We start from the raw sequence: 111,826 nt of genomic DNA, 5'->3' as shown, positions 1-111,826 counted from the left end.
CTTGGTGCGGGGCCTCCCTGGGTGGCTGAGCCGCCAAGAGGCGGTCTGGCCGGGAGGCATCTCATGCTTCACGTTCGGGGGAAGAAGGCGGTCGGGCCCGCCGCACCATGTGCGACGGGCCCGACTCCATCGTGGCCGAGGCGGGATTCGAACCCGCGACCTCTGGGTTATGAGCCCAGCGAGCTACCGACCTGCTCCACCCGGCGACCTCCACCGTAGAACACCAACAGCGCCCCGAGCGAAGGAATTTCATCCGCCCGGCCAAGCCTCAGGGCAATGTCACAGCATGGGGAAGACCGGCACTCGGCGGTTCTCGCGCACGGGGCGATCGGGGTCCTTCGGCCGCCCTTGTACGCATAAGGTGGGCGGCTGCGGGCCATAGCGAGCTGCCCGGCCACAAGGGTGAGGGCCTGGAGGAGGCCGACTTCGAGCGGATCGGAATCGAGCCCGTGATGGCCTGGCAGGCGCTCCCGCAGTTCGAAATGGCCTGCGTGGCGATGCTCAACTCTCCCCGGGTGCGCCGCGAGGTGCCCAGTCGCGAGGGATCGCGGGCCGCGCTCGCCCGAGTCGCGGTGCTGTCAGATGAGCCGTTCAAGCGCCTCGCGTACGCCGCAAGGCGCCGGCAGACGCCGTCGCCTGCTGCCGCGACCAGGCCGGGATGGTGCCCACCACCGGCTCCTTCAACCTGGTCGGCGCCGGCGGCGAGTGGATCTGGAACGAAGGCAATCCGGCGTCGATGCCCACCAGGATCCGGCGCCGTTCGGGAAGGACATGGCGCACGCCTTCGGAATGCCGTTAGTCGAGCACCAGGTCCACGAGGGGGCGTGGAAGGCGGTGGAGTACGGCGTGCCGGGCGCAGACCTGCTTTCCCCGCTCGTTCGTACGCTTGCCCAGTCGCTGGAACCGTTGCCCCGGACGCGGTCCTTCAGCGGCTGCCCGGCCCGCCGGCGGAGCCGCACCGGCTGCAGATGGATGGGCTAGGCCGGCTCCTGCACCGCTTCCCCGCCTTTCACCAAGCGGAGCCGGGCCAGTGACAGCTCGGCCGCAGCAACGTGCAGGACACGGGCAGGACGGACTTCAACGTCCGGACGCGCTTGGGGAGTTGAGGAATTCCCGCCTGCAGGCGCGTGCTCATGCGATTTGGTCGGCTGGCCTGCAGAAAGAGTAGGCCCAGCAGGGGCATAGATGACCTACGCCAAGAAGAAGTTCGCCCCCGGCCGCCCACCACCGTCACCGCGGTCGCAGACGTTCTCGCTGCTGGGGCTGCTGACGACCCCTGTCGATGGTGCACCGCCGTCTTGACCGCGCCCGCGGGTAAGTCGGGTCGGGCACGGAGCACGGTGACAGTCCCCGTACTCGGGGAACCATCTTGGGGCTGGGCGCCGTTCCCCCGGCATGAGCCCCGTACGGGAAACCCCCGAGGTCCTGCGTTACACCGCCTCCGCCGACGATCCCGAGGGAGGCAATCCTGCGGAATCGTTCTCGACGCCACGGGCCTCAGCGACGAGGAAATGCTGGCGGTCGCCGCCGAAGTCGGCTACAGCGAGAGCGCGTTCCTGACGGCGCCGTTCGCGGGAGCGGGCTCGGGCGCGTCGGACGTCGGGCGCGCGTACACCATCCGCTACCGGGTCTAATCGCAGTGCATCGGGCTTTAGCCCGGTGGTGAAGCGATTTGAGAAGTACTCTGACCCGCGGGCTAGAGCGGACGATTCTGCTGCTCGATGTACTGACGGACGATCGACAGCGGAGCCCCACCGACCGACCCGGCGAAGTACGAGCCGGACCACAGGCGTTGTGCCCGCCAGGAGTGCCGGGTACTCCTGGCGGAGCCTGCGGGAGCTGACACCCTTGAGTGAGTTGACCAGCTTCGACAGCGCCACCTTCGGTGGGAAGTTCACCAGCAAGTGCACGTGGTTGTTCTCGCCGTTGAAGTCCACCATCTCCACTTCGAAGTCCTCGCAGACGGCGCACATGATCTCCTCCATCCGCTTGAGATGCGCGTCGTTGAAGACCTTTTGCTGGTACTTCGTCACGAAAACCAAGTGGGCATGGAGTGCGAAAGCGCAGTGTCTGCCTGCACGGATGTTCTGCGTGTCAGCCATAAACCAACTGCAGTACAGTGATCGGCATGCGGCTCCGGTACTCTTTCCGCCTCTACCCGAACGGGCCTCAGCGCAGTGCGCTGGCCCGTGCGTTCGGGTGTGCGCGGGTGGTGTACAACGACGCGCTTCGGGCCCGTGAGACCGCCCGCGCAAGCGGTGGGGCATTCATGAAGACTGGTGACCTTTCGAAGCTGCTGATCACCGAGGCGAAGAAGACCGAAGAACGGGCCTGGCTCGGCGAGGTCTCGGCCGTGGTGCTGCAACAGTCCCTCCGGGACCTCGACACGGCGTACCGGAACTTCTTCGACGGGTTGAAGGGCAAGCGCCCGCGCATGGGCTCGCCCCGGTTCAAGAGCCGGAAAGACAACCGGCAGGCCGTGCGGTTCACCGCCAATGCCCGCTGGAAGATCACTACCGGCGGGGACCTGTCGTTGCCGAAGATCGGCAACGTGCGAGTGAAGTGGTCCCGCGCTCTGCCCTCGACCCCGTCCGCGGTGACCGTGGTCAAGGACGCGGCCGATAGGTACTTCGCGTCGTTCGTGGTCGAGACCGAGCCCGAGACGCTGCCCGAGACGGACGCCGTGGTCGGCGTCGACCTCGGCCTGTCGCACTTCGCGATCCTCTCCGACGGCACGAAGATCGACAGCCCCCGCTTCCTGCGCCGGGCGGAGAAGAAGCTAAAGAAGGCACAGCGGCACCTGAGCCGGAAGGCGAAGGGCGGCAAACCGGACCAAGGCCCGAATCAAGGTCGCCCGCACCCACGGCGCGGTGGCCGACGCTCGGCGCGAGTTCCACCACCAGCTCTCAACGAAGATCACCGTGAGAACCAAGCGGTTGCCGTTGAGGACCTGGCGGTCAAGGGTCTCGCTCGTACGCGTATGGCTAAGTCCGTGCACGACGCCGGATGGTCGGCGTTCGTCGCGATGCTGGAGTACAAGGCCGCCCGGTACGGGCGTTCCTTCCACCGCGTCGGCCGCTTCGAGCCGACCTCTCAGGTCTGCTAGGCCTGCGGCGTCAAGGACGGCCCCAAATCCCTGAACGTCCGCGAATGGACGTGCGGGGCGTGCGGAGCTGTCCTTGACCGGGACATCAACGCGGCGGTCAACGTCGCCAAGGCCGCCGGACTGGCGGCATCAGCCTGTCGAGCGCGGGTAAGACGGGGACCTGTCCCCGCACAGCGCGAAGAAGCAGGAACCCACCGAGACGGTCAGACGACCGTGGTAGGAATCCCCGGCCTTTAGGCCGGGGAGCGGAAGTCAATTCAGCCCCAAGGCGGAGGTGCGGAGGTGCCCTTCTGCGGTCACAGCACGCGGGCCGGGACCGTGCTGGTCACCGTGACGCCGGAGGGTGGGACGCTGCGGGCCACCCTCACCAGCGTCGAGCCGCACATCGAGGAGGTCGCGGCCGAGGACTTGGCCGAGGCGCTCGCCGCGCTCGACTGGCCGGCCGGCGACCTCGATCCCGCCCTGCCTCCTCGCATCGCCTTCGCGGGCGCCCGCCATCTGATCCTGGCCGCCGCGACCCGAGAGCGGCTGGCCCGCCTGGCGTACGACTTCGCCCGCCTGGAAGCCCTGATGCACCGGCTCGACCTGACGACGGTGCAGTTGGTCTGGCGCGCGTCTGGGGAGGTCTTCCACGTCCGCGATCCGTTCCCGGTGGGCGGTGTGGTGGAGGACCCAGCAACCGGGGCGGCGGCCGCCGCCTTCGGTGCGTACGCCCGTGAGCTCGGGCTCGTGCCCGAGGCGACGGTTCTCACCCTCCACCAGGGGGAGGACATGGGGCGCCCCGGCGTCCTGACGGTGGAACTGCGGGCGGGCGACCGGCGGATCAGAGTCGGCGGCGCAGGGACCCGTATCCCGGCCTGATCCAAACGACAGACCCCAAGGAGTGTCTTAGATGTCCATGTCGACGAAGGCGCGATCTCCTGCGTGGAGGAGACGGGACAGAAACAGGCCGATGCCCGCCGATCCGGTCGCGTAGTCGTGCGTGATCCTGGAGAGCGCTCGGCCGGGAAACGCAGTGCCGTCTTCGGTCTCGATCCTGAACCACTGGATCGTGTCGGCGATCATGAAAGCCTTGCCGCGGTACTGCTCCTCACCGGTGAACCGGTACATGTCCAGCATGAGTTCGCCGATTCCGGCGAGACCTTCGAACAGGCCGGGTGTGTAGGAGTACCTGATAAACGTGTCGTCGGCGACACGCCGGGCGAGGACGCCGTAGCGCTCGATGCCGAGCAGGTGGTGGAAGCGGATCAGGACGCTGCCGACGCCGGCGCTGCCGTGGATCCAGTACGGATACACGACGGTGTCGTCCTGGAACCTCGGCCACTGCATCCCCACGCCACTCTCGCGCACATGGTTCAGGTCGAACTCCAGGGCGCGGAGCGCGCAGGTGCGGTACCGGGCGTCGCCGGTCCGCGTGTACAGATGGAGAAGGAAGAGGGCGATCCCACTTGCGCCGTAACCGTAGCCGTAGTGCACGAGGTCGTCCTGACGGCGCCGCCAGTACGATGTCGCGCCCTCCTGTTCGGCTGACTCAAGGATCGAATCGCCCGCCCGTACCGCGTGATCCAGATGGACCTGGCTGCCGGTGGTGGCGTGGAAACGCAAGGCGGCTGATCCCCACCCCGCGGCTCCCAGGAGCACGCCCGGTTCCTCGAACAGCAGCGGGGACTTGTACGCCATTTCCATAACGGACTCGGCCCGGTCCTCAAGGCCGAGACTGTGGAACGCCCAGGCGATGCCTGCCAGTCCGACATACAGGCCGGGCGGGTAGGTGTCGGTGGACAGCGGTTGCCTCAGCAGCCAGGAGGTCACGTCCGCCGGCAGCGCGGCCGTCGGCGTGGTGGCACGGAGAAGAAGCGCGGGGCCGCAGGCGCCGTAGGCGAGACTGAGGGGGTTCGTCGCGAAGACCGTGTAGTCGGACGGCCACAGGCGGTCGGTGCGCCCGTGGTCGGCGGTACGCAGCAGCGTGTCGGCGATACCGCGGAGAGTGCGTCGTACGTCGGCCTCGGTGCCTGCCTGGGCCCCCCGCCTCGCGGGGGCGTCGGTTACCGCAGTTCGCATGGTGTCACCCGGTTTCCCATTCGGCCAGGACGGACTTCGCCTCTTCCACCGCACCGGCCGTGAGGCAGGAGACGACGGATTTCACAGGGGCGGGCAGGCCCAGTTCCACGAGACTGTCGAGCATGCGGTCCTGGGCGACGGGGTTGAGGCCGAACAACGCGGTCGCGGGGAGGGCGCAGCTGTAGAGGATCATGGCGGTGGCGTACCAGTCGTCACGGGGAAGAAGTCTGTCGCGGGATGACCGCTCCGGGTGCAGGAATCCGGGTGTGCCCCATCGAGCCCCGTACGCCAGCATCTCGGCCATGTCGTCGTCACGGGCAGCGCTTTCGAAGTCGATGAACCACATGTGGAGCGTCCCGGGGTCGATCAGGACGTTGTTCGGGGAAAGATCGCCGAGCACCACGCCTCGTGCGTGGACCTCCTCGACCATCCGGATCAGCCGCGCGGCGACGTCCCTGAACTTCGGTGCGAACTGCTCCACCCGACCTTCCCGGTGGATGTACGGAGCGAGGATGACCTCTTCCCGCGCCCAGAAGTCGTGAAAGGCGACACCGTCCACCCGTTCTTCGACCAGGAAGGTGTGCTCCCATTCCTGGAACAGGTCGACAGGCCGGGGAACGAACGCCAGCCCTTCCAGGTGTCGCAGTACGTCGTACTCGTGACGCAGCACGTCGACCGCGTCCCAGGTCCGGTCGCCGCTCGTGAAGCAGTTGGTGAGACGACGGGCTTCCTTGACGACGACGGGCTTGAGGGTGTGCTGATCCGTGCCGTGATAAACACCGCCGGCGTTGGAGAAGGTCATCGCGCCCTCGATGAGAAAGCGGTCCTTCAGGAGGGTGGCGCCGGTGCCCGCTGCTGATGCCTGGCCCGTGGCGTCGTCGCCCTGAACATCGTCGCCGTCGGCTTCGTCGACGTGGGCGTCGTCGACGTGGGACTGCTCGCCGGGCTCCTGACCGAACGGGTCGCTGACCCACGCGGGCAGGTGAAAGTACGGCAGACGCTGATCGGCCACGTGCTCGCCGGAGGGCGACACAAGAAAGCTGCTCTTCGTGCCGTCGACGTTGAGCCGCCACGCGGGCCTGAACCCTCCGTACCGGTAGAAGATGACCTTACTGTCGCGGTAGCGGCGGTCCGAAAGGATGTACGGACCCTCGGCCGGCTCGTCTCTCGTCCGCTGGTACAGGCGCTCGATCAGTTCGGTGAAGGCATCCAGGCCAGGTGGGTAGATCGTCATGAACTTGCCCGAGTAGCCACGTTCCTGCGTCTTGGAGTTGATCAGGCGCAGCAATACGGGGTCGGCGGCGGCCTTGAACTCGACGTCGTGCTCCACGCACACGGGCACCACGAGTTCGAAGAGCCGCAGCGCATGCGCGGGAGTGGAAGAGACGTGGATCTTGAAGCCCTGTGCGGGCAGCGTCGTGTTCCGCCCTCGAGTCCCACTCTTCACCCGGGCTTGGAGCCAGACGTCGCCGCGCTCCAGCACCCACGTGTCCGGCAGCAGCTGCCGAAGGGCGTTGTAGTGGTCGGGAGTGATCCGGTAGCGCGAGAGCGGTTCGTAGTATTTAGGGTCGACAAAACCGTAGAGATGGTGAGCGGCCATGGCTCCGAGACGGTCCATGGCCGCTCACCCGCCGAGGCCTGGTGAACGGCCTCCGCAGACGTGGGTTCGCGTAGGTGTCATCAGACGGGGTGGCATCCGATGCTCAACGCGCTGCAGCCATTGGAGATGGTGCTGTGGAACGCCGCCAGTTCAGTCGTGTGGCCGCCGCTGGTGCTCAGCCCCTGCAGGCCCAGTACGCGGTTGACCTCTGCGGCGGCTCGCTGCAGTCCCGCCCGCGCCTCTTCGAGCGTCGCATTCTGCTTGTTGTCCTTGGCCATGAGTCCTCCTCGCTCCTGCAAACCGTGCCACTCGCCCGCCACGCGGCCGAAGGCAGCACATACGGCCAGGGAAGCCCCAACCTGGGCGTACCGCCAGCGCAAGGAACCATCCCTCCGTACGAGCATCGGACCCACGGCCTATTGGACCTGCACAAACACCGGTACGTCAGCACCCCACGCGGCCTGCTCCGTGCGGGTGCATCCAGTGGCAGCCAGCAGGAAGGCGCTACGACCCCAGGCCGCAGCCAGGAGAGTCGCACCCGTGCGACAACGTGCGGAAATGTCATCTCGGTTGCACACCTTGATGAACTTGCTGCATGAAGACCGTTCGCCGCAGGTCCGACGCCGTCGGGGAGATGCCGTCGGCCGGGCCACCGACGCCCGGGCCTGGAGGGCCTGCGCCGGGATGCTCGACTTCGACTCCCACCGGGGCAGTCTCCCAGCCGGTACGGTGCGAAGGCAGCGACATCGAGGAAGGCTGCGCCACCAAAGTCCCCTGGGACGAACTGCACTCCGTCTCCTCCACGTCCGAGGTCGCGTCGCGCCGACGGCCCTCCGCCGGACGCCGTCTCGACCACTCAAGGAGACACCTCGACCTCAGGCCTCTAGGGCGCGTATCGAGTCGTGATCAATTTGCGGGATGTGCCTTCGTGGCACGGTCCGGTGCGATAGACGGTCTTACGTGACGCGAGTGCAACTGACTGATCCGAATTGGGAGTTCATCGAGCCGTACCTGCCGATCGGCGAGTACGGCCCGTACCCCGAGCGACTGCGGCAGCAGTTCGAGGGCGTGATCTGGCGGTTCAAGACGGGCGGGCAGTGGCGGGAGATGCCGACGGAGTTCGGCGCCTGGTCGACCGTCCACAACCGCTTCCGGCAGTGGTGTGACGCCGGAGTCATCGAGGCCCTGCAGGAGGGCCTGATCACGGAAGCCGCGAAGCGGGGTGAGGTGGACCTGTCCCTGGTCAGCATCGACTCCACCACCGCGCGGGCCCACCACGACGCTGCCGGGATGTACCTGGGTCAGGACGTCGTTATCGCTCTAGAGAAGGCCGCCGCCGAGGAGAAGACCAGGTCAAAGGGGGCGGCTGCGACGAACAAACCGGGCAGGACACCGAAGACGATCCCGAGCGGGAAAAGCGACGGCGTATCCGGCGTCGGCGGAGCCGGACGCGGTCGCCGGGGACAAGGCGTACTCGTCCCGCGGAAACCGCGCCCACCTGTGCAAACGCCGTATCAAGGCGGTCATCCCGAAGAAGGGTCAGGCCGCCAACCGGAAGAAAGAAGGGCTCCAGAGGTGGCCGACCCGTCAGCCACGAGGCCGATCTCTCCAAGGAGCGGAACACCGTCGAACGCCTGATCAACAAGCTCAAAGCATGGCGAGACATCGCCACCCGATACGAACAAGACTCCCGACAGCTACCTCGCCGGTCTCCACCTGCGCGCCTCGATGATCTGGACCAAGGACCTCACCAGGACCACCGATGATCACGACTCGATATGCCCCTAGGTGACGCGCTGAGGTGCCGGACGCCAAGGGCGGGCAGGAGTTGAGTCAACGGTCGACCAGCCGTGGACGCGGGGTCTCACCCGTGGATTCCGCGTCGGTGTCGTCGGTGCCGACCGGGCCGCGGGGAAGCATCCGGTCCAGCCACTTCGGCAGCCACCAGTTGGTCCGGCCGAGGAGTGTCATGGTCGCCGGTACCAGCACCATGCGTACGACCGTGGCGTCGATGAAGATCGCGGTGGCCAGGCCGAGCCCGAACATCTTGGCGGAGGGGTCGTCGGCGACGGCGAAGGACAGGAAGACCGCCACCATGATGAGGGCGGCCGAGGTGATGATCCGGGCGGTGCCCGAGATGCCTTCAACGATCGCCGTGCCGTTGTCGCCGGTGCGCAGGTACTCCTCGCGTACGCGGGAGAGGAGGAACACCTCGTAGTCCATCGACAGGCCGAACAGGATGGCGAAGAGGAACATCGGGATGAACGACACGATCGGAACCGTCGCTTCCAGCCCGATGAGTGCGCCTCCCCAGCCCCACTGGAAGACCGCGACCATGATGCCGTAGGCCGCGCCGATGCTCAGCAGGTTCAGCAGCACCGCCTTGAGCGGTACGACGACCGAACGGAAGACCAGCATCAGCAGCAGGAACGACATCGCCAGCACGGCGGCGACGAACACCGGCAGACGTTCGCTGGTGCGTCGGCCCACGTCCGACAGGCTCGCGGCGGCGCCGCCGACGTGTGCCCTGGCCGGGCCGTGCCCGATCGCCGTGGGCAGCACCTCGCTGCGCAGCCGGGCGATGGTGTCGGCCGTGGCCTTGTCCTGAGGGCCGGTGGTCGGGAACACCACGAGGGTCGCGATGCCGGTGGCCCGATCGACGTGCGTCGGCGCGACGGATGCGATACCCGGATCCGCCGCGACCTTGGCGACGAGACGGTCCAGCACTCCCGGAACACCGGCGGGGTCCGCGGCGATGACGAGGGGACCGTTGGTGCCCGGGCCGAACCCCTCGGCGACGAGGTCGTACGCGCGGCGCTCGGTACGGCTCTGAGGCAGTGAGCCGTCGTCGGGCAGGCCGACGCGCAGGCCGAGCAGGGGCAGCGTCGCCGTCAGCAGCAGCCCCGCCGCGCCGACCGCGTACGGTACCGGGTGCCGGCTGACGTGGCCGATCCAGCGCCGCCACCCGGCGGCGGGGACGGCGTCCGGCGCCGCGCCCCGCCGTCGGCCGAGCCGCCGGGCCCGAAGAGCCCGGCCGATCCGACCGGCCCGGCCCAGACGCGGGCCGGCCGCGCCGAGGAAGGCCGGCAGCAGCGTCACCGACGCGAGCACCATGATCAGGACGACGATCGAGACGGCGAACCCGCCCACCGTCATGAACGGCACGTTCGCGACCGCCAGGCCGAGGATCGACACGATGACGGTGCCGCCGGCGAAGACCACCGGCCGCCCCGCCGTGGCCACCGCTCGTCCGGCCGCCTCGTGCGGATCGAGCCCGCGCGCGAGGTACTCCCGGTGCCTGGCGAGCACGAACAACGCGTAGTCGATGCCCACTCCGAGCCCGACCATGCTGCCCAGGACCGGTGCGAAGGTGGGGACGTCCGTCACCCCCGCCAGTACCGTCATCGTGGCGACCCCGACGGTCAGTCCGAAGACCGCCATGCCGATCGGCAGCGCGGCGGCGACGAGCGAACCGAACGCCAGGAACAGGATCGCAGCCGCGGCGAGGAGGCCGATCAACTCGCTCACGCCGCCGTTGGGGTCGGAGAAGGCGTAGAAGAGGTTCCCGCCCATCTCGATGCGCAGGGGCAGTTCGGCGCGCAGCCGGTCGCCGAGATCGACGAGGGCGTCGAGGTCTTCGGCCGACAGCCGGCTCTGGTCGGGGTACTGCACCCGGACGACCGCGATCCGCCCGTCGGCCGAGACGAGGCCGCCGCGCACGGCGGTGTCCCCGCCCGCGTCGAGTGCCCCCGCCGGGTCGCTCGTGCCGAGCACGTGCGGCAGCCGCTTCACCTCGGTCTGCAGCCGCGTGAGAGCGGTGCGCGCGCCGTCGTCGTCGAAGAACGTCGCACCGTCGTCGAGGGGGGTGACGACCACTTGGGCGGTCATCCCCTCCTGGCCGGTGCCGGCCCGCTCGATCAGTTCCGCGGCCCGCTGGGAGTCCAGTCCCGGAGCGGTCATCGAATCCGCATTCCGCCCGCCGAAGGCGACGGCGGCGAGGACGGCGAGCGTGGCGGCGATCAGCCATGCCGCGATCACCCGCCAGGGATGGCGGGCGGCGCTTGCGCCCAGGCGCAACAGGGCTTTCGAGAGCATCGGGTCCTCCAACCACCTCGTCGGCCGTCCTTGTACGGCCGCCGATGTCGAGGCTCGTCGCCACGGCGCTCCGCGGCATCGGCCCGCGGGCCGCGGATCCGTCGGCCCCGGGGCGGAGTGACGACCCGTCCTTTCGGCCGATGCGCGGCACGGCGCGGTGCCTAGGCTGAGAACCGTGCTACGAGACGACCTGCGAACCCTGTGGACCGAACCCCGGCCGCCCGACGCGCCCGCCCGGGTGTGGCGGGACTGGGCGCTGCTCGCCGTGGGCCTGGGCGGTGTGGTGCTGGAGGCCACCCTGCGCGAGAACGTCGTGTGGCGGCCGGTGGCGGTGGTGTTCGCCGTATGGCTGTGCCTGCTGCCCCTGTGGCGCCGGACCCGCCCGCTGGCGATGGTGACGCTGGCGTTCGGCTCGGTGATCCTGCTTCAGGTGGCTTCGCTCGTCGCCGCACCGCGCGAGCCCGTCGGCCTGTACACCGGCGCGGTCGTGCTCGTGCTGGTGTACGCGCTGCCCCGGTGGGGATCGGGACGGGAGATCGTGCTGGGCGGCGCGGTGATCCTCGCGGCCGGCGCGCTGTGTTCCGTCACGGACGAGACCCCGGTCCTCGAAAATGTCGTGGGCTTCGTCTTCCTGCTGCTGCCCGGCGTGGTCGGAGCTGCCGTGCGGTTCCGGGTGACCGCTCGCGAGCGGCAGGTGGAGCAGGTGCGCTCCCGCGAGCGCGAACAGCTCGCCCGGGAACTGCACGACACGGTGGCCCACCACGTGTCGGCCATGGTGATCATCGCCCAGGCGGGCCGTGTGCTCGCGGGCATCGATCCGTCCGCCGCCGTCGAGGCGCTGGAGGGGGTCGAGGAGGAAGGGGCGCGCACGCTGGAGGAAATGCGCGCCATGGTCGCCGCGCTGCGCGACCGCGGGGTCGGCGCCGAGCTGGCGCCCCCTGCCGGAGTCGCGGATCTGGAGCGCCTGGTGCGCACCCCGGGTGGCCGCCTCAGGGTCGACCTGGGGCTCGACGGCGAGCTGGACGCGCTGCCCCCGGCCGTGGACGCGGCCGTCTACCGCATCGTGCAGGAGTCGGTGACCAACGCGCTGCGCCATGCGGTCGACGCGACCGAGGTCGTCGTCCGGGTCGCCGCGGAACGGCACATGGTGCGGGTGAGCGTGCGCGACAACGGCCGGCGCACCGGCCGGGGTCGCGACGGATACGGACTTACCGGACTGCGCGAGCGCGCTACCCTGCTCGGCGGCACACTACGAGCCGGCCCGGGTACCGACCGGGGCTGGCATGTCGAAGCCGAACTGCCGAGAGCGAGGAGCGAGAGCGGTGTCCATTCGCGTCCTCGTCGCTGACGACCAGACGATCATCCGCACCGGGTTGCGGATCATGCTGAACGCCCAGCCCGGCATCGAGGTGGTCGGCGAGGCCGCCGACGGGCGGGAAGCGGTACGTCTGGCCCGCGAACTACGCCCCGACGTCTGCCTGTTCGACATCCGCATGCCCGTACTCGACGGGCTCGAGGCCACCCGACTGGTCGCCGGCCCGGGCGTCGCCGACCCGCTGGCCGTGGTCGTCATCACCACGTTCGACCTCGACGAGTACGTCTACGGCTCACTGCGTGCCGGCGCCCGCGGATTCCTCCTCAAGGACACGGGACCGGACCTTCTGGCGCAAGCCGTACGGTCGGCGTCCGACGGTGAGGCGCTCATCGCGCCCAGCGTCACCGTCCGTCTGCTCCAGGCATTCGCGGACCTGCCCGCCGGCCGGCCCGCGGCCCAGCCGGTCTCCCCCGTCACCGCCCGCGAGGAGCAGGTGCTCCTCGCCGTCGCTCGCGGGCTGACGAACACCGAGATCGCCGATGCACTGCACATCAGCCTCAGCACGGTGAAGACGCATCTGGCCAGCCTGATGGCCAAACTCGGCGCCCGCAACCGGGTCGAGATCGCGATGTGGGCCTACGAAACGCGCCGTATCCTCCCCGGAACCTGAGCCGGGTGCCGGGCCATGTCCCATGAGTCCCCGCCCGGACATCAGTGCACCGGTCGGTTCACGTCGGCTCCACGTGCCTCACCCGCCCCAGAGCGTGACGTGCCAGGAGGCCGGAACTGGGACGGTGAGACACCCGATACGACAAGACTCCCGACAGCGACCTCGCCAGTCTCCACCTGCACGCCTCGGTGATCTGGATCAAAGACCTCACCAGGACCACCCGATGATCACGACTCGATACGCGCCCTAGCGAGCCCACTTTGTCGAGCAGAACCTCCTCTATCTCGTGATCGTGGCAGTTCTCATCGGGGGTCGTCTTCCATCTGAGCTCAATCCTGAGACGCCTGTCGGGAGTCGAAGACCGGCCGGGTCCCGAACCGAGCGAGTAGCCGTGCCCCGACAGCACCTTGGCGAAGCCTGTGAGGACCCCGCCCTCCAGCTCCCGGCTGTCCGAGTGCGACGCTGACCGCCGGCACGGCACCATCGTTGACGCACCGAGGAGGGATGGATGGCTGGCATACGGGTGACGGTCTGCCTGCCGGCCGAGGCCGCAAACGACATCGAGCGTGCGCTCGACGAGGCCCTCGCCCCTTTCTAACTCGACACGGATGACAACCCCGTCGACCGCGGCATGTGGGATTCGCGCACAATTCACGGCAGCAGCGACGGCAGCGGGTTCGCGATCGCCTCCGGCCATGAGAGCGACCCAAGGCTCATCCACGACGACCCCCAGTACGACGGCACGCCCTGTCCCAGTGCCCCGGGAGTCTGCGCCGGAGGACCGCGTGCCCTGCTCGACTTCTCACAGCCGCTCGCCGCATCTGAGCGCGCGGTCGCAGCCTCCTGGGATCTGTGGCACTGCCTGTCCGCCGAACATCCTCCAGCCCTACCGCTCGCGGATTTCGTGGATCGCTGGTGGAACGACCCCGCCGCGTTCCCGGACGACCGCTGGGGCGACGACATGTTCGCCGCCTATCGCGAGCAGCCGCTGATCCATGCCTACCTCGGCCACCCCCTCAGCCTCGGCATGGGCACCCTGAGATTCCCAGACCCCGCAGAGCACCCCGTCATCAACTACGACGGCGACCGGCACGCCTACATCCGCGAGTTCACCCGGCCGTACCCGTGTCATCAACTACGACGGCGACCGGCACGCCTACATCCGCGAGTTCACCCGGCCGTACCCGCCGGACACGGACGTGCTCACCCTCGACGGCTGGTGGCTGAACGGAGGCAGCAACGCCCTCCACGCCACCTGCGACCCGGCCCACTGCCCCCACGAACCTCCGGGGCCCACCGAATGGCCGGGTAGTGAGGTGTACCTCGCATCCCTGCCCGGCGACACGATCCTGGTCCGGCTGCGCTGCCACGGCTGACCTCGGCCGCCCACGACTCACGACCACACGCGCTCGAAGGCCCGGCGCTGTCGAAACCCGAGCCCGTGAATATTCCGGCGAGCCCACAGCGACCAACCGCCTCACGATTCGGTGTAGAAGTGCTGCTCCTTCTCGGTTCTGGCACAGATCTTGCGGAGTCGTCGGGGAGGTGACGATGCCGTTCGATTGAGAGGGTGGTCACGAACCCCGGCTGCCCGACTCAAACGCTCACCTCGTAGCCTCCGCACATGACTGATGATCGGTTCCAGTGCCGCTGCGTGCTCTGCCATGACTACGGCGACCGGGACGAAGCGGACCGCGTGGATCTGACGATCATCGAGAATGTGTAGCAGCACGGCTGGCACGTGGCCATGGTTCCCGAGGACGAGATCGGTCCTAGATTCGCCTACACGATCGGCCTCACACACACTCACGGCGCACCCGAGCTCGCCATGTTCGGGCTCGATATCCACGTCATGCACCGCATGCTCAACAAGCTCGGAGCAAAGTCCGCCGCAGGTGCTGTACTGGCTGCCGGCCAGAAGCATCCTGACGTTGTCGACGGCCACCAGGTCGTGCTCAGGCAGATCGATCTCCGCTGGTACCGGACCTTCTTCGGGCAGGCCATCGGGTTCTACCGACGGCCTCCTTTCCCCATGCTGCAAGTTGCGTGGCCCGATGTAGATGACCGCTTTCACTGGGAAGAGCAGGCCGAGGAGAGGCACCGGGAGTCAGCCTCAGTTGTGGCTGCCACCGGGTGAGCACCCTGTCGGGATCTGGACGACGGAACTCTGACGTCGAGATCTCGGAGCAGGTGGAGCGCGAAGCCGGTGAGACCGGGTAGCCGGCCGGCGGCGACTGCATCGATCCAGGTGGGGAGTGGGGAGCCGAGGCGTCTGCGAGTATCTCGCCAAAGCCGCGGACGTGTCCGGCGGCCTTGTCCAGTTCGGGGCAACGGGCCAGGACCTCCCGCAGGCTGGCGCGTTCGCCCTCGCTCAGCGCGGTGGGGTGCCGGGTGAGCCAGCCGGTCACCCGCCGCACCGTCGGCGGCCACGGCGGTGCGGCGGACGGAGCCCCGCGCGGGGTGGCGATGCGCGCGGACCATGGCGTAAGTGACGGAAGCGTGCAGTGACTGGCTCCGCTACCCACCTCCGGCGGGAGCTCCTCCTGTCCGCTGCTTCGCAGGCCAACCATCGCACTCAGGGGGGCGACTGGCGTGCTCGAGGGCCGACTATCCCGCTCCGTAACTGTGACCGAGCACGCCAGTCGGCCCGGCTCGAAGAGTTCGATGCTCAGAAGTCGCTCCCCCGGGGGCGAGGGGGCGCTCAGCCACAGCGAGGCCCCTGCCGTACCGGCAGGGGCCTACGCCATTGGTGAGCCGACCAGATTCGCTGCCTCCGCCTGTCGTTCCCCCGGTAGCCCCGCACCTCCGCATGCGCGTTCGGTTAGCTAACCTTGCCTGGCATGCGGGCGGGCAGGTTCGGGTTCCGGTGCCGCAGGTGGCAACCCATAGGACGGAACGGGCAGAGGCAGGCGCAGGTGAGAGACGGTGACCGGGCTTGCGCCCGCTGGGGCGGGACGCCCACGCGTGTTCCGGGTTCCGGCCCCGGGCTCGGAACGAGGCGTCGTGGATAAGATCGCGCTCACGGCGGGAGCCCTGTATGTCATCGTCCTGCTCCGCGCCGGAGGGACGTTCGCGGTCGGGTGGCTCGCCGGTGCCGGTGCCCGACGCAGCCGGTTCGCCGAGCGGATCTCCTCGGCGAAGTTCCGACGTGCCGAGCGGGCAATCCAGCGGTGGGGCGCGCCGGTGGTGGCCGTCTCCTTCCTGACCGTTGGTTTCCAGACCGCCGCCAACTTCCTCGCGGGCAGCATGCGCATGCCGTTGCCGCGCTACCTTCCCGCCCTGTTCCTGGGCGGAGCGGCCTGGGCGCTGATCTACGCGACCGCTGGGCTCGGCGTGCTCGAAGTGCTGGGAAGGCTCTTCGCCGAGCGGACGGCCCTAGGGGTGGCCGCCGTGGCCGTCCTCCTCCTCGCGGTGTGCGGGGTGGTGGCGTACCGCAGAAGAAGGGCGGCCCTGTCCCCCGGTGACACCGTGGCCGAGGACTTGTGAGCCCATCTCGCAAGGGCGGGCGCCGCGGCTGCTGACGGCCCGTAGCACCGAGAAGTCTGACTGCAAGTGGCCCCCAACTCTCGTACGGCTCGGAAACCAGCAGCGCGGCGCCGCTTCCGGTCCGATGGACGGGGCGGCTGATTGGCTGCGTCCGTTCGGCAGTCGCTAACGGGCGTTGTGGCCGGTCGCGGGAGCCTGGGTCCCGTCTATGTAGACCAAGCAGTCGGATCGCAGGAGCAGGCGAAGGCCGAAGCCGTTGATCTGTCCTCGCGGTGCAACGTGATGGGCGTCGGCCAACGCCGTGGCCGAAGTGATGGCGACATCGAAGGCGGGGTCCTTTCGCCAGCTGGGGAGGAGGGATTCCGATATGCCGGCTGCGGCTGCGCATCCTGCGGGGCCGAGGCCCATGGCTGCTGCGTGGAGGGCGTTGGCGCGCCGCAGGTTGGTCTCGGCGGTCAGGTCCTGATGTCCATGGATCGCTCTGGTCAGAGTCTGGTCAAGGTCGTCCGAGGCGGTGAGCTGGACGATCACGCGCTCTGCCCAGGCTTGACGCTCGTCCTCTTCTTCTGGTGCCGGGTTCTTCAACGCCACTGCCTCTCGCCGGGCTTCGCCGTCTCCGAACTCATTGTGCAGGTGGGGCCGGCCTGCGGGCAGGCCGGCCCCAGGGAGTGGATCACTGGCTGGGTGAGAACGGCAAACCTGGTTACGCGACGATGGCGGCGGAATGCGCCTTCTCGTGCCGCGTCAGGGACTGGGAGTAGCGACGCAGGAGAAGGGCGGCAGTGGTGGCGAGTCCGGTGAGGAGGCCGAGCCAGATTCCGAGGGTGTCCAGGTCAAGGGCGTAGGCGAGGAGCCAGGAGGCGGGAAGGCCGACGGCCCAGTAGCCGATGAGGGTGATGCGGAAGCCGCTCGTGGTGTCGTCGAGGCCGCGCAGGAGTCCGACGCCGATGTTCTGGGCGCAGTCGAAGAACTGGAGGAAGGCGGTGACGATCAGGAGGTGGGTGGCGATGGTCACGGCCTGGTCGGAGCCGGAGTCGAGGAAGGGCGCGAGGACCAGTTTCGGGATCGTCAGGTAGAGCAGTCCGACGACGGCCATGACGGCGGCGGCGCAGGCGAGGGCGGTGTTCTTGAGGCGGCGGGCGTCGTCGTGGTTGCCGAGGGCGAGTTCGCGGCTGACGTTGATGGAGGCTGCGTGGGAGAGTCCGACGGCGACCTGGAAGACGATGTAGACGAGCTGGTTGACGGCCGTGTGCGCGGCGAGGGCGTCGGGGCCGAAGGAGCCCGCCATCAGGGCGGTGACGGAGAAGAAGCCGGCTTCGGAGCCGTACGTGGCGGCGATCGGTACGCCGAGTCCGACGAGTCGCTTGACGGTGGCCGCGTCGGCCTTGGTGATGTCCAGGGTGAGGAGCGGTGCCAGCTCCTTGTCCTTCTTCGCGGAGAAGTAGAGGGCGAGGAAGGACAGCAGGTAGACGCTGGACGTGGCGACGCCGACGCCGGTGAGACCGAGGCGGGGCAGGCCGAAGGTGCCGTGGATGAGGACCCAGTTGAGGCCGGCGTTGACCGCGACGGACGCGATGGTGATCTGGAGCAGTGCTTGGGGGCGGCGCATGCCGACGGTGAACTGGCGGATGGCCTGGAACCAGAGGCAGGGCAGCAGGCCGGGGGCCAGCGCAAGGAGCATGGTCTGGGTCAGTTCGACGACGTCGGCGTCCTGGCCGAGCCAGGTGAGGGCCTGGCCGATGAGGATCATCAGGAGGGCCCCGGCGATGCCGGCGAGGGTGGCGACGGCCAGGCTGGCGCGGACGATGCCGCGGACTTCTTCGCCGGCTGTCTCTCCTCCGGGACCGTCGTTGCCGTCTTCGGCGGCCCGTTCCGCGCGGGCGGCCGCGGCGGCTATCTGGTTGCCGACGGAGGTGACGAGGCCTACGCCCATGGTGCGGAGCTGGTTGAAGATGACGATGGCCAGGCCGCCGGCGGCAAGCTCCGTGGTGCCGAGGAAACCCATCATCACCGTGTCTGTGGTGGTCAGAGCCACCTGTGCGAGCTGGGTGAGAATCAAGGGCACCGCCAGGACCCCGAGGGCGCGGCTGTCGCGGAGGAGAGTGGTCAGCATGGGTCTATCGGTTCCCGCGGAGTTTGGTGAGTAGCTCGTCGATTTCCCGCTCGGCCTCGGGGTTGAGGAGATCGCGGTCCTGCATCCAGTCGTCGTTGAAGACGGTGTCCATGTACTTTTCCCCGCCGTCGTTGACGAGGGCGACCATAGTCGTGCCCGGGGGGAGGGTGGGCAGCCGGGTCAGGGCCTCGTAGACGACTCCGCCGGCGGAGCCTCCGATGAGGAGCCCGGTGCGGGCGACGGCCCGGCAGGTGGCGAAGGCTTCGACGTCGCCGACCTTGACGCCTTCGTCGATGAGGTCGAAGTCGACAAGGGCGCCGATCTCGGCGCCTTCGGGCGTGCCGGTGCCGGACTGGTAGTAGTCGTGGGCGGGGCCGCCGAAGGCGATGGAGCCCTTGGGCTCGACGCCTATGACTGTGAAGCCGGACATGAGCTTGGTCAGTTCGCGGCTCGTGCCGCAGAGGGCGCCGCCGGTGCCCACCGCGCCGATGAGTACGTCGATCTTGCCGTCGAGTGCCTCGTGGAGTTCGTGCGCGACGGGGAAGTAACCGACGCCGTTGGCAGGGTTGTTGTGCTGCTCGGTGAAGATGGTGTTGTCCTGGCCGCGGGCCATGTCCTCGGCGAGTTCCTCGCGGGCGGCGGTGGCGAGTTCCTCGGTGCCGTCGTCGACGACGTAGACGAGTTCGGTACCGAGTGCCTTCATCCCGCGGAGCTTGTCGACGCAGGCGTGGTTGTCGACGACGGCGGTGAAGGTGTAGCCCCGTTCGGCGGCGACGACGGCGAGGCCCAGGCCCGTGTTGCCCGAGGTCGATTCGATGATCCGGCCGCCGGGGCGCAGCTCGCCGGCCTCCTCGGCGGCGTCGATCATGGCCCTGGCCATACGGATCTTCGCGGTGCCGGTGGGGTTGAACATCTCCAGCTTCAGCAGCAGGCGGCTGCCGGTCTCGGTGGAGGCGAGTTCGAGCAGGGGGGTGTAGCCGATGAGATCGGATACGCGGGAGACCACGGCGGGGCGCTGAAGGGCTCCGGGCATCGGTAACTCCAGAAGGTTGTGGGAGGTGGCAGGCAGCGGGTGTGTGCGGGCTCTGTGCGTCAGGTGAAGTGGCGGTCCAGGCGCCAGCGCGGGCGCGGACGGTCGGTGTGGTCGATGACGACCTTGGGCGGCAGGGCCAGGTCGTGGAAGGGGGACTCGTTGGAGTCCATCTGGTAGCCGGCCGTGTTCGGGTAGACGAGCAGGTCACCGGTGCGGGGGCGGTGAGGGAAGGGGATCTTCCGCCAGGTGAGCATGTCCGATTCCAGGCAGGTCGCCGCCCCGACGCTCGCCGGGAACGTACCCGTCTCACCGTCGGCGTCCTGGGAGACGAGGATCGGGTCGGGCAGGTACTCGCTGTTGAACCACTGCTCGGACAGGCTCAGGCTCGTCCCGTCCACGGTCAGGATCTGGTATCCGTCGCGGTCCTTGACCCCTTGGATCCGGAAGACCGTGGCGCCGGCCTGGTGGAGCAGGGCCCTGCCGGGTTCCAGGAGCAGGGTGACGCCCGCGTCCTTGAGGACCGAGGACAGAGGCAGTTCGTGGCCTTCGGGTCGGGTGGCCAGGAGTCCGGCCAGGGCGTCGGAGCCGGAGGCTGGGGAGTAGTACGGGTAGAAGTCTCCGGTGTGGAACGTCTTGCCTGCGTGGTAGTGGCCGCTGTTCTGCTCGGCGAGGAAGGTGTGCCAGCTGTCGGCGTCGGTGTAACTGATGGGCAGGCCGCCGCCGATGCTGATGCGCGAGGCCTCCAGCCCGTGGACCCGCGCCTTGAGGCACAACTCGACCAGACGGGCGGCGAGGTCGGCCCGTGGCTGGAGGGCGTATCCCGAGAGGTGGAAGCTGAACCCCTCCATCCGGACCGCGTCACCGGCCTGGACGCACCGTTCCATCGCGGTGGCCTGCTCCGCCTCGTCGAGCCCGAAACGGCTGTGCGGCTGGGCGGGCGGCAGGACACGCAACAGGACCCGGGCGGACCGGATGCGGCCGGTCAGGGCGATGGTGACAAGGGCGTCGAGTTCGTCGAGGGCGTCCACGGCGATCAGTGCCCCGTGCTGGACGGCCAGATGGAGCAGGGCCGGGTCCTTGGCCGGGCCGGTGACGACGAGGTGCTCGCCCCGTACCCCGTGGCCGAGGGCCTCACGCAGCTCGGCCGCGGATGCGACGTCCACACCGGCCCCACCCGCGGCTGCGCGTTCGACGAAGAGTGCGGCCTTGTTGGCCTTCTTCGCGAAGTACACGAAGCCGTCGACTCCGGCCGCGGCGAGCGCGTCCTGCATGGCGCGCAGGTTGGTGTCGAACGCGTCGGGCAGCACGAAGTGGAAGGGGCCGCCGAACGCGTAGGCCAGCTCTGGAAGAAGGCCGCCGGCCAGAACCTGCTCGGTGGCGGCGTCGGGCAGCACCGGCAGGGTGGGCAGGGGACGGGTGCTCACTGCCACAGCGCGACCTCGGTGCCCAGGCCCTGCGCGAGGGCGAGCTGGGCGAAGCGGTGGCCGAGAGCGATGTCGGTGACGACCAGGCCGCTGTTGTAGGCGAAGATCCGCTCGGCGGCATCGGTGCGTCCGGTGCTCTCGCCCGCGAGGACGGGCGGGAACTCGGAGTCGACGGCCGGGAGTTTACCCTCGGCGTCGGCCATGTCCGTGCCGGTCACGTTCATCTGCGCCTCGCTGGTGGCGATGACGCGGTCCGCCTGATGCAGGGTGGAGGGCGCCAGCCCATGGCCGACCAGGATCGACAGCGCGCCGGGCTTCAGCCAGGAGGCCTCCACCGCGGCCTGGGTGTGGCCGCCTGCGGTGGCGACGATGACGTCGGCGTCCGCGGCGGCGGCCCGCAGGTCGGTGACGATCTCGAGGTCCCGGTCCGGGAAGTACGTGCGCAACTGCTCGCGGACGGCGGCGATGCCCTCGGGGTGGGACCCGGACAGCATCAGCCGGTCCAGGTCCGGCAGAGTGGTGAGCAGGAACGGCAGCGCGAGCCGCCCCTGGGTGCCCGTACCGATGACCAGGGCGCTGCGGGCGCCGGGGGCAGCGAGTTCGCGGGCCAGCAGCGCGGAGACGGCAGGGGTGCGCAGGGAGCCGATGCGGGAGCAGTCCATCATCGCGACGGGCAGGCCGGTGACGTCGTCGTAGATCGTCAGCGCCGTGTAGTAGTGCTGTTCCTCGCGGCCCTTGTCGAGTCCGTGCTTGTAGGAGGTCTTGATGGCGACGACGTTGCGGGAGCCGTCGCGGCCGAGCATCGCGTAGGAGACCGAGTGGCCGTCCTGCGGCTTGACGGTCAGCTTCCGGGGGTTGTCGGACTGGCCGGCCTGGAGGGTGCGGTAGGCGCCTTCCACGGTGGCCACCACGTCGGCCAGGGATATGTCGATCCCGGCGAGGTCGGTGGTGGACAGGATGCGCAGGTGCTTGTCGTCGCCGGATATGGCGGCGTTGGCGTGGGCGGCCGAGGTGTCGGTCATGGTGGTCTTCCTCCGGGTGCGGGGCGGGTGGTCAGCTCGCGTGTGCTTCGAGGGCGCTCTGGCCGTAGCCGTGCTCGTTCGCTTCGGCCTCGGGGCGGGTGCCGCGGTCGGGTACACGGACGGAGGCGCGCTTGAGCCAGCGGTCGGTGCCGTCGTAGCGGGCCTGGAAGGGGACCCTGCCGTGGACGACGAGGTCGTTGTCGACGACCAGGATCTCGCCCGGGTTGAGGCTGACCGCGACCGAGACCCGGGCCAGTTCGTCGGAGAGGCGTCCGTAGGCGGAGCGGTAGGCCTCGTCGGCGTCGTCCAGCGGGGTGTACGCGGGGTCGAAGCGCAGCGTCAAGCCGTCGTCGCCGGCGAACAAGGTCGGCACCGCGGGCGGGGCCTCGTCGGTGTAGCCCTGGGCCTCCTCGTACGCGTCGTCGGGGAGGATCGGCAGGGTCGGGCGGAGGAGGAGGTCGACGTCGGCGTCGGCGAGTTGGGTCTTGCGGATGCTGGCGGCGGTGGTGGCGATGTTGTCGTGGTTGCGCATGCAGCCGAGCATCAGCAGGTGCGCGCGGCCGGGGTGGAAGGCGTCCTCGGTGTGCGGACTGAGAAGCACCGTGCTGCTGGCGCCGGTCTGTTCGGTCTCGTGGCCGGGGGAAGGGACGATGTTGTGTACGAAGCGCCCGTTCTGCTGGCCTTCCCAGGCGATGGGGTTGCCCATCACGGTGGCTAAAAGAAGGAGGGCGATGTCGTAGACGGCGCCGCTGTCACCGGCGGTGGCCCAGCTGGACGGCGTGGAGCCGATGGCCTCGTCGTCGACGTCGAGGCCACGCAGGACGAACAGGCCGTCGGCGGTGTCGACGGGGCGGCAGTGCAGGCGCAAGGTCTCGCTGAAGTCCCCGGCGACATCGGCAACGCGCGTCAGGAGTTGGGGACTTGTGGCAGAGGTACCGAACTCGGCGAGGATTTTCTCCGCGGCCTGGAGGAGTTCACCCACGGTCTGGGCGTCGAGCTCGCGGACGGGTGCAGCTGCCGTGCTCATGGCGAAGAGATCCGTTTCGTCGGATGGCAGGGGAATCCCGGTTCTGGGGTACGGTCTCCCGCGGCCGGGCGGGCCGGAGTGCGTAACTGGCGAGATGTGACGGGTAGTTGACGTCCTGTCATGTCTGCGGAACCGGCGAGCGACCGAACCGTAACATCAAACTTAGGTAAGGCAAACCTTACTCGCCGGTCATGTGGGGATGAGATTCGGACATGCGCCCTACCGTGGGCGACGGCTTGCGGTAATGGTTGTCATTAGGGTAGGCAACCCTAAGCACTATCCCCGTTGCTTCAGTGGATCGAGGACGTAAGTGAACTTCAACAGGCGCCAAGTGCTGTGGGCCGGCGGAGCGATAGGCACGGCAGCCCTGCTCGCCGCTTGCTCCTCGGGAAGCGGCGACACTGCTGCTGACAAGACGACCGCAGGCGACACCAAGCCCAAGAGTGGTGGGACGCTGCGCATCGGGGCCCTGGGACGTGCCGGCGCCATCACCCGCGACCCCCACGGCACCCAGGCCAATGAGAGTGACTACCTGGTCATCGCGCTCGTCTTCGACACCCTGGCCATGCCCGGCGCCACGTCCAACACCGTGCCCCGCCTGGCTGCTTCCTGGGAGCCCTCGGCCAACCTGAAGACCTGGAAGTTCAAGATCGCCAAGGGTGCGGCCTTCCACGACGGAACCCCGGTCACCGCGGAGGACGTCGTCTGGTCGCTCCGTCGACTGCGCAACACCCCGTCAGGCGCCTCCCGTCTGCCGGGAGTCAAGAGCGCGGAGAGCATCAAGGCGGAGGGCGCGGACACCGTCGTCATCGTGTCGGACTACGCCAACGCCGACTTCCCCCTCCTGACGCGGCTCACCACCTTCGTCATGAAGAAGGACACTCCCGACAAGGCCCTCGACAAGGCCCCCGGCACCGGCCCGTTCAAGCTCGACTGGTACCGGAACGGCAACGCGCGCCTGGTCAGGAACGACAAGTGGTACGGCGGCACCGTGCACCTCGACGCCATCGAGGTCACCATGTTCGAGACCCCGCAGGCCATGGCGAACGCCCTGCTCGCCGGGCAGATCGACGTCGCTTCCAACGTCGGCGCCGTCGCGGCACGCACTGCCGAGGCCCGCAAGGACATCCAAGTCCTGCGCCGTCCCAATGACATGGCGATGCCCATCGTCATGCGCGCCGCAGCCGGCAGCCCCTTCGCCGACGCGCGCGTGCGCGAGGCGATGCGGCTGGTCGTCGACCGCGAGGCGATGGTCAAGCAGGTCCTCTCCGGCTACGGGACCGTCGCCAACGACATCCTGGGCACCGGTGACCCCGCCTTCGCCAAGGACATCCCCCAGCGTAAGCGGGACCTGGAGAAGGCCAAGAAGCTGCTCGCCGAAGCCAAGTTCGACCTCTCGAAGACCTACTCCCTGGTGACCACCGAGGACATCTCCGGGCTGGCCGAGTCCGCGACCCTCTTCGCCAACCAGGCCCGCGAGGCCGGCATCAAGGTCGAGGTGGTCAAGCAGGAGTCCGGCGCCTTCTGGGACAAGACCTGGAAGACCGGCGACTTCTACACCACCTACTGGGGGACCAACGACTCGGTCGTCTTCTTCGCCTCCAAGACCATGGCCAGCGAGGCCGGCCAGAACGAGGCAGGCTGGGCCGACCCCGGCTTCGACGCCGCCTACCGCAAGGCCATCGCCACCGCGGACGAGAAGGAGCGCACCGCTGCCCTCAAGGAGCTCCAGCAGATCGAGTACGAGCGGTCCGGCTACCTGCTGTGGGGTATGGCCGACGGCATCGACCTCGCTGCCGCCAAGGTCAAGGGCCTGCCCACACTGCCCGGTTACGGCCGTGTCCAGCTCGAGAACGCGTGGCTGAGTTGAGCCCCACGGCTCAGCAGCCCGCGGTGGCCTCCCCCGTCACGACGGGGGCGGCCACCGCGCCGCGCCGCATCGTCCTGCGCCTGGCGGCCGCCGTGGCCCGCCGGGCTGTCATGCTCGTCATCCTGCTCGCCGCTGTATTCGCCGCCGTCGAACTGCTCCCCGGAGACGCCGCGAGCGCCAGCTCGGAACGCGGCGACAGCGCCGCCGACGTCGAGGCCCGCCGCCACCTGCTCGGCCTCGACCGGCCGGTCTGGGAACGCTTCGCCGACTGGATGTCGGCCCTGCCCACCGGCGACCTCGGCACCAGCGCCCGCGGACAGAAGGTCACTGACCTGCTCGCCGACCCCCTCCCCAACACCCTCATCCTCGGCGGCACGGCCTTCGTGCTGACCGTCATCGCCTCTCTCGTGCTGGGGTGCTGGGCCGCAACCCGACCGGGCCACCTCATCGACCGGATCATCGGTCACACCTCCACCGCGGCGTTCGCGATACCCGAGTTCGTCGTTTCGGTGGCCCTGTTGCTGGTGCTGTCCCTGTGGACCGGCTGGCTGCCTGCCGTCACCCTCACCAGTGCCGACGGCTCCCTCGCCGACTGGACGATGCTGGTCATGCCGGTCATCGCCTTGGTCATCCCGCAGACCGGATGGAACACCCGCATCGTCCGCGGCGCGCTCACCGACCAGGCCCGCACCCCGCACGTCGAAGCCGCCCACCTCGACGGACTGCCCGTCCACCACGTCGTACTCCGCCACGCGCTGCCCGGCGCGATGCCCGCCATCGCCACCGGCATCGCCACCTCGACCGGCATGCTGCTCGGCGGCGCGGTCGTCGTGGAGACAATCTTCAACTACCCAGGAATCGGCTCCGTCCTGGCCTCCGCCGTCAGCAGCCGCGACACACCCCTGATCGCCGGAGTCGTCGCCTGCGCCGGAGCCGCCATCAGCGTCGTCCTCCTGGCCGCCGACCTGCTGCGCGCCCGCATCCTGGGAGGACGCCCATGAGCGCCGCCAAGACAGCCACCCCCGTCACCGTCCCGGTCGGCCGCACCCGATCCGCCCGCACCAGGGCCCGGACCCTGCGCCGCGTGGCACCCGGGCTGCTCCTCGTCGTCCTGGCCCTGACCGGCCCGTGGCTCGCCACCCACCCCCTCGACACCCCCGTCACCGCGCCCTACGCCGCCGCCGGCGACGGAGCGTTGCTGGGAGGGGATCAACTCGGACGTGATGTGCTGAGCAGACTGCTCCACGGCGGCACCGCCCTGATCGCGGGAGCCCTCCTGATTGCCGTCGTGGTCACGGGAATCGCCACCGTGCTCGGCTGTCTCGCCGTCCTGCGCCCTCGGCTGGGCCGGACGATCGAGCGCACTGCCGACGTCCTCATCCTGCTGCCGCCAGTCCTCGGGATCATGCTCATCGCCCTGGCCTGGCCGGGCGGCGGGCGCTGGGCCGTCATCGCTGCGGCCATCGTCCTCGGTACCCCCTACGCGGTCCGCATCGTGGCCTCCGCGGCGGCGCCCATGGCCTCCGCCGGCTACGTCGAGGCCGCCATCGCGCGGGGCGAGCGCCCCTCCTACATCGCGCTGCGGGAACTGCTGCCCAACCTGCGTGCCACGGTTCTCGCCCTGTTCGGACTGCGGTTCGTGGAGGCTGTGTACGTCATTTCCATGGCCGGCTTCCTCCAGATCGGCCCGCAACCCCCGGCCGCCGACTGGGCCCTGATGATCAGGGAGAACGCGCCCGGCATCCTCCTCAACCCCTGGGGCGTCCTCGCCCCGAGTCTGGCCATCGCCATCCTCGCCATCAGCTTCAACCTGGCCTCCTCCTCTCTCGCCTCCCGCTCCGCACCCAAGGCGGTGACCACCTCGTGAGCGACACCGCACGCGCAACGGCCACCCGGTCCACTCCGGCCGCCGGCGCACCAGTGGCCTCCGCCACCGGTCTCGAAATTCGCATCCCCGCAGGGCCGATCCTGCTCCGCCCGACCTCCTTGACCGTCCGGCCCGGACAGATCACGGCCCTGACCGGACCCTCCGGCTCCGGCAAGACCACACTGCTCCGCGCACTCATCGGACACCTCCCCGACGGGGCGGCCGTCACCGCCGGCACCCTGGACGTCCTGGGCCACCGACCGGACGCCCTCGAGCCTGAGGAACTGCGCCAACTGCGCCGCACCCGCATCGCCTACGTCGGCCAGGACCCCGGTTCCGCCCTCAACCCCCGCATGAAGATCCGGCGCATCGTTGCCGAGACCGCCGCCGACCCGAGTGACGAGGCCGTACTCGGCCTGCTGCGCGAATGCCGCCTCCCCGTCGACGACGGCCTGCCCGACCGCCGCCCCACCGCGATATCCGGCGGCCAGCAACGCCGCGTCGCCCTCGCCCGGGCCCTCGCCCGAACCCCCGAGATCCTGCTCCTCGACGAACCCACCGCCGGCCTCGACCCCGCCCTGCGCGACGAGATCGCCGAGCTCCTGCGGGACCTGGCCGCCACCCGCGGCCTGGCCGTCGTCATGGCTTGCCACGACCCCGAACTCGTCAAGGCCTGCGCCGACCACGTCGTACACCTCACCGCGCCCGAACTGGCGCACGTGCCGTCACAGGGGGCTGCCGGACCCGGCGCCCGGCCCACGGCGTCGACCGTCAAGGCGGACGGTGAAGGGCTGGGTGCGAAGGGCGTCAGTGTCACCTTCGCCCACCGGGCGGGCCACCACCAGGCTCTCGACAGGGTGGACTTCAACGCCGCCCCCGGCTCCGCCACCGGAATCGTCGGCCCTTCCGGCTCGGGCAAGACCACCCTGCTCCGCGTGCTGGCCGGACTCCAGCCGGCGGACTCGGGCACGCTCGCTCTCGACGGCGACCCGCTGTCGTTCATGGCCCGCAAGCGCCTGCGTGAGCATCAACGGCGGATCCAACTCGTGCCGCAGAACCCGTTGGACGCGCTGAATCCGTCCCGCACCGTCGGCGCCGCACTGGCCCGCCCGCTGCGCCTGCACAGCGCGATTCCGCGACAGCGCGTCGCGGGGCAGATCGCCGAGCTGCTCCGCCAGGTCGAACTCCCGGCCGACTTCGCCGATCGCTACCCGAGCGAACTCTCCGGCGGCCAGCGGCAGCGCGTCTCCATCGCCCGAGCCCTCGCCACCGACCCCGACTTCCTCCTCTGCGACGAAATCACCTCGGCGCTCGACCCGGAGACCGCGGCCACCGTCATGGACCTCTTGGCCCGCCTGCGCGTGGAACGCGCCATGACCATCGTCATGGTCTCCCACGAACTGCGCCTGGTCGCCGCCTACACCGACACGGTGTACCTCCTGGACACCGGCAGACTCACCGCCTGCGGTCCTACCGCGGACCTCGTGACCAACGCCTGACCTTCTCGAGCAGCAGGCCGATGTCGCGGAAGGACCCGTGCGGCGCAGGGAGCCGGCCGCAGGCTGATCGGCGGAGCGGCCGGAGCATTCCGCGCCCGCCGAGTCCAGGGAGCGATCCTGGCGCCAGGCGTGGGACAGCCCGGGGCGTTCAGCCCATTTTCAGCCGACAGGGACCACAATCGAGGTATGCGGGTTCTGGTCGTCGACGACGAGAAGCGCTTCTGCGACGGGCTGCGCAGCGGCCTGGAGGCCGAGGGCTTCGCGGTCGACGTGGCGTACGACGGCACCGACGGCCTGTGGCGGGCGCGGGAGAACCCGTACGACGCCATCGTGCTGGACATCATGCTGCCCGGCCTGAACGGATACCGGGTCTGCGCGGCGCTGCGCGCCGAGGGCAACTGGACGCCGATCCTCATGCTCACCGCCAAGGAGGGCGAGTGGGACGAGGTGGAGGGCCTGGACACCGGCGCGGACGACTACCTCACCAAGCCCTTCTCGTACGCCGTGCTCCTCGCCCGGCTGCGGGCGCTGCTGCGCCGCGAACCGCGCGAGCGGCCCCCCGCGCTCACCGCGGGGGATCTGCGGTTGGACCCGGCGGCCAAGGAGGTCGCGCGGGGCGGGGTACGGGTCGAGCTCACCGCCCGCGAGCTGGCCCTGCTCGAGTACCTGCTGCGACGGCGCGGCGAGACGGTGTCCAAGCGGGAGATCCTGGCGCATGTGTGGGACGACGACTTCGAAGGCGACCCGAACATCGTCGAGGTGTACGTCGGCCACCTGCGCAACAAGCTCGACCGGCCCTTCGGGCGGGCGTCGATCGAGACAGTACGGGGCTTCGGCTACCGGCTGGCCGGCGACGGCGGGTGACCGATGGCGGCCAGGAGCGTCCGGTTCCGGTCGACGGTCGCGGCCGTCCTCGTCGTCGCGGTCGGTCTGGTGGCCGGCGCGGTGGCCCTGGTCGCCCTGCTACGGGCCGAACTGACCGACGACGTACGGCAGGCGGCCCGGGCGAGGGCCGAGCAGGTGGCCACCGTCGTCGAGGCGGGGCGCGGAGTGCCGGCACTGCCCGTGTCCGATCCCGACGAGCAGTTCGTCCAGGTCCTGGACGGCGCGGGCCGGGTGGTCGCCGCCAGCCCGAACGTCGAGGAGCTGCCCGCCCTGGCCGCCGCCGGCCGGGACGGCGAGTTCCGTATCGTCACCCCGCTGGACGAGGACGAGTTCCTGGTGGTGACGGCCGTGGCGGCGGCCCCCGGCGGCGCTGAGCAGACGGTCGTGGTCGGCCGGGCGCTCGTCGCGGTCGCGGAGGCGAGCCGCATCGTCACCGTGCTGCTGGCCGTCGGCCTGCCCCTGCTGCTCCTGCTGACCGCCGGGGCGACCTGGGCGGCGGTGGGCCGCGCCCTCGCCCCGGTCGCGGCGATCCGCTCCGAGGTCGACGCGATCTCCTCGACCGCCCTGCACCGCCGCGTCCCGCAGCCGGACTCCCGCGACGAGATCGCTCGCCTCGCCGCCACCATGAACCGAATGCTCGACCGCCTCGAACGCGCGCAGACCGCCCAGCGCCGCTTCGTCTCCGACGCCTCCCACGAGCTGCGCTCCCCCGTGGCCACCATCCGCCAGTACGCCGAACTCGCGCACGCCCACCCGGACCGCGCGCCCCTTGAGACCCTCGCACGCACCGTCCTCGCCGAGGACCTGCGGATGCAGCGGCTCGTCGACGATCTCCTTCTCCTCGCCAGGGCCGACGAGGACGCGCTGCACCCGCACCCGTCCCCCGTGGACCTGGACGACCTGGTCCTCGACGAGGCCCGCCGACTGCGCACGGAGGTGCCCGAACTGCGGATCGACACGGCCGCGGTGACTCCCGTACGGGTGGAGGCCGACGCCCAGGCCCTGCGTCGGGTGCTGCGCAATCTCGGCGAGAACGCGGCCCGGCACGCCCGCTCCCGGGTCTCCTTCGACCTCGCGCGCTCGGCCGGCGGGGAGATCGTGCTGGGGGTGGAGGACGACGGGCCGGGGGTGCCGGAGGCCGACCGGGAGCGGGTCTTCGAGAGGTTCGTACGGCTCGAGGAGGCGCGCGCCCGGTCAGGCGAGGAGGCGGGCGGGAGCGGACTCGGCCTCGCGATCGTGGCGGAGCTGGTGGCGGCGCACGGGGGTACGGCGGCGGTCGCGACGAGTCCGGGGCTTGGCGGGGCGCGGTTCGAGGTGTGCCTTCCCTGAACGGGAGTTCAGAGTGGTTCAGGGTCTCTTCAGGGCCGGGGTGCCAGCGTGAGGGGTACGAGCCCGAAGGAGGCGGTCATGAACAGGAACCTGGCGGCCGCGGTGACCGTGACCCTGGTGGCGAGCCTCGGCGCCTGCACGGCGGCGTCCCCCTCGCCCCGTACCGACTGCGTACGGATCGTGGACCCGGCCACGGGCGGGAAGACGGATCGGTGCCTGCCGCTGGCGCCCGAGAAGGACCGGGTGGACACGACCAGGCCCGTCTTCACCCATCCCACCCGGATCACCAACCCCCTCCATCCCAGCTCCGAGGTCCAGCAGGTGATCTACGACGGCCAGGTGGACGGCAAGCCGTTCCGGACCGAGTTCTCCCTGCTGCCCCCCGACGGCCGGACGATCACGGTGGACGGCGAGAAAGTGGCGGTGCGGACGCTGCAGTACGCGGCGTTCTCGGACGGGCGGATCAAGGAGGTCGCGCTCGACTGGTTCGCGCAGGCCGACGACGGTTCGGTCTGGTACCTCGGCGAAGACGTATTCAACTACGAGGACGGGGTGGTGGCCGACACCGAGGGCACCTGGATGGCGGGCCGGTCCGGCGCCCCGGCCGCGATGATCATGCCCGCGCGGCCGAGCCTCGGGGACGTGTACCGCCCCGAGAACGTGCCCGAGGTCGTCTTCGAGGAGGTCACGGTCAAGGCCGTGGACCAGAACGTCGCCGGCCCCTACGGACCGGTGGAGGGCGCGATGACGGTGAGCGAGCTGCACATGGACGGCAGCCGTGAGGAGAAGGTCTTCGCTCCGGGGTACGGGGAGTTCTCCACGGGCAGCCCGGGCGGCGACCTTGAGGCGGTGTCCCTGGCCGTCCCCACGGACGCCACGCCGGGCCCGGTGCCGGAACGGCTGACCGCGCTCTCGGACGCGGTCCGCGCGGGGGCGGTGTCCGAAGGGTCGGTGCAGAACATCCGGGCGGCCTGGGACGCGTACCGGACCTCGGACCGCGTACCTGAGCTGCTGGCCCGTCAGATGAACCGCGACCTCGACTCCCTCGCCGGCGCTGTGAAGGCCCGCGACGCCGAGCTGACGCGCGGAGCGCTCCTGCGGGTCGCCCAGAACGACCTCGACCTGCACATGCGGTACGAGCCGCTCCCGGCGGTCGAGTCGGCCCGGATGGAACTCTGGGCCCGCCAGTTGGCCGCCGACGCGCGGGCCGCCGACCAAGGCGCGGTCGCGGGCGACATCACCGCCCTCGAACTCACCTGGTCCCGCGCCCGCTCGAGCATGGCCCCGGCGGACGCCGAGCGGATCGACACCCTCCTGCGCACGCTGCGCGCGGCCGCCGACCGCCAGGACACCGCGGCCGCTGCGTACTGGGCGCCGGATCTGCTCAAGGCCCTTCGGTGAGGTAAGGGCGTCCATCGCCTCCGCGAGTGGAAGAGCCGCAGCGGATCCATTCAGGACTGGCTGTTGAGGTAGCCGATCAAGGTCGCTCCCCACCAGCCGGTCTGGCTGACAGCGGCGGCCACCCCCGACTGGACGAGGAGGCGCCGGGGCACCTCCTCGTCCTGGCACCGCTCCAGGCGCTGGCCGAGCCAGTGCGCGTACAGGCCGTTCACGGTGACGGCGAGCACGAGGCCGAGTTTCAGGAGGGTGAGCGGTGACTGCAGGTTCGGGCGGAGGAAGAGGCCGGTGACGACGAGCCCGGCGAGGCCGAGCCAGATCGGGACCTGCAGGGTGCAGGCGGTGCTGAGGATGTCGGACAGCCGACGGCGGCCGAGGAGCCACAGGACGGCGAACCAGTCGACGGCGAGGACGGATCCGAGGCCGACGATCAGCGCGGCCACGTGGAAGAAGCGGGCCGCGGTCTGCAGGGTGGCGTCGGCATGGACGTGGCCGGACATCCAGCAGGCTCCGGATATGACGGCGGAGCTCAGCACGCCCAGCGCGGCGAGCAGCCACACAGGGGTTGGGCGTACCGCCTGCTCCGATCCCTTCCGGTGAGTCCGGATCGAAGCAGCGGAAACCCGGTCGGTGACGAGTTCCATGGATCAGTTCTCGTTCTTCAGCGCCACGTTCGGGAAGGTGACGGTGACGGGCGCACTGAGCGGCGGCTTCTCGTCACTCGAACCGTGTCGCAGGAAGGTCGGAGGCTGCAGCGTGGCGCGCAGCGTGTACGTGCCCGCCTTGGGGATGGAGAAGTTGTTGGCGTAGTGGAAGAAGGTGGCGTGGTAGAAGTTCAGGTCCTGCGCCTGGATGACCTTGCCGGAGGTGTCGACGACTTCGAGCCTGATCGGCACATCGGGGACGATGCGGCCGGTTGCGGCCTCCATCGGGATGATCTCGATGTGGTGCGTCTCACCCTTGACCGGTTCGCGGTTGACGAGCTTGCCGTGGGCACCGTGCTCGCCCTGGAACCAGGGTTCGGCCGCCTCGACGATGAACCCGACGCGGTAGTCGCCGACCGTCGTCTGTCCGCCTCGCTCGGCGATCTCCTTCTCCAGCACCGAGTACTGCTCCACCACGCCGGCGGGCACGCCCTGCTGTGCGGGCGCTTTGTCGGGGGTGTCCCCCGCGGTGCTGCCGCAGGCGGTCAGGAGGAGTCCGACGGGGAGGGCGAGGAGGAGGGGGCGCAGGGCAGGTCTTGGCATGGCTGGTTTCTTTCCCATTCGGGGTTAGGTAAGCCACACCTAAGTGGTTCCTGTGTGTCCGCGTCAAGCTGTCTCACCATGCGAGCGTCACCCTCTGGCCAGGCCGCTTTGGCCCTTCGGATATGAAAGAAGGTTGAATAACCCAGCTGGTGTGGCGCCCATCGCCGATCTTTTGGGGGCGAATTTCGGCCTGCTGGCATCGATGCCGAAACCGACTGCGAACGCCAGGGGCCGGGGTGATGCGTTCCTGTGATCGAGGCGGCGGTGGTACCAGCCTCCAGCAGACCCAGCTCCGGACTACCGTCCACCATCCTCATAAAGGGCGCCGGCTGTTGAGGGGCATCGGCAGTGCTGTCCGCGGGAGCCGCGGAGTCCGCGCGCAGGGTGGTGAGCGGGCAGAGCGGCGGAAGTTTCCGGGTCACGTGGTCCGTTGCCCTGGCGTAGTCGATGCCGAAGAGGATGGCGGAGAGGGGCGACAGGGGTTCGGAGATGCCGTTCAGGATGGTGGTGGATCTGCCGACGTGTCAGGTAGTTGGAGAGCCGGCAGGTCTTCCGCGCTCCCCCGGTCTATGGGCTGTTCCGCCGCTGGCAGCGGAACGGAAGGCACGCAACTCGTGACGGTCGGCTTCGGTGAGCGCCGAGGGGTGCACGGTCAGCGCCGGCAGGTCTCGCCTTGGCCATCGGACGAGCCCGACCGTCGGTTGGCTTCGCGCTTCATTGCTCGAGGCCCTGGCCATGGCTGGGCTAGGCATCGTCGTCACGGCGGCTCTGACCTACTGGGCCACGCAGGGAGTGGAGGAGGCGACGCGAGCCATCGGCAACACGCTTGGCATGACCGTACGAACCCCCGGCCCCACTGTCCATGTCGATGTGGCACAGGGGTTCGGCAAGCAGGATGGGTACAGCTGCGACGGGAGCGGGTGGGTTTTCCCGTGGGATCCGGACAGCAAGTCTGCCAACACGCCGCCAGGGCAGGGTGAGGTACGTGGAGGGAAGACGTGGGACGAGGACCCAGCCGCCTTCGGAGGTGTCCCAGCCGGACCACTTGAAATGATCATCACGGTCAACGGCAAGTCGGACGAGGCCATTGTGCTCACGGATCTGACGTTCCATGTTGAGGAGAGGAAACCACCGCTCGCAGGCATCTACATCCCCGAGGGCCAGTGCTTGTCGGCGTCCGTCTTTCGCAGCGCGGAAGTCAAACTCAACGCGCGGCCGCCCCAGTGGAAGCCGGCCGTGGCGCGCAAGGAAGGGGAGCGGCGCGAGCCGCTGAACTTTCCCTACACAGTGACGGCTGCGGACCCAGAAATCCTGGTGGTGACAGTGGACCCGGCCGGCTGCCACTGCACGTGGTGGGCCGAGCTGGCCTGGGCGAGCGGCGATGAATCGGGCACGTCTCCCATCAAAGAGGACGGCAAGCCGTTTCAGACAACATCGGTCACCGGCCTCCCCGCGTTCGCTTGGACAGGTTCGAAGCGTGAGTCCGCATGAACGGCCTGAACCACGCCAGCGGCGGCGCGTATGCCACTGTCCTGGCGGGGGCTCCCGCCAGGACAGTGGCTACAAGGTGTCAGCGGGGTTCAGACCGTGACGAGCGTTGTCGGCGGATCTGGCAGTTCGTCCTCGAAATCGCAGGCGGCGACGGCCAGAATCCGGCGTCCCCATAGCTCCTGACGGATTTCGCGCACTGCTGTCACGACGTCCTGCGGCGCGGCACCCTCGACGGCTTCGCACTCCAGGACGGTCGGCCACAGCAGGAACGCCGCCGTGCCTCTGGGGCCATCCTCGTAGTCGTTGTGGGCGGCCACGACCGTCAGTGCGGGCAGGTTACGGTCGAAGAACTCACGAATGGACTCTGAGTACACGTGCCGTACGTAGATGGAGCAGTACGCGCACGTGTCGTCGTCATCTGATATCGATGAACGGTCCATTGTCGATATCGCTTCCCATCTTGAGGGTGGAGACGTCGACGTAGGCGTCAATCTGGGAGCCTCATTGCGCGGCTCTCACTCCTCGTCGTCGGGGAAGAAGGCGTCTCCGATCCGGAGCATCTCGGCTTGGCTCAGTTGTGGTGGCGACCATCCACGGAGGCGTGCGTGCTCGACAAATCGCGCATCCACCGGCACGTGGTATCGCTCGACGTAGTGGGCGAGGTCCGTGTGCCAGAACCACGTACCATCCGTGAGCAGATGGAGACCGTCTATCAGCTCGTTCGTCGGGCTGAGAACGTCGTAGACGGCTGATCCACTCGCGGCAAGCACCCGGCCGGCACGCAGGTAGCCCACAAGGTCCTCTTCGTGCGGATCGCCCTTGCTGCGCACGCAGGCGTGCAGGGATGGTCCGTCCGGGCGGCCGTGCTTCAACTCCCGGTACTCGCCCAGGAAGCGGTCGGCGTATATGTGCTCGCTGCTCACCGGCGCCAGGGTAGCCGCTCATACGACTTGGCCAGGCGATGCGGCGGAAGACCCGATCGCCTCGTCGAGGGGACCCTGTCCAACACTTGCCCCTGGAACGCCTGCCCCGTAGGCGGTCACTTCAGTGAAGGCGAAGGGCGCCCGGACCAAGGCCCGCCGTCGCGGCCAGGCCCGCGAGGGCTACATGCATGAGACCGTGTACTGCATGTAGAGCCCAGCCGGCGTTCGGGTGGTGAGGCACGTAGTCCGGTCCGGCATCGGCTCCTGCCCGGAGACGCGAGAAGTCTTCATATCCGGCGGCGCCGGGGTAGCTCTGCGGGAATTCATCGTGTTCCCCTTCGCAAGGCCCCGGGTGTCCGCACCCGAGGCCTTGCTTATGTCCCCCCGTCGTGCGCAAGATCCGTTCATGCTCAGGGGATTGATAAAGGGAGACAACGCCTTCGTCCCGACGGCGGCACTGCGCGTCGCCGTCCGGAACGGCGTCGACGTCGCGGCGCTGCTCGTGACGGAACAGGGCAGGGTCCGGGGGGACGCCGACATCGTGTTCGACGGCGCTCCGGCGCACCCGTCGGGCGCGGTACGGCTGTTCGCCGGCGAGGACGGCACGGTGTGCCTGGAGACAGGCCTCACCTCGGTCGAGGAGGAGATCACCCGCGTCCTCGTCGTCGCGTCGACGGAGGAGGGCGCGCTGCGGGACGTGCGCGGGCTGTCCGTGGAGGTCTTCGGGCCGGACGGCGCGACGGTCGTGGGGTACGAGGTGACCGACGCGGGCGGCGAGACGGCGATGGTCCTCGCGGAGCTGTACCGCCGGTCCGGCGGCTGGAAGTTCCGCGCGGTCGGCCAGGGGTACGTAGACGGGCTGACGGGCCTTGCGGTGGACCACGGGGTGGACGTGGACGAGGATCCGCAGGAGGTCCTGGAACGGATCCCGACGCCCGCCCCGCCCGCCACCCCGCCCGCCCCGGCCGAGGCCCAGGCCCCGCCCGCCGCCCCGGCCGAGGCCCCGGCTCAGGGCCTGCGCCTCACCCGGGACCAGATCCTGGACATGACCCCGGAGCAGATCCGGGCCCTGGCTCTGGCCCAGAAGCAGGCCAGAGCCGAGGCAGCGGACCAGGCACCCCTGACGGCGTCCTCCCCGCCCGCGCCGAAGCCCGACCCGTCGGCCTGGACGTGCGGGCCCGTCTTCAAGCCGCGCACCGTCACCGGCCGGGACAACGACGTGATCACCGTGAAGGATCTCCCGCACGGCCCCGTCATGGTCGAACTGACCCTGAAGGGGGACGGTTACACGGGTCTGTGGCCCCTCGACGAGGCCAACGCCAAGGGGCGTTATCTCGTCAGCACCACGGAGAAGGACTTCCGGGGACGGGTGATCACCTCCGTCCCCGAGCACGGGCGGCTGCGCCTGCGGCTGGAGGCGAGCGGATCCTGGCAGGTACGGATCCTGCCGCTGGCGGAGGCCCGACGCCTGTCGAAGGACCGGCTGGAGAGCTGGGGCCCCGACGTCCTGCTGCACACCGGAGGTACGGCCGACGTCACCTTCCACTACAAGGGCGACAGCAATTTCATCGGCCACCTCTACAGACTGGCGGGGCACACGGACCCCACCACGCTTCCGAAGCCCGGAGGGTCCGTTGTCAGCGAGATCGGCGCGCGCAGGGAGACCTTGCCACTGCCCGAGGGGCCGCTCCTCGTCTATCTGTCCGCGGCGGACGGCCCCTGGGACGCGCGTCTGAAGGACGTGCAGCCCCACAGCAGCGGCCAGGACGCCGACGGCCCGGCGAAGCTGCCCGATCCCCGCGGGGCACTGGGCTGGCTGCGCCGAGCGAGGCGCTGAGCGGCGCTGATCGGACAGGCCCTACGGGGGCAGCGCCCGGACGCTGCCCCCGTTCCGCCTCCGTGCGGGTTCAGGTCAAATTGGCCAGAACGGCGGCCATCCCCGTTAGCTGGCGTCCGGATGGCCCGAAGGAAGCCACTCGACGTACCAACAACAACGCCCACCGAAGCTCGTAGCGACTGCAACGCTGACCTGTGACAGCGAAGACGGACCCCTTGCCACTGAAGTTGGGCCAACGCAACTTTGCGACAACGAAGTTGGACCGACGGTGAAGTCGTCAGGTAGAGGATTCGGTGGGGGCACCTGCCCATGCAGTCGATCAGGCTGCGCTCACGGCCTTTGAGCTGGACTTTTAGCGCACGATCTGGGTGCCACCGGTCCGCGACCTGGACGGCCTGCGGGGCGCCGACGGAGGCGCCTTCGGCGAAGAAAGGCGCCCGGTCCCGGCATACGACCTCGACGCCCGACCGTTAGGCGAGCCAGGCCGCCAGGCTGGACGCCTCCCGGTCCGGCAGCAGATCGACGGGGCGCCGGGTCTCGATGTCGATGAGGACAGTGCCGTAGTGGCGGCCCTTGCGGGTGGCGTACTCGTCGACGCAGACCACCCGCGGCGCGGGTATCTCGGGTTCGGGAAGATCGTCCACCAGCCGGAGCACCGTGCTGCGGCTGACGGACACCCCGAGAACGCGGGCGATGCGGGCCCCGGCGCGGCCCGCGAGGGCCAGGCCGACTGCGGCCAGGGTGGAACGCAACCGCTCGGTCCGCTGACTGTGCCGGCGTGTCAGGCCCGGCACCTCCTCGACGAAGGTACGGCGTGCGCAGCCCGAGTTCCCGCAGGTGAACCGACGGACCCTCAACTGGAGAACAACACTTCGGCCACCGCTCGGCACATCAGCGGGAAACCGCAGGTAGGCACCATGAACCCGGTTCGACCAGACTCCGCAGACCGGGCACACGGCACCGTCCGCCACAGATTGCGCATCAACGCGCGCTATCTCGATATTCACGTCCACCGACAGCACCGCGACGTCCGCGATCGACGGGAACAACAACTCCTTGAGCAGGAGCACAACCTCTTCCACGGCCCCGAACTGTCAGCCCAATCGCCGAGCCGACGGGCCATTTTCGGACGACTTCGCGTACGGCTCGAAAAGGTCCAGCTGTCACTCAGAGTGGCCACGTCACAGAAGTTGAGCCAGAACCTTCATTGGCTCTGCCGCAGATCTTGTGAGGCGGTCGGCCTGGGCCCACGTGCCTAGGCGGGTGGAGAGTGAGCACCGCGCGGTTCGGTGGATCAGTAGCGGTGGCCGGGCCAGTGCGGGTCTTCCCAGCGGTCGGGTCCGGTGACGCCGAGCAGCCGTATCCGGTGAAGCAGATCCTCGGATGCGCCATGGGCACGGAGCCGGGCGGGCGCGTGGCGGACAAGCCAGGCAGTCAGCTCGGCGCGCATCGCTTCCTCGTTCTCCCAAGCGGACCAGGGAAGTTGGTCACCGAGCAGGTCGTACTCCCAGTGTTCAGCCGCCTCGACCAGATGTCCGTCTGCGACAGGGTCACTCAGCGCTTCCCAGGCGTCGAGCCACGGGCTCAGCGTGCCCGTCGCCTCGGCAGTCAGGACAAGGAGGTCGTGCGCTGACACGGTGGGATTCGGATCGGTGAGCGCGTACGCCCACCATGCCTGCAGGAACTCCTCCACTGCGGCGGCCTGCTCGGCAGGCCACTCTTTCCAGTTGCCTAGAGCGAACGCAAGCCCGACCCGTTCCATGCCGAAGACGGATTTGACGAGGCCGCTGACGAGGGCCGAGGCGAACTGGGGCAGGATCCGGCGCAACACGGATGCGTGATCGCTCCAGTCGATGGCCTGCCATGTGCGCCGCAGAAGATCGGAGTCCAGCTCCGCATCCGCAACCTTCAGCTGCGCGAGGTCCCCCGCGCTGCCCCAGTGACACTCGCAGTTGGACTCGTCGGGGTGAGCGGTCATCCCGCGGAAGGTGACGGCCAGGCCGTCCAGTGCGGCATCGAGACGATGGCGTGCGCGGGCCTGATCGAGGTTCGTCACGGATGTTCGCCTTCAGGGACTCCGGGAGCTTGCGCCAGCCGAAGATCACTAACTTACCGGTTCAGGGCCCCCGCTGCCATCAGCATGACGACCTCTCGGCTCCGCAGTGCCCGCGATCACCCAGAGGCAGGTCACGAGATCAGCGACAGACCCCATTCATCCGTCGGGTGACTGGGCACGTTCATGTGTACGCCGACACCAGCATGTCTTCAGTTCCCACAGTCGGCGAACGCGGCCGAGTCGGCCGCGTGTCTCCTGGCAAAACGATCGGCGGCGCTACAAGCCCTCGGGGCTACCCCGGCGGGCGGTCCACCACTCCGTGAGGACCTTGGCCTTGTCGTCGAAGCCGCGGTCCAGGAAGGACATCGGCGCACGCAGCGGTATCCGGCGTCCGCCGGACACGTGCACGGCGACCGTCCGGATCCCGACGGTCTTCCGGATCTCCACGCCGATGATGTCCCGCCACGCGATCTCGCGGCGCCCGTCCCCGCGCAGGACGAGGAAGTCGTCGTTGAGCTCGACGCGGTAGTGAGGAGGCAGGGCCGGAACGACCACGCTCGCGACTATGGCCACTGAAAGGCACGACCTCAGCTCCGCTGCCGTCATGTGCCCGCCGGTGGCCTCCACGAGGAGGTAGGCCAGAGCGGTGCCGCAGAGAAAGCTGCCCAGAAGTAGGGCGATGGACTGCACCGCCCCCAGCTTGAAGGCCGGTACTGGTCCATCAGGACGAGCGAGCAAGGGGCCCGCATAGGCGTTCATGTTGATCACAATCTCGAAAGTTGTTCGGCGGTGGAAGGACGCCGAACGTGAAAGGTACAGCTGCGCGGACGGGGACCGCGCCCGTCGTGGGCCCGGAACCCGCGATACGGCCAGGTGCTGTCCGGTTGCTCCAATCGGAGGGCCGAGCCAATGTAACTGCATTGGCCGGCGAAAGGCCCCCGGCCCCCGCTCCCCCGACTACCGCCCGGCGCAGATACGAGGACGGGACGCGAGACTGCTCGCGGGCGGCGTTCTGCGTCAGGCCAGCACGGCGGGCGACCTCTCGGCGGAGGTTGATCGTGAAGTACCTCCATCCACAGCTCGGATGCACCGCCGTTCCCCAACACAGCGACTGCATAGTCGTACGTGTCCGAGTCGAGCGCGGTACCGAGTTCGGGCGCGTCCGCTGGCTGCGCGACGTCGTGCTCCGCTCCGACGACATCGACCGGCTCCACGTGTTCTCCAACGACTACGACCAGGCAGGCGCCCGCACCTTCGCCTGCCTGCTCTACTCATTCGATCGCCAGCCGTCGCCCTGTTCTGGTGGCGCTTCGCCGCCGGCGCAGGCAGCACTCCGCTTCCTCTACCTCCCCGGTGACCTCGTCATCCGATAGCCCCGCGCCACCCGGTCCTGGCTCCTCCTCGGAGCCGGGACCGGACAGAGGCAGAACAGCGAGAACCACGGCGGGCAGCACACCTATCAGTCCCGCTCTGGCCGGGCGAAGGGTTCCACCATCCCGGCGCCTGCGGCGGGGGCGTTCGGGTCACGCGTGCGGCTGCCGGGCGGGCAGGGCGTGCGCGAGGAGAAACTCGGTCGCTCCCGCGATGGCCTCGGCGTAGGTGCTGTGGACGGGTTCGGACTCATTCTCCTGCTGGTCTGCGGCGGTGGCGGTGTACCACCAGGCGTCGGCGTCGGCATCGTGGTGCACGACGGCGGTACCACCTGCGTAGTGGAGCGGGATGGACTCGCTGGTGGATTGCTTGACTACGGCGTGGGGCCACTTGAGACGGGCGGACTGACGCTTGATACCGCCCCAGGCGGCACCGAGCTGGGCGTAGTTCGCTCCGCTGCGGCCGGCGACGGTGGCGGCGCTCTCCGCCAACCGGTCGACGGACTGCTTGGCTTCGTACAGAGCCCGCAGAAGTGCCAGTTGCACATCGGGCGCTGCCATGAGCACGGGGTCAAAGGACTTGTCGGCGACGCGGTAGGCCAGCGCGCGGGTCGAGATCCGTTCAGCCAGGGCGCGGACCGCGTCGTGGACTCTCTCGTCCATGGTGAACGTGTCCTCCTGGGTGGGCTCGCTCCAGGGGGGCTCCACCAGGTTCGAGAAGGTGGTCCAGAAGTTCTCGTCGTTCTTGTCGGGAGTCGGGATCCCAGCCACATCAGTCATGCGACAAGTCTACCTGTCGAATGGTCGATGCGACAGGAATATCTGTCGCTACCAGCCTGGTGCCGAAGTTGCCGGGGATGTACCTGCGGCCGCGTCAGGGGACTCCGGTGCGAGCTGCCTATGCCCGGTAGCAGTCCTTCACACGGCTGCCCTCGCGGCCGAGGAGTTCACGCGCGTCAGGTCTGCCGGGTCTTCGTCAGGGAACCTGAGCCGGTACATGGCGCGTGCGACGGCGGGACGTGAGCGCGCGTTGGCCCTATGGACCGCCTGTGCTTCGGCCAGGCCCGAGGGCCGGGTCAAGGCACCGCCCCCGGCGTAGTAGCGCACCCCCGGCTCGCCCACCCACGCGGCTGCGGCGCCGGTCTCTCAAAGGACGCTCGTCGCCTGATGAGTGATGCGAGTGTCCGGGCCGAGGAGCAGGGTGCCGATGGTTGCCGACGGGAAGTGGGTGGTGCGGTCGGCGTCGGGGGCTGTGAGGGCGTTGGCATCCGGTGGACCGTGCAGCGCCGCTCGCCTGTGCGGGTGAGGTCGCACGGGATGAGTGCCGTGCGTTGCGAGACTCTCGTCAACGGGCCCCACCTGGCAGGGGAGCCAGTGTCATCCAGCCGCAGCCGTACTTTTGCTTTGCCGCGACCGGAGGTGAGGCCGTGACGGATGCGCGGACGGCCCTCGAAGGTGACGGTGACCAGGCTGACCGCCCCCTGTGGGGCTGGCCGTTGGCCTGGGACTTGTTGAACGCCTGGGAGTAGTGGTCTCGGACGGTCAGTTCGTATCGGTCTCCGTGGTGTTCGTGCTTCTGGTGTGTCGTTCCGGCGGGCAACAGCCGTTTATGTCGGGCTCTCGAGGATGCGGAAGCCGGCTCGCTCCTGGCGGCTTGGGTCCAGCAGCCACCCCATCTGATGTACGAGATGCTGTACCCTCTGATCTCTGCTTGATCATTTGCATACGCACCGTCTACCGGGGGGGAGACGGCCTAGCTGCCTCATCGCCCTGTGTACTGAAAGGGCTGAGGATGAGGACCGGCAAGACGGCCACGGCCATGCTGCTGACAGGCGCATTGATTGGCGCACTGTCGGCGTGCACGTCCGGCGGTGACGGCGCGGACAGCAAACCAGGAGGCGGAGCCGCCGGCGGGGGAACCGACAGCACGTCTGGCGTCGCCCTGACCAGCAAGATCACGGCACCCGACGCCTTCGACAGCGGCAAGGGGTGGGAGGTAAAGGCCGACTGGCTGTCTGAGGGGCAGCCCTTCCCGTTCGCGGTCTCGGCGAAGAGCGGCACGGTCGCCTATCTGGACAAGACGAAGCAGGGCTACGTACTGAGCGTGCGCGAGGCCGCGTCCGGCAAGCTGCTGTCGACCGGCAAGCCCTGGCAGGCCCCGAAGCTCTCCGACGAGCAGAGCGCGGACTACGCCTCGGTGCTGGCAGTCCCCCGTATCTCCCTGATCACGGGCGGCGGACGCGAGTTCTTCGCCGTGTGGGCACGCGGCGAGAAGCGAAAGGACGAGCTCCACGACTTCAAGCAGGCCATCTCCGCGGCCTTCTACCCGGCCGACGCGTCCGGGAAGGACCTCGCGCCCACCGGCTCCGGGGACATCGAAGCGCCGGATGGCGAGTTCGACAACCAACTCAGTGTGTTTCCCGGTGCGGGTGGTCTGCTTGTCAGGTCCTACTCCGACAACTTCCTGATCTCGCCCGACGGGAAGGTCACCGACAACGGCGACGCCAAGGTCCGGATCGGCGGGCAGTCAGTGGACGGCGACTACCACATGGCATTCCCTGGCCGGGACGGGCTGGTGACCAACAACAAGCACGAGGGCACCGGAGAAGGCGGATTCGGCGTCGACGGCGGCTGGGACAGCGCGAAGGCGATTCCGCCAGGCGTCGAGGCGGTCGTCGAATTCGAACCGGTCGCGAACTCCGTGAAGCAAATTCCCAACGGCCATATCGTCGGTGCCGTCGGCGACCTCCTGATCGCCGGGTGGGGCAAGGGGAGGAAGGACAGCTCCGCCGTCACGGGGAGTGAGAAGATCTCCGCCGTACACGACCTGGCGACCGGCAAGGTCCGGGCCACTGCCCCGTGCGAGACCGCAACCACCTCGTACGCCGCCCGCATTCCCAAGGTGACGTACCGGGACGACGTTCCGGCGGCGGTCTCCCCCAACGGGCGCTACCTGGTCAAGGGCGGCAACGTCTTCGACCTGCAGACGGGCAAGGGCACGTGCGTCGACAAGGGTGAGGACGCCAAGGAGATCATCCTCTCCTCCGTCGGCGACGACGGCACCGCCTACGGCATCGCCGGGGAAGACGCCCCGCGGATCCCGGTCTCCGTCTCCGCAGCCACCGGTGCTGCCAAGCCCCTGTCGGAGACGACCACGACGCCGACCGCCATGGCCAAGGGTGCGGGCGTGTTCATCACGCACGCCGGGCAGGACACGATGCGCATGATCGTCCTCGGCCTGCGGCACTGACCGTCACCGAGGCCGTCTCGATGTCCCAGCTCGTACTCCACCCGGGCGTGCACCTGCGCGCAGACGGTGCGGGTCAGCAAGCCGTCGCGCTCCAGGTGGCGCAGGGTGATGGTGAGCATGCGCTGGGAAATGCCGGGGACCTGATCGCGCCGGGCGCCGAAGCGCAGGGCCCCGCTGCGAGGATGCTCGACCTCGTCGTCGGCGGTGCCCTGACCGCCGGCGCCACCGTGCTGCCCGCGATGCGCCCGGCCCGCGACGGCGCCCTGCTGTTCACCACCAGCCGCTCCGCCATCGACCCCATGCCGATTCTCGGCAACGCGGCCATCGCCCAGGCCGGCCTGCGCAACTGGGCCGGCGGCGCCCACGCCGAGCTCGCTCCCGAGGGCATCTACATCGGCCACCTGAGCGTGCGCGTGCCGATCCTGCCCGGTACCGGAGAGGGCGACCCCGACTCCACGCCGACCGCTGGTACCAACTCGCCCAGACCCGCGACACCTTCGAGACCACGATCGGCTTCTGAACCCCGCGGCGCCCGCTCCCGCCCGGCAAGGCCGGGCGCCGCGGGCGCACCATCCGAGGCGTGCGATCCATGGTCGCGGCCATTTGTCAGACCGGCCCTAGGGCCTGTCCGGCGAGGGGATGCCTTCACGTCTTGGCGCGGCGGAACTTACGGTTTGTGGGTTACCCAGAGCAGTTCCGCCGGCCAGCGGTGTGCCCAGTCGGGTGGGTCGGTTTCGTTGTAGCCGTTGGGTGTTCCGACTTCGGGCCGTGGCTCGATGAGGTCGTCGATTATGAGACCCGCGCCGCGCAGGACCTTGACCCAGTCGCCGTAGGTGAGCTGATAGCTGGTCGCGCCGTCGCCTTCGGCGATGGTGTTCAGCCCGAAGTAGTCCTTCTGCAGCGTCGTGGTCACGCGGCTGGCGGCTTCGTCGTAGCAAGCTTCGAACCATGGACTGGCGACGTTGAACACCAGGCGCCCGCCTCGGCGCAAGACGCGTGCGGCCTGCGGGACGGCCAGGTGCGGGGGCGCCCAGCTGAGCCCACCGAAGTCGCAGAACACCAGGTCGAAGCTGTCGGCGGCGAAGGGGAGTCGTTCGGCGGCGCCTTGCACCAGCGGGTAGCGGGCCGCTCCCATCGCGCGGGCCGCTGCGGCGAGTTGGGCTTCGGACAGGTCGAGCCCGACCACGGTGGCGCCCTCGGCGGCAAGCGCCCTGGACCACTGGCCGGCGCCGCAGCCGAGTTCCAGGACGCGCTTGCCGGTGACGTCACCCAGGGCGCGCAGGTGCGCGTCGGGGATGGAGTACATGCCCCACAGCCGGGGTGCGGCGCCGATTTGCGGGTCATGCTCGTGCTGGTAGGCGCTGCTGATCTCGTTCCAGAGCCGCCGGTTGGCGGGGATGCTGTCCACGTGCCGACTCCAGCACTGCCTGCCGGGGGCGGTCAACACGATTAGCGCACTGGCCGGCCCTCGCATCGGTCCGGCCCTGGCTCGGCCCATGATCCGCCGGACGAGCCCTAGGGCGGTGTGAGGGTGTCGAGCTGGGCTGCGAGGTCGGGGTGGGCGGTCAGATGACGGCGGGTGGCAGTCAAGGGCGGGATGAGGTCGGCGGGGTCGTCGTGAGCGAGGGCCGCGTGGAGCTTGCTGATCGGGAGGCGGGCGGCGGGGGGAAGGTCGGTGAGGGCGGTGATCTGACCGGCGAGGCGGCGCAGGTCGGCCGCGTTGCGGCGGGCCCAGGTAGCGGCGGTGCGATCGGCGGCCCGGGCCTGGCGGGTGGCCTGGACGCGCTGCTCTCCGGTGGTCCCGGCGGGGCCCGGACGGCCGCGCAGATAGCGGCGCTCGGCGGCCTGCCGGCTCGCCACACCGAGGGGGTGGGCGAGGTCGGCCCAGCTGGCGCCCGCGTCGCGGGCCGTTTCGATCAGGCCCGTCTCCCATCCGGCGAGCTGCTCGCGGACCTGCCGCAGCAGCATCAGCGAGGCCAGGGCCTGCTCCGGGCCCGGCCCGGCGCCGGGCGTGTCGGGAGCCTCGCGCCGGGCTTCGCGCAGGGCGTCGTCTATGGCGTTGAGGGCCGCCGCGGCGGCGAGGAACGACGCCGGGCTGTGGGTCTCGGCGCTGGCCGGGGACGGCTGGTCGGCCGGGGTCACGGGCACCTCACTCTCGTTGTCATCATGTGGACGACATCATGTTTGTCATCCATTGGATGACATGTTACAACGGTGTCAGTGAGGCGCATTGGCAGCAACTGCCTGAACCTGCTGGAGGTGTTTTCACGATGTTGATGCGCACTGACCCCTTCCGTGAGCTGGACCGGCTGACGCAGCAGCTGATGGGACCGGGCACCTGGTCGAGGCCGTCGGCGATGCCGATGGACGCATACCGCGAGGGCGAAGAGTACGTGGTGGCCTTCGACCTGCCCGGTGTCAGCGCCGACGCGATCGACATCGACGTCGAGCGGAACATGCTCACGGTCAAGGCCGAGCGGCGACCGGTGGCGAAGGCCGACGACGTGCAGATGGAACTGTCCGAGCGGCCGCTGGGTGTCTTCTCCCGCCAGTTGGTGCTGGCCGACACTCTGGACACCGAGCACATCAAGGCCGACTACGACGCGGGCGTGCTGACCCTGCGCATCCCGATCGCCGAGCGCGCCAAGCCCCGCAAGATCTCCATCGGCGTCGGATCCGGCCGCAAGGAGATCTCCGGCTGACACCAGCCGGACAGGTGCGGAGGACGGGCACCTGACCTCCCCGTTCAACCCGCCCTCCGCACCCCCGTGGAACAGTCCGAAGAAGGGGTGGCGGCCGAGATGACTCTGCGACGTGAAGCGTTCCTCGACCATGTGAAGGAACGCGGCGAGTACGACACTCTGAAGGAAGCCGAGCGTGCGACCCGTGTCGTACTCGCCCTGCTCGGCGCGCACCTGGTCGGCGAAGTCCGCGCCCAGCTCGCGGCCCGCTTGCCGGATGAATTCGCCCTGATCCTCCTCAACCCGCTGCAGAGCGCCGAGCCGCTGCCACCGGAGCGGTTCGTCCGGGCGACCGCGGCCTGGATCGAGGGCGCCACCGAGCAGACCGCGACCTGGGACGTCAGCGCTGTCCTGTCCGCGGTCGCCGACACCGTCGGCGACGACCTGCTGGGGCAGATCCTGCTCCAGCTCCCCGTCGGCTACGACCTCCTCTTCGGCCGCCCCCAGCCCACGTGACCCATACCTCGGTGCCACACCGGCACCACCCAACCCTGACTCCACGAAAGGCATGCACCGCAGTGACCACCGACGTGCGCGCACCGCTTGAGCACCAGCAGCCGTACGGGACGGCGTACGAGCAGATGCTGGAGAGGGTCCGCTACGAAGGCGCCTACCCCACCCGCGAGAGAGCCGACGAAGCCGTCCGCCTGGTCCTTTCGGGGCTGGGACGCCAGCTGACCGGCGACGAACGCGTCGACCTGGCCGCCCGGCTGCCGCTGGAGGCCGCACGCGCCCTGACCGCACAGATCCCCGACACCCAGCCACTGACCGGCTGGGCCTTCGTCAAAGACCTCGCCGCCCGCGCCGGCGCCTCCCCCGCCACCACCCGCTGGGACACCGGCTCCGTCTTCGCGGCCGTCGCCGCCTACGCCGGCCCCGACCTGATCACCCGCATCCTCCACCAGCTCCCCACCGGCTACCCCCTGCTGTTCGGCCGCGCCGAACTCAACCCCGCCGCATAAACGGGCCCAAACCCGCCTCAGCCCATGACTCGGGGCCGCTTCCGAGGCGAAGGTGCCAGGACGAGAAGTCCCAGTGCATCGGTGCGCGGGCGACACCGGTTCGTCGTCGACGACCACCGCCGCATGCCCGTGCACCACACCTCCTCGCGCGTGCATCGGGTCATGGGTGACCGCTGCACAGCAGTGCGTTCATTCGGGCGCCTCCGCGTCAGTAGCCGTCACGGTGCGAACCCGCTGCCCCACCCTCCAGCCCAGACCTTGCTCCATCTATCGAGATTCGATAGATTCCCATCGTAACTCGATGGAAGGATGGGTCGTGGGGAAGCTGACAGTGCGTGCGCTGCGGGCTGTGCTCGCGGTGGTGCTCGCCGGCACGGTGTTCGTACAGGCATTGATGGTGTGGGCGTTGGCCACCGACCCCGAGGACGGGTCGCTTCCGCTGACCCCGCTGCGCGTGATCACGATTCTGGGGATGATGTCGGCCCAGGTAGCCGTGGTCTGCGTATGGCGGCTGGTGACGATGGTGCGGCGCGGAACCGTGTTCTCACACGCCGCCTTCCGGTACGTGGACGGCGTGATCGGCGCCATCGTGGCCGCTGCCCTGTTGTGGTTCACGGTCACGGCCATCAATGCGCCGGGCCAGCGGGACGACCCGGGCGTCACCGTCATCATGGGCGGGGTTGGCCTGGCCATCCTCGGGGTCGCGCTCATCGTGCTCGTACTCCGGATGCTGCTCGCCCAGGCCGTAGCGCGCGACGTCGAAGCCGCACAGATGCAGGCCGAGTTGGACGAGGTGATCTGATGCCGATCGCCGTCGACATCGACGTGATGCTGGCCAAGCGGAAGATGTCTGTGGGAGAACTCGCGGACCGCGTCGGGATCACCCCCGCCAACCTGGCCGTACTCAAGAACGGCCGCGCCAAGGCAGTACGCTTCACAACCCTCGCCGCGCTCTGCGAGGTGCTCCAGTGCCAGCCGGGCGACATACTGCGCTGGGAGACCGAGGACGCCACCGGCGGATGACGTCCCCAGTGCGGGCGTGAAAACCCCTGGCACCACGGAGTCGTTGCTGGCGGGGGGCATGAGACGCCGGGTGATGGCGGCGGGCAGCAGCGGTGAGTCGGGCCGGCGTCGCCCAGGGGTACCCAGCGCCTGCTCCATGCCGCGAGCGCTGACGAGTTCCGCACGGCGGGGTGATCCCCAAGCCGGAGTGGGCCACAGCGCACACAGTCCGTCGCCCGCATGCACACCCCTCGCCCTCGCCGCGTGACCAGAGCATGCGGGACCCACTCCGAGCTTCATGAACGCAGCCTCGTGCAACACGCTTCAGGCTGCCGGTTCGGCGGTGGCCGGCGCTTCGTCGCGCTTGGCCTGGAGCAGCTCCTGGCGCTTGGTACCTCCCGACACGCGGTGCAGGCCGTACGAGCCGGGCTTGTGTGCCTCGTCGGTCAGGTGCTTGACGGTGACCTTGCAGACGAACTCCTTGATCTTCGCGCCAGGTCGGCCGGCGATGTGGAACCACACCGCGACATCGTGCTTGTGGGCGAACTGGAAGATACCGGCGCGTCGGCCCAGGCTGATGCACTGGCCGGCGAACGCCTGGTTGAGGGGCGAGGGCTGCTCACCGGCGATCCGGCTGAGGATCGTGTCGGCAGCCCGCGCGCCCAGCGGCATCGCGGCCTGGCAGCTCATCCGCAGCGGCAGGCCCGACGGCGCCGCCGAATCCCCGGCCGCGACAATGCGCTCGTCGTCCACGCTCGTCAGCGTCTCGTCCGTGAGCAGCCGGCCCAGCGCGTCCGTGCTCAGCCCGCTGCGCACCGCCAGGTCCGGCACACCGAACCCGGCCGTCCAGATGGTCACCTCGCTCGGCAGCTCGCGGCCGTCGGCGAGCCGCACGGCCTCGCGGGTCACCGCCGTCACCTTCGTATCGGGCCCGTCGACCACGACCACCCCGAGCCTGGCCAGCCGCCCGGCGACCGAGCGCCGGCCCCGAGCATGCAGGTACGGGCCGAGGACCCCACCGCACACCAGGGTCACCGCGCGGCCCGCCTCCGCCAGCTCGGCGGCCGTCTCGATACCGGTCGGACCGGCTCCGACCACCGTCACCGGAGCCGCAGCGGACGCGGCGTCCAGGACCGGCCGCAGCCGCTCCGCCTCCTCCAGATCGGCGATCGGATAGGCGAACTCGGCCGCCCCGGGCACACGCGGGTCGGCGCTGCCACTGCCCACCGCGTAGACCAGGTAGTCGAAACCGACACTGCCACCCGACGCCAGCTCCAGACCGCGCCCCGCCGCGTCGATCCGGGTCACGCTGTCGACCACCAGCCGGACGCCCTCGCCCAGCACCTCCCGGTAGTCGACGACCGCGTCGTTCGTCCCGCCCACCAGCTGGTGCAGGCGGATCCGCTCCACGAAGGTCGCACGCGGGTTGATCAACGTCACACTCACGTCGCCGCGCTGCGTCAGGCGATTGGCCGCCATGACGCCGGCGTACCCGCCGCCGATCACGACCACGTCGGTGTTCTCGTTCATCCTCTGTCCTCCGCTTCAAAAGGGTTCGGCCTCAAGACACCGACGCCCCGGTCCCTGTGACAGGTACGACGATGTGACCGGGCCATGTGACCGGCGCAACAAGAAACCCACATCGGTGCAGTTACTGCACTGCTATGCAGCGACTGCATGAAGATATACTTATTTGGTGAGGGGGCGTCAAGCCCCAGCCGACCCACCCGACGACCCGGGAGCGACAGTCCACGATGACCAGTGACGATCCAGTCCGCCGCGGTGGCCGCGAAGCGCAGCGCCGCCGCACCCGCAAAGCGATCGTCGACGCGGCGGTCCGGCTGAGCGCCGCAGGAGCGACGCCGTCCATCGACGAGATCGCGGCCGCCGCCGACGTGTCACGTCGCACGGTCTACGCGTACTTCCCGAGCCTCGACCACCTGCTGATCGACGCCACCGCCGGCGCGCTCAACGAGCCCCCGGTCGAGGAAGCGCTGAACAACCCCGCACTGGCCGGCGACCCCGCGGGCCGGGTGGACGCCCTCATAAGGACGCTGTTGAAGTACTCACCGCAGTCGCTCCCCCTCGGCCGCCGACTGATCCGTCTGACCGTCGATCCACCGGCGAGCGACGCTCCGGAGCCGACCGGACCGCGCCGAGGCCCCCGCCGGATCGAATGGCTGGAGCAGGCCTGCGAACCTCTCCGCGACACCCTGAGCGAGGAGTCGTACCAGCGCCTGATCTCAGCGCTGACCATCGTCGTCGGCTGGGAGGCACAGATCGCCCTGCGCGACGTCCGCGGCCTCGACCCGCAGGCCGAAGAAGAGGCCATCACCTGGGCCGCGCGCGCCCTGGTAGAGGCCGCCATCAGGGAACACGAAGCAGACAGCCCGCAAGCCGACGGCCCCCCGCACACCCGCCGACACTGACAGCGGACACCGACACCGGCCATCAGCCGACTACGCCCGAGCCGTCGCCCACGCGTCACGGCCAACGAGGTGTGGTGGCTCATGCCAGCGGGCATGGCCGTCGCATGCCAGGGCATGGCGGGCAGTACGCGTATCGCGGTCGGGCCCGCCGCACCATGTGCGACGGGCCCGACTCCATCGTGGCCGAGGCAGGATTCGAACCCGCGACCTGCGGGTTATGAGCCCAGCGAGCTACCGACCGCGCCAGCGAGTCGTATACGCCCCGGCCTGGCAATCCGATACGACCGGATAGCCATCTGCCTCGCGGGACTCCACCTCGCCGCCATTTTCATCTGGTCAGCAAGGTGATCCGAAAGAAGCGCCCTAGCTCAGCGTCCTCAGCGCCGCCGCGTCGTACGGCTTCAGCTCCTCAAAACGGTCCCCCAGAACCTTCGCCGCCCAGTGCGGGTCCTGGAGCAGCGCGCGGCCGACGGCGACCAGGTCGAACTCGTCGCGCTCCAGGCGGTCGAGGAGGTTGTCGATGCTGCCGATCTCGGCGCCTTCGCCCGCGAACGCGCGGATGAAGTCGCCGTCAAGGCCGACCGAGCCGACGGTGATGGTGGGCCTGCCGGTGAGCTTCTTGGTCCAGCCCGCCAGGTTCAGGTCCGAGCCTTCGAACTCCGGAAGCCAGTAGCGACGGGTGGAGGCATGGAAGGCGTCGACGCCGGCCGCGGCCAGCGGGCTCAGGATCGCCTCCAGCTCTTCCGGCGTCTCGGCGAGCCTCGCGTCGTAAGCTTCCTGCTTCCACTGCGAGTAGCGGAAGATCACCGGGAAGTCGGGCGAGACGGTCTCGCGGACCGCCGCCACGATCTCGGCCGCGAACTTCGTACGTGCCACGGGGTCGCCGCCGTACGCGTCGGTACGGCGGTTCGTCCCCGCCCACAGGAACTGGTCGAGCAGGTAGCCGTGGGCGCCGTGCAGTTCGACACCGTCGAAGCCGATGCGCTCGGCGGCCGCGGCGGCCTCCGCGAAGGCACCGATGACGTCGTCCAGGTCGCTTCGGGTCATCGCCTTGCCGGTGCCCTCGGTGCCGTCGACGCGGATGCCGGAGGGGCCGACCGCGGGGGCGTCGGCGTAGGGCGCATCGCCCTGCTTGCGGACCATGCCGATGTGCCACAGCTGCGGGACGATCGTGCCGCCCGCCGCGTGCACGGCATTGGCGACCTCCGCCCAGCCCGCCAGCTGCTCCTCACCGTGGAACCGCGGCACACGGTCACTCTGGCCGGCCGACTCGTGGCCGACGTAGGTCCCCTCAGTGACGATCAGGCCCACACCCGCAGCGGCGCGACGGGCGTAGTACGACTGCACATCCTCACCGGGGACGCCGTTCGGGGAGAACATGCGCGTCATCGGCGCCATCACGATGCGATTCGGGACGGTCAGGCCGTTCAGCGTGACGGGCCGGGACAGGATCTCGGCCGCGCGAGAGGCGGAGGACGCAGTGACGGTCTGCCCGGAGGGCAGTGCGGTTGCCCTGTGCTGTGCCTGAGACACGGAAACCCTTTCCCAACTACTTAAGAACATGGAAGCTTGAGAACATCAAGCAATATTTACCGTAGACCTTGATATTTGAGATCGTCAAGTTTCTCGACGTAAGGTGGAACGCATGCCAGGACCCCCGCGCGTCGGCACGGGCCAGCTCATGGAGCTGCTCTCGGTGTCACTCGGCGCCTACTACGGCGACTTCACCGCAGCGGCCGCCCACAACAAGCTCACAGCCAGCCAGGGCAGGACGCTCAGCGTGCTGCGCCACGGCCCCGCCGCGATGCGCGTGCTCGCCGAGACGCTGGCCTGCGACGCCTCCAACATGACGGGCATCGTCGACCGCCTGGAAAAGCGCGGCCTGGTCCGCCGCGAGCCCAGCCCCGGCGACCGCCGCGTCAAGAACGTCGTCCTCACCCCCGAGGGCGAGCACGTCATCGACACGATCCGCGCCAACATGCACACCACACTGGCGGGCCTGGCCACACTCGACGACGAGGACCGGGCCACCCTGTACGCCCTACTGGACCGCGTCTTCACGACCCGCCCCGCCGGCACCTGATAGGCGCCACTCACCGAAGCCCGCTACTCGGGAAGAGGCTCCCCCTTCAGCGCGGGAACACGTGAGGGAACAGTCGTGCGCGACCAACTTTCCCTTGTTGATCAATGACAGGCACAGGACAGTTTCAGTGGCGCGGGCCATAGGAGCGCTCGTCGGCCGTGCCGCGGGCGGGGCAGGCAGCGGACTGTGCCCGCCAGAGCGCTATGCCCTTTTTGTGCAGATACTCTGGGGGGTGTGATCGAGTCTGGACGGCCGCGGCTCCGTCGGCGCTACGGCCCGGGGAGGTTTGTGCGGCTGTCGCCGGTCCTTCTGACCGTCGTGATCGCAAGCCTGGCCTACGCCACTCCGCCGGAAATGGCCTTCAGCCGCCTCCTGCCCGCGGCACCAGCGCTAGCCGCCGCCATGTGGCCGGTCCTCCCCACCGTCCTGCTCGGGACGGTCTGCCTCTTTCTGATGATCGGCCTCAGCCTCGTCTTCCCCGATCTCGGAACGTGGTGGACGGCCGCAGGGATCATCGCGGTCACCGTGGCAGCCGCGTACGGAAGCCATGCCCGGCTCCAGCGAGAGCGCACCCTATTCCAGGTACGGCTCGTCGCCGACGCGGCGCAACAGGTGGTGCTGAGCCCTATGCCACGCCGCTTCGGGAACGTCGAGATCGAGTCGCTGTACCTCGCGGCCGCGGCGGAGGCCCGCATCGGCGGGGACTTCTACGAGGTGGTCGACACGCCATACGGGGTCAGGCTGCTCATCGGTGACGTGCGGGGTAAGGGCCTGCCGGCAGTGGGGGCGGCCGCGGCGATCGTCAACGCCTTCCGGGAGGCGGCGTACAGCGAGACCGACATGGTCAACGTCGCACGCAGGCTGGACGCCAGCAGCACCCGTTACAACGCCGCCTTTCCCCCCGACGGGCCGATTGAGCGCTTCGCCACGGCCCTTCTCGTCGAGATCCCGCACGAGGGCAGACGTATCAACATCCTCAACTGCGGACACCCCCCGCCGCTGCTCCTGAATCGCAGGGAACTCCGTGCCCTCGAGCCCGCCACGCCCTCGCCACTTCTCAGCCTCGCGGAGCTGATCGGCGATCACTACAACGTCGACACCTTCGACTTCGCCGCCGGCGACCTGCTGCTCCTCTACACCGACGGGATCGCCGAAACCCGCGCCCGCGACGGCGAATTCTTCCCGCTGGCAGCGTGGATGCGTAGACAGCCCCCAACACCGCCCCGCGAACTGCTCACAGCTCTTCACCGCGACCTCCTCCGCCACAGCAGAGGACGCCTTGACGACGACATCGCCGCCCTCGCCGTACGCCTGGGTGAGCCCTGAGCCACGGAGTCCTAGATCAGGCATGGAGCCTGATCGTTCCGCGCGGCGCGCCGCCCGTCACCCAGGTTGCGCCGGATGGCCCGGACCCAGCCGTGGCGCTCAGTCGGGGGCTGGCGCGCAATGACGCCAGCGACGAACGCCACCCAGGTGGCGGCGTTGCTAGAGGTCGAACTCAAGGTGCTCGACGTCCGTGAAGCGGACCTCTTCCAGGCTGCCGGCGCGGCGGCCGCTGTCCTGGAAGTACACCTCCTTGAGTGCTTCGGCGGCGATCTCCCCCAGCTCCTGGTCGCCCGCGCCCTGTTCCTGGGCCTGGAAGAGTCGGGCGGCGTACTGGGGTGGCAGGGCGACGGTCAGGTGCCGGATCCGGTCCTGGTCGGTCGAGCCGATCGGGGCGGTGTAGCCGAGGCGGGCGCGGGTGTCGATGACGATGCCGCCCGTGGTGGCCGCCGCCCGCTTCGCCTTGGCGCGGATCTGGGGCTGCCACCGCGCCTTCACCTCTCGCTCCAGGCGCGCGGCGAGGTCCGGTCGGGGCTTCTTGATCTGGTCCTTCACGTACCGCTCCACGGTGCGCTGGGAGACCCGCAGCATCTGGGCGACCGCCCTGGTGCCCTTGAGCTGCTTGACCAGGTACCGCATCTGCGCGCCGGCCGACTTCGGGATAGGGCGGGTGAAGGCCTTCTGCACCGCCTGGTCCAAACCGTCCCCGAACATGCTCATCGTCTACCTACTCCCCGCTGTCGACGTCGGTGACGGTACCGTCCTTGATGTACCGGGCGAGGTTGAGCTCCGGAGCGTTGAACTGATCGCGGACGCCCTCGCCCCACAGGACGCTCTGGGTGCCCTCGTGCTTCACCAGCCCGGGGTTCACACCGAGCTTGAAACCTCCCGGCAGTGGCTTGCCCTCCCGGTAGGGCAGGAAGTCCAGCGGGCTCTCGCCGTCGACGACGTAGACGGCGCAGTCCGAGAGGACCGCGACCGGGTACTGCCCCGTGAACGCAGCGTGCTTGACGATCTTGCGGTGCATGTTGATGCGGGTGCGGGAGATGACGGCGGCGCGGATGTCCGGGCGCCACGTCGGCCGGGCGAGGGCCCGCCACGGCTCGCCGGGCTTCCAGCCTTCGCCGCGCGGCCGCTCGCGCAGCTTGCCGATGCCGCCCTTTACCGTCGCCTTGATCGCGGACACCACGATCGCCAGCTCCGGGTCGCGCTGCCGGTAGCCGTCCATCGCCACGAGGAACTCCTCCGGCGGCAGGTCGGTGCCCACGCCGAGGTCGGCCATCGTGGCAAGGTAGGCGTCGCGCAGCCGGTTGTACCAGCCGTCCAGGTAGCGGCCGTTGTCGTACCGGACGTATGCCTCGATCGGCACGACGTCATAGCCGAGCTCCACCGCGTACGCCACCGTCGGCGTCGCGTACCAGGCCGGACCCTCAGGGCGGTCGCCCGTCCGTGTGAACGGGCTCGGCAGCAGCTCGCCGTCCAGCTCCACCCACTCCTTGCCCGACTTCACCCGCGACAGGTCGACATGAGAGAGGTCGACCAGCCAGGAGCCGGGCAGTTTCGGGTCGAACACCGGCTGCTTGACGTGGGTGGGCGCGCCGAGACCGACCGTGAGGCCGTTGGCACCGGCGGCGAAGGCCATGTTGACGTCGATGCCCACCAGGTGCCGCTTGGTGCATTCGTCGTCGGTGAGCGGCCGTGCCCAGTCGTACGCCTCCTCCACCAGGACCTCCGCCGGGGTGCGGCGGTGGAAGCGCGGCAGGCCCTTGAGCAGCGGGTGCCCGTCCGGCGCCTCGCACGGCGCGCAGTCGACCGGGTCCTTCCCCAGGCTTCCGGGATTGTGCTCGGAGTGCCGCTTGCCGGCCGCATCCGGTTCGGAAGCTCGGGTCGGCGGGTGGAGGGCGGTCATCAGCTCCAGACCGGTTACGGCGGTCGACCCACGCGGCGTCATCACCCGCACCGCGTAGGTGCCCAGGAGCCGGGCGAGTTCCGCCGGCGGAAGCCGGCCGGCGTCGCCCCAGTGGCGGGTGTCGAGCGCGTCCCACGACGGAATGCACAGCTGCACGCAGGCACGTTCCGAGCCCTGGGCTGGACGGTAGATCCGCGCCCACGGCCCGAGGCCGCGCTTGGTCAGCTGCCATTCCGCGCGGGCCAGTTGCTTGATGACCTTGTGGTTCTCGGGCAGTCGCCCCGCGAGGCGCTCCTGGTCGGTGAGCGTGACGGGCAGGCCGTAGCGCTCCAGCGCGGCCTCGGTCAGTACGAGCAACGGATCGGCGTCCTTGCCCGGCCCGGAAAGCTTCGGCGCCCCGAGCTTCGCCTCCTTGAGGGTCCATTCGACCAGGGACGGGATCGACTTCGCCGGCACGTCAAGGACGAGACCGCCGACACCGTACGCGAGGACCTGGCCGTCGTCGGTGACGTCGAGGACCGCGAGGGGGCCGTTGACGAAGCGCGGGTCGACGCCGGCCTCCGGGGTGTGAGCCGGGGCTGCTTTCTTCGCCGCGGGGCGGCGCGACGTCGGCCTGGTGGTGGGCGCGGGGCGTGACGCGGTGGCCGGCGCGGCGAGGGTGACGGCGGTGTTGGTAGGAGGCCGGGTGTCGGGGTCCGTGGTGGCGGATGCGGCTTCGGCCGCTGGGCCCGTCGGCAGAGTTCGGGTGTGTGGGACCTTCGGAGCCGGGGCGGGCTCGCTGGTGAACCTTTCGGGCACCGCCGTGTCCTGCACGGGCAGGGGGGTGTTGGTGGGGGCGGGGTAGAGCTCCGTGAGCTTTGCCAGCAGGCGTGCGTACGCGTCGCGCTCCGGTGGCCTCGGTTCCGTCTTGCCGGATTCCCAGCCGCTCACCGTGGCGCGGCGGACCTTCAGAGCCGCGCCCACCTCGTCCAGTGTCAGACCGTGTGCCTGGCGCAGCCGTTTGCGTTCCTCCGGCGGCGGCAGCGGGGAACGGGACGCGACCAGCGCGTCGACCGCGTCGAACAACTCGGACATGGAGCACCTCCTGCCCCACACACTACCCAATGAACCGTACGGATCGCGCACATAGACCGTACATTTTGCGTACGGATATGCAGTGGCTTTGTTCTCTTCTGAAGCGTCATCCCACGGGTCAACTGTGGTGTCGTGCTCAGGCGAACAGCTCGGCGAGCAGCTCGGGGTCGACGAGGGTGGAGGTGGGGCCGTAGGCGGGTGGCTGTATGCCCATCAGCTCGCGTACCAGGAAGTCCCACCAGCGCCGTCGGACGTGGGCCAGGTAGTCGATCAGCATGTGCTCGGCTCCGGGCATGACGAGCAGCTCGAAGTCCTAGTGAACTCGGCCCGCCCGCGTGGTCGTCGGTGGGCAGGTCATACGAGCGTGCGTACTGAAACCACCGGCGCCGTCAGGTGGTCATCCGACAGGGTGGCCGGCAGCGTCGGTCTGCCCCGCCTGGCTGGAGAACTTGTTCAGGAACACGTCGTACCGGCCGTCGGAACGCTCGGTGACCGTCGCGCCGTCCTGCCAGATCCCGTTCTCCGCCCACCACGGGGAACCGGCCGGGTCGCCCTGATTCTGATGGATGTTGTGCATGCCGAGGTCCCCCTCGGGATCCTCGTCGAACGGTTCGCCGAACACCAGGATGCGCCGGCCCTCCACCAAAATCGGCTCCAGCGCGGTCGCGGCGTCGATGTTGGAGCCCGCGTGCCACGGCCGCGAACCGAACAGATCGAGGAGGTCCTGCAGCCAGGACGGCGGGCGGCGCTGGAAGAGGATGCCGGTGTGGTCCACCAGCGCCGGATGGCGCAGATAGTCCACGGCTCCGGAGTCCGGCGTGGACGCGAGGTCGTGATAGCCCGGAGCGAGGGCGGAGGCCGGTCCGAGAGCACTGGCGTCCAGGGTGAACGCCTTCCACTGCACCCCCACGTTGGACTTGTGGCTGTCGACGTCGACGGCACAGTGGTAGCGGCCGCCGGGCGCGTCCACCTCCAGGTTGATGTGGAACCACCGACCCTGGCTGTCCGGCTGGTCGCGGTAGTGCCGGTACAGGGTCCCCGACAGCACTCCGTAACGTTCGAAAGGCATGCCGCCAGTCAACCATCCGCCACCACACTCCGTCCCGTGACGGTGACGGCCCGTCAAGACGTTCCGTTCGACATTGAGCCGTACAGCCCACACCACGTCAGTACCGCTCGTACGAACGGATGTCGCGGACCCACACCAGCGCAGGCAACCGCCTCCGCCGCTTCCCTGTCGTTCTTCGAACGGTGCACCGCCGGCCAGCCCTGCGCCGCGCATCGTGCCGCCGACCGTTTCGGTCGCCCGCCCCGGGTCTGTCGAACGGCGAGACCGCGGCGCGGCTGCATCTGAGCGTGAGCCCGACCAGCGCTCTCGTGACCACACTGGCCGCCGGCAAGCGCCCAGGCGCTAATGGCGGCGTACGGGTCGGTCGGGAGCGCTTCCGACCCGCGACGGCCGCCCGGGGCCGCGCAGGCATGCCGTCCCGTACAGGTACGGGAACGGGAACGGGCTCAGCGGGAGTGGCGGACGGCGTCCTGGGATGCGACGTACTTCAGCATGAGGCGGGCGAAGTCCAGGCGTTCACGCTCCGACCAGTCGGCGGTGACGTACTCGAACGCCGAGCGCTGGTGCCGGCGGAAGCGGTTCATCAAGTCCTTGCCCTCGGGGCTGAGGTGAAGGATCGTACGGCGGCCGTCCTGCTGAGAAGCGGCACGGATCAGGTAGCCGGCCGAGATGCAGTCGGAGACCATTCGGCTGGCCACCGACGGGTCGACGCCCAGGTGCTCACCGACGGCGCCGACGGTGATCTCACGAGCACCGTCCCGTCCGGCCTCCCGTCCGCCCTCCCCCTCGGCCTGTTGCTCGGCCTCCAGGACGATGTTGAGGACCAGGGTGCGACTGAGGTCCTTCTGGGAGATCGGGTTCTCGACCTCCAGCAGTGAGGAGCGCCGCAGCTTTCCGAACGCCGGGCCCACGGCGTCCAGCAGCTCGTCGGCGGTGTTCGGCTCGCGCTTCGTCATGCCCCCATCGTACATAGGTGACCCAGCGCAGACATGTGTTGACACGAAAACGTGTGCATGCAAGCATGCATATGTAATCGCTCACTGAACGACGGAGGCTTCTCATGACCATCCTCATCACCGGCGCCCGCGGCAAAGTCGGCCACGCGATCCTCAGCCGCCTGCACTCCGCCGGTCTCACCGTCCGCGCCGCCAGCGCCCGGCCCGCCCAACTCACCGTCCCGGCCGGTGTCGAGACCGCCGAGCTCGGCCTCGACCGACCGGAGACCTTCGCCCCCGCGCTCCGCGACGTCCGCCAGGTCTTCCTCTACCCCGAGCCCGCCGGCATCCACGATCTGATCAAGGCTGCCGAGAGCGCGGGCGTCGAGCACGTCGTCCTGCTGTCCTCCGCCTCCGTCCTCGGCCCCGACGCCGAGAAGGACCCGCTCGCCGGCCACAGCCTCAAGGTCGAGCGCGCCCTCGCCGCGTCGAACCTCACCTCCACATTCCTGCGCCCCGACGCCTTCGCCAGCAACTCCCTGGGCTGGGCCTGGTTCATCGGCAACTCCGAGCCGGTCCAGCTCGCCTACCCGGACGCGCACATCGCGCCCATCCACCCCGAGGACATCGCCGACATCGCCGTCGAAGCCCTGACCGGCGACCTGCTCACCGGCCGCTCGGTCACCCTGACCGGCGCCGAGTCACTCACCTTCCGCGAGCAGCTCGCCATCCTCGCCGACGCCCTGGGCCGCGAGATCCCCGTCGAGCACATCACCCGCGCCGAAGCCGAGCAGCAGATGGGCCGTCACATGCCTGCGCCGATGGTCTCCTCACTGCTCAACCTGTGGGAAGCCGCGAACCACGCCCCCGCGGCCATCGCCGACACCACCCAAACCCTCCTCGGCCGGCCCGCCCGCACCTACCGGCAGTGGGCCCAGCAGAACGCCGCCGCCTTCACCCGGCACTGACCGGGCGCCCCCACTCCCCCAAGGAATCCCCCATGTCCACCACCCTCGCCCAGACCCCCACCGCCTTACCCACCACCGAACGCCGCCGGTGGGCCGTCCTCGCCGTCGTCCTGTTCGCTGCCGTCCTCGACCTCCTCGACGCGACCATCACCAACATCGCCGCCCCGACCATCGCCGCCGACCTGAACGGCCAGGACGCCTTCGTCCAGTGGCTCGGCGCCGGCTACGCCCTGGCCATGGGCGTCCTGCTCGTGGTCGGCGGCAGACTCGGCGACAAGTTCGGCCGCCGTCGCCTGTTCCTCACCGGCCTCACCGGCTTCACCCTCGCCTCCCTCGCCTGCGGACTGGCTTTCGATCCCCCCTCCCTCATCGGCTTCCGCCTGCTCCAGGGAGCCTTCGGTGCCCTGGTGATCCCGCAGGGCTTCGGCATCCTCAGCGCCGTCTTCCCCCCGAAGGAGATCGGCAAGGCCTTCGGGGTCTTCGCCCCATGCCTCGGCCTGGCGGCGATCAGCGGCCCGGTCCTCGCCGGAGTCCTCATCGACAGCTTCGGCTGGCGCTCCATGTTCCTGATCAACATCGTGCTCGGCGGCCTGGCGATCGCCCTCGCCGTCCGGCTCCTGCCCCGCGACACCGGCGACCGGTCGGTCACCATCGACGGTCCGGGCGCGGCACTGCTGGCCGCCACCATGCTCGCTCTGCTCCACGGCCTGATCGACGGCTCCAGCCACGGATGGACACTTCTCCCCCTCCTCTCCCTCACAGCAGGAGCCGCCCTCTGCGCGCTGTTCTGCCGGCGCCAGCGCAACGCCACCCGCCCGCTCATCGAGCCGTCGCTGCTGAACAACCGCGGCTTCACCTCCGGCCTGATCCTCGGCCTCGTCTTCTACGCCGCCGTCGCCGGCCTGCTCCTGGTCATTTCCCTCTTCTTCCAGGACGGGCTGCGCCACACCCCGACCGGGGCCTCGCTCGGCCTCGCGCCGATCGCCGCCGGCATCATCGTGGCCTCGATCGCCGCGCACCGCCTGAGGGCCCGTCTGGGCCGCACGCTCATCCTCATCGGCCTGCTGCTCACCCTGGCCGGCACCCTGTCGCTGCTCGTCCTGATCCACACCACCACCCCGACGCTGTGGACCCTGGCCGCCCCCCTCCTCGCAACCGGCCTCGGCCTGGGCACCTGCTTCGGCTCCCTCTACGAAGTCACCCTCGGCGACATCGACCCGAAGCAGTCCGGCAGCGCAAGCGGCTCGCTGTCCGCCGTCACCCAACTCGCCAACAGCATCGGCGCCGCAGCCATCACCACCGTCTACTTCCACACCCCCGGCGGCAGCACTCCCGCCGCCACCCACAGCCTCGCCGTCGTCACCGGCGCCACCCTCCTGTGCTGCGCCCTCATACGGCTGCTGCCTCGCAGGCCCCAGCCGCAGCACCACTGACCCTCCCAAGGAGTACACCCATGAAACCCATCGGCTACTGGCTCAACCGCACCGACGAGGCCCTCACCGCCTCCATGAACGCCATGCTCGACGCATACGGCCTCACCCGCCTCGCATGGCAGGTCCTCAACGCCGTCAAGGACTCCCCCCAGGCCACCGACACCGACATCCTCACCACCCTGGCCGCCCATGCCGACGACGCCCACGTGACCGCCGCCATCGACACCCTCCTCACCGACGGCTGGGCAACCCGCCCTTCCCCGACCCGCCTCACCCTGACCGACGACGGCCGCGCCCGCCTCACCGAGGTCGCCGAACGCGTCGCCGCCTTCCGTGACCTGTCGACAACCGGCATCAGCCACGAGGAGTACCGGAACGCCGTGACCGTCCTCGAACGCATCACCCACAATCTGGAAACGGCACCGAAGGCTCAGCCCAGCTCTCCATAGCCCCCACGCCACGGGCTTCTGGCGCCCCCGGAACTCGGCAACGTTCCTGCCCCTCTGCATCCAGCGCTGACGGGACGTCGGCCAGACCCATGCCCACCCTTGCTCGCCGTCCGACCTATCCGCAGCCTCGCGGCCCACGCCCGGCGAGCAGCCAGGTCCCGCAGTTCAGCAGGCAAGGAGCCACCACACGGGGTCGGCGCACCTCCGCAGGCTGAGCACCTGACTCCGCGTCCAAGGGCTAGGAGCCGTTCACCTGCCCGGGCGGGGAAGACGCCGTTCGGATCGTCATCGGCGGCCCTTCAGGTGATTGCCGGATGCCTCCTGAGCCAGACAGCTGCCTCAGGGGTACGACGTCTCAGCAGAGGACCGATCCTGCCCCCCCACTTGAGGAGCTTGGCGATGTACGCAGCAGTCCGGAGGTACGAAGGGGTGACCGATCCGGCTGAGGCGGGACGCCTCGTGAGCGAGGGGTTCGTGCCGCTCTTGCGCCAGGTCTCCGGCTTCGTGGCCTACTACTGGGTCGATGCCGGGGACGGAGTGATGGTCTCGACGAGCGTCTTCCAGGACCAGGCCGGGGCCGAGGAGTCGATCGAGCGGGCGGCGCAGTTCGTACGCGACAACCTCGCTTCCCTCCTCCCCAACCCTCCCCAGGTCACAGCCGGCGAGGTCGTTGCCTCCGCGTGAGGGCGGGCCGAACAAGCCAATCGATACCGCCTCTTGGCGGACCGGCCCTGCGCGGCGGCGTGGACGCCGTGCGGGGTCGGGTTCGGGCCTCGAAGGGCGTCCGGGCGCCGGCGAGCACGGCCGGCGCGCCGCCGAGGCTTGGCCGGTGAAACCAGGGTTCCAGCCGCCACCGAGAACACGAGTCGGGAGGCGACGAGCCCGGCCTGGGTACGAGCCGCCCCCGGGGCTTTCACGTGCCATGGGTACCACGGTGGGGCCATGACGCCGTGAGGAAGGCCAGGGGTGGCTCCTGTCGCGGCGCCTACTGAAAGCTGAGCCGGTGCGGGTGTGTCGGGTCGACGGGGCAGGTGTGGATGCGCATCAGGCCGCGGCCGAGGTAGACGCCGACCGGGTCGATCACGTCCGGGTCGTCGGCCGAGTCGCGGTCCTCGAGCGGAAGCCAGCTTCTCGACCCGCCGTCGCACTCCCACTTGTCGACGGTGAGCAGGGGAGGCATCGGCGTGCCGCAGACCGCACAGTCGACCGGCGCGGGATCGGTGAGGTGCCAGGATGCGAAGCCGCCCACCTTCCATCCCGGGGCGATGGACAGGTCACCCATGTAGTCGACCTCGTACTCCTCCTCCGTCCGCGCCTGGGCCATCGCGGCCTCGTACTCCTCATAGGTGTCGTAGCTCTGCGGCGCGGAGGAGTCGTAAGCGTCCTCGTCGTCCTCCTCCTCCTCGTCCAGCAGGCCCTCCTCCCAGTCGGCGATGTCGTCCTGGAGTTCTTCGCTCAGCAGGCCCAGGTACTCGTGCTCGATGACCTGTTCGGGGTGCAGGACGCACGGGGTGGGCACGCATTCCTCGCGGCCCGCCACCGGGGGCTCGGGCTGGTCCGTCAGGACGTCGCCGACTTCGTGCGAGCGCCGCCACTTCAGCACGACGTCGATGGTGCGGTCGGGGCCGTGGACCTCGAAGGGGCACCAGAACACCTGGAGCAGGTCGTGGCCTTCCGGACCGACGAGGTCGGGGATGTCCCGCGTGTACAGCTGGGCGACGGCCAGCAGCGGGAGAGGATCCCCGTCCCCGAGGTCCGGGGCGTGCTGTCCCGGGTGGATGGCATCGAGGATCCGCTGCTCCTCGTCGGAGAAGTCGCGTCCTCTCGCCTCGGCGAGGATGCGCCGCTTGAGCCGCACGTCGTCCAGCCGATGGCCCGTGCCCTTGGTGTGGACCGCGGTGCACACCGGCCACGGCTCGTCGGCCGGCCACAACAGCGGTCCCGCCAGTGAGTTCTCCTCGGTCTTCGCGTCGCCCTGGCGGGGATGCAGGCGCGTGGCCGTACGCCGGTGGGCGGAGAGGGCGGGGAAAACGGCTTCGACGTCGACGGGGCGCGGGGGTGTGGTGCGGGTCATGCAGTCCTCCATGGCGGTTCGGCGACGATGCTATACGCCGGTTCGGACATAGCCGGCGGGGTTCTCCAGGCTGTGGCTGAAGGTGAAGCCCTTGTTGCCGAAGGCGGTGAACTCCAACCTGATCGGGATCGGGTTGGTGCCCTCGTAGATCGGCTTGATGTGGTACTGGACCACTTCCTTGTGCTTCTTGACCTGGTCGTAGATGACTTGTTCGACCTGGTCGCGCTGGTCCGGGGAATTGGTCGGGTTGTTGGTCTGCGTCACCAGGTTGTGCCAGGCCAGCCTCCCCTTGCCCGCGCCGCCCAGCCTGTCGGCCAGCAGATGGCCGCGAGCCTCGTTGAACGCGTTGCCGTCACCGCGCCAGCCGGGTGGCCGAAGCCTGCCCGCTTCCGTCCCCTTCTTGGCGTCGATGATGTCGGGGCGCAGGCAGGCGTACACGCCCGTGGGACGGCCCAGATGGTCGAGGCGGCCGTAGCGGATGCTGCCGTCCCAGTCGTAGGCGTCCATCTGGCAGCGCTTGGGCGCCAGACCCAGGGGGTCGGTCCACGCCCACGGGTTGACGACATAGGTCGTGGGGTTGGGCGCCGGGGCGAGCCCGAGTGGGTCGGGACTGGTGTAGCGGGCGGTGTCGGGATCGTAGTGGCGGAAGTAGTTGTAGTGCAGACCGGTTTCCGCGTCCGCGTACTGGCCCGGGAAGCGCAGCGGGGTGTACGCGGTGGCGGAGGTGTTCCACCCGGTGGTCCCCCAGCAGGTGGACCGGCTGCGCCATGCCGTCTCACCGGCAGGGGTGACGAGTTCGGTGGGCGTGCCGACGAGGTCGGTGACGATGGCGAAGAAGCGGGCGTCGACCTCCTGGTCGCTCAGCGTCTTGCGCTCGTACTGCGTGAGTGGGCGGTGGCCCTCGTACGCCCAGGTGAGGACGGTTCTGGTGGTCTCGTCGTACTGTTCGACGAGCAGCGGCCCGTCCCAGGTGAACCGAACGGTCTCGACGACGGTACGGCCGTCGGCGGCCATGCGGTGCTTGGCGCTGCGCCGCCCGAGCGGGTCGTAGGTGTACGTCCACAGGGTGCCGTCGGGCGTGGTGCAGGAGACAAGGCGGTCTTCGGCGTCGTACGCGTACTGCCAGACGTCGGGCTTGCGCGAGATGCGGGACCGGCGGCGTACGACGACCCGGCCCGCGGCGTCGTACTCGTAGCGGACGGCGCCTGCGGAGACGAGTCGGCCGCCGTCGTACACGCGTGAGCCGCGGGCATCGGCGTGCCCGGCCGCGTCGGGCCAGTGGGCGGCGGTCTGGTTTCCGGCGCCGTCGTAGGCGTAGCTCTCGGCCCAGCCGGGTGCCTCCACGGTCAGCGGCCTGCCCACCGGGTCGAGTGAGATCCGCTTGTCCCGGCGCTCGGCGCCCGCCGGTCGTTCGCCGAGGGAGACCGGGTATCCGTCCGGGCGGTAGGCGTAGTCCCGTGTGCGCAGCGGACTCTCTCCACCGAGCGCGGTCAGCGTCTGGGTGAGGGGCCTGCCGACCTGGTCCCATACGGTCGCGAGGGTCGTGGCGGAGCCGGGGCTCCCCCAGGTGCGGGTCAGCTCCCGGCCGAGTCCGTCATGGGTGAATTCGAGGGCGTGGCCGCCGATGGTCAAGGACGTACGGTGGCCTGCCACGTCGTAGGACAGCCTGGTGAGCACGCCGGTGGGTGTGGTGCTCGAGGTGCGCTGGCCGGCCAGGTCGTAGGTGTGGCGGAGGGTGCGGCCGTCGAGAGTCTCGGCGACGAGCCGGCCCATGACGTCCCGCTCCATCGTCAGGGTGGAGATGGCGGTCCGGGCTTCGGTCAGAGCGCCGGCGCGGTCGTAGGCGTACCGGGTCACGCTCCCGTCCGCGTCACGGGCGACCATGCGGTCCATGGCGTCCCAGGCGTAGGTGACAGTCTGGCCGAGAGCGGTGGTCCGCTCGGTCAGGCGGTTGGCCGCGTCGTAGGCGTAGTGGGTGGAGCGGCCCTCGAAGTCGGTTTCCACGACGAGTCGTCCCGCCGCGTCGTAGCCGTACTGCCAGTTCTGGCCGAGCGGGTTGGTCACCTGCGCCAGCCGGAGTTCTGTGTCGTAGCGCAGCTGTTGGCGGGCCCCGTCGGGCGCGATGCGGGCGAGCGGCTTGTCGAAGGGGCCGTACTCGGTCGCCCAGCGTCCTCCGGCGGCGTCGGTGTACGTCAGGCAGTTGCCCTCCGGGTCGTAGGCCCAGGTCTCGCGGCTGCCGTCGGCGCCTGTGCGGGCCAGGAGCCGGTCGTCGGCGTCCCATTCGAACGTCTCCGCCGCTCCGAGGGGGTCGGTGACACGGGTGGGGCGGCCGCGGTGGTCGCGTTGGACACGGGTGACTCCGCCGTCGGGGTTGGTGATGTCCACGGGCAGCCCGGCGCGGTCGGACCGGATCGTGGTCGTGTCACCCAAGGGGTCGGTGACGGTCGCGACCGCTCCGGTGCGGTCGTGGGTGAACCGGGTGAGCGCCCCGTCCGGCCCCAGGGTGCTGGTGCAGTTGCCGCGGTCGTCGAAGGTCTGTCGCCATACGGCACCGTCGACGGTGGTCACCTCCACCGGAAGGTTCCGGTCGTCGTAGCGAGCTGTGGAGGTGCTGCCGTCGGGCAGCCGGACGGCGGTGAGGTTGCCGGCGTCGTCCCAGGTGAGCTCGGTGGTGTGGCCCAGCGGGTCGGTGCGGGTGAGCGGGCAGTCGTATGCGTCCCAGGTCAGATGGGTTGTGTGGCCGAGGGGGTCGGTCTCGGCGACGACCTGGAGCCGGTCGTTGAGGTGCAGGACCGTCGTGGCGCCGGTGGAGTCGGTGTAACGGGTGACGTGGTGCCCGGTCTCGGGGTGCGTGCCGTAGGCGAAGCTCGAGGAGAGGATGCCGTCGGGCCCGAGCGTGCGGGACACGCGGCCTTCGGCGTCGTACACGTACCGGAAGGTGGAGCCGTTGCGGTCGGTCCAGGAGGTGACGCGGCCGTCTCCGTCGTAGGTGAAGCGCAAGGCAGGCCCGTCCGGCCCCTCGGGGCCCGTCAGTCCGATGAGATCGCCGGCCGGGTCATAGCCGTAGCCGACGACCGTGACCGGTCCCTCGGGCCCGCGCACGGCCAGGGAGGTGACCCGTGAGTCGTCGGCCGTGACCTGGACCACGTAGCCGCCCGAGTGCGAAACGGCGGTGGGCGCGCCGTCGGGGCGGCGCGAGAAGGCGACACGGTTGTCGTTGCGGTCCTGGATCTCGCTGAGCCAGTACGCGGTCGAGGTTCGGTAGGGGCTGGAGGTGAACGTCCGCACCAGGCCGGTGTGCGGATCGCGGACTTCGTACGAGGTCTCGTCGCCGGCCACGCCGCCGTACACCAGCGGGAGTCTGTCACCCTCCAGCGGCATCACGTGCTCGCCGTCGGGCCGTGGCAGGCGGGGGTATATGAGCAGAGAGCCGTCCTCTCGCACCCATATCGCTCCCTCGCCGGCCTGCCCCGCCTCGATGCGCTCGTCGAGGGTGGAGGCCCAACTCCGGCCGAACCAATGGCCGTAGCGGTACGTGGACAGGTGCGTACGGCGCAGGGTGAGCGGCAGGACGCCAGGCAGGGTGAGATCGGTCTGCGGCAGCAGCATCTTGCCGGTGGCGACGTCCACGGGGTCGTTCTTGCACACCGTCTTGTCCAGCGAGACGCTGTTGCGGCGCGGATCGTCCTCGGCATCGCGCACCGAATTCGGCCGCGTACGGGAGTCGTCACCGCGGTCTTTGCTGCGGGGGCCGTCGCTCGCCGCGGGTTTACGGCCGTCTTTGCCGTCGTCGTTCTTGCGTTGGCGGGCGAGGCGGTCGCGGATGTCGTCGTCGTTGTTCTTGTGGTCCTTCGATATCTGCTTCACGACTTTCGGCAGGGTCTCGCCGACGTGGTCGCCCATGGTCTTGGCGGACTTCACCAACGCGCCCATGGCCTTCTCGATCGCCGGATCCAGAGCGTCGGCGATGCTGTCCCGGCCCTTGTTACGGCCCTGAGCCGTCTTCGCCTTGGTCAGCTTGCCGGTGGTCTTGCCGTGAATACCGACGCTCACGCCGTTCAGCTTCGTGCCGGCGTTGTCGTGCTCGTCGTGCTCGATATGGAAGCCCTTGCCCTTGGCGCCACCACCGCCTCCGCCGCCGCCTCCGGTGGAGGCGAGGTTCAGGCCCTCCTTCGCACCCTGCACGCCGTCTTTGAAACCGTCCTTGCCGGCCTGCTTGGTCTGGTCGAGGTCCACCCCGTTCTGGACGCCCAAGGCATCCATGCTGACCTGGACCACCAGATCGGCGGCCATGTTCTCCAGCGCCGCCACGGCCGGTTCGGTCATCACGGAGACGATGTGACCGACCGCCTCCTCCATCGCCCCCGTGATCAGCTTCAGCAACTGCTTCTTCGTGAACGCGATCGCCCCGGCACCCAGCAGCGCGGACAGACCACCGGTCACCGGAATCAGCGCCAGCGCAAGACCCGTCTGGCCGGCCAGGATCCCGAGCTCCGCGACCGCCTTCCACTTCATGGCCTCGATCGCGCCCGCGGCCATGTCCAGCGCACCCGCGATCGTCCGGGCCGCGGAGATCATGTCCTTCAGGTGTTTGCCCTTGACCTTGCCCCAGTGCTCGTTCAGCGCGTCCATCGCCTCGCCGTGACCCGACGACAGCAAACGCTCCATATGGTTGTTGGCGAGCTGACCGTCATCGGCGAGGTCGTCCGCGAACTCCCGCAGCGCGTCCGCCATTTCACGGTAGGCGTCCTCGTCCACGTTGGGCCAGTTCACCCCCACCAGATCCAGCAGCGTGTCCGCCCAGTCCGGCACCGTGACAGCCATGAAGCCGTTCCCCCGTCAGATGATGATCGATCAGTCGAATAGTCCTACCACGGCCGCAGACCCTGGCTCGATCCGCGATCGCAACCCAATCCCGTCAACTAGCGTGCCACGACCCGCCTCCCGCCGAATCGACGCAGGTCAGTCGCGAGTCGACTGGCGACACACGTCACACACGAACGCGGCAGATCGTCACAAACGCAATGCAACGCCCGCCAACACTTCGATCCGTCCCCAAGTACATCCAGCTCGAGGCTTATCCACCAGCACGGCGGCACTCTCTCCGACGGATCGTTCACGAACCCCGCGCACGAACTTCGCTCACGTACTCCGCTCCCGAACCTCGCTCACCAACTTCGCCCACGAACTCCGCTCACAACCAGCAACGTTCGCCACCGCCCAGGACTGCTCCCGTGACCAACAACATCGACCGCCTCACGGAGCTCTGCCCGCCACCACCGGCCGCCCCGTCGACCGACTGGACCGCGACAGAGCACACCCTGGGGTTGGCCCTGCCCGCCGACTACGAACAGATCGCCGACACCTACGGGCCAGGCGCCTTCTGCGGCTTCCTCCGCCTCTACCACCCCCACGCACCCACCCAGTGGATCAACCTCACCGGCCCCATGCCGTCCACCATCCGCACACAGCTTCAGGCGGAACTCGAGACGGGTACCTACCCCGTACCCATCGACCCGCAACAGCTCCTTCCCATGGCGGTCACCGACAACGGCGAATACCTCTACTGGACCACCCGCCCAACGCCCGAGCCGCCGACAGGCACGACGGCCAACACCAGCGACGTCCGCACCTGGGCACACGCGCACGGCTACGACGTCCCCGACCGCGGCCGCATCCCCGCCACGATCATCGACGCCTGGAGGAATGCCGTAAACGGGCGTGATGGCAAGCGCATCCTTGATGGTCGGCAGTGCGATGTCCACGGACGAGTCGTCCAGAATCTGCAGTAGCTGGGCCGACACGATCACCAGCGGTGGGGCCATCTCACCGTCGGCTTGCGCCAGTTCCTTGAAGCCGGGGACTCCATGTATCGCGGGCGTATCGAAAAGCGCATACGCCACCGCAACGTCCCCTCCGTGTCCAATGGAGGCATGAACCACAACGCATCCCTGTCAGCACCGCCCTGCCGCACGCGCAGGATCGTGCTCCTCAGCCTGGCGGTCCTCGGCGTGGCGAGCGCCGTGTTCGTCGTGCGGCGGCCTCTCATGATGTCCGCTCCGATGTGCATGGCCGGGCGGTGGCACGGTTGCTTCGATACGTTCAACGGCGTGGTGTTCATGACGTTGGCCGCGCTGCCGTTGGCCGCGCTGGTGGTGTGGACTCTGGCGCGCCGCCGGCGTGGCGCCGGCGTCACACCGGCGTGGCGGATGTCGCTGGCCGAGGTGGGCATGGTCCACGGGACGCTGCCGTTCCTATGGATGACCATGATGCCGGGCGGCGGGGCCGGTACCGTCCCCGCCCGGGTGAGTCTGGTACCGCTGCGGGACCTGGTCACGATGGGGCCGTACGGGATCGTCGGCAACCTGCTGGTCTTCGCGGCGCTGGGGTTCTTCGCCCCGATACGGTTCGCGGCGCTCGCGTCCGTGCCGCGGATCCTGGCGCTCGGGGCGGGCTGCTCGGTCCTGGTCGAGGCCGCACAGTACGTCCTGCGCCTGGACAGGGTGTCCTCCGTGGACGACGTACTGGTCAACGCCGCCGGCGCCGTGCTGGCCGCGCTGGCGTCGCGTCGCTGGTGGCGCACTGCGGCGGAAGCGCCGTCGGACCAGCCTCGCCCCGCGCCGGTACCGGCAGGCTGAGTCGCGTGTTCGGTATGCACACGTCCTTGCATACGTACTGCACACGTCTTGGGACACGTCTTTGCATACGTCGGCGATATGTTGTGTTGCTTAGGCTTCGGACATGCGCGTACTGATCGTGGAGGACGAGCCCTACCTGGCCGAAGCCGTCCGTGACGGTCTCCGGCTGGAGGCGATCGCCGCCGACATCGCCGGGGACGGCGACTCCGCCCTGGAACTGCTCAGCGTCAACTCCTACGACCTCGCGGTCCTCGACCGCGACATCCCGGGCCCTTCCGGCGACGAGGTCGCTCGGCACATCGTCGCCTCCGGCAGCGGCATCCCGATCCTCATGCTGACCGCTGCCGATCGGATCGACGACAAGGCTTCCGGGTTCGAGCTCGGCGCCGACGACTACCTCACCAAGCCGTTCGAGCTGCGGGAGCTCGTCCTGCGGCTGAGGGCGCTCGACCGCAGGCGCGCGTACGCCCGGCCCCCGGTCCGCGAGATCGCGGGCCTGCGTCTCGACCCCTTCCGCCGGGAGGTCTTCCGCGACGGACGCTACGTCGCCCTCACCCGCAAACAGTTCGCGGTCCTGGAAGTCCTTGTCGCCGCCGAGGGCGGGGTCGTCAGCTCCGAAGAGCTGCTGGAACGCGCCTGGGACGAGAACGCCGACCCCCTCACCAACGCCGTGCGCATCACCGTCTCAGCATTGCGCAAACGGCTCGGCGAACCATGGATCATCGCCACGGTGCCGGGTGTCGGTTACCGGATCGACACCGGCCCCGTCACCACGCGCCCCGGCTGTACGCATGTCTAGACGCCCAGGGCTCAGCGTCCGACTGAAACTCACCCTCAGCTACGCCGGGTTCCTCGCCGTCGCCGGAGCTCTCCTGCTGGCCGTGGTGTGGGTGTTCCTGCTGCGCTACGTACCCGACAACTCCCAGGGTCTGCTCGGGATCGCGCCCAACCGCTACCTCCTTGTGCGCACCTTCGCCCCCGCCGCGGCCGTGGCGATGGTCTTCCTGCTCGTGTTCGGCCTCGTCGGGGGATGGATCCTCGCCGGCCGGATGCTCGCACCACTCACACAGATCACGGCCGCGGCACGGAGGGCCGGGACCGGATCGCTGTCCCACCGGATCCGCATGGAAGGCCGCCAGGACGAGTTCCGTGAACTCGGCGACGCGTTCGACACGATGCTCGAGCAACTCGAGTCGCACGTCGCCGAGCAGCAGAGGTTCGCCGCGAACGCGTCCCACGAACTGCGCACCCCGCTGGCCATCTCGCAGACGCTGCTCGACGTCGCCCGCAAGGACCCCACGCGGGACCAACACGAAATCCTCGAACGCCTGCAGGCTGTCAATACGCGCGCCATCGACCTCACCGAGGCCCTCCTGCTGCTCAGCCGCAGCGACCGCGGGAATTTCAAGCGCGAGCGCGTCGACCTCTCCCTCGTCGCCGAAGAGGCCGCCGAAACCCTGCTCCCCCTCGCCGAACAGCGCGGGATCACGCTCGCCGTCACCGGCGGAGCGACACGGACCAGCGGCTCCGCGGAGCTCCTGCTGCGGATGGTGTTGAACCTCGTCCAGAACGCCATCGTCCACAATCTCCCCGCCGGCGGCACCGCGACGGTCCACACCGAAGCGCAGGGCGACGCGAGCGTGGTGCGGGTCGAGAACACGGGTCATCCGCTCCTACCGGAACTGCTGCCGACCCTCACCGAACCCTTCCAGCGCGGAACGGAGCGAGTACGCACCGACGAGCACGCCGGCGTCGGCCTCGGCCTTGCCATCGTGCACAGCATCGTCCGCGCCCACGACGGAACCCTCGACCTCGTCCCGGGCCCCGCTGGCGGTCTCATCGTCACGGTTCGACTGCCCGGCGGCCCTTAGACATCGTCCCCAAGCGGGGCCGACCAGATCGTTGACGGGACGTTCGGTGCAGCGATTGGTCAGCGGAGGTTCGAGAGGCGTTTGGGTTCTGCACGATCTCGTGCACGGTCGGCGGTAGGGTATTGAGCCGAGCGCGCCCTGTCCCGGCCGAAGAACTGAAAGACCCTGCGGAACTGCCGTCCCAAAGACGGCAGCGGCCACCAAACCACGCTCTGCATCGCTCGCCCGACGTCACAACATCGCCCTCACAAGTGCGTCCCTCTACTTCACCGCAGGCTCCGCAGGACACTCCTCACCCTTCCCCAGGCAACCGCATGGCGACAGAACGCGTCTCCAAGATCGAAGCAATCCACCGTGACGGACTCGAGGAGAACAGAGCATGGAAGAGGTTGCGGGTGCTGCGGCGGTGCGCGTCCTGAAGGGCGTCGGCTGGCTCGCGTTCAACGTGGTCGGCACAGTGGGCGACATACTCGTCACCCTCATCCCGTGGAACAAGCGGAGCGAGCGCTCTTCCACGGACGCATAGCACGCCGCCGGAACACAGCACACCGTCCAGAGGCCCCGGCAGCGGCTCTCAGCATCGCGGTCTCCGCCGAGCAGGCGCCTGCGCCGAACAGCGTACGCCGGGTGAGCGGGTGGCTTGAACCGTGAGCCGGCCAGCGGGCTGTGCTCCGTGGACGACACTTCCCTTGTCCTTACGGACGCCTTCCCATGCACCCAGCTGATGGACGAACTCCAGGCACGGGGAGTGAAGGTCCTGCACCGCCTCTGACGCACCGGAGGTGGTGATACCTCCGGTGTTTCGGCGGTGCACCGGCGCGGTCCAACGATGCGAAAGAGCGCCATCCTGCCTTGGGCAGTCGGTGATAGGTGACGCGGCTGTCACGCAGGAACAATCTCAGGGGAATCGCGGTCGAGGGCGGGTTTCAGCCCAGGGCGAGCCATCGGATACCGAGGTCCTCGACCAACGTGGTGCATCGGATCCCTCCAACGGTTCGCGGCCGGTGGCTCTGCGCAGGAGATGCGGCCGGCTCCACCCCAATTGATCGGCGGCCGCCATCTGTTCCGAGCTGTTCCGAGCCGAGCAGCAACTAACTGATCGTTTCAGAATGAGGTGCCCCGGCAACGGAGGCAGATGCGGCAGCAGGCCCGTTCGAGCATGCCCTGGTGGAGGTCTGCCTGTCGTTCGTAGCGGGTGCGGAGCCGTGGGCAATGCTGGGTCGGGTCCCCGAGATGGTCACCAACAAATATCGGTTGTGAACAGCTGCACAGTCCTGCGACGGTGCCTGTGTGCATTGCAGAGCCGTCAGCGAGTCTGACATCGAGGCGATCTTAGATCTCTTCGGCTGCGCCGAGCACGCCGCAATCGGGCGCCGGGAGACGACGCGAGCAGACGTGCGTGACCTGCTCGCGAGCCCCGGCCTGGATGTGGCGTCGCGGACGATGGTCGTGGAGTCGAAGGAGGGTCGGCTCAGCGGCTTCGTCGCCCTGCATCCGGCACCGCAGGCTGGCCAACTCCGGGCCCACCTGATCCTTGCACCCGCAGACGGCGCTACGGACACGGCCCGAGCACTGCTTCACCTGCTCGACGAGTGGGTGCTACGGGACGCGCCACACCCCAACACCCCCGTGACCATGTTTCAGCTGCCCAACTGCCCGGCCCATGACCTCATGGCCGCCGAGGGCTGGAGCATAGTGCACAGCTACACGCGCCTCAGAGTCGACCTGAACACCACCGAGTTCCCCGAACCGGCTCAGCCACACCTCGGTGCGCAACTGCGCGTCGCTGCCGATGACCAGGACCGGCGCGCCGTCCACTCTGTTTTGGAGGACGCGCTGGCCGGGCACTGGAACCACCGGCGGCGTACCTTCGCCGAGTTCGACCGTGACCAGCGGCAGCGCGGCAGCTACGAAGCGGCCCTATGGTGGCTGGCCGAGGTCGATGGGGTCTGTGCGGGTGCTGTCATCGCTCGCGACCCGTCAGAGCGCGCATGGATCGCCTGGCTCGGAGTTCTCGATGCCTACCGCGGCCGCGGCATCGGCACGCAGTTGTTGCGCACCGTCTTCCGGCTCCTCCGGGACCGTGGCCATCACAGCGTGGGCGTCGACGTCGACACCCACAACTCTTCCGGCGCTCTCAGCGTCTACCGGGCCGCCGGGATGAGCGAGCGGGGCACCGCTGACCAGTGGAGCAAGATCTACGCCCACCAGCCTTTCTGACCAATTCAGTTGAGCCTCGGATCTTGCGCTCGACGATCTTGGTCGGCAAGGTGTCCGCGTGCGTGCTGATCTCGTTTCAAATGACCTGTGGGAGCGCGTGGCTCCGCTGCTTCCGCCCGCTCCCGAACGGCGCCGCCGCTACCCCGGGCGGTTGCGCGTTCCGGACAGGGCGGCCCTCGCGGGCGTCATGTACGTGTTGCGGACCGGTGTCGCGTGGCGCGATGTGCCCGCCGAGACTGTGGGCTGCTCCGGAGTCACAGCCTGGCGAAGATTGCGCGACTGGACCGAGGCCGGCGTATGGCCCCGCTTGCACGCCGCCCTGCTGACCAGTTGGGCCGCGCCGATCTGCTGGACTTGGACGACTGCTCGGTGGACGGGTCGCACATCCGGGCTCTCAAAGGGGGATCACGTTGGCCCTCGCCCGTCGACCGATCCCGTCCCGGCTCCAAACACCATCTGATCGTTGACCGCAACGGAACTCCGCTCGTCGTCACGCTCACCGGCGGGAACCGACACGATGTCACCCAGCTCCTGCCGCTGCTGGACGCGGTCCCACCGATCCGGGGCCTGCGGGGACGCCCCCGTATCAAGCCCCGACGCTTGTACGCCGACCGGGGCTATGACTTCGACAAATACCGCCGCCTGCTGTGGAAGCGCGGCATCAAGCCGAAGATCGCCCGACGCGGCGTCGCCCACGACTCCGGACTGGGCAAGGTCCGTTGGGTCGTCGAGCGCGCCTTCGCCTGGCTGCATCAGTTCAAACGGCTCCGCACCCGCTACGAACGACGAGCCGACCTCCACCAGGGCCTGCTCGAACTGGCCTGCAGTCTCATCTGCCTCCGTCGCCTACGAACCTCATTCTGAAACGATCAGTAAGTACGGCGTCCCCGGCCCGCCGCGGTGAGCTATGGCTCGCGTCCGAGCACATCCGCCAGGTCGAGGCCGTGAATGGCGGCTTCGCCGACCCGCGTGAACAGGAACTCCGACACGCGCATGGCGTCACCATGGCGCCTCTGCACGGTGCGGCCGGCCGGCCGAGCCCGACACAGCCGGTCGACTCGCCGGCAGACCACGGCGAACACGCTATTGATCTCGAACGGCCAGCGTCCAGCGGCCTCCGCGACGCCACCGACACCACGAGTTCACGCCGGTACCCGGGCATGAAGGCGGCAGCCCTGTGTGCTGCCCGGAGCGCGCACCGGCGTAGTTGTGCTGAGGCCAGGGCGTACATCTTCACGATCTCGATATCGGAGACGCCCTCCTGGCTCCTGCAGCACCCTGCACGTTGTAGTCCTCGGCGGCCGACGCGCTGACTCTGCCACCTTGGCCCGGTTTGCGTCCGCTGCGGTGAGCCGGCCTCGCTGCATCGCGGTCCGCGCCCGGCTCGTGGAGCCGGTGCACCCTCGGCAGCCGGTGGTACGGCCCACCGTCCTCGCCCGTCGCCTCCGCGGGCACGTCGCGGCTCCCGGCGAGCTCGTAGATCTGCTCGAGCACCGACCGCGGCGCCTCGCACACGGAGACCGCGTACGCCAGCAGGCCCCGCACCTCGACCATTGTCGACCGTCACCAGCGCCGGCAGAGCGCGACGCTGCCGGCGCATGCCTTGGAACTGCCACGCCCCGTGGGAGTCGGGAGTGGACGGTCGCGGGACGGAATCTCGGCCTGCTCATGGTGTGATCGGCAACGGGCACACACTCCATCTCGTCTTCTAGGACCGTCCAGCGCCTCTACCCGGACGGCATCACCATGGGAGATGTGCACGACAGGCCAGCGAAGGACAACCTCGTGATCCGCGCCGATCGAGGCACATGGGCACGGCTGCGGCCCCGGACATCCGACGCATGCCCAGGGCCGCTCGCGATCAGCGACCGTCAGCCGATGCTGTTTCCGTCACCACCCTTCTTCGCTGTCACCGTTGCCGGCGCCGCCGTTGCCATCGACGCCGCCGTTGCCATCGGCACCCCCGTTGCCATCGACGCCGCCGTTGTCACCGGCACCCCCGTTGTCACCGGCACCGCCGTTGTCACCGGCGCCGCCGTTGTCAGCACCCCCGTCACCGCCGGCGCCCGCCCCGATCTGAGCGCCGACGGCCTCCAGGGCCGTGGTCACCGGCTGAAAGAACGTCTCGCCGCCCGAGGTGCAGTCGCCGCTGCCTCCCGAGGTGAGGCCCACGGCGTTCCCGTCGCGGGTGAACAAGGCGCCACCACTGTCACCGGGCTCCGCGCAGACGTCGGTCTGGATCAGTCCGGAGACCGTGCCCTCGGGGTAGTTCACGGTGGCGTTGAGACCGGTCACCTGACCGTCGCGCAGACCCGTCGTGCTGCCCATGCGGAACACCTGCAGACCGACCGCCGCGTCGGCCGCCTGGGTGATCTCCAAGACCTGGCCGTCGCCGGTGTCCACAGCGCTCGGCGCCTGCGTGTTCGGGTCGTCGTACGTCACGAGTGCGAAGTCGCCCTCACCGGGGAACACGGCCTCCTGCACGGTTCCGATGGGCTCGCCGTTCGGTTCCTCCGACCACTGCTCGGCGGCGACGCCGCAGTGTCCCGCCGTGAGGAAGCCGGGTCGGCCGTCCTGGGTGGTGACGTTGAAGCCGAGCGAGCAGCGGGAGCCCCCGCCGAAAATGGCGTCGCCGCCCTCGATGAAGGGCTTGAACTCGCCCTTGGACTTCTGGATATGGGCGACGCCATCGCCCAGCGAACGGACCGCCGTCTCGACCGTGTCCCAACGCTCACCGGTGACGGTACGGTCGGCAGTGACCAGGATCTCGTTCGTCCTGGGGTCGACGGCCCACGCGGTGCCGGGGACCGATGCCTTGGCGCTCAGAGAATTCATCGCCGAGGTGAGTGTCGGGAGGCTGTTCTGCACGGTCCGCGCAACGGCGCCGGCCTTCTCAACCTCGGCGCTGCCGCTGGTGTCGCCACCGGCGACATTGACGACGAGCTGTTGCTTGTCCGCGTCGTAGTACGCGCCGCCGTAGGAGTCACCGAGCTGCCCGCCCAGCTTCTGAAGGAGCTCCGCGGCCGCAGCGGCACTCATCGTTCGCGGCGAGCCCGACTGCTCCCCCGCGCCGCCCTGCGAGGCATTGGCCTGTGGCAGCAGGATCGCCGCTGCGACGATGCCCACCGCCCCGGCACCCGCGAGAACTGCATTCCGCTTGGGTATTCGCCTGTGACTCAACTCTTCGCCTCCTGTGGGGGGGTACGGACTGCGATCGCCGACAGGGCGACCTTGGGGACGCGTCCGGCCTTCCATACGGATGCCGAGAGAGATCCGTTCAAGCGCTCGTACGCGAGCCATGCTTCACCCCCCTCCCAGCGCATGCGCCGGCGGTACCCGCACCTGCCGGTCCTCCGGTACAGCCTCAGCCCACCGCTCATTCAGGTGCGGCTGAAGTCGTCGAGCTCTTCTCCAGTTCCGCCATTGCCGCTCAAGGAGGGCTTCCGGAGTGACGGCATCGGCGAGGCGCTACACGGTGCGGTAGGTCATACCGCGCTGGCGCTGGAGGGATCGTCAACTGTGGCCGGCAGCGAGCAGCGCGTGGACGGTGGTGTGCTTGGCGCGGGTGCGATCGGCGAACCGGTACCCGGTCGGTCTGGCAGTGAAGCCGACCCCTAAAGGCGGTCGGCACCGTCGGCACGCTGAACGTCGCCCGCAGGCACAGCCGATGGCGGAGACACACCGCTCGGCCTCGCCGAGGTTGCGCCACAGGGGAAGGTGGGCGGCGACGTAGACGGCGGTAGGAGCTCCGACGGTGACCCTCGGCGAAGAACAGCGCGCAGTCGGGACACAACCTCGATCCCAGGCTGCTCAGTCAGCCAGCTGGCCAGCGTGCCTGCCTCTGGATCCGGCAGCAGGCCCACTGGTCGGCAAGTCTCAACGTCGATCAGAACCGTCCCGTAGACACGGTCATTGCGCATCGCAGGACAGTGCTGCGACGCTGGAGCAGCACCTCGCTAACAATCCGGACCGCACGAGGTCCGGGCCCCCGGGGGAGACGCCCTCCATCAGCCCTGCGAGCTCACCGGCCCCAGGACCGGGGTCGCTCCCTGGACGATTACCGGGGTCCCTTTAGTCCCTTCGGTTCTTTGTTTGGACCCTTCGGTGCCGCTGCCGCATGGAACACCCGGCGTCCTGTCACGCTCTGCCCATCGCAGGCCATGTCGGATGGGACAGTGCCGCTTAAGCCTGCGGGTGAAGCAACACCTCGATGGGGGCCATCTCCGCCATGGGCCGACGGAAGGTTGACAGACCGGCCGACCACGAAGCGCAGGGCTTAACTACTCACTTGACCAGATGGAGCCGCCCGGTGGGCGGTGGCAAACACCGGAGGCGGCATGACCGATCCGCTGACGATCCTCGGGCAGGCGCGCCAAGGTCCCGTACCGGCGGATTGGCGAGTCTTCGCCAAGAAGCGGGGCAAAGTGTCCGGCTTCTTGCGAGGGACAGCCAATGATCCGGACCCGCTGTTGGTCATCACGCATGACTGCGCCATCGAATACACGGACGAACGAAAGCCGCTGACGATCGTCAATTTCTATGACCTAACTGAAGTGATGCTACAGGTTCGCGGAAGTACCTTCTCTGATAGCTCTTTCGTGAATCTTTCCGTATGGATCGACCTCAACTATCGCGACGGCAGAAAGACAGAGTGGCGATCGAAATCCTTCGCGGACAACATGCAGACGATTCAGGGCTTTATCGAAGCGTACGGCGCGCATAAGGCACTCCGAGGGCGCTACTGAACTTGATTGGGTGATGTCGGAGCCGTTCGCCTGACGGCGGCAGGTCCGCTCCGGTAGCCCTGGACCGTGAGATACGCGCAAGGCGGCGGGTTGACCGACGCGGGGAGGGCCGCGAGGGAGCGGGTGCGGCTGCAGGCCGTGGAACGCTTCGAGGACGGGCAGAAGAACAGGGAGATCGCTGCCGCGCTGCGGGTCAGCGAGCGGTCGGTGGAACGGTGGCGCCGCCAGTGGCGCGAGCGCGGTGAAGCGGGGGTCCTGTCGAGGGGATCGCCTGGGCGGCCGAGGCTCAGCGAGAAGCAGATCGCGAGGCTGGAACGGGAGCTGGAACGCGGGCCGCTGGCCCATGGCTGGGCCGACCAGCGCTGGACACTGGCACGGATCAAGACGCTGATCGGCCGGCTGTTCCACGTGAGCTACACGGTGGAGGGAACGTGGCTGCTGCTGAAGCGGCACGGCTGGTCCTGGCAGCAGCCCGCCCGGCGGGCGATCGAGCGCGACGACGCGGCGGTCGAGGTGTGGAAGAAGGAGACCTGGCCGCGGGTAAGAGCACCGCGGCGGCGTGTGACGGCTGGATCGTCTTCGAGGACGAAGCCGGACAGTCGATGACGCCGCCGCGAGCGAGAAGCTGGGGACGCAAGGGCGTAACGCCGGTGGTCCGGGTCCGTGGCCGGGGCTCGGGCCGGGTGTCCATGGCCGGGCTGGCCTGCTATAAGCCTGGGAAGCGGTCGAGGATGTTCTACTCGGTCCGCGAGTACCGGGGCCGCAAGGGCGAGCCGAAGGGCATCGGCTGGCGCGACCTGCGCGACCTGCTGGTCAGGGCGCACATCCAGCTCGGCGGCCCGATCGTGCTCGTGTGGGACAACCTGCGCATGCACCTGGCCGAACCGATGCGCGAGTTCATCGCCGCCCACGCGAACTGGCTCACGGTCTTCCAGCTTCCGAGCTACACGCCGGACTTGAACCCGCAGGAGGGCATCTGGTCGCTGGTCAAGCGCGACATCGGCAACCTCGCCGCAGCCGACCTCGGGCAGATCACCCGGGCCGTCAAGCGCAAGCTCAAGATGGTGCAGTACCGGCCGGAGGTCATCAACGGCTGCCTCGCCGGCACCGGCCTGGCCCTGGACGCGTGAACGCAATGGCTGGCCGATCGGCGATTGGCCGCCACGGTCAAGTCAAAAGTTGCTGGTCAGATACGGTGTCGGAATGACCGAGAGCATGCCTGCCGACGTAGCCGACGTGCTCGCGGCAGTCCTGAACAAGGACGATCCGGTTCATGTCGCGCTCCGAAGGCAGGTTCCGCACCTCAGCGTGCGAGGGCGCTGCACATGCGGATGCGGAACCGCCTATTTCGAACTCGACACAAGCAGGGCGGAGCCTGCACCCACTGGTCCCAGCACAGTCGTGGCGGCCGAAGTGCAGCTCGTCACCGAGGCTGGCGAGTGACCCGGCGAGGTCCTGGTCTTCACGCAAGGCGGCTACCTGTCGTGGCTGGAAGTCTGTTCCTGGAGCGACGACGTCGAGGTGACCCTGGCTGCCGCGCGTCGCTGGCTGCAGCCACACTCTTGATCAGAGTTCAGCGGTCTCTGCGACACCACCGACATCACGAGTTCAAGTTCAGTAGCGATGAGGCGTGACGGTCCGTCGGTTCGCCCGGCGTGCCGTTTCGCTGCTACGGGTTGGTCGTGGGAATGCCGGTGGGCCGGCTGTCGGCTCGGGTGGGCGCCGGGGTCCCCCTGCTCCGGGGGGTGATGCTGCTCGCGGCCGACGGCCTCGCGGATCGCGGTCAAGCTGGCTGGCCCATCGAGCATCGCGGAGCAGGACGACGCCGCGATGGGTGCACCGGAGCGGCGGGTCCTCGTGGCAACACAGTCGCTCCGCCGCCTCTTGTGAAGCTCCTACATCTCGTCATCCTGGTCTGCTGGGTCCGTAGGATGCGTTTGTGGCTGCTCGGTTCGATGAAGTGAAGGCGACGTTCTGGGGCGAGGGCCTGTACGGGGTTCAGCCACTGTTGACCGACGCGGTCGTGCGAAATGCCGAGCGTCGGCTCGGTGTCCGTCTGCCGGCTTCGTTGCTGGAGCTCCTGCGCGTCCAGAACGGCGGCCAGGTGGCGGAGCTGTGGGACGCGTTCCCGACGGATGCACCGACGTCGTGGAGCGAGAGTCATGTCCCGTTCGACGAAATGATGGGCATCGGCCGTCACGACGGTCAGTTGTCACTGCTGGACTCGCCCTACTTGGTTGAGGAGTGGGGTCTTCCTTCTCCTCTGGTTCTGCTCTCCGGTGATGGTCACTGCTGGATCGCTCTCGACTACCGGGCGCGCGGAGAGCACGGGGAGCCGTCCGTGACGTGGTTCGACGTGGACGGCAACACGGAACTTCCCCTGGCCACGGACTTCAGAACGTTTGTCGAGCGGCTGACTGCGGCCGCGTCGCTCGACCCCAATGCCGGGGACGGGATCCGATCAGCGTCATGATCTGGCCCTGGCAGGGTCTGCCGTGTCCAGGGGCCTCCCGGGGGGCGAATCTCTTTAGGTCACGCCCGACGGATCTTTGTGGCGTCCCGGTCGCATATGCTGAGGCCGCCGCTTCTGACCCCTCGGCCCAGTCAAGGAATACCAGTTGACTCCGCATTCCCTTGCGTTCTACATCGACGTGGTTGCCTCCGGAACGGTGCTCGGCGTCAAGCCAACGGACAGTCCCGACCGGGTCACCGCGCTCCTGGGTTCCGATTTCGCCGAGAACTCCCTTGACGACTACAGCATGTGGCGCGACTACGGAATGGCCGAGTTCTTCTGGACACGGGAGACACCGGACCATCCTTGGGAGGGGCACCACTTCACCCTGCAGGTGCATCGGCTGTCGCACTGGGGCGGCAGCATCGTCAACAGGGCCATTCGCGACCGGTACGGCCGCTTCGACCGCCACCTCCGGTTCGACAAACTGGAGCGGCTCCTGGGGAAGCGCGGCGTGCCCCTGGAACACGTCCCGGATGTGAATGGTCCGGCCTTCACCCAGCACTGGCAGCCTGCTTCGCAGGTGGCCGTCATGGCGTTTCGGGCACACGAGGAGTGGCGACAACGTGGGCGCGGGGACGACCGTATCGGAGATGTGTACGCCATCTATTCATCGGTGAGCGCCGAAGAAGTGGCACGGAATAGGGAGCGCTATAGCCGCCAGGACACCCGAGAAGTGTCCGGCGTGTGACAGTCCAGTGAGCCTGCGGTTCGGCATGCGGCTGGCCCGAGGCATCACCGCGGACGAAAGCAATCGGCTCGCCGACCCTCTGGGCCCCTGCCTACCTGACACTCCAGCCGCCAGCACGCGGACGGGCCGTGGGCAAGAACTGGAGTGTTGCCAGATTTCGGCTACATGGTTCTGCCTCTCAGAGAGGTGCTCACCAGTGCGTTTCAGGCGGGCCAGACGCGCTCATCGTCCGGATCCCCGAGGCGGAGCCGTCCGTCCGCGGGTGGCGTGAACGGCTCGACCCCTCAGCCAGGCCGGGGTTCCAGCCCATGTCACCGTGCTTTTCCCGTTCCTCGACGAGAGCCGAATAGATGCGCTCGTCTACTCCGCCCTCGCGGACGTGCTGGGAAGCCACCAGGCCTTTGACCTGCGGTTCGAGAGATGTGGACGACTCCCGGAAGTGCTGTATCTCGTCCCCGAGCCTGACACGCAGTTGCGGCAGCTCACGGAGGCGATCGCTGATCGTTGGCCTGAGGCTCCGCCGTATGGCGGCCGGTTCGCCGAGATCATGCCGCATCTGACCATTGCTCAAGGTCAGGAAGACGCCGTCCTGGAGGAGATCGAGGCCGACCTCGCCGGCAGGCTCCCGTTCACGTCTCACGTCTCGTCAGTTGAACTCATCGTGCACGACGGAACGAAGTGGCAAGAACGGGCTTCGTTCGCACTCGAAGAATGAAGCAGGTCATGAGGCTTGTCTGGTTGAAGGTGAGTCGGTCGACGATGGCCGCGCAGAGGCGGTTCTGGCTCCGTAATCGGGTCGATGCCGGGCTGGGCCGGAACTTACGATCGAGGCGTGACGATCAAGTATGAGTTGCGGGGCGACTTCGACAACGCTTCCCTCAACGCGCTGCACGCCGACGGTTTCGGCCACCCGGTTGCTCCGGCCGACTGGCGAGCACGGCTTGAACGCCACAGCCTCGGCTGGGTCTGCGCCTGGGAAGACGGCTCTCTGATCGGCTTCGTCAACGTTGTCTGGGATGGCGGGCTCCATGCCTTCATCCTGGACACGGTGGTCGCCCAGCGTTGCCAGGGAAGAGGAGTTGGTGCCAAGCTCATCGCGTTCGCAGCCGACGAAGCCCGTGCCGCGAAGTGCGCTTGGCTTCACGTCGACTTCGAGGACCACCTGCGTCCGTTCTATTTCGATGCCTGCGGCTTTAGAGAGACGTCAGCTGGGCTGATCACCCTGTAGCGCCAGGCCCCCAGTCCGCAACCTGTACACGCGACCAGGCGCAGCAGCGGGCCATCTGACGCGATCTTCGCCCCCACCTCAGCTGTCACGGAGCGTGACCGCTGCACGGAACCAGTGCCAGAACCCACTCTCGCGGATGAAGCCAACCGACTGAGCAAAGACTTCTCCGGATCTCTGCTGGCGCGTGGGCCCGACGAGGCCGTCGTCAGCGTCGAGACGACGGCCTCGCTGCTTGCTTCGCTGGACAGGCGGAAGTGCCGGACCCGTCACCGGCCTGGTGGCGGGCCGGCGCGTGAGCGGCCACCCTTTCCCTGCGGGCGTCCGCCGACCGGCGGCGCTGCGGGCACGAAACGGGTACGGGCGGGTGGCGGAGGGCCAGCGGCACCGGTAAGGGCTACGCGCCCGGCCCCGGCACCGCGACCGGCTCAACGACTATCGCTGACCACGTCCCGGACGCCTGCCGGCCGCGCCGCATGGGCGCGGCCGGCAGGGCGGGCAAGCCGTGGCTAGGCTCAAATCAGCGCGTTCTTGTAGAAGATGCTGGAGCGCCGGTCGCCCTCCACGCCGGTGGCGAAGCCGATGAAGAGGCGGGCCTCGCCGGCGTCGGTGCGGTAGATCGCCAGGCCCTCGGGCTCGCGGTGGTGGAGGGTGGAGCCCGCCTTGGTGAGGACGGGGCCCTGCTTCACGAGTCCCGTGTTGATGTCGATGCTGGTGATGTAGGTGTTGCCGTCGCCGGTGGGGGTGCCGTCGCCGGGGTACGCGTCACCCGTCAGGTAGTACATGTACGAGCCGTAGAGGGTGTAGCCCTGCGGCGTGCCGGAGATCGTCGGCTGCTTGAAGTCGACCAGCGGCGAGCCGAAGTTGCGCGTCTCGAAGGCGGAGAGGGGGTACACGGCGATGCGCTTACCGGCGCTGGTGTGGTAGCGCACGATCATGCGCCGGTAGACCGGGTCGACGGAGCAGGTGTACTCGCTGGCTCCGGCGATCGGCTGGTAGGCGGCCGAGGCAGCCGGCGAGCCCAGGGTGGTGTTGGCGGTGTAACGGATGGGGGCGAGCGCAGTGCCGTACCCGCCGGTGTTCGCGGCGCACTCGATCCACAGCTCGGTGTCGGAACCGCTCGGCAGCGCGGCGAAGGCGACACCGTGGCCGAAGCCATCGAGGTGCATGTACGAGATGTAGTTCCCGTCGAAGTCCATCTTGTTGATGCACAGGTCACCGGCGGACTCGGGGCTTCCACTCCGCTTGGTCGCCACGAACAGGAACTTGTTCTCCCAGTCGAAGGCGAAGCTCTGCTGGACCCGCGCACCGTGCGTGTCCTTGGACCGGAACAGGTCGTACGACGGCTGCGTGAGATCGAACCGCTTGGTCGCGGTCACATCAGCCGCAGCGGTCTGCGCGCCGGCGCCGAGCCCGAGGGCGGCAAGCGAGGCGCCGACACCGGTGCGTATGAGGCCGCGGCGGGAGAGGGGGAAGCCAGGGGTGTGGTTCATGGGGGGACTCCAGAGGCATGAGTGGGGGGATGGGACAGGTGATCCTAACCGCAGCCGAGTGGGATCCCCATCGGGGAGTAGGACGTTGTGGCGGGCCGGCCGGCGCCTCCCTACTGACGGTCCGGCGCATCTCCCCCACCGCTGCGTGCCACCAGCTCTCCACAGACGCATGCGGGTGCGCGACGTCGGCCGAGGCTCGGCCGACGCGATCTCCGCCAGTAACGGGGCGACTTCCTGACTCACACGGGCCGAGCCTCTCCCAGGCGCTCGGTACAACTCGCGGTGGCGGGGCAGGTACGCGAGAACCGCCCGTTGGTGTCCGCCAGGCCTCGCGCCACGATCGGTGACGGATTCCCAAGTCTTCGAGAACCGCCCCTTGATGTTGGGACCAGCGTCCACCGGCCCTGAGTCTGTGTCACCAGCGCGGGAGGTGCGCCCAGGGCTTCTGCCTGGTGCCTTCACCGGCTCGCGGCTGGTTCGGGAGCGATGTCCCGTCTCCACTAAGGCCAGGGTCATTCGGCACTCACGCCTCATCGCGAGACTCGGCGTACTAGCGGCCTACCTCGGCGTCCTCGGCCTCCATGCCATCCCCAGCCAGGGCCTGTCCGGCGATCTTGCCGGACAGGCCCGTGTCCCGAGGAGGGCTCAGCGCTTGAGCGTGAAGGTGAAGTCGCCGGAGAGCTTCCCGCTCAGCCGGACTGCCGAGACAAGATTCCCCTCCGTGATCAGTCTCTCAACCTCGGCCCGCGAAAGACCGCACCCTTCAGCGATCAGTCGCACCGGCCGGACGGGGATCCGTGCCGCAAAGCGGACCGCGACGTCAATCACCTCGCGGTCCAGGTGATCCGATCCGCCGGTGTCGAGACGCCAGGCGTTATCCCAGTCGAGGGCGATGCGATTACGGCGCCTCAAGACCGGATCCTGGAGCAGCTCAGCTGCCAGGCCGGCGTCGTTGTCATGCATCCGCTCCAGCAGCTCAGATCGTACGGAGCGCACATTCATCCGCTCCAGAACCGTGAGCTTCGCGGTGTCCCCGCAAGCGGTACAGAGCGCGAGGAGCCAGGCGTCGATGAGCTTGTGGTTGGCGTTGACGCGAAATTTGCCGCTCGTCCGAAAGCGCTGGGACGCGCACGCGTGGCAACGTCGGAGAACGAGAGGAAGGCAGGTGGGCATGACCACCCAGTTTTCGAGCACAGAAGTACACCGGTTTCAGTGAGAAGTCCGCAGCAAAAGGCAGCGCGGCGCGCACATGCGCGACGCGCGACGAATCAGCGCTCGGGAGGTCTCACAGGGTGTACAACGGCACGTCCTTGCCTAGACGACTTGGTCCGGCAGCAAGGTAATGGCCCACAGCAGCGCTGCTCCACTGGTTTTCGAGCGCCTCACCGCCATGCTCTGTCCGGCGGATCATGGACGAAGCCATAGCCCGATCGCGGCCACGGTGGCGGTGCCGTGGAAACCGCAGGCCCGCTTGTCGTACGTCGTGGCCACGGCCCGTAGGTTCTTTCGCCTGTCCATCTCCACTCGCCGCGCTCCTGCGCTTGTACATCGCCTTGTCGAGCCGGCGGGGCAACCGCCTTTGCTGTCCCGGCGCTTGCGTTTGGCTCGCTCGCCCCTCGGCTCGGGGATGATGTGCTTGATGTGGCGTCTGCGCAGGTAGCGCCGGTTACGGCGTGAGCTGTACGCCTTGTCGCCGCCGAGGCGATCGGGCGGGTGCGTGTGAGGATGCCCCGCCGGCCAGGCAGGCAACGCGGATGCCTTCCCTGACGGGGATGAGGTGTGGTGCGTCGCCCCATTGCCATGGTGTGATCACGAATGAAGCCGGGTGGCGCGCACCTGCGCCCGGCCATGGAGATTGCAGGTCGCTCCGCCCCGAGAGCCTCCGAATCCCGCGTCGGGGCGGTGCTGTCGGGGTGTGTCTGCTCCTGGCACTCGCGACGACTTCTTACGCGCTCCGGCGGCGTGTTGGCGGGCGCCAAGTGGGGGTGGCACCCACGCCGGCGACCGACCAGTCGATGCGGTGAACGGCCCGCAGGATCTTGTCCCGCGTGCCGTTAGCCGACCAACGCTGTGTCGTTGGTAGACGGTCTTCCACTTGCCGAAACGTGCAGGCAGAACCCGCCATGGCACTCCGGTCCGCTCCTGGAAGGATCACGTCGATCGCCGTGCGTTGACTCTTCCAACGCCCGCCCTGCTGGCTCGCCTTGGGCACCTGTGGCTTCAGCCGGACCACCCGTAGTTCGTCAGATCTCCCCGTCCCACAACGGGCGCAACGACCCCGACCCCAGCCAGTCACATGATCCGCCGGACAGGCCCTAGGATCGGCTGATGACCTTGGAATGGGAACAGGTAATCGTGCACTCGGTAGATCCGGTGTCCTTGGGGCAGTGGTGGGCCGAGGCTCTGGGGTGGGTCGTGGTCCACTCCTCTGATGACGAGTTCGAGATCCGCCCGGAGCCGGATCGCATGCCGGGGTTGGACTTCGTCCGTCTTGATGAGGGCAAGACGGCGAAGAGCCGGCTGCATCTCGACTTCAGGCCTGATGACCAGGACGCCGAGGTGGCTCGGCTGGTGGCCCATGGCGCACGGCGTGTTGACATCGGCCAGGGCGATCAACCGTGGGTTGTGTTGGCCGACCCCGAAGGTAACGAGTTCTGCATCCTTGGCCAACGGCGTCAGTAACTGAGCGTTTGGTCCTTTGCGGGCGCCGGCGGGTCATCAAGAGGCCGGTGCTGGGGTGGCCGCCGTCGGTGATCGTCGTGGTGTTGCCGATGGCGGCCTTGGCCGCGGACTTCGAGTTCCTGAAGAGGGGCGAGCTGACGCAATGTGAGGTTGGTGCGGGGCCAGTACGTCGCGACCAGCAGCACCCGGTCTTCCACCGACAGCCCCCATGGCCGGGCCCGACGGACCCGCGTCCGAGCCGTCACGCCGCAGCATGGTCGCCAACTTGCCGAAACTGCGCGGGCTCAGCCCGGTGAACGGGGTATCCCGGACGATTGCGACGCCGCGTTCACACCAGCCATTCCAAGACCATCTCACCCGCGACCAGCAACCATGGCAGCCCTTGGGGTAAGCGGGTGGTCGAACGCGATCTGAGGAAGATGCCTTTGGTGCTGCCTGCCCGCGTGGTCGAGGTCGGGACCGATCAGCTGGACCGGCCGATGCGGAACTCAGCGGGCGTCTGGCCCTTCCTCGACGAGGCTCAGGAATGGCCCGAGTGTTTCTGCGGCGAGCGGCTGGCTCTATTCCTCGTGCCAGGGTGCGGTCGCAGCTGGTCATGACGGCGACCGTGTCGATGATCTGCTCGGGCCAGATTGTCACGCCGTACGTGTCACATAGGACGGGTTCGAGGTCGGGGTGGGGTGGGGTCGGTGCGGCGCCCGGGCGGGCGCGATGTAGTGCGGGGCATCCCACCCCGGACCGGGGGCCCGGCCGGAAGAGGCTGATGACGGCGATGTAGTCCCTGGGGGTCGCGGTCGCGTACGCGGCCTTCACGTCCTCGAGGCTGCCACGGTCCGACGACATGCGCGCGTTCCCGGCCGACGCCCGCCCGCGTGGTCCTTGCCGCCGCCGCGCGAGGCGGTGACCTCGGCATGATCCGTACTGAGGTCATCGTCGGCTAGTAGCACGACGGCACCACCGCCGGGTTCGCCGCTCAGCTGCGCAGCTGCGCGTTGAGCCGGGCCGCCTGTCGCGTGAGGTGGTCGCGTTCGGGGATGTTGGGCGCTGATCGGGCGGCTTGGGCGTAGAGCCGTGCGGCGGTCACTGGATCACCATCACGCTCGTGCAGGTATGCCGCGACGGCGGCGTACCGCGGGAGGGTCGGGTCGAGATCCGCCAGGGCGGCCAGGCCGGCCCGCGGGCCGTCGGCCTCGCCCACCGCGACCGCCCGGTTGAGGCGGGCCACCGGGCTGTCGGTGAGGCGTACGAGTTCGTCGTACCACTCGACGATCTGCACCCAGTCCGTCTCCTCGGCCGTCCGGGCGTCGGCGTGGAGTGCGGCGATGGCCGCCTGGGCCTGGAATTCGCCCAGGCGGTCGCGGGCGAGGGCGGACTGGAGCGTCTCGACGCCCTCGATGATCAGTTGGGTGTTCCACAGGCTGCGGTCCTGCTCGGCAAGCGGCACGAGCCTGCCGTCGGGGCCGGTCCGTGCCGGGCGCCGGGCGTGGTGGAGCAGCATGAGCGCCAGCAGCCCCGCGACCTCCTCATGGTTCGTTTTGGCCGCCAGTTGGCGAGTGAGCCGGATCGCCTCGGCGGCGAGGTCGACGTCGCCGGAGTAGCCCTCGTTGAAGACCAGGTAGAGCACGCGCAGCACCGTGGCGACGTCACCGGGCTGGTCGAACCGGACGCCGGAGACGGTCCGCTTGGCCCTGCTGATCCGCTGGGCCATGGTCGCCTCCGGCACGAGGTAGGCCTGAGCGATCTGCCGCGTGGTCAGACCGCCGACCGCGCGCAGCGTGAGCGCGACGGCAGAGGCCGGTGTCAGGGACGGGTGCGCGCACAGAAAGTACAGCTGAAGCGTGTCGTCCACGGCCTCACCCGGGCCGGGCATGGGCTCGGCCTCGACCAGCTCCTCTCGCCGCCGCCGGGAGGTATCGGCGCGGACGGCGTCGAGAAACTTGCGCCAGGCCACCGTGACCAGCCAGCCCTTGGGGTCCCGCGGCGGGTCGTCCTGCCACCCGCGCACGGCCTCGACCAGAGCGTCCTGAACGGCGTCCTCGGCCGCCGCGAAGTCGGCTCCGCGGCGGACGAGAACACCGATCACCGCGGGCACCAGCTCCCGGAGCAGCGACTCGTTCACTCGGTGGCCGTGGGCTGCTCGCCGTAGAACGGGCGCACCTCGAGCCACTCGTGGATCGGCTTCCCACCCGCACCCGGCGCCGCGGACAGCTCGCCGGCCAGCTCGAGCGCTCGCTCGTAGGTCTCGACGTCGATCACCATCCAGCCGGCGATCAGGTCCTTGGTCTCCGCGAACGGGCCGTCGGTGACCGGCGGCCGCCCCTCGCCGTCGTAGCGGACAAACGTGCCCTCCGGGGAGAGCGCCTGACTGTCGACGAACTCGCCGGTGCTCTCGAGCCGTGCGGCGAAGTCACGCATGTACTGCAGGTGGGCTGAAACCTCCTCCGGCTCCCACTGGTCCATCGGCACGTCGTTGACCGATGCCGGCGCGCCCCGGTAGTGCTTGAGCAGCAGGTACTTGGCCATGATGTTCTCCTTGGTGAGGTACAGCCCATTTTGTGGCCGTGTTCGCTCCTGGGACGGAGCAGCGCGCTCGTTCTCGACATCTGCTCGCGAAGATTTCTGGCGGACTTCGAAGCTTCTTCCACGATTCGGCCGGCTCGCGTCGCGTTTCGTCAGCGACTCACCCCTTCTGTCGGCCAGTGCCAGCCAGGATGTCCGGTTGCGGTGGTAGGTCTAAGCGGACGAGTACTCACGGTGTGCCGCTCCGGGCAGGGTGGCCCACCGTCCGCCGCTCAGTGGTGTGCTTGAAGGTCCTGAGCATGAGGAAGACGCCGCGATGGCCTCGTACGCTCCCGCTCCAGGCGGCATTGATCGCGCGGAGGCGGCGGGTGGGCGGCGGCACGCGGGCCGGCTGGCTGGAGCTCTTTTACGGCCTGCTGTTCGTCGCGCTCATGGCACAGCTTGCCGAACCGCTCGCCGACCATCCCGGATGGCCGTCCTCCCTACTGAGCCGGTCCGGCCCGCTGGGGCAGAACCGCTTCTCGGAGTCCAACCTGACCCACGTCATCCCTCTCGCCCGGGGATCGCGCCCCTGACAACGCCGCCAGGTCGCCAGACAACTGCTGCCCCAGACACTCGTGACGGGATAGACCCGTTCGCTGGGCTCGCCCGCCGAGCTCCAAGGGGGGCGACTACGCAGCGTTGCCCTCGTGGCCGGCAGCCCTGTCCGTCCACGCCTGGGCACCGGTGTGGGGGTGGCCACGGACAAGGGCGCGAGGCGGCCTCGTTCAGGGGATCTGCCGGTTTGATCACGTGATGCCGAGGGCGGTCAGCTTGCGCCGGCTGGCGGCGATGTCGCCCCAGCCGGTCGGGCGGAAGGCGCCGATGGCCAGGTTCCGCAGTGTGGCCATGGCCCGGGGAGCGGTCCCGGTGCGAACGGGTGGGGCCTCCTTGGCCAAGGTGGTCTCGCGGACGTGGTGGATCTTGTTCTCGACGCCCAGTGTTCGCGGACGCGGTGCGCGAACACTGGGCGTCGGTGTGCTCCGCTGCCAGGTCGACGATCGCGTAGACGCGTTCGAGGGTGGCTTTGCCCGTGCCGATGACGCGGCAGCGTCGCACGATCTGCACGGCCTGGACCGCGTGTGAGAAGCCGCGTCCGCGGGCGCCGGTGGCCGTCTTGACGCGGCGGATCTCGTCGCGGCCATGCGCGGTGGCGCGGGTCTCGTCCATCAGCGGCACTCCCGCCAGGGCAGTCGCTTCAGGTACTTGCGCAGCAGCGGCTGGTTCCCCTTGATCACCGCGATCCAGCGGGCCTGGGTCGGCGCGTTCGCGCAGCAGCGTGGGGGTGTCGTCCTGCGGGATGGTGCCGTCGGCCGGCTCATTTGGGTCCCGTCCAGCCCGGCCGTCCAGCACGACCTGGCACAGCTGCAGAATGATCGCGTGCTTCCTCATCGACTGCTGTGGTGCGATCCTCGGCCCATCCCCCGGTTGAACCGCCAGGAACCGGTGACACTGATCGTCCGCGACCCCGGTTTCCATGAGCCGACCGACGAGGACGACTGCACGACGTTCTGGTACTTCTGCCAGGCGCATGACCGCACCTACCAGCACGAGACGTGCGGGGAAGGCTCGCATCTTGTGGCTTTGCACTGCGAAGAACACGGGCCCGAAAGCATGTGGCCACAGCCACTCATGCTCATGTTCCCGGCAGGTTTTGAGCCTCCGCTCAGCGAGGCCCAACTCGGCTGGCTGCAAGCAGAGTGGGATGCCGTCTAAGCCTGATCCGAAAGAGACGTCCTAGGACCTGTCCGGCCGATCACTCCAGGTGCGCCAAGGCGAGAAGGCGCTCACGCTGTCCCAGCGAGGGCTGGGATCACGACTACAGGAATGTCAGCGGGTGAGGTCAGGGCGCGAAGTACCAGCAGTACAGGTTCTGGCCTTGCCCAGCACGACTCACGGCTAGAGCTGACAGACGCTCAAGGAGGTCAACGGCGCTGCCCGGCCCAATCTCATCGCCCATCTCGGAGACGGCCTCGGCCCACGTGAGGGCGGTAGTTCTGAGCTGATCCGTTCCTGCACTGGCCAAGGCCGTCGAGAGCGTCTGCGGAACAGCGAAGACAGTGAAGCCATCGTTGGCCATAGGCACCACGTGCCGGAGCGGACTCTCAGCCCCCGTCAACAGAGCTTCCCACCTCGGAACTGCGTCATCCGGATAGATGCCGTCACACGGCACGGCAGGAAAATCATGACTCCTGCGCGGTCCTACCCGCACTGCTGACTCATCGTCTCCAGCAAGGAAGAACTCTCCTACAAGCACCATCCGCCGATTCTGGCATGTCTCGGTACCCGGGAGTCCGACCGAGTGACTGCTTCGCCGCCAGGGCGTTAGTGCCGACATGGGGCGGGGTGATCTGACGGATGCCGAGTGGGAACGACTGCGGCCGTTCCTGCCGGTCAGCAACCGGCGTTGTGGCCGGTGGCGTGATCACCGGCAGGTGATCGACGGGATTCTGCACCGGGTGCGAACCGGGGTTCAGTGGCGTGACCTGCCCGAACGGTTCGGCCCGTGGGAAACCGTCTATGAACGCCACCGGCTCTGGTCCGCCGACGGCACCTGGGAACGACTGCTTCAGCAGGTTCAGGCCGCAGCCGACGCGGCGGGCGAGATCGACTGGGACATCTCGGTCGACTCCACCATCGTCCGCGCGCATCAGCACGCGGCCGGCGCCCGCACCGACCCGCCGCTGGCACCCGTGTCAAAGGGGGCCGACGAGGTGGAACACCAGGACGAAACGCCGTGGCAGAGCCTGGTCGCCCGTCTGGTGGAGGTGGTGCTGGAAGTGAGGGCCTGGGTCGGTCGCGCGGCGGGTTCACCAGCAAAGTCCACCTGAGCGCGGACGGCCGCTGCCGCCCGCTGTCCCTGATCGTCACCGCAGGCCAACGAGCGGACTGCACCCAGTTCAAGCCTGTCCTGGACAAGATCCGCGTGCCGCGGCCGGGGCCGGGCAGGCCCCGGAAGAAACCGGACAGCCTCGCGGCCGACAAGGCATACAGCAACGGCCTCGTCCGCGAATACCTGAGGCGACGCGGAATCCGGCACACGATCCCGGAGAAGACCGACAGCCAGGCCGCCCGCCGACGCAAAGGGTCCCGCGGCGGGCGTCCACCCGGCTTCGACAAGGGCCGCTACAGAAAGCGCAACACCGTCGAGCGGTCGATCAACCGCCTGAAACAGTTCCGGGCGGTCGCCACACGCTATGACAAGCGTCGCTACGTCTACCTCGGCACCGCGACCGCGGCAGCTCTCGCCATCTGGCTACGAACTTGATCGCCCGGACAGGCCCTAGTTGGCGGCTGACCATTGCGTTGGTCAGAGCGTTGACCCCTGGTCGACGGCTGCTATCTGCGGGTGTCGTTGCAGAGCGCGCGCATAGAATCGCCGGCATGGCACTGCGACCTGTTCAGGTGAACATCAAGGCTCTAGATGGCTTGGCGGTCGGTCAGTTCTGGGCGGAGGCGCTCGGCTGGAGTGTTTTCCGGCCCGGCGTGACCACCTACGTTGGACCCGTCGGCGACTTCGTTTGGCCGGACCCGGTCGCGGTATGCATCGACATCGTTCCCGTCCCGGAACCCAAGACAACAACAAAGAACCGTGTGCACCTCGATCTCGCCACCACCTCGGCGGCACATCAGGAGGAGTTGGTCGCGCGCCTCCAGGCCCTCGGTGCGACGCCCGTCGACGTGGGCCAGGGCAGCGTGCCGTGGACGGTGCTTGCGGACCCGGAGGGCAACGAGTTCTGCGTGCTGGAGCCTCGGGAGATCTACCGGGACACGGGGCCGATCGCCGCGGTGGTGGTCGACTGCGCGGATCCGCGGGCCATGGCCCGCTTCTGGGGTGAGGCGATGGACTGGACCCTGCACGAGGCGACTGACGAACATGCGGCGTTTCGCTCCGCCAAGGGTGTCGGCCCGTATCTCGAGTTCGTCCGCACGCCCGACGTGAAGGCCGTGCCAGACCGCGTACATCTTGACCTGCTGCCGTACCCCGGTGACGACAAGGAAGCGGAGGTGGCCCGGCTGCGGGCCCTCGGCGCCACCGACCTCGACGTCGGCCAGGGCGACGTCCCGTGGACGTGCCTGGCCGACCCTGAGGGCCACGAGTTCTGCGTCCTTGCCCAGTCCTGACGCGGAGTCCGCACGACACCTCGACACGTGAGCCTTGTGTGCTCATGCGCCATGGCCCCCGGGCGGGTTGGGCTGTGACGTCTCGGTCGACTCGGGCGGCGAGAGCTTGCGTGTAGGGGCGACCGGTGATGCCGGGGCCTGTGATCTCCGGGAGGTCGTGAACGCGGTCACATCCTTCGTGAAGGCCGTCCATCAGCACCCCGGCCAGGCATTCCTCGCCCGTGAACTGCACGAACTGCTGGGCATGCCCGCCGCCGACCCGGCGGTGAACGTCACCCGCAGCCGCCTCGCCCCCCTCACCCGTCAAGGCTTCCTCACCCAACCCGGACGTGGCCTCTGCCGGAGACGGACTCAGCGCCCGCTGAGCACAGGTAATCAACAACCTCCCTGCTACTCGTGCCGGTTCGACCGGCACAAGTAGCAGGGGCGGCGAGGTCGTGTCAGGCGACGGCGGTCCCCTCAAGCTCGACCATCAGGCCGGGGATCGCCAGTCGCGTCACCCCGAGCAGCGTGGAGGTCGGCGCCACCTCGGCGGCGCCCAACCGCGCCGCCAGCACGCCGTAGTGCTGGAACAGCAGATCGACGTCGGTCGTGTAGACGTTGAGCCGGACGAGGTTCGCGAGAGACATGCCGGCCTCGCCGAGCACGGCCTCCAGGTTGTCGATGCTCAGCGTCAACTGCGCCGCCATGTCACCGTCATGCTGGGGCTTGCCGTCGCTGCTCATCGCGGTCTGCCCCGAGAGGTACAGGGTCCGTGTGTGCCCGGAGACGACCTCACCCTGGTTGAACCCCATCTCCACCGACCACGTCACCGGGTTGATCGCCGTTCGTTCCACTGCCACATCCGCTCCATTCGATTCATCGGGAGTACGTACATCCATCGGCTCGGTAGCCGACGGCCTTGATGTCGCGTCAACGAGCCTCGCAACAAATCACGACACCCTCAGTCATGTATTCCGTTAAAGTTCTCGTATGCGCGCCGACCGGTTGGTCTCACTGGTGCTACTGCTGCGCCAGCGCGGTCGGTTGACAGCGGACACGCTGGCCCGCGAGCTGGAGGTGTCCACCCGCACCGTGCTGCGCGACATCGAGGCGCTGTCCGCAGCCGGCGTCCCGGTCTACGCCGAACGCGGCAGGCACGGCGGTTTCGCGCTGTTGCCCGGATTCCAGACCGAGCTCACCGGACTGAACCACGACGAGGCCCTCGCCGTGCTGACCGCCGGATCGGGGCGCGGCGAGCAGGTATTCGGCCTCGGCTCGGCGCTCGCTTCGGCCATGCGGAAGGTGGTCGACGCGCTACCCGAAGGCCACCGGGCCTCCGCGAGCGACGCGGCCCAGCGATTCCTCGTGGACCCGGAGACCGACTTGCTCTCACGCCGGCTGGTCGTCGATGAGGTACCCGACACCACAATGGTCGAGGTCAGGCGAGCGGTGCTCGCCGGTCACAAGCTGCGCATCCACTACGCGGCCACGGGCCAGACACCACAGTGGCGCACGGTGGACCCGATCGGCCTGGTCACCGTACGCGATCGGGGCTACCTGCTGGCCACGAGATCTGGCGCGGACCGCACGTACCGGCTGTCACGGGTCTTGGCCGCCGAGGAACTCCCCGAAACGGCACAGCGACCAAACCGGGTCGACCTGGACCGGATCTGGCGGGAGCGCTCAGCGCAGTTCCTCTCCGGCAGCGACCACATCACCGTGCTGGTACGGGTGAACCCGGCGCGGCGGGAGGACCTGCTGGACACCGCACTGGCTGTTCGCGCAGAAGAACCCGAGGCAGACGGCTGGCTGCGGCTGGAGGTGACTTTCCAGGACTCTCGACACGCCGAATGGGCGCTGTGGCAGCTCAGCACGGACGCGGAAGCCCTGGCCCCGCAGTCGTTGCGCACCTCCCTGCGCAACCGCGCCGCCGCGATTGCCACCCGCTACGGAGACTCATAGTCGGCACCAATTGCTCGGTGGCGCCTTCGCCGACCAGGTTCTGGGGCGCTCACCTGGGAGCGGGGGCCTTACTGGCCCTGCGCGTAGGGGCGAAGCTTGCTCTTTGACGCGACACCGGACCGAGGGTGACGTTGGTGGCTCGCCTTCCGATGTGGATCAAGCGAGCGAAGAACCGAGACGAAATCCTGCGCGCCATCAGGCGGGCCCGCGCCTCACTGATTGCCGCCTGAACCCCACCTTTGCACGCCGACCGGGATCGTCAGCTGGCGCTGCGGCCAGGCGCGCAGTAGCGCGTTGATCTTGGCGGTGGTGCAGTCGGAATCGAGGAGCACGCCCGGGCGACAGCGACGAAGGTTGTTGAACATGTTCAACAAGGCTGGCAAGATGCGCTGCGGGGGTGGTGGCCGTGGCGGAGACACGACACGAATGGCCCGACAGTCGGATGCTGTTGGTCTCGATGCTGGTGCTGTTCCAGGAGGCGGTGCTGGCCGTTGTCGTAGGGGTGCTGTACGAGCAGACCCAAGAGTCGCCCAACACCGTGGGCAACCAGGGCCTCGGGTTGGTACTCGCCCTGCCGTTCCTGGTCGTGCTCGGTCCTGCCGTCATAGGTGCGACGGCGCTTTTTCTCGTGCTGCCTGCGGTGTCGCTCAGTCATCGGCTGGGGCGTCGGTTCGGCGGTCGTGAGACATGGTGGTGGGCACCGCCGGTCGCGGCGGGGTTCGCGTCCCTCCTGCTCGCCGTAGCCGTACTGGCCGACCGCATGGAGCCGCTCACCGCTGCCAAGGCGTGGCTGCCGGCCGCGGTGGTGCTCGTCGTGCCCGCACTGCTCGCCCGGCTGCAGCGGCAGGGTCTCCTGCGGTCGGTGGCACTGTGGGGTACGGCCGTGGTGGTGGCGACCGGCATCCTCGGCGGCATCGCGCTTTCCACCGGCCTGATCGAGGAGTACCGGCCGCCGCAGGTCACCCGAGCGGTGCTGGTCGGCACCTGGTCCGACGGACGGGGCGGCACACTGACGTTCACTGCGGACGGCAGGGTGACGGCTTCCGGGATCGCGCACCGGCTCGGAAGCGGCGACCTCGGCGAGGCAGTCGAGTGCACGGGCCAGGGCATGTGGACATTGGACGCCGGAACGGACACCTGGACCCAAAAGATCGACGTCACAGTCCCGGACTGCTCGTACGAGCCCTGGAACGTCGGCGGCACAGAGAGCCGCATCACGCTCTACCAGTACGTCGGAGACCCGGACTCCTGGAACCTGTACGAGGTGAACAAGGCTCCCACCAGCCCCTGATCAGCGGTCGCGCCCCGCCCGGGCCATCGCCTCGTGCGCACAGTGGGGGTGGACAGGCGCCGCGAGCGGCTGCTCGCGGCGCTGGCCACGCATGGGGGGCTGGTGCGGGAACGCGGCGCGCATGTGTCAAGCATTCCACTGGTCGCAGTATTCGACGTGGATCTCGCGGGCATCGCCGAGGGTGCCGTCGTTTGCGTGAAACTGCGTGCAGAAGTGCGGGTAGTTGGGGTGGACTGGGGTGTAACGGGGTCCCTTGAGGGCGACGTCGAGGAAGTGTCGCGCCGTCTCTCGGAATACCTTCGCGCTGCCGGTCATGAACAGTGTCTCGGCATGAACGTGCTGGCGAAACAGGTCGCGGTTCTCCCGGTAGTGACGTGCCGCGTAGTCGGTTGTGGCGCTGCCGTCAGGTTCTGACTCGGGCAAATTCACGGTCTGGGGATGCCCTGGGCCCAGGTGACCTCGCACCTGCTTCCAGCGAGAGGGGGCGAACTGGAGCGAATGATGCAGGAGTACGAGGTCGAGCTGGAAGCCGACATCGTCCGGCACCTCGCGGGCTGGTGGGCGGTTGGCCCGTATGGACAGGTGACTCAGCGAGCGTGGCGAACGGGCAGCGAGCATCCACAGTCCGGCAATCCTGCGTGCGGCGTCCTGGTCGAGATAGGCGTCCAGGTGTCGGTCGTGGTCGATGAGCACCGCACGGGTCAACGGCTGGGCAGGCCGGATGACTCTGAACTCATCAGCCCCCAAGCGGGACCGGTGTATGACGACGGGTAGTTCCATGGGTCTCCGTTGTGGTGCGTCGGCAGACTTCGTCGGCGGAGAGTTGTTGCCGGGAACCTCGCCGAGCGAGCCGAGAGCCATTCGGTACGTAGCCCCCGGCCTCGTACCCTCAGTGCTCGAGCGCGGGAAGGCCGGCCAGGCCGGTGTCGAGCATGATGCGGTCGACCGTTTCGGTCAGGGTGCTGTCGGCGCCGATGACGGTCTCGATTCCGCCGGGCAGGAGGTCGAGCTCTCTGTACCAGTCCCGTAGCTGCGGCTCACTGACCTCGCTCGCGATCGGCTTGGTGGCGTGGCGGGCGAGGGTCTGCTCGAACGGCACATGAAGGTAGTAGGCGTGGGTCGGGCCGCGGTGGTCGGAGCGCAGTTGCTCGAGCATGGCGCCGTAGTGTTCGGCGTAGAGGATTCCTTCGACGACCACGTGGTACCCGGCATCGAGGGCGTAGCGGGCTGTCAGGTCGATCAGGCCGATGTTCGCCGCGCCGGGCCGATCCCTCTCTCGCAGCACGATCCGGCGCAGATTGTCCTGACCCACCAGAGCCAGGCCACGCCCGAAACGGCCACGGAGGCCGGCTGCAACAGACGACTTACCCGAAGCACTGTTGCCACGCAGGAACACCAGCCTCGTGTTCTCGGTACCCACGTTCACCCAAGTGAGACTACCGGTGGCCACTCACTCTGTCTGGGTGAATATCGAGCTGCAACTCCAGGTCAGGCCGCTGATCAGCCTCTGACCCACTTCTGTTCGTCCTCGTCCCACACAATGCGGAAGGGAGTGGCGCCCCCGGCGTCCCGTACGACCGCGTCGAAATCGCGGACGAGGGCCACGTGCGCCGCCTCGGGAAGGTTGCCGGGCAGGTGAAGTTCCCACCGCCCGTCATCGCTCCGCACGACGATGAGGTCCAGGTGAGCGGTATCCGTCGCTGCGTCGCGCTTCCCCACGCGGCTACGGAGCGACGTGAGGAACGCGCGGAATTCGTCGTACGAGTCGCTGGCGGCACGCTGCAGAACTTCTTGGATCAACGTGACAGTCACCCAGCCGACGCCCGCGCCGAGAGTCAGCGCGGCAGTTTCGACGATTCCGGTATTGGCACTGCCGCCGTGGAACGTGACGCCGTCGCGATCCCACTCCCGGGGCGCCGGATAGTAGTCGGAGCCCTCACCACCGGAGTTCATGCCGCTTGGCTGCTGTCCGTGCGTCTCATGCGTCATGAATGCACCCCCGAGGTCAAGGAGAGCAGACGACCGTCGCGGACGTCCAGAGCGACAGCCGTATGGCCACGTAGGTGAGATGCCGGAACGCATGTCGGCGGGTGGTGACGGGGGTTCCGGCACGGGCCCACGAATGTCGGTCAGAAGGTGGAGCGGCTGGACGGCAATCCCTTACTGCCGGTCATGGAACCGGCCCCCGCCACATCGCTGCCTGCGCGAGCCGACCAGGCAGGGCGGGGGTTCAGCAGTCGTAGCGGTGGGTGTACGGGGTGTCGGGGCAGGTGCGGCAGACGAAGAAGTACATTCCGCCAAGGTCGCCCAGGCACATGTCGTGCCCGAAAGCATCGAAGGTGGCGGGATTGGCCTCGGCTTTCCAGGACGGGGTCGCGGCCCCGTCCTGGCGTGGGTCCCGGTCGTCCAGGGGAAGCCAACGACCCATGCCCGGTTCTGTCGCGGTGACGCTCAGCAGGTGTTCCATGCGGGTGCCGCAGCCCTCGCACTCGGGCCAATCGGGCTGCTGTGTCCACCCCGGGTAACCGCCGACCTTGCTCTGCTGCGTGGTGGCGACCTCGAAGTAGTCGTAGCCCCGTTCCTCCCGCAGGACCTCGAACCGCTCGTCGAGCAGCTCGCCGAGTCCTTCCGGCAGGTCCCAGTTCGGGTACTCCACAGCCTGAGTGGGGGACAGCGTGCACGGGCGCGGCAGGTAGTCCTCCTCCACCGTGTGCGGCAGGGGCGCTTCCACGGCAGTGGCACCGGCGGCCGTCAGCGCCGCGCTGCGCCAGCGCAGCCGGGGGTTGGCCGCATACTGGTCGTCCTCGTGCACCAGCGGACACCACAGGATCTGCAACAGGTCGGTGCCGGCGGGGAAGACGAGGCCGGGCACATCCCGAGCGTACAGCTGTACTACCGGGACCATCGCGACCGGCTTGGGCCAGACGGGCGCGCCGAGCGGCTTGTAGTGGTCCGGTTCGGTGCACATCGGCCAGGGCTCGTCGGCCGGCCACAGCAGCGGCCCACCGATGGAACTGTCCCCCGGGCCCGGCTGCCCTGCTCGGGGGTAGAGGAGGGTGACCTCGCGGGCCGTCCCGGCCAGCTCCGGAAAGACCGCCTCGACCTCGAAAGGCATCGGCGCCAGATCCCTGGGCCTGGTCGGCCAGGCCTGAGCGGCGCCCTGCTGCGTGCGCCCTGACGGCATGGGGTCGCCCGCTACTGGTGGTCGTACGCCGTCGACCCTAGCCGCCGCCACTGACAGTCGGAGGGTCCCGCCCCTGCTTCCCGCTGCACTGCATGCTGCCCGTCGGCGACGTGCCGGCCGCCCATTAGTGATCTGCGGGTCACGCAGTCGCCATGCTTCAGTGCCTGCGGCAAGATCAGGCAGATCGACATCGCAGGGAGAGACGACGGATGGTCACCGCCACCCAGGGAGTGAAGGTCACCTCGCCGTGCGCGGCCTGTGGTGGGGTACTGGTCCGAGACGTCGGTCAGTTCATCGACCGGGGACAGCTGCGCTGGGGCGTCGAAGGACGGTGTCACGGTTGCCCAAACGCGTGGTGCGAGATGGGCGTAGCCCCAGCTCCCGAAGAGATCAGGCAGGCATTGCTGGCTGAGCACGGGGCCGCTCTCCTTCGCCTGGCGGCCGAGGAGGCCAGCGTTGTCCCCGTGATGCGAGCCCTGCGCGAGATGCGCGGCTTGTCTTTGGACGAAGCCCGTCTAACGGCCGCCGGCCTGAGAGGAGCCGGCCTGGTCGGCACCTTCGTGGAGATGACGCACCTGGCAGACGGACTTCGCAAGCGCTCCGTCGCCACCACCCTTACTCCGGCGCCCATCTGACCTCCCGCGACGCTGCTGGGGTGGGTTGACGGCGGCGGCGATGTTGCAGGCCTCCGCCACGCGAGGTTGCCGCTGTAGTGGGCACACCCCCGGCACACCGGGCTGGTGCCCGACCTCGATCAGGCCACGACAACAACTGAGGCGCGGGCGGCGGGGCTCGGGGCGGTCCGTGTCGGGGATGTCCGCGCAACCTCGTAGGCTTCCGCCCGTGAACGACGGAGAATCTGGCAGACGGGTCATCGACGGGCGCTTCGAACTGGAAGCGCCACTCGGCGGCGGCGGTATGGGCAAGGTGTGGCGGGCACGTGACCTGGTCCTCGACCGGGCCGTGGCTCTCAAGGAGGTACGGCCGCCCGATCCGGGGCTGGCCGAATCCGACCCGCAGGCAGCGGCGATGCTGCGCGCCCGGGTGCTCCGGGAGGCACGGGCCCTCGCCCGGGTCGAGCACCCCAACGTGGTGACGATCCACCACGTCGTGGACGGCGCCGAACACGCCTACCCGTGGCTGGTCATGGAACTGGTGACCGGCGGCTCGCTCCAGGACCGACTCGGGCAAGGGCCGCTGACGCCCGCGGACGCCGCGAGGATCGGGCGCGAGGTGCTGGCCGCCCTGCGCGCCGCGCACGATGTGGGCATCCAGCACCGGGACGTGAAGCCCGCCAACGTACTGCTGCGGCCCGACGGCCGTCCCGTCCTGACCGACTTCGGGATCGCCTCCATCAGGGAATCCACGGCACTCACCGCCACCGGGTCCCTCATCGGCACGCCCGACTACATGGCGCCCGAGCGCATCTCCGGCGGCGACGGCGGGCCGGACGCCGACGTGTGGTCGCTCGCGATGATGCTGTACGTCGCCGTCGAGGGCCACCACCCGCTGCGCAGAGGCACCACGCTCGCCACCCTGGCGGCCGTTCTCACCGAAGAGCTGCCCCCTCCCCGCCACGCGGGCCCGCTGACCGGCGCCCTGAACGCCGTGCTCGTCAAGGACCCTGCCGCCCGCCCGGATCCCGAGACCTTCGACCGCATGCTCGCCCAGGTCGCGCCGAACGCCGAGGCGAACCAGGCGCCGAGCTCCATCGCCGAGGCGAGCCAGGCACCGGGCCCCACCGGCGAGGCAACCTCCTATCGGCTGGCACCCGCGCCGGCCCCGGCCGCGGACCCGGCAGTCCCGGCGGACACGCCCGCCGGTTTCGGACCGCCCATTTCCGGGCTACCCACCCCGGGGCCGGTGGGTGCGCCGTTCAAGGTTCCGGGACCGCCACCGAGCTTCGGCGCTTCGTCTCCCCCGCACACCCCGTATCCCGGGGGCTCCACCCGCCCCACTGCCTCTCCGCCCGCCCGCTCCTCCCGGGCGGGAAGACGAGCCGCGATCGCCTCGTCCGCCGTCGCCACCGTGCTCGCCGGAGTCCTGGCGTGGTCCCTGCTGCCGGACGACGAGAAGAAGGACAGCGCCTCCGGCGAGCGCCCGTCCTCCCCCACCGCCTCCACCTCGGCCTCCGCCTCCGCGTCCAGCGGTTCGCGTACCCCCGCGCCCGGCCCCGCGAAGACCACGGCCAAGGTGAACCTCCTGACCCCGGACGGCATCCGGGTGGCCGTGAAGGAGCTGAAGGCGGCCGCGGGCACCGACCAGGTGGGCCGCTTCGTCGTGTACCCCGAGTACGTGTCGGCGGAGATGATGGTCAAGGGCAGTAAGACCCGCTACGAGAGCTATTCGTATCGGGTCGGCGAAGGCGTCAGTCAGACCTCGATGAAGGGCACGCTGATGGGAGGCGATCTCCCGGTCGGCCTGGACACCTACGACTGGGACGTGCTGCCCGCCCTGATCGCCCGGGCGGAGAAGGAACTCAACGTCAAGGAGCCGACGACGCGTTACTTGCTGATCAGGCAGCCCAACGACCTGTTCGACAGGGAGGCCGGCATCGCGGTCTATATCGGCGACGAGTACGACTCCGGCTACCTCGACGCCGATCGCAAGGGCAAGGTGACCCGCGTGATGCCGGCCGACAGCTGACCGGACGGCGCATGCCGCACGCTGCACGCGGCCTGCCGCCGGGGGGACCGCAGGGGAAGGACCGCCCTCACCGTTGAGGCGCGCCCCTTCCTCGTCCGGGTGGAGGTACGGGTCGAAGGTGGTGCTTGCCGAAGCACCACCGTCCATGCCGTCCATGCGACCCGCTCCGCTCGGTCGAGAAGCCCGGCGCTCCCCGCTCAGGCCCCAGCCAGCAGGGAGTGTCCCAGCGGCGTGAGACTGTGGAGCACAGCGGTACCGGTCCGTACGGTGTCGATCAGCCCCGCGCCACGCAGGACGCCCGCATGCTGGCTGGCCGCGGCGAGGGAGACGCCCGCTCGTTCGGCGAGGGCCGTGGTGGTGGACGGGGTGCGCAGCAGCGTGAGGACCTTCGCCCGGGTGCGGCCGAGCAACGCCCCAAGAGCCTCCGGGCGCTCGTCCGCCCCTTCGCTGTGGCACATGGGGTAGACGAGGACGGTCGCCGCCTCGGGGCGGTACATCACCATGGGACCGGTGGCGAACCACGAGGGCACGAGCAGCAGCCCACGGCCGCACAGCGGAATGTCGTACGTGGACGGCGAGGGCAGGTGCAGTGTGGGCGGCTGCCAACGCCACGTCGTCCCCAGGGTGGTCAGCAAGGCGTCGACACCCCCGCGCAGCAGCATCTCGGCCCGCAACGCGCGATCGGTCATGGCGTCGCTGCGAATCCTCGGCCACAACGGACCGATCGACGAGGCGAAGTAGCGCCGTGCGTCACTCACCAGGGCGTGCCGCGCGGCCGGTGATCCCTGGGCGAGCTCGTGCGCCCACGTGCCGGGGTTGGCCAGGCCGCCGTTCCAGCCGGAGGCGTCCGGGATCCCGAGATCGATCGCCAACCGCGCCGCGGGTGTCGAGGCGACCAGGTCGAGCGCGTCGTCGAAGTCGTGCGCCGCCGGCTGCAGGAGGAAGTCCGGTACGAAGCCCTGCTCGGTGACCAGTTCGGCGAGGACGCCCGCCCGCGCGGTCGCGCCCCCGTGCGGGGAGCGGTGCCAACGCTCGACGGCGGGGCGCAACCTGCCGGTGCCGCGACCGCCGTGTGCGTGGCGCAGGCGCAGGCTCAAGGCGGTCTCCGAGAGCGCGTTGGCCGCCGGAGCGACGGTGATCTGTCGCAGGTCGGCGGCGCTGAAGTGTAAGCGGATCACGCCGACCGATTATCGGCCCGTCGGACCCTTTCGCACAGGGGTGAAAGGCAGTGCGTTGCGCGGAACGACAGGCCAGGCTCCGGGTGTCCGCCCAGCCGATCCGCCCAGCCGATCCGTCCAGCCATTCCGCCCAGCCATTCCGCCTAGCCGATCCGTCCAGCCATTCCGCCAAACCGATCAGCCCAGCCGATCGGCCGCCCAGCCGATCGGCCCACCTCACCGGAGGTCGCCTCGATGCGCCGCAATCATGTCCGCACCGCCTGCCTCGCCGCCGCGATCCTGCTCACCTCCCTCGGCGGGGCGCCCGGCTCGGCCGCAGCCCGGGAACTGCCCGACACCTACGTCGTCTCCCGGGAACCCGGTGTGCTGCCCGAGGGGATCACCATCGCCCGGGACGGCACGATGTACGTGTCCTCCGACGGCACCGGCGCCCTGTACCGCGGCCACATCGCCGACCCGGCCCTGCGGCCCTTCCCCGCGCGCGGCCTTGAGGACCGCCCGAGTTCTCTGGGCGTACACACCGATCGGAGAGGGCGTGTCCACTCGGTGGGCGGCGCGGAGCTGACCGTCCACGACCGCCATGGCCGGCTGCTGGCCACCCGTACCGCCCGCAGCGGGCCCCTCGGCGCGCCCCATCTCAACGACCTCGTCGTGACGAAGGACGCGGTGTACGTGACCGACTGGGCCAATCCTGTCATCCACCGGGCGGAGATCCGGGCCGGCGGCGCTCTTGGTCCGCTGGAACCCTGGCTCGACATCCGCGGCGCGTTCCCGCAGTTCCCGGCACAGTACTGGCTGTTGAACGGCATCGTGGCGAACGAGGACGGCACCGCCCTCCTGGTGGCGTCCAACGGGACCGAGGCGGTGTGGCGGATCGGCACGGCCGACAAGGAGGTCGAGCAACTCCGCCTCGGCGAGCAGTCCTTCGGCCCCGACGGCATGGTCCTGCGCGGCCGGACGCTCTACGCCGTGCTGAACTACGGTGCCCCGCACGGCGTCTACATCGCCGAACTGGACGCCGACCTGCGGACGGGCGCGGTCACGCACCGCATCACCGGCGAGCCCTTCGACCTGCCGACCACCCTCGCGCGCCACGGCTGCCGCCTCTACGTGGTCAACAGCCAGCTGAACCAGCCGCCGGGCCGCCCGCCGTACACCGTGAGCGCCATCGACGACCCGACGTGCGTCACCCCTTGACGACGCGGTGGCGTGCCCGACGCCCAGGCGGCCGCCCCCTCATCGATGGAGCGGAGCGTCGTCCGTGCGGCCGGTCCCAATATTCGGTGGGGGCGAAGTCACGCCATCAGGCACAATGCCCGCGATGATCTCCACCGCCGACCAGCTGCTCGCCGCCCTCGAACCCCTGCCGCACGCCTCCCGGCTCCGGTACACCGCCGTCACCGCTCACCGGCTCGCCGCCGACGGCAGGCTACGGCCTCTGCTCACCGCTCTGGATGTGCTCGGCCCGTACGAGCGCCGCCTCGCCGCGCTGGCGGCCCTGACAGCCGGGGACCTGGGTCACCTGGTGGCTCGGCTCGGCGACCCGGACCCGGTGGTCCGCCGGTACGCGCTGCGCGGCGCCCGGCGCATGCCCGTCCCGGACGCCGCTGTCGAGGCCGCTTACGACGACGCGCCCGCAGTCGTCCGCGCTGACCTCGCACGGCTGCTGCGCGACGGGCGGCGGCCCGCACTCGCCGAGCGGCTGGCGCTTCGGGTACGCACCGAGTACGGCGACCAGGACGCGGCGCGGCTGCTACCGGGCTGCTCGACCGAGTTCACCGCGCGGCTGCTGCCCGAACTCGCCGGAGCGCTCGCGTTCGAGGACTGGAGCACGCTGGCCGTTCGCCATCCCGTCGCTGTCCTCGACCACGCGGAGCGGGAACTCGGCGGCCTGCCCGAGCAGTTGCGCGATCGCTGGTGGAGGCAGCACGCCGCCGGAATCACCGCCGCGCTGCCCGCCGCGCCGGGGCGCGTGGTGGACCTGCTGGAGCGGTACGGCCCTGACAACCTCCCCGGCCCCGTGCACGACCGGCTGGGCGAGCTCGTCGCGGTGGACGCCGAGCGCGTCGCGCGCTGGCTCGCCGACCCCCGCCGGACGGCCGCGCGGTGGGAACGGACACCCGGCCGGGCGGTCATGCGGCAGCTGGTGGCGGCGGATCCGCCATCCCTGCCCAAGCTCGGGGCCCGGTGGTTCCACCGGGAGGCTTTCGGCATTCTGCTGCGTTCGGTGCCGCCGGCCCGCCGACCCGGTTTCGTCGATGCCGTCGTCGCCGCGGGCGATCCGCGCATGAATGTCCGCGCGCACGAAGGGGTGCTCGCCCAGCTGCCGCCCGCCGAGCGGCACGCCCGGGCCCGTGCCGCGATCGAGAAACTGCGCGCCGAAACCCGCCCGGACTGGGACCTCTGGCACCTGCTCGCCCTGCTGCCGCCCACCGAGGCCCGCCCCGAACTGCTGGCCGCCCTCGGTACCGGTGACGCCGAGGATCGCGGAACGATCTGGGACCGGCTGGCCGCCAACGCAGGCCACACCCGTGATCCGGAACAGGTCGCGGAGGTCCTCGCCCTGGCCGTCGGCCGACTGACCAACGAGCGTGACCCCGTACGCCAGGAAGCCCTGTCCGCCTTCTCCGACCTGCCGACACCGCTGTTCGTGGCAGCCCTCGGGGTCGGCGCGTCCGCCGTGGGCCGCACCGGGGCCGAATCCCTGGAACGGCTGTGCCTGGACGCCCTTGGGGCCAGGGACTGTTCGTCCTGGACCCGCGACACGATCCGAACCTTGGCCGTGACCCTGCTCGCCAGTGCCGTGGAAGGAGCCGCAGCCGGCGGCGCGGCCACCAAGGACGCATCTGCCGACGCCGTCGGTGCCACCGCCCTGCGGACTGCCGTACGCCTCATAGAGGCGCTGACCGCTCACACCGGAACGGTGGACCTCGGCCGTTTGGACAACATCCTGCGCGGCAGCGGCGTACGCGCCGTGCTCGACGCACTCGGCCCGTGGCTGGACCGGGCCGCCGCCTGCGGCGACTTCGTGCCCCTGCTCGCGCTGATCAGGTCCTGCGGACCCCGCGCGCACCGGATCCCGGAACTCCAGGACCGCCTCGAGCAGGCCCTGCGCACCTGCCCGGACGGGGTCTTCGGCGAGGTCGCCGCGGCCTGGCTTGCCGACCCCGCGACCCGCGGCGACCGCGTGGCCGAGTTGCTGGCGCGGGAGCCGTCTGCGGTCTTCCTGCCTCAGGTGCTCGCAGTACTCGCCGCGGAGCGCACCGACCTGCTGGACCGCGCCCTGGTGGAACTCCCCCTCCCGGTCGGCCGGTTCCCCGCGGCCGGCACTCCCCGGCCGCTGCCCCCGTTCCGGTACGCCGACCGGTGGCTGCCAAGGCAGCAGGAGGCCGCGGTCCGGCTCGCCGCAGCTGTCATCGCCGATCCCGGCAGGGGTCTCGACGAACGTGCCGCGCTGCTCCGTGCGGTGGCCCCGGTGCCGGAGCACGGGAGGGTTCTGCTCCAGCGGTACACCGCCTCCGTGCCGGCCGTATCCGGCCCCGAGGAGACGGCGGGGTCCTGGGCCCCTGGCGGTGGCCCGCATGCCGAGTCCGCTCCGACCGCAGCGGCTCTGGCTGCAGCGGCTCTGGACGCGGCCGCCCATACGGACGACCCGGCTTCGGCCCTCGGCGCCCTGCTCGACCACGCCGGCGACGACCGGGCCGCGGCCGCTTGGTCCGCCGCCGCCCGCGCCGCCGCCCACGCCCGGCCCACTCTGGTCGCGGCCCTGCTCCGTGACGTCCTGACCCGCGAGAGCGGGGTGAAGGTCACCGTCAGGAAGGCGGCCGCCCGGCTCGCCGCCCGCCACCTGTCTCCGGGCGCCGCCACCGCGCTGCTGTCCACCGTGGGCCGCACCCCGGGCATCCATCCGGACGTACACGCGACCGTCGTCGGTCTGGCCACGAAGCTGCTGCCGAACGAGGAGATGTGGGCGCTGCTGGAGTCGGCGACCACCGACGGGCCGGATGCCACCCGGCGCACGCTCGTCGACCTGAACCCGGCCGATCTGGCTCCGGCCCATCGGTCGCGGTACGGGGAACTCGTCGCCCGAACAGTGTCCGTCGCCGACGAACTGACGGCGGACCAAGCCCTTTCCAGCCTCCGCGACTGGGCGCAGTACACGCCCGCGGCCGGCACGGCGCTGGCTGACGTGTACACCGACCTCGCCTCGCCACTGAGAGTCTGGCGGGCGCGCTACGGACTGACGGAGCTGGCCCGGTCCGAACTGCCCCACCCGATCGGTGGCGTGGAGCCCGGCAGCCTTCTGCACGACGTCGTGGACCGGCTTCTGGCGCTCATCGCTGCCGGCGAACCTGAGGGCGGCGCGGGCGATGGGGATCTCCCGGCTCGCCGCCGCCTGCACTCCCTCATCGGCTCGCACCTCCTTGACCACCGGATGTGCGCAGTGCTGGCCCGGCGTCTGGCGGCCGAACCGGCAGTCACCGCCACCCGCATCGCCCTCCTCGTACGAGCGATCGACCTGGAGGCAGCCGAGCCCGAACTGCTGCTCTCGCTCCGCGAGCTGACGGCTGCGATCGACGGGCGCCCAGTCCTCGCGGTCCGGGTGGCAGAGGATGTGGAGGCCGTACACCGCAGCGGCAATCCACTTGCCGACCCCGTCGCCGCCATAGCCGCCGTCGGTGCCTTGAGCAGCAACGGCGGCCTCGTGGAAGGCCTCCTCGCAGTCGGCCTCGCCACGGCCCTCGGAACCCGCCAGAACTGGCCGGAGCCCTGCCGCGCGGCGGTCGTAGAACTGCGCCGCCACCCGGAGCTGGAAGTCCGGGAGGCGGCGTACGCCACGGTTCTGGGCGGCAGCTGAGCCCACGGTGATCGAGAGAGGAATCCTCGCGCGCGGGAAGGGGGGACCGCGGGCGGCGGGCTGACGGCTGGTGGCTGGCGGCCGGCGGCTACGAGCCAGGTGGCCAGGCCCAGGTTGTGCAGGCCCCCGGCGCAGGCATCAACTCCGGTCGCCCTGCTCGGCTCCTACTGACTGAAGCTGCTGCGCGTCGAGGAGCGGAGCATCAGCTGTTCTGGATGCGGCGGGCCGCAGCCACGAGCTCGGCAGGCAGCGCGGGACCAGCACATGCGTGATCAATCAGCAGATCCCGATAAGAAGGGCCGTTGGGCAGGTTCGGCGCCAGTTCGATGAGTTCGCTCAGATCGGCAGATGAGCCGGTGAGCCGTGCCCGGTACGCGGCGCCGGCCGCGCGAAGTGAAAGCTCGGTCGGCTCGTGCTTCATTCCCTGATCGATCAGCCGGACAGCATCGGCGAAGTCGCCCTGCTCGGCGTGTACGTCGGCCAGGTCGAGATGGAGCGACCAGTTGGCCGGGTCCAGGGCAAGAGCGCGCTCGAACGCCGCCACGGTCTGTTCGGCATCACCCAGCTTGCGCCACGTGCCCGCTCGTACGACTTCCATCAGCATGATCCGCTCAACGAAGTCCGCCTGGTCGCAGAGGGCGAAAGACGCATCGGTGAGACCGCATGCGCGCAGCAAGATCGCCATCTTGGCCAACGCCTCTGGCAGCGGCCGGCGGGCAGAGACCACGTCGATGGCTTGGAACCAGGGCAGGAACCGTTCCCGCATACCTTCGGTGTCCAGATCATGGCCATAGTCCATCGCCCGCATTGCGGCCTCGGCCAGCGCGTCCGCACTCACCACACCGAGAAATCGTTCATCGCTGAACCAGGGGGCTCTGGCCCATGCGATGTCGGGTTGCGCACCCGTGACCGATCCCATCGCCAGCGCCGCGCCATCCATGTCGCCCTCAAGGAAGCTGATGTACGACTGCGCCAGTACCGCCCTCAAGGATTCGGCGTCCTGAACGACCTCGGCCAGCTCCGAGGGCTTGTCCCTCCACAACTCGGCGAGAACCGCATAAGGCTCGGGATTCTCAGGCGCGGAGGCGATGGCACCCGCCAGATGATGCACAGCTGCCGCTGGGCTGCCCCCGCAATGCGCCATCACCCGGCCGAGACCTACTCCACCTGCTACTGCCCGATTCGACATCGCCCGAGCGTATCCCTGGTCCGGCCGCCTGTCGGACCGCCCCCATGGCTCCCTGGAGACGATGCCGTGATCTTGACGTGGCAAGAGTGCTTGCGTCGTGTCCCCCTTAGCTCTCGGCCCAGGGGTGCGGGACTGAGAGCCGAGCCGGAGCACGGGCCGGTCGGGCGGCATCCCTACCCGGGCTCCACATCACAGGCATTTTCCTCCGGTCCGACGGGTGCCGCTTGCCCGAGCCGAGCAGGAGCGGGAAGAGCAGCAGGCACGCGCGGCCACGGCCGCCGGCGTGGCGACCCACGGACGCTGCACCCACCGCAGGGTCATCAGTGACGCGGCGAGCGGCGCACGGGGCA

General features: G+C 69.1%; 96 protein-coding genes, 1 tRNA gene and 11 pseudogenes. 58 read left to right on the top strand and 50 right to left on the bottom strand.

The genetic code is table 11. The features are described from left to right. Window positions 1-132: 132 nt before the first annotated feature. Window positions 133-206, bottom strand: a tRNA-Met gene (locus ABZ939_RS12790). A 1,189-nt stretch (window positions 207-1,395) separates the two neighbouring features. Here ABZ939_RS12790 and ABZ939_RS12785 point away from each other — a divergent pair. Continuing rightward, window positions 1,396-1,562 (top strand): annotated as a pseudogene (locus tag ABZ939_RS12785) (PhzF family phenazine biosynthesis protein); the annotation flags it as partial. Window positions 1,563-1,696: 134 nt separating this feature from the next. Here the strand turns inward: ABZ939_RS12785 and tnpA are convergent. Continuing rightward, window positions 1,697-2,102: pseudogene (gene tnpA, locus ABZ939_RS12780) on the bottom strand (IS200/IS605 family transposase). Window positions 2,103-2,128: 26 nt separating this feature from the next. Between tnpA and ABZ939_RS12775 the strand changes: the two are divergent. The 3 genes and pseudogenes from ABZ939_RS12775 to ABZ939_RS12765 form a co-directional block, all read left to right on the top strand. Continuing rightward, the gene (locus ABZ939_RS12775; RefSeq protein WP_361852590.1) at window positions 2,129-3,106 is read left to right on the top strand and encodes an RNA-guided endonuclease TnpB family protein; all 978 of its coding nucleotides are present in this window, start codon (window positions 2,129-2,131) and stop codon (window positions 3,104-3,106) included. Between the two features lie 15 nt (window positions 3,107-3,121). Beyond that, window positions 3,122-3,343 (top strand): annotated as a pseudogene (locus ABZ939_RS12770) (zinc ribbon domain-containing protein); the annotation flags it as partial. Window positions 3,344-3,406: 63 nt separating this feature from the next. Further along, a pseudogene (locus ABZ939_RS12765) lies at window positions 3,407-3,967 on the top strand (PhzF family phenazine biosynthesis protein); the annotation flags it as partial. Between the two features lie 27 nt (window positions 3,968-3,994). Here ABZ939_RS12765 and ABZ939_RS12760 read toward each other — a convergent pair. The 3 genes from ABZ939_RS12760 to ABZ939_RS12750 all read right to left on the bottom strand — a co-directional run bounded on the left by ABZ939_RS12760 (window position 3,995) and on the right by ABZ939_RS12750 (window position 7,045). Next, window positions 3,995-5,167 (bottom strand): lanthionine synthetase C family protein, encoded by a 1,173-nt coding sequence (locus ABZ939_RS12760; protein ID WP_361852588.1) that lies wholly within the window; start codon window positions 5,165-5,167, stop codon window positions 3,995-3,997. A gap of 4 nt (window positions 5,168-5,171) precedes the next feature. Next, window positions 5,172-6,785, bottom strand: coding sequence for a hypothetical protein (locus tag ABZ939_RS12755; protein ID WP_361852585.1), 1,614 nt, complete (start codon window positions 6,783-6,785; stop codon window positions 5,172-5,174). A 62-nt stretch (window positions 6,786-6,847) separates the two neighbouring features. After that, window positions 6,848-7,045 carry a hypothetical protein gene (locus ABZ939_RS12750; RefSeq protein WP_361852584.1) on the bottom strand — a complete coding sequence of 66 codons (198 nt, stop codon included), beginning with the start codon at window positions 7,043-7,045 and terminating at the stop codon, window positions 6,848-6,850. Between the two features lie 682 nt (window positions 7,046-7,727). On the opposite strand from ABZ939_RS12750, the pseudogene ABZ939_RS12745 reads away from it, so the two are divergent. After that, window positions 7,728-8,555, top strand: a pseudogene (locus ABZ939_RS12745) (IS5 family transposase). A 45-nt stretch (window positions 8,556-8,600) separates the two neighbouring features. Here ABZ939_RS12745 and ABZ939_RS12740 read toward each other — a convergent pair. Beyond that, entirely contained in the window at window positions 8,601-10,862 is a 2,262-nt protein-coding gene (locus ABZ939_RS12740; RefSeq protein WP_361852581.1) for an MMPL family transporter, read from the bottom strand. Between the two features lie 175 nt (window positions 10,863-11,037). On the opposite strand from ABZ939_RS12740, the gene ABZ939_RS12735 reads away from it, so the two are divergent. The 5 genes from ABZ939_RS12735 (at window position 11,038) to ABZ939_RS12715 (ending at window position 16,333) form a co-directional block, all read left to right on the top strand. Further along, window positions 11,038-12,210, top strand: a complete 1,173-nt coding sequence (locus ABZ939_RS12735) for a histidine kinase (RefSeq protein WP_361852579.1) — start codon at window positions 11,038-11,040, stop codon at window positions 12,208-12,210. Then, window positions 12,185-12,847, top strand: coding sequence for a response regulator transcription factor (locus tag ABZ939_RS12730; protein ID WP_147977719.1), 663 nt, complete (start codon window positions 12,185-12,187; stop codon window positions 12,845-12,847). The genes ABZ939_RS12735 and ABZ939_RS12730 overlap by 26 nt, the downstream gene beginning before the upstream one ends. Window positions 12,848-14,046: 1,199 nt before the next feature. Beyond that, complete coding sequence (locus ABZ939_RS12725; RefSeq protein ID WP_361852576.1) at window positions 14,047-14,223, top strand: hypothetical protein; 177 nt, start codon at window positions 14,047-14,049, stop codon at window positions 14,221-14,223. 371 nt (window positions 14,224-14,594) lie between these two features. After that, entirely contained in the window at window positions 14,595-14,984 is a 390-nt protein-coding gene (locus ABZ939_RS12720) for a DUF4262 domain-containing protein (RefSeq protein ID WP_361852573.1), read from the top strand. Window positions 14,985-15,850: 866 nt separating this feature from the next. After that, the gene (locus ABZ939_RS12715) at window positions 15,851-16,333 is read left to right on the top strand and encodes a VTT domain-containing protein (RefSeq protein ID WP_361852570.1); all 483 of its coding nucleotides are present in this window, start codon (window positions 15,851-15,853) and stop codon (window positions 16,331-16,333) included. Between the two features lie 165 nt (window positions 16,334-16,498). On the opposite strand, the gene ABZ939_RS12710 is transcribed toward ABZ939_RS12715, so the two are convergent. The 6 genes from ABZ939_RS12710 to ABZ939_RS12685 form a co-directional block, all read right to left on the bottom strand. Continuing rightward, window positions 16,499-16,924: a hypothetical protein gene (locus ABZ939_RS12710; protein ID WP_361852567.1), complete on the bottom strand. Its 426-nt coding sequence runs from the start codon at window positions 16,922-16,924 to the stop codon at window positions 16,499-16,501. Between the two features lie 112 nt (window positions 16,925-17,036). After that, complete coding sequence (locus ABZ939_RS12705) at window positions 17,037-18,446, bottom strand: MATE family efflux transporter (protein ID WP_361852564.1); 1,410 nt, start codon at window positions 18,444-18,446, stop codon at window positions 17,037-17,039. Between the two features lie 4 nt (window positions 18,447-18,450). Beyond that, window positions 18,451-19,479, bottom strand: coding sequence for a cysteine synthase family protein (locus tag ABZ939_RS12700; RefSeq protein WP_361852561.1), 1,029 nt, complete (start codon window positions 19,477-19,479; stop codon window positions 18,451-18,453). A 59-nt stretch (window positions 19,480-19,538) separates the two neighbouring features. Beyond that, entirely contained in the window at window positions 19,539-20,909 is a 1,371-nt protein-coding gene (locus ABZ939_RS12695; RefSeq protein WP_361852558.1) for a Y4yA family PLP-dependent enzyme, read from the bottom strand. After that, a complete protein-coding gene (locus ABZ939_RS12690) occupies window positions 20,900-21,925 on the bottom strand; it encodes an ornithine cyclodeaminase family protein (protein WP_361852555.1) in 1,026 nt (341 codons plus the stop codon). The genes ABZ939_RS12695 and ABZ939_RS12690 overlap by 10 nt, the downstream gene beginning before the upstream one ends. A gap of 31 nt (window positions 21,926-21,956) precedes the next feature. After that, window positions 21,957-22,952, bottom strand: coding sequence for a TauD/TfdA family dioxygenase (locus tag ABZ939_RS12685; RefSeq protein ID WP_361852553.1), 996 nt, complete (start codon window positions 22,950-22,952; stop codon window positions 21,957-21,959). A 310-nt stretch (window positions 22,953-23,262) separates the two neighbouring features. Here ABZ939_RS12685 and ABZ939_RS12680 point away from each other — a divergent pair, with 310 nt between their 5' ends. From ABZ939_RS12680 to ABZ939_RS12650, 7 genes are all read left to right on the top strand, one after another. Further along, entirely contained in the window at window positions 23,263-24,822 is a 1,560-nt protein-coding gene (locus tag ABZ939_RS12680; RefSeq protein ID WP_361852550.1) for an ABC transporter substrate-binding protein, read from the top strand. Beyond that, a complete protein-coding gene (locus ABZ939_RS12675; RefSeq protein ID WP_361852548.1) occupies window positions 24,810-25,823 on the top strand; it encodes an ABC transporter permease in 1,014 nt (337 codons plus the stop codon). The genes ABZ939_RS12680 and ABZ939_RS12675 overlap by 13 nt, the downstream gene beginning before the upstream one ends. Continuing rightward, window positions 25,820-26,689, top strand: coding sequence for an ABC transporter permease (locus tag ABZ939_RS12670; RefSeq protein WP_361852546.1), 870 nt, complete (start codon window positions 25,820-25,822; stop codon window positions 26,687-26,689). Before ABZ939_RS12675 ends, ABZ939_RS12670 begins: the two co-directional genes overlap by 4 nt. Next, the gene (locus ABZ939_RS12665) at window positions 26,686-28,188 is read left to right on the top strand and encodes an ATP-binding cassette domain-containing protein (protein ID WP_361852544.1); all 1,503 of its coding nucleotides are present in this window, start codon (window positions 26,686-26,688) and stop codon (window positions 28,186-28,188) included. The genes ABZ939_RS12670 and ABZ939_RS12665 overlap by 4 nt, the downstream gene beginning before the upstream one ends. A 186-nt stretch (window positions 28,189-28,374) precedes the next feature. After that, on the top strand, window positions 28,375-29,052 hold the full coding sequence (locus ABZ939_RS12660) for a response regulator transcription factor (protein ID WP_361852541.1): 678 nt from the start codon (window positions 28,375-28,377) through the stop codon (window positions 29,050-29,052). A gap of 3 nt (window positions 29,053-29,055) precedes the next feature. Beyond that, entirely contained in the window at window positions 29,056-30,402 is a 1,347-nt protein-coding gene (locus ABZ939_RS12655; protein WP_361852538.1) for a HAMP domain-containing sensor histidine kinase, read from the top strand. A gap of 78 nt (window positions 30,403-30,480) precedes the next feature. Then, window positions 30,481-31,803, top strand: a complete 1,323-nt coding sequence (locus tag ABZ939_RS12650) for a hypothetical protein (RefSeq protein ID WP_361852535.1) — start codon at window positions 30,481-30,483, stop codon at window positions 31,801-31,803. 50 nt (window positions 31,804-31,853) lie between these two features. On the opposite strand, the gene ABZ939_RS12645 is transcribed toward ABZ939_RS12650, so the two are convergent. Beyond that, window positions 31,854-32,360, bottom strand: coding sequence for a hypothetical protein (locus tag ABZ939_RS12645; protein WP_361852532.1), 507 nt, complete (start codon window positions 32,358-32,360; stop codon window positions 31,854-31,856). 87 nt (window positions 32,361-32,447) lie between these two features. Continuing rightward, window positions 32,448-33,047: an iron transporter gene (locus ABZ939_RS12640; protein WP_361852529.1), complete on the bottom strand. Its 600-nt coding sequence runs from the start codon at window positions 33,045-33,047 to the stop codon at window positions 32,448-32,450. Between the two features lie 1,050 nt (window positions 33,048-34,097). Here ABZ939_RS12640 and ABZ939_RS12635 point away from each other — a divergent pair. After that, window positions 34,098-34,538: a hypothetical protein gene (locus ABZ939_RS12635; protein WP_361852526.1), complete on the top strand. Its 441-nt coding sequence runs from the start codon at window positions 34,098-34,100 to the stop codon at window positions 34,536-34,538. Window positions 34,539-34,627: 89 nt separating this feature from the next. Here ABZ939_RS12635 and ABZ939_RS12630 read toward each other — a convergent pair whose 3' ends face one another. Together ABZ939_RS12630 and ABZ939_RS12625 are read right to left on the bottom strand one after the other, a co-directional pair. After that, on the bottom strand, window positions 34,628-34,912 hold the full coding sequence (locus ABZ939_RS12630) for a hypothetical protein (protein ID WP_361852523.1): 285 nt from the start codon (window positions 34,910-34,912) through the stop codon (window positions 34,628-34,630). 141 nt (window positions 34,913-35,053) lie between these two features. Further along, window positions 35,054-35,461, bottom strand: a complete 408-nt coding sequence (locus tag ABZ939_RS12625; protein WP_361852521.1) for a hypothetical protein — start codon at window positions 35,459-35,461, stop codon at window positions 35,054-35,056. Between the two features lie 418 nt (window positions 35,462-35,879). Here ABZ939_RS12625 and ABZ939_RS12620 point away from each other — a divergent pair, with 418 nt between their 5' ends. Next, complete coding sequence (locus ABZ939_RS12620) at window positions 35,880-37,298, top strand: TerD family protein (protein ID WP_361852518.1); 1,419 nt, start codon at window positions 35,880-35,882, stop codon at window positions 37,296-37,298. A gap of 470 nt (window positions 37,299-37,768) precedes the next feature. On the opposite strand, the gene ABZ939_RS12615 is transcribed toward ABZ939_RS12620, so the two are convergent. From ABZ939_RS12615 to ABZ939_RS12590, 6 genes and pseudogenes are all read right to left on the bottom strand, one after another. Further along, complete coding sequence (locus tag ABZ939_RS12615) at window positions 37,769-38,380, bottom strand: transposase family protein (RefSeq protein WP_361852515.1); 612 nt, start codon at window positions 38,378-38,380, stop codon at window positions 37,769-37,771. Window positions 38,381-38,592: 212 nt separating this feature from the next. Then, entirely contained in the window at window positions 38,593-39,354 is a 762-nt protein-coding gene (locus tag ABZ939_RS12610; protein ID WP_361852512.1) for a hypothetical protein, read from the bottom strand. Between the two features lie 276 nt (window positions 39,355-39,630). Then, complete coding sequence (locus tag ABZ939_RS12605) at window positions 39,631-40,044, bottom strand: hypothetical protein (RefSeq protein ID WP_361852509.1); 414 nt, start codon at window positions 40,042-40,044, stop codon at window positions 39,631-39,633. Between the two features lie 295 nt (window positions 40,045-40,339). Continuing rightward, a pseudogene (locus ABZ939_RS12600) lies at window positions 40,340-40,523 on the bottom strand (replication initiator); the annotation flags it as partial. A gap of 354 nt (window positions 40,524-40,877) precedes the next feature. Continuing rightward, a complete protein-coding gene (locus tag ABZ939_RS12595; RefSeq protein ID WP_361852506.1) occupies window positions 40,878-41,504 on the bottom strand; it encodes a hypothetical protein in 627 nt (208 codons plus the stop codon). A gap of 97 nt (window positions 41,505-41,601) precedes the next feature. Further along, window positions 41,602-42,073, bottom strand: a pseudogene (locus ABZ939_RS12590) (type I-E CRISPR-associated endonuclease Cas1); the annotation flags it as partial. A gap of 443 nt (window positions 42,074-42,516) precedes the next feature. Between ABZ939_RS12590 and ABZ939_RS12585 the strand changes: the two are divergent. Then, complete coding sequence (locus ABZ939_RS12585; protein WP_361852504.1) at window positions 42,517-43,974, top strand: hypothetical protein; 1,458 nt, start codon at window positions 42,517-42,519, stop codon at window positions 43,972-43,974. A 26-nt stretch (window positions 43,975-44,000) separates the two neighbouring features. On the opposite strand, the pseudogene ABZ939_RS12580 reads toward ABZ939_RS12585, so the two are convergent. The 3 genes and pseudogenes from ABZ939_RS12580 to ABZ939_RS12570 all read right to left on the bottom strand — a co-directional run. Further along, a pseudogene (locus ABZ939_RS12580) lies at window positions 44,001-44,114 on the bottom strand (winged helix-turn-helix transcriptional regulator); the annotation flags it as partial. 527 nt (window positions 44,115-44,641) lie between these two features. Beyond that, window positions 44,642-45,382 (bottom strand): methyltransferase domain-containing protein, encoded by a 741-nt coding sequence (locus ABZ939_RS12575; RefSeq protein ID WP_361852501.1) that lies wholly within the window; start codon window positions 45,380-45,382, stop codon window positions 44,642-44,644. Between the two features lie 107 nt (window positions 45,383-45,489). After that, window positions 45,490-46,116 (bottom strand): type III effector protein, encoded by a 627-nt coding sequence (locus tag ABZ939_RS12570; protein ID WP_361852629.1) that lies wholly within the window; start codon window positions 46,114-46,116, stop codon window positions 45,490-45,492. Between the two features lie 128 nt (window positions 46,117-46,244). Between ABZ939_RS12570 and ABZ939_RS12565 the strand changes: the two genes are divergently transcribed. From ABZ939_RS12565 to ABZ939_RS12545, 5 genes are all read left to right on the top strand, one after another. Further along, window positions 46,245-46,676, top strand: coding sequence for an Hsp20/alpha crystallin family protein (locus ABZ939_RS12565; RefSeq protein WP_361852498.1), 432 nt, complete (start codon window positions 46,245-46,247; stop codon window positions 46,674-46,676). Between the two features lie 99 nt (window positions 46,677-46,775). Next, entirely contained in the window at window positions 46,776-47,171 is a 396-nt protein-coding gene (locus ABZ939_RS12560; RefSeq protein WP_361852495.1) for a DUF2267 domain-containing protein, read from the top strand. 62 nt (window positions 47,172-47,233) lie between these two features. Further along, complete coding sequence (locus ABZ939_RS12555; protein WP_361852492.1) at window positions 47,234-47,677, top strand: DUF2267 domain-containing protein; 444 nt, start codon at window positions 47,234-47,236, stop codon at window positions 47,675-47,677. A gap of 316 nt (window positions 47,678-47,993) precedes the next feature. Then, window positions 47,994-48,479 (top strand): DUF2975 domain-containing protein, encoded by a 486-nt coding sequence (locus ABZ939_RS12550; RefSeq protein ID WP_361852489.1) that lies wholly within the window; start codon window positions 47,994-47,996, stop codon window positions 48,477-48,479. Continuing rightward, window positions 48,479-48,700 carry a helix-turn-helix transcriptional regulator gene (locus ABZ939_RS12545; RefSeq protein WP_361852486.1) on the top strand — a complete coding sequence of 74 codons (222 nt, stop codon included), beginning with the start codon at window positions 48,479-48,481 and terminating at the stop codon, window positions 48,698-48,700. The genes ABZ939_RS12550 and ABZ939_RS12545 overlap by 1 nt, the downstream gene beginning before the upstream one ends. A gap of 303 nt (window positions 48,701-49,003) precedes the next feature. Here ABZ939_RS12545 and ABZ939_RS12540 read toward each other — a convergent pair whose 3' ends face one another. Beyond that, the gene (locus tag ABZ939_RS12540; RefSeq protein ID WP_361852483.1) at window positions 49,004-50,209 is read right to left on the bottom strand and encodes an FAD-dependent oxidoreductase; all 1,206 of its coding nucleotides are present in this window, start codon (window positions 50,207-50,209) and stop codon (window positions 49,004-49,006) included. Window positions 50,210-50,433: 224 nt separating this feature from the next. Here ABZ939_RS12540 and ABZ939_RS12535 point away from each other — a divergent pair, with 224 nt between their 5' ends. After that, window positions 50,434-51,108 (top strand): TetR/AcrR family transcriptional regulator, encoded by a 675-nt coding sequence (locus ABZ939_RS12535; RefSeq protein ID WP_361852480.1) that lies wholly within the window; start codon window positions 50,434-50,436, stop codon window positions 51,106-51,108. Window positions 51,109-51,471: 363 nt separating this feature from the next. Here ABZ939_RS12535 and ABZ939_RS12530 read toward each other — a convergent pair whose 3' ends face one another. Further along, window positions 51,472-52,611: an NADH:flavin oxidoreductase gene (locus ABZ939_RS12530; protein ID WP_361852627.1), complete on the bottom strand. Its 1,140-nt coding sequence runs from the start codon at window positions 52,609-52,611 to the stop codon at window positions 51,472-51,474. Between the two features lie 142 nt (window positions 52,612-52,753). On the opposite strand from ABZ939_RS12530, the gene ABZ939_RS12525 reads away from it, so the two are divergent. Further along, the gene (locus tag ABZ939_RS12525; protein WP_361852477.1) at window positions 52,754-53,191 is read left to right on the top strand and encodes a MarR family transcriptional regulator; all 438 of its coding nucleotides are present in this window, start codon (window positions 52,754-52,756) and stop codon (window positions 53,189-53,191) included. Window positions 53,192-53,479: 288 nt separating this feature from the next. Continuing rightward, window positions 53,480-54,517, top strand: a complete 1,038-nt coding sequence (locus ABZ939_RS12520) for a PP2C family protein-serine/threonine phosphatase (RefSeq protein ID WP_361852625.1) — start codon at window positions 53,480-53,482, stop codon at window positions 54,515-54,517. 159 nt (window positions 54,518-54,676) lie between these two features. Here the strand turns inward: ABZ939_RS12520 and ABZ939_RS12515 are convergent, their stop codons facing one another. From ABZ939_RS12515 to ABZ939_RS12495, 5 genes are all read right to left on the bottom strand, one after another. Continuing rightward, on the bottom strand, window positions 54,677-55,234 hold the full coding sequence (locus ABZ939_RS12515) for an XRE family transcriptional regulator (RefSeq protein ID WP_361852474.1): 558 nt from the start codon (window positions 55,232-55,234) through the stop codon (window positions 54,677-54,679). A gap of 7 nt (window positions 55,235-55,241) precedes the next feature. Beyond that, on the bottom strand, window positions 55,242-57,497 hold the full coding sequence (locus ABZ939_RS12510; RefSeq protein ID WP_361852472.1) for a helix-turn-helix domain-containing protein: 2,256 nt from the start codon (window positions 57,495-57,497) through the stop codon (window positions 55,242-55,244). A 136-nt stretch (window positions 57,498-57,633) separates the two neighbouring features. Then, on the bottom strand, window positions 57,634-57,792 hold the full coding sequence (locus tag ABZ939_RS12505; RefSeq protein ID WP_361852469.1) for a hypothetical protein: 159 nt from the start codon (window positions 57,790-57,792) through the stop codon (window positions 57,634-57,636). Between the two features lie 102 nt (window positions 57,793-57,894). After that, on the bottom strand, window positions 57,895-58,566 hold the full coding sequence (locus ABZ939_RS12500; RefSeq protein WP_361852466.1) for a DUF2278 family protein: 672 nt from the start codon (window positions 58,564-58,566) through the stop codon (window positions 57,895-57,897). Window positions 58,567-59,012: 446 nt separating this feature from the next. Further along, window positions 59,013-59,522 carry a MarR family winged helix-turn-helix transcriptional regulator gene (locus tag ABZ939_RS12495; RefSeq protein ID WP_361852463.1) on the bottom strand — a complete coding sequence of 170 codons (510 nt, stop codon included), beginning with the start codon at window positions 59,520-59,522 and terminating at the stop codon, window positions 59,013-59,015. 104 nt (window positions 59,523-59,626) lie between these two features. Here ABZ939_RS12495 and ABZ939_RS12490 point away from each other — a divergent pair, with 104 nt between their 5' ends. From ABZ939_RS12490 to ABZ939_RS12475, 4 genes are all read left to right on the top strand, one after another. Beyond that, window positions 59,627-60,469, top strand: a complete 843-nt coding sequence (locus ABZ939_RS12490) for an NAD(P)H-binding protein (RefSeq protein WP_361852461.1) — start codon at window positions 59,627-59,629, stop codon at window positions 60,467-60,469. A gap of 32 nt (window positions 60,470-60,501) precedes the next feature. Continuing rightward, window positions 60,502-61,902, top strand: coding sequence for an MFS transporter (locus tag ABZ939_RS12485; protein WP_361852458.1), 1,401 nt, complete (start codon window positions 60,502-60,504; stop codon window positions 61,900-61,902). 20 nt (window positions 61,903-61,922) lie between these two features. Next, window positions 61,923-62,351: a MarR family transcriptional regulator gene (locus tag ABZ939_RS12480; RefSeq protein ID WP_361852455.1), complete on the top strand. Its 429-nt coding sequence runs from the start codon at window positions 61,923-61,925 to the stop codon at window positions 62,349-62,351. A 399-nt stretch (window positions 62,352-62,750) separates the two neighbouring features. Then, complete coding sequence (locus ABZ939_RS12475) at window positions 62,751-63,035, top strand: hypothetical protein (RefSeq protein ID WP_361852452.1); 285 nt, start codon at window positions 62,751-62,753, stop codon at window positions 63,033-63,035. Between the two features lie 301 nt (window positions 63,036-63,336). Here the strand turns inward: ABZ939_RS12475 and ABZ939_RS12470 are convergent, their stop codons facing one another. Then, window positions 63,337-64,425, bottom strand: a complete 1,089-nt coding sequence (locus tag ABZ939_RS12470) for a hypothetical protein (RefSeq protein WP_361852450.1) — start codon at window positions 64,423-64,425, stop codon at window positions 63,337-63,339. 30 nt (window positions 64,426-64,455) lie between these two features. Next, on the bottom strand, window positions 64,456-69,249 hold the full coding sequence (locus ABZ939_RS12465) for a DUF6531 domain-containing protein (RefSeq protein ID WP_361852447.1): 4,794 nt from the start codon (window positions 69,247-69,249) through the stop codon (window positions 64,456-64,458). Between the two features lie 410 nt (window positions 69,250-69,659). Here ABZ939_RS12465 and ABZ939_RS12460 point away from each other — a divergent pair, with 410 nt between their 5' ends. From ABZ939_RS12460 to ABZ939_RS12430, 7 genes are all read left to right on the top strand, one after another. Beyond that, entirely contained in the window at window positions 69,660-70,217 is a 558-nt protein-coding gene (locus ABZ939_RS12460) for a histone-like nucleoid-structuring protein Lsr2 (RefSeq protein WP_361852444.1), read from the top strand. A gap of 141 nt (window positions 70,218-70,358) precedes the next feature. Beyond that, window positions 70,359-71,063: a VanZ family protein gene (locus ABZ939_RS12455; protein WP_361852441.1), complete on the top strand. Its 705-nt coding sequence runs from the start codon at window positions 70,359-70,361 to the stop codon at window positions 71,061-71,063. A 103-nt stretch (window positions 71,064-71,166) separates the two neighbouring features. After that, on the top strand, window positions 71,167-71,862 hold the full coding sequence (locus ABZ939_RS12450; protein ID WP_361852439.1) for a response regulator transcription factor: 696 nt from the start codon (window positions 71,167-71,169) through the stop codon (window positions 71,860-71,862). Continuing rightward, window positions 71,855-72,934: a HAMP domain-containing sensor histidine kinase gene (locus ABZ939_RS12445; protein ID WP_361852436.1), complete on the top strand. Its 1,080-nt coding sequence runs from the start codon at window positions 71,855-71,857 to the stop codon at window positions 72,932-72,934. The genes ABZ939_RS12450 and ABZ939_RS12445 overlap by 8 nt, the downstream gene beginning before the upstream one ends. 379 nt (window positions 72,935-73,313) lie before the next feature. Then, window positions 73,314-73,460 carry a hypothetical protein gene (locus ABZ939_RS12440; protein WP_361852433.1) on the top strand — a complete coding sequence of 49 codons (147 nt, stop codon included), beginning with the start codon at window positions 73,314-73,316 and terminating at the stop codon, window positions 73,458-73,460. A gap of 869 nt (window positions 73,461-74,329) precedes the next feature. Then, a complete protein-coding gene (locus tag ABZ939_RS12435) occupies window positions 74,330-75,154 on the top strand; it encodes a GNAT family N-acetyltransferase (RefSeq protein WP_361852430.1) in 825 nt (274 codons plus the stop codon). Window positions 75,155-75,212: 58 nt separating this feature from the next. Next, a protein-coding gene (locus tag ABZ939_RS12430; protein ID WP_361852427.1) for an IS5 family transposase occupies window positions 75,213-76,018 on the top strand; the annotation gives its coding sequence in 2 pieces (ribosomal slippage) (window positions 75,213-75,480 and window positions 75,480-76,018; 807 coding nt in all). Window positions 76,019-77,044: 1,026 nt separating this feature from the next. On the opposite strand, the gene ABZ939_RS12425 is transcribed toward ABZ939_RS12430, so the two are convergent. Beyond that, a complete protein-coding gene (locus ABZ939_RS12425) occupies window positions 77,045-78,334 on the bottom strand; it encodes a S1 family peptidase (protein WP_361852424.1) in 1,290 nt (429 codons plus the stop codon). A 1,157-nt stretch (window positions 78,335-79,491) separates the two neighbouring features. Here ABZ939_RS12425 and ABZ939_RS12420 point away from each other — a divergent pair. From ABZ939_RS12420 to ABZ939_RS12385, 8 genes are all read left to right on the top strand, one after another. Beyond that, window positions 79,492-79,899, top strand: a complete 408-nt coding sequence (locus tag ABZ939_RS12420; RefSeq protein WP_361852421.1) for a hypothetical protein — start codon at window positions 79,492-79,494, stop codon at window positions 79,897-79,899. A gap of 66 nt (window positions 79,900-79,965) precedes the next feature. Beyond that, entirely contained in the window at window positions 79,966-80,505 is a 540-nt protein-coding gene (locus tag ABZ939_RS12415; RefSeq protein WP_361852418.1) for a winged helix-turn-helix domain-containing protein, read from the top strand. After that, on the top strand, window positions 80,502-81,029 hold the full coding sequence (locus ABZ939_RS12410) for a transposase (RefSeq protein ID WP_361852415.1): 528 nt from the start codon (window positions 80,502-80,504) through the stop codon (window positions 81,027-81,029). The genes ABZ939_RS12415 and ABZ939_RS12410 overlap by 4 nt, the downstream gene beginning before the upstream one ends. Window positions 81,030-81,102: 73 nt before the next feature. Further along, complete coding sequence (locus ABZ939_RS12405) at window positions 81,103-81,342, top strand: hypothetical protein (protein ID WP_361852412.1); 240 nt, start codon at window positions 81,103-81,105, stop codon at window positions 81,340-81,342. Window positions 81,343-81,838: 496 nt separating this feature from the next. Then, window positions 81,839-82,372, top strand: coding sequence for an SMI1/KNR4 family protein (locus ABZ939_RS12400; protein WP_361852409.1), 534 nt, complete (start codon window positions 81,839-81,841; stop codon window positions 82,370-82,372). A gap of 145 nt (window positions 82,373-82,517) precedes the next feature. Then, a complete protein-coding gene (locus tag ABZ939_RS12395) occupies window positions 82,518-83,102 on the top strand; it encodes a hypothetical protein (RefSeq protein ID WP_361852406.1) in 585 nt (194 codons plus the stop codon). Between the two features lie 316 nt (window positions 83,103-83,418). After that, a complete protein-coding gene (locus tag ABZ939_RS12390) occupies window positions 83,419-83,817 on the top strand; it encodes a 2'-5' RNA ligase family protein (protein WP_361852403.1) in 399 nt (132 codons plus the stop codon). 117 nt (window positions 83,818-83,934) lie between these two features. Next, window positions 83,935-84,330 carry a GNAT family N-acetyltransferase gene (locus ABZ939_RS12385; RefSeq protein ID WP_361852400.1) on the top strand — a complete coding sequence of 132 codons (396 nt, stop codon included), beginning with the start codon at window positions 83,935-83,937 and terminating at the stop codon, window positions 84,328-84,330. Between the two features lie 512 nt (window positions 84,331-84,842). On the opposite strand, the gene ABZ939_RS12380 is transcribed toward ABZ939_RS12385, so the two are convergent. The 3 genes and pseudogenes from ABZ939_RS12380 to ABZ939_RS12370 all read right to left on the bottom strand — a co-directional run bounded on the left by ABZ939_RS12380 (window position 84,843) and on the right by ABZ939_RS12370 (window position 88,082). Further along, window positions 84,843-85,820 (bottom strand): teichoic acid biosynthesis protein C, encoded by a 978-nt coding sequence (locus ABZ939_RS12380; protein WP_361852397.1) that lies wholly within the window; start codon window positions 85,818-85,820, stop codon window positions 84,843-84,845. A gap of 645 nt (window positions 85,821-86,465) precedes the next feature. After that, complete coding sequence (locus ABZ939_RS12375; RefSeq protein WP_361852394.1) at window positions 86,466-87,014, bottom strand: DUF1062 domain-containing protein; 549 nt, start codon at window positions 87,012-87,014, stop codon at window positions 86,466-86,468. A 213-nt stretch (window positions 87,015-87,227) separates the two neighbouring features. Further along, window positions 87,228-88,082 (bottom strand): annotated as a pseudogene (locus ABZ939_RS12370) (IS5 family transposase). 66 nt (window positions 88,083-88,148) lie between these two features. Between ABZ939_RS12370 and ABZ939_RS12365 the strand changes: the two are divergent. After that, window positions 88,149-88,502 (top strand): VOC family protein, encoded by a 354-nt coding sequence (locus tag ABZ939_RS12365; protein ID WP_361852391.1) that lies wholly within the window; start codon window positions 88,149-88,151, stop codon window positions 88,500-88,502. Between the two features lie 122 nt (window positions 88,503-88,624). On the opposite strand, the pseudogene ABZ939_RS12360 reads toward ABZ939_RS12365, so the two are convergent. The 4 genes and pseudogenes from ABZ939_RS12360 to ABZ939_RS12345 all read right to left on the bottom strand — a co-directional run. Next, window positions 88,625-88,843, bottom strand: a pseudogene (locus tag ABZ939_RS12360) (IS5/IS1182 family transposase); the annotation flags it as partial. 238 nt (window positions 88,844-89,081) lie between these two features. Beyond that, window positions 89,082-89,288 (bottom strand): annotated as a pseudogene (locus tag ABZ939_RS12355) (hypothetical protein); the annotation flags it as partial. Window positions 89,289-89,475: 187 nt separating this feature from the next. Then, window positions 89,476-90,621 (bottom strand): DUF6596 domain-containing protein, encoded by a 1,146-nt coding sequence (locus tag ABZ939_RS12350; protein WP_361852389.1) that lies wholly within the window; start codon window positions 90,619-90,621, stop codon window positions 89,476-89,478. After that, window positions 90,618-91,025: a YciI family protein gene (locus tag ABZ939_RS12345; protein WP_361852386.1), complete on the bottom strand. Its 408-nt coding sequence runs from the start codon at window positions 91,023-91,025 to the stop codon at window positions 90,618-90,620. The genes ABZ939_RS12350 and ABZ939_RS12345 overlap by 4 nt, the downstream gene beginning before the upstream one ends. A 296-nt stretch (window positions 91,026-91,321) precedes the next feature. Between ABZ939_RS12345 and ABZ939_RS12340 the strand changes: the two genes are divergently transcribed. The 4 genes from ABZ939_RS12340 (at window position 91,322) to ABZ939_RS12325 (ending at window position 95,186) form a co-directional block, all read left to right on the top strand. Beyond that, window positions 91,322-91,597 (top strand): hypothetical protein, encoded by a 276-nt coding sequence (locus ABZ939_RS12340; RefSeq protein ID WP_361852384.1) that lies wholly within the window; start codon window positions 91,322-91,324, stop codon window positions 91,595-91,597. A gap of 670 nt (window positions 91,598-92,267) precedes the next feature. Next, window positions 92,268-92,777 carry a hypothetical protein gene (locus ABZ939_RS12335; RefSeq protein ID WP_361852381.1) on the top strand — a complete coding sequence of 170 codons (510 nt, stop codon included), beginning with the start codon at window positions 92,268-92,270 and terminating at the stop codon, window positions 92,775-92,777. Window positions 92,778-93,397: 620 nt separating this feature from the next. Then, window positions 93,398-94,329 (top strand): IS5 family transposase gene (locus ABZ939_RS12330; RefSeq protein WP_361852378.1). Its coding sequence is split into 2 segments (ribosomal slippage): window positions 93,398-93,730 and window positions 93,733-94,329, totalling 930 coding nucleotides; the frame shifts between segments, so codons are not numbered across the junction. A gap of 116 nt (window positions 94,330-94,445) precedes the next feature. After that, on the top strand, window positions 94,446-95,186 hold the full coding sequence (locus tag ABZ939_RS12325; protein ID WP_361852375.1) for a VOC family protein: 741 nt from the start codon (window positions 94,446-94,448) through the stop codon (window positions 95,184-95,186). A gap of 440 nt (window positions 95,187-95,626) precedes the next feature. On the opposite strand, the gene ABZ939_RS12320 is transcribed toward ABZ939_RS12325, so the two are convergent. Continuing rightward, window positions 95,627-96,022, bottom strand: a complete 396-nt coding sequence (locus ABZ939_RS12320) for a RidA family protein (protein ID WP_361852623.1) — start codon at window positions 96,020-96,022, stop codon at window positions 95,627-95,629. A gap of 136 nt (window positions 96,023-96,158) precedes the next feature. On the opposite strand from ABZ939_RS12320, the gene ABZ939_RS12315 reads away from it, so the two are divergent. After that, entirely contained in the window at window positions 96,159-97,130 is a 972-nt protein-coding gene (locus tag ABZ939_RS12315) for a WYL domain-containing protein (protein WP_361852373.1), read from the top strand. Window positions 97,131-97,342: 212 nt separating this feature from the next. Here the strand turns inward: ABZ939_RS12315 and ABZ939_RS12310 are convergent, their stop codons facing one another. Then, entirely contained in the window at window positions 97,343-97,495 is a 153-nt protein-coding gene (locus tag ABZ939_RS12310; protein WP_361852370.1) for a hypothetical protein, read from the bottom strand. A gap of 41 nt (window positions 97,496-97,536) precedes the next feature. Here ABZ939_RS12310 and ABZ939_RS12305 point away from each other — a divergent pair, with 41 nt between their 5' ends. Continuing rightward, window positions 97,537-98,421 (top strand): hypothetical protein, encoded by an 885-nt coding sequence (locus tag ABZ939_RS12305; protein WP_361852368.1) that lies wholly within the window; start codon window positions 97,537-97,539, stop codon window positions 98,419-98,421. A gap of 126 nt (window positions 98,422-98,547) precedes the next feature. On the opposite strand, the gene ABZ939_RS12300 is transcribed toward ABZ939_RS12305, so the two are convergent. The 4 genes from ABZ939_RS12300 to ABZ939_RS12285 form a co-directional block, all read right to left on the bottom strand. Then, window positions 98,548-99,201, bottom strand: coding sequence for a hypothetical protein (locus ABZ939_RS12300; RefSeq protein ID WP_361852365.1), 654 nt, complete (start codon window positions 99,199-99,201; stop codon window positions 98,548-98,550). Window positions 99,202-99,310: 109 nt separating this feature from the next. Further along, window positions 99,311-99,841 (bottom strand): AAA family ATPase, encoded by a 531-nt coding sequence (locus ABZ939_RS12295; RefSeq protein WP_361852621.1) that lies wholly within the window; start codon window positions 99,839-99,841, stop codon window positions 99,311-99,313. A gap of 80 nt (window positions 99,842-99,921) precedes the next feature. Then, a complete protein-coding gene (locus tag ABZ939_RS12290) occupies window positions 99,922-100,410 on the bottom strand; it encodes a hypothetical protein (protein ID WP_361852364.1) in 489 nt (162 codons plus the stop codon). 241 nt (window positions 100,411-100,651) lie between these two features. After that, window positions 100,652-101,536, bottom strand: a complete 885-nt coding sequence (locus ABZ939_RS12285; protein ID WP_361852361.1) for a hypothetical protein — start codon at window positions 101,534-101,536, stop codon at window positions 100,652-100,654. 278 nt (window positions 101,537-101,814) lie between these two features. On the opposite strand from ABZ939_RS12285, the gene ABZ939_RS12280 reads away from it, so the two are divergent. Then, window positions 101,815-102,240 carry a hypothetical protein gene (locus ABZ939_RS12280; RefSeq protein ID WP_361852358.1) on the top strand — a complete coding sequence of 142 codons (426 nt, stop codon included), beginning with the start codon at window positions 101,815-101,817 and terminating at the stop codon, window positions 102,238-102,240. Between the two features lie 208 nt (window positions 102,241-102,448). Continuing rightward, entirely contained in the window at window positions 102,449-104,251 is a 1,803-nt protein-coding gene (locus tag ABZ939_RS12275) for a protein kinase (RefSeq protein WP_361852355.1), read from the top strand. A 197-nt stretch (window positions 104,252-104,448) separates the two neighbouring features. Here the strand turns inward: ABZ939_RS12275 and ABZ939_RS12270 are convergent, their stop codons facing one another. Beyond that, window positions 104,449-105,429: a winged helix-turn-helix domain-containing protein gene (locus tag ABZ939_RS12270; RefSeq protein ID WP_361852352.1), complete on the bottom strand. Its 981-nt coding sequence runs from the start codon at window positions 105,427-105,429 to the stop codon at window positions 104,449-104,451. 234 nt (window positions 105,430-105,663) lie between these two features. On the opposite strand from ABZ939_RS12270, the gene ABZ939_RS12265 reads away from it, so the two are divergent. Next, complete coding sequence (locus tag ABZ939_RS12265) at window positions 105,664-106,626, top strand: hypothetical protein (protein ID WP_361852349.1); 963 nt, start codon at window positions 105,664-105,666, stop codon at window positions 106,624-106,626. A gap of 124 nt (window positions 106,627-106,750) precedes the next feature. Next, window positions 106,751-110,287, top strand: a complete 3,537-nt coding sequence (locus ABZ939_RS12260) for a hypothetical protein (RefSeq protein WP_361852346.1) — start codon at window positions 106,751-106,753, stop codon at window positions 110,285-110,287. A gap of 202 nt (window positions 110,288-110,489) precedes the next feature. On the opposite strand, the gene ABZ939_RS12255 is transcribed toward ABZ939_RS12260, so the two are convergent. After that, window positions 110,490-111,398: a tetratricopeptide repeat protein gene (locus tag ABZ939_RS12255; protein WP_361852343.1), complete on the bottom strand. Its 909-nt coding sequence runs from the start codon at window positions 111,396-111,398 to the stop codon at window positions 110,490-110,492. Between the last annotated feature and the right edge of the window lie 428 nt (window positions 111,399-111,826).

Origin of the sequence: Streptomyces sp. NPDC046712 (assembly GCF_040645695.1) — a bacterium.
In the GTDB taxonomy this organism is placed as follows: Bacteria; Actinomycetota; Actinomycetes; order Streptomycetales; family Streptomycetaceae; genus Streptomyces.
Note: the sequence above shows the minus strand (reverse complement) of the source record. Positions and strands in the feature narration are given on the sequence as shown.

What these genes read in the sequence shown, in the direction of transcription:
- ABZ939_RS12775 (WP_361852590.1), top strand. Translation starts at nt 2,129, where the DNA reads ATGCGGCTCCGGTACTCTTTCCGCCTCTACCCGAACGGGCCTCAGCGC.
- ABZ939_RS12760 (WP_361852588.1), bottom strand. Translation starts at nt 5,167, where the DNA reads ATGCGAACTGCGGTAACCGACGCCCCCGCGAGGCGGGGGGCCCAGGCA.
- ABZ939_RS12755 (WP_361852585.1), bottom strand. Translation starts at nt 6,785, where the DNA reads ATGGACCGTCTCGGAGCCATGGCCGCTCACCATCTCTACGGTTTTGTC.
- ABZ939_RS12750 (WP_361852584.1), bottom strand. Translation starts at nt 7,045, where the DNA reads ATGGCCAAGGACAACAAGCAGAATGCGACGCTCGAAGAGGCGCGGGCG.
- ABZ939_RS12740 (WP_361852581.1), bottom strand. Translation starts at nt 10,862, where the DNA reads ATGCTCTCGAAAGCCCTGTTGCGCCTGGGCGCAAGCGCCGCCCGCCAT.
- ABZ939_RS12720 (WP_361852573.1), top strand. Translation starts at nt 14,595, where the DNA reads ATGGTTCCCGAGGACGAGATCGGTCCTAGATTCGCCTACACGATCGGC.
- ABZ939_RS12705 (WP_361852564.1), bottom strand. Translation starts at nt 18,446, where the DNA reads ATGCTGACCACTCTCCTCCGCGACAGCCGCGCCCTCGGGGTCCTGGCG.
- ABZ939_RS12700 (WP_361852561.1), bottom strand. Translation starts at nt 19,479, where the DNA reads ATGCCCGGAGCCCTTCAGCGCCCCGCCGTGGTCTCCCGCGTATCCGAT.
- ABZ939_RS12690 (WP_361852555.1), bottom strand. Translation starts at nt 21,925, where the DNA reads ATGACCGACACCTCGGCCGCCCACGCCAACGCCGCCATATCCGGCGAC.
- ABZ939_RS12685 (WP_361852553.1), bottom strand. Translation starts at nt 22,952, where the DNA reads ATGAGCACGGCAGCTGCACCCGTCCGCGAGCTCGACGCCCAGACCGTG.
- ABZ939_RS12670 (WP_361852546.1), top strand. Translation starts at nt 25,820, where the DNA reads ATGAGCGCCGCCAAGACAGCCACCCCCGTCACCGTCCCGGTCGGCCGC.
- ABZ939_RS12660 (WP_361852541.1), top strand. Translation starts at nt 28,375, where the DNA reads ATGCGGGTTCTGGTCGTCGACGACGAGAAGCGCTTCTGCGACGGGCTG.
- ABZ939_RS12655 (WP_361852538.1), top strand. Translation starts at nt 29,056, where the DNA reads ATGGCGGCCAGGAGCGTCCGGTTCCGGTCGACGGTCGCGGCCGTCCTC.
- ABZ939_RS12650 (WP_361852535.1), top strand. Translation starts at nt 30,481, where the DNA reads ATGAACAGGAACCTGGCGGCCGCGGTGACCGTGACCCTGGTGGCGAGC.
- ABZ939_RS12640 (WP_361852529.1), bottom strand. Translation starts at nt 33,047, where the DNA reads ATGCCAAGACCTGCCCTGCGCCCCCTCCTCCTCGCCCTCCCCGTCGGA.
- ABZ939_RS12635 (WP_361852526.1), top strand. Translation starts at nt 34,098, where the DNA reads ATGATCATCACGGTCAACGGCAAGTCGGACGAGGCCATTGTGCTCACG.
- ABZ939_RS12595 (WP_361852506.1), bottom strand. Translation starts at nt 41,504, where the DNA reads ATGACTGATGTGGCTGGGATCCCGACTCCCGACAAGAACGACGAGAAC.
- ABZ939_RS12585 (WP_361852504.1), top strand. Translation starts at nt 42,517, where the DNA reads ATGAGGACCGGCAAGACGGCCACGGCCATGCTGCTGACAGGCGCATTG.
- ABZ939_RS12565 (WP_361852498.1), top strand. Translation starts at nt 46,245, where the DNA reads ATGTTGATGCGCACTGACCCCTTCCGTGAGCTGGACCGGCTGACGCAG.
- ABZ939_RS12560 (WP_361852495.1), top strand. Translation starts at nt 46,776, where the DNA reads ATGACTCTGCGACGTGAAGCGTTCCTCGACCATGTGAAGGAACGCGGC.
- ABZ939_RS12545 (WP_361852486.1), top strand. Translation starts at nt 48,479, where the DNA reads ATGCCGATCGCCGTCGACATCGACGTGATGCTGGCCAAGCGGAAGATG.
- ABZ939_RS12540 (WP_361852483.1), bottom strand. Translation starts at nt 50,209, where the DNA reads ATGAACGAGAACACCGACGTGGTCGTGATCGGCGGCGGGTACGCCGGC.
- ABZ939_RS12535 (WP_361852480.1), top strand. Translation starts at nt 50,434, where the DNA reads ATGACCAGTGACGATCCAGTCCGCCGCGGTGGCCGCGAAGCGCAGCGC.
- ABZ939_RS12525 (WP_361852477.1), top strand. Translation starts at nt 52,754, where the DNA reads ATGCCAGGACCCCCGCGCGTCGGCACGGGCCAGCTCATGGAGCTGCTC.
- ABZ939_RS12515 (WP_361852474.1), bottom strand. Translation starts at nt 55,234, where the DNA reads ATGAGCATGTTCGGGGACGGTTTGGACCAGGCGGTGCAGAAGGCCTTC.
- ABZ939_RS12510 (WP_361852472.1), bottom strand. Translation starts at nt 57,497, where the DNA reads ATGTCCGAGTTGTTCGACGCGGTCGACGCGCTGGTCGCGTCCCGTTCC.
- ABZ939_RS12505 (WP_361852469.1), bottom strand. Translation starts at nt 57,792, where the DNA reads ATGCCCGGAGCCGAGCACATGCTGATCGACTACCTGGCCCACGTCCGA.
- ABZ939_RS12500 (WP_361852466.1), bottom strand. Translation starts at nt 58,566, where the DNA reads ATGCCTTTCGAACGTTACGGAGTGCTGTCGGGGACCCTGTACCGGCAC.
- ABZ939_RS12495 (WP_361852463.1), bottom strand. Translation starts at nt 59,522, where the DNA reads ATGACGAAGCGCGAGCCGAACACCGCCGACGAGCTGCTGGACGCCGTG.
- ABZ939_RS12490 (WP_361852461.1), top strand. Translation starts at nt 59,627, where the DNA reads ATGACCATCCTCATCACCGGCGCCCGCGGCAAAGTCGGCCACGCGATC.
- ABZ939_RS12485 (WP_361852458.1), top strand. Translation starts at nt 60,502, where the DNA reads ATGTCCACCACCCTCGCCCAGACCCCCACCGCCTTACCCACCACCGAA.
- ABZ939_RS12480 (WP_361852455.1), top strand. Translation starts at nt 61,923, where the DNA reads ATGAAACCCATCGGCTACTGGCTCAACCGCACCGACGAGGCCCTCACC.
- ABZ939_RS12475 (WP_361852452.1), top strand. Translation starts at nt 62,751, where the DNA reads ATGTACGCAGCAGTCCGGAGGTACGAAGGGGTGACCGATCCGGCTGAG.
- ABZ939_RS12470 (WP_361852450.1), bottom strand. Translation starts at nt 64,425, where the DNA reads ATGACCCGCACCACACCCCCGCGCCCCGTCGACGTCGAAGCCGTTTTC.
- ABZ939_RS12465 (WP_361852447.1), bottom strand. Translation starts at nt 69,249, where the DNA reads ATGGCTGTCACGGTGCCGGACTGGGCGGACACGCTGCTGGATCTGGTG.
- ABZ939_RS12455 (WP_361852441.1), top strand. Translation starts at nt 70,359, where the DNA reads ATGAACCACAACGCATCCCTGTCAGCACCGCCCTGCCGCACGCGCAGG.
- ABZ939_RS12450 (WP_361852439.1), top strand. Translation starts at nt 71,167, where the DNA reads ATGCGCGTACTGATCGTGGAGGACGAGCCCTACCTGGCCGAAGCCGTC.
- ABZ939_RS12445 (WP_361852436.1), top strand. Translation starts at nt 71,855, where the DNA reads ATGTCTAGACGCCCAGGGCTCAGCGTCCGACTGAAACTCACCCTCAGC.
- ABZ939_RS12440 (WP_361852433.1), top strand. Translation starts at nt 73,314, where the DNA reads ATGGAAGAGGTTGCGGGTGCTGCGGCGGTGCGCGTCCTGAAGGGCGTC.
- ABZ939_RS12420 (WP_361852421.1), top strand. Translation starts at nt 79,492, where the DNA reads ATGACCGATCCGCTGACGATCCTCGGGCAGGCGCGCCAAGGTCCCGTA.
- ABZ939_RS12410 (WP_361852415.1), top strand. Translation starts at nt 80,502, where the DNA reads ATGACGCCGCCGCGAGCGAGAAGCTGGGGACGCAAGGGCGTAACGCCG.
- ABZ939_RS12405 (WP_361852412.1), top strand. Translation starts at nt 81,103, where the DNA reads ATGACCGAGAGCATGCCTGCCGACGTAGCCGACGTGCTCGCGGCAGTC.
- ABZ939_RS12380 (WP_361852397.1), bottom strand. Translation starts at nt 85,820, where the DNA reads ATGAACCACACCCCTGGCTTCCCCCTCTCCCGCCGCGGCCTCATACGC.
- ABZ939_RS12365 (WP_361852391.1), top strand. Translation starts at nt 88,149, where the DNA reads ATGACCTTGGAATGGGAACAGGTAATCGTGCACTCGGTAGATCCGGTG.
- ABZ939_RS12345 (WP_361852386.1), bottom strand. Translation starts at nt 91,025, where the DNA reads ATGGCCAAGTACCTGCTGCTCAAGCACTACCGGGGCGCGCCGGCATCG.
- ABZ939_RS12340 (WP_361852384.1), top strand. Translation starts at nt 91,322, where the DNA reads ATGAGGAAGACGCCGCGATGGCCTCGTACGCTCCCGCTCCAGGCGGCA.
- ABZ939_RS12325 (WP_361852375.1), top strand. Translation starts at nt 94,446, where the DNA reads ATGGCACTGCGACCTGTTCAGGTGAACATCAAGGCTCTAGATGGCTTG.
- ABZ939_RS12315 (WP_361852373.1), top strand. Translation starts at nt 96,159, where the DNA reads ATGCGCGCCGACCGGTTGGTCTCACTGGTGCTACTGCTGCGCCAGCGC.
- ABZ939_RS12310 (WP_361852370.1), bottom strand. Translation starts at nt 97,495, where the DNA reads ATGTTCAACAACCTTCGTCGCTGTCGCCCGGGCGTGCTCCTCGATTCC.
- ABZ939_RS12300 (WP_361852365.1), bottom strand. Translation starts at nt 99,201, where the DNA reads ATGGAACTACCCGTCGTCATACACCGGTCCCGCTTGGGGGCTGATGAG.
- ABZ939_RS12290 (WP_361852364.1), bottom strand. Translation starts at nt 100,410, where the DNA reads ATGACGCATGAGACGCACGGACAGCAGCCAAGCGGCATGAACTCCGGT.
- ABZ939_RS12285 (WP_361852361.1), bottom strand. Translation starts at nt 101,536, where the DNA reads ATGCCTTTCGAGGTCGAGGCGGTCTTTCCGGAGCTGGCCGGGACGGCC.
- ABZ939_RS12280 (WP_361852358.1), top strand. Translation starts at nt 101,815, where the DNA reads ATGGTCACCGCCACCCAGGGAGTGAAGGTCACCTCGCCGTGCGCGGCC.
- ABZ939_RS12265 (WP_361852349.1), top strand. Translation starts at nt 105,664, where the DNA reads ATGCGCCGCAATCATGTCCGCACCGCCTGCCTCGCCGCCGCGATCCTG.
- ABZ939_RS12260 (WP_361852346.1), top strand. Translation starts at nt 106,751, where the DNA reads ATGATCTCCACCGCCGACCAGCTGCTCGCCGCCCTCGAACCCCTGCCG.